Raw genomic sequence first — 108,058 nt, 5'->3', positions numbered from 1 at the left:
TCGCATCCTGTCAGTCGCCGCGCACAAAAGGCCACTTAGCCCCATTGAGATAGAGCGGAAGCTGGAGAAGGAACGCGAGGCTGCAAGCAAGCGCAGTCAGGCAGAATACATGGCAATGCCTGAGCAAGACAGACTGGAGTTCGAGGCGATAATGAGAAAGGCTGCTGACGATCTCAAAGCCCAGAACGAAAAGTTATCGACGCCGCATAAGCTGCCCTACGGCGCCTGAGCCTGCACGATAGCTGCTTCGGGGCGTCGCAGTGCTCCACTAGTTGCGGAGGGCTTTGTAGGGGCTTAAACTCGCGCCCGTTGCCCGTCCCGTTTTCCCTCGGCGTAGCCATAACCCCTCCAACTCTTCCTGAGCGAAGCGAAGGCACAAGCGCAGCGCTGGCTGTCCGCAGGACAAATGGCGGCGTCGCAGACGATAGTCCTGGCGAAGCACCCAGAACAAATCACTCAGGGAGATCACGACAGGCAGTGAGCGGCGGCTTTGGTGGCTACGCGACTGGTCGCGGAGACGCCAAAGGCGGAGGGAACGCCTAGGCGTCGGATTTGTGGTAATGATCTTAGCTGGGAGCCAAATGGGCTGGGTGTATTACTCTTAAGAGTAATATATCTAGTCTATTGGTACGCAACTTAGTTCGTTGCCGCAAAGCCGTGAACTCTATATATACCTAGTCTATTGGTAAGCTCGCTGAGCAGATATATCATTCAGGCGCAATGATATATTGATGCCCCATTTGCCCTAGCTGTATAAATAGACATAGAAGAAACGCAGACTGTCAAACTGCCGTTCTTCGGCAGCAGGTCTGACGTTTCATCCTAAGCGAAAAAGTCTTGGTCCGCTGCGTGTATGACAGTCCGCGCAGCGGACTTTTTCGTTTTAGGAGAACAGAAGATGGAAAACATCTCGCATCAATTAGCCGCATATCTCAGGTCTTGGTATGAGACTACAGTCAAGAGCAAGACAGCCGCAGGTGTCACTGTAAATCTCACATTCGATGAGTTTCTTGCACTCTTTGAAAAGCGCCAGCTAAACAGCTTACAGAAAGCCATTGACGCAAACAGCATCCGCTACCTTCAGGATGAACATAACCCATACGCATACGTGGCGACATGGAAGAGCTATGCGGCTTGTTCCTCAGGTGTCTACGATGTCAACACTGCCCTGATTTGCTCGCGCATGAAGAGCGCAAAGATCAATCTACCAGCAGCAGGTGACAAGCTGCGTCCCTCCCATTGCGCTAACATCAGGAGGTCACTGACCGGGGTGGAGAAGACTGAAGAGCATTGCCAAGCGATCAGCGAAGCCAAGAAAGGAAAGCCGATCGCCGGATGGTCAGAAGAGCGGAAAACCGCTCGACGCGAGCTTCGTCAGGCCCAAGAAGCCGCGAAGAGAGCAGCTTGTGCGCCTTTAGAACTGATCGTTGAACAGCCTGAAAAGAGTATCGAAGTTGCCACTAAAATTGAACTGGCTGATTATGAAGAAACCGTGGAAGGCATGGTTGATCGCCTGAATGAGGCAGACATCTATTTCGACCTGTCCGCTGCCTCGGTCGTGCGAACTCATCTCGCTCGTAACTATGGAGAATGGTTTGCGAGGCAAGGCACATATTGGGACGACTACTTCGCTTGCGGTTGGCAGCAGAGCGGAATTGTCTTGGAAGTGTGTTGCTTCGCCATATCCAGCCACATTGAATGCACCTGGAGCTTCCCTGCCGAAGACAAAGCACTTGCTATGTTGTTTAAGCTGACATTCGGCGGCGTGTAGGCATCAGATAACTACCCCGAGAACAGAACACAAGGAGAGGCGAATGACGCAGCAGGAGTTAGAAGCGTTTATCGCAAAGGGTGGCAAGATCACCAAAGTTCCAACAGTCGTGAGAGAACCAAGCAAGCCCAGGCGTCCACGTTCAAGCAAGTGGTCGAAGGCAAACGCGTTCAAGTCAGGCGGGTGGCTGTCTTAGATTTTGATCAGCTAACGAAAGGATTTACGTGACATCAACAAATGGCCGCGATACCTCGAACGCTCGTTTTTTTTGGGGGGAAGGGAACTATGAAGAGGTTTGTTATTGCTGCGCTCATGCTGGGGGCAACCACTTCGGCTAATGCTGCGCCGGTCTGGAACAACATCGAATTTGGCATGACCCGCGCTCAGGTTGAGGCGCTTTATCCAAAAGGGAAGGGCGTCAGCTACCAGAGCCATAACATTGAGGTGAGCGACATCACGGTGACAGGCAAGTGCCAAGCCGAAGCGAACATCCGTTTCGATGACGCTGGATTGGTCAAGGAAGTCATGATCGCTGGCAATCCGTCAATGGGTGGGCGCTGCTCGAACGATGTTTTGACTGCGCTTTCCGCGAAATATGGTCAGCCCGCGAATTGGGACGACGCCCAAACCAGTATCCTTAGCCGCGAAGGCAAGGTGGCTGTGTGGAGCCGCACTGATGGCGTTGCTATGCGCTTCAAAAAATATACCAACGGCGCGTTCGGTGGCGGCGGTCTTGGCAAGGCAAGCTGGGAACTCAGCTACACCAAGGCCGACGCAATTTCGCTCTGATCATTCAATGTTTGCGTGTGACTTGTGTTGCGCGCTCACGTTCTCTGAACGGGCTACAAACGCCCTAGCTACTCAAAGGCAGTGGATCGTGGCCGGGTTCCTCATGGTGAAGCACATCGCCTAGACGCCGCATATCCACTGCCTGACCGCAAGCGTCACAGGCATAGAAATGATCGCGCTCATCCAGCAGCTGGGGATATTCGCAGCGCAGCGCGTTCAGGGCTTCGCGGTCAAGGTCGGGATCGAGGTCGAGGATCATACCAGCAATTCCCTTACTGTGGCATGTCTGAGCTTATCCGAACCACGGAGATAGCGGATGCGAGCGCGCATCAAGGGTTCAAGCCAATGTGCCGCTTTCCGCTTCTCCACCTTCAATGGAGGGGTGTTGCGCCCAAGCTGATCGGCCATTGACCAGAAGCGATCCTTGTCCTTGTTTGTCAAGGTCAGCATCGCGCCGCCGACATATTCCAGCCCATCAGCAGCTTCGCGGGCCAACAGCGCGGTTGTAGGGCCGACGCCTTGCTCGGTGCCGACGATTACGAACTCGCTCTCCACGAACGTCTTTGTTTTGACCCATGAGGTCACGCGTCCGCTGCGATAGCGGGTACCAATCTGCTTAGAGACGATCCCTTCCAGTTCCATATTCTCGACTGCCTCAAACATGGCAGTGCCATTGCCAATGACGTGCTCGCTGAACTGGATCGGAAAGCCGGGATCATGTTCGCCGATTAGGTCATGCAACATTGACCGGCGTGTAAGAACGTCGAGGTCACGAATATCTCTGCCGTCCAGATGCAGCAGATCGAAGGCATAGAAAATCAAGCGTTCTGGCTGACTGCCAATGGCACGGCGCAAGGAGTCGAAATCGGAGCGGCCAGCTTCGTCCTGAACGATAACTTCTCCGTCTATGATAGCCGACGAGCAAGGCAGGCTTTTTGCTGCGGCGACGATCAGCTGATAATGGGCCGTCCAATCATTGCCGTTTCGGGTGAATGCGCGAACGTCCTGGCCCTCGATGATGATCTCAGTGCGGTAGCCGTCATGCTTAATCTCGTGGAGCCAGTCATGGCCATCCGGCGGCTCGTCAACCAACGTGGGCTGCATCGTGGGGATGAAGCCTAACCCGGTGCGCTTGAGCGCCCTTGAGAGGGCAGCAGTAGCCATGGGAAGCCGACACATTTGAGTCGAGTCGAGTTCCCGATGCGGCGAAATGAATCTGGGAGCAGGAACTTGCCACCAGCGCAAACACAGATTTATCCACAGCTTTTCCACACTCCTCCCTGGGGGAACGATGCTGTCGTTCCGGCATTGAACCAATGAAGGAGAGCGAAAATGGCCGACAACAAAACTAAGCGCGGTGGTACTGATCGGAGCCGGGTCGCAGCTAGTGAAGGTTATGAGGTCAACTACTTTGCAAGGAAGCACAAAATCACCGCCGAACAGGCGCGCGAACTCATCAAGAAGGTCGGCAATGATCGTGACAAACTTAACGCTGCTGCTGCTCAAGTGAGGAAGCGATGATCGCAGAATTCACCCTACATGATGGTAATCCCGTCAGCGTCAATATGGATCGCGTAGATTACTTCCAACCTGACGATGACGGAACAATGATCGTCTTCGCGGACAAGGTATGTGTCTGCGTACAGGATAGCTATGACGCAGTTGCTGAGGTTCTAAACCCTGAACGGCAAGCAGGCTGCTAACTAGAAAGCCCCGCAAGTTGCGGGGCTTTTGTTATTCTGAAAGCTTTCCAGCCTTCCGATCCTCTTTGATCGCGCGCCAGCGATACACAACCAGAGCGATACTCAATGAGGTAGCGACCAGCGAAGCAATCGGCGCAATCAACTGCGCCCATGAGGACACCAGCACAACCGCTGAATAAGCGGCCACCCCGACATCTTTGAAGAATCCCTGATAAAACAAGCCGTGAATGTCGGCCATGTGATCACGCATCGATCTGCCCTCCAGTGGGAACGAGAGCGCCGACGACGGCAACGGCCACAAACGCAAATGACCAGGGCGCGGACAGTGTAGCAGCACCTGTGATCCCGACACCCACAGACACCCACGTGGAGCGTTCATTCAGTCTAACGCGTAAGTAAGCGGGGGATGCGCTAATGCGCTGTAGAACCCCTCTAAGGGCATCTGTGATAGAATACATAGTGGGCGACCTCTCTTGTTTGCCCACTATTTAAGCGTATCGGTCGTACAGCGCGCGCGGAGGTTGGTCAGGCTACGCAGATCTTCTCTACGTCGAGCAGATTGAAGCCTGATCTTTTCCCTGTAATTACTACGCGCCGTCCGAGCAGATTGCGCGATCGCCACGACAGAAGAAAGCCCACATCAAGGTGCCATTCGCCGCCGTCATCGCGGCGCAAAATCCATTGCCCGGCGCGATTGTTGAGCCATCCCGTCTCATCGTGGCGAGTTCCCAGTGGCAATTTCTGTCCCCTTAGCCGAAGATGTATATCGTCAGCTATATGGAAGGGTTTGTAAAATCAACTTGTTGCTGACGCAGAATGAACATGATCAGCGTCTCAAAAGGAAACATTTCAAGCGGCTATAAAGCTGATGCCCGATAGCGAAGTGAATGCTGTATTGCCTGACTGCATGATCACATCGCCGCCAGCGGTGACGTCGATGCGGCAGGAGCCGCCTCCCGACCAAGGCCCGAACATGAGCGTGCCGCTGGGCCTGAAACCCGGCAGCAGCGTGAACAGCGTAACGCCGGCGGTGCTGCTGCCACCGGGAGCCTGGACAAGCCCTTCAATCACGACGATTCCCTCTGCCGTCTTGTAATATTGAGCGCCGAGATACCCGCCTCCATAGTTGATCCAGGGGCTATTGAGCGATGGAAGCTGAACAGCCGGAGTGGTGAGCAGCCCTTGTTTTTGCGCGTCCAGTTGCGAGATTGCCAATTGAACATCCGTGGCTGAAATGCTGCCGACAGGAGAGCAGCCAACGATACCTGCGGTAAGGTTCGACCAAGTGGTTGCGCCCTCTGCGGAACTGAACTTCTGGAGAATTTGGCCGCTGGAACCACCATTCGGCACCTGATTAATCGGCACGAATTCAAGGCCGCTACCATCGGCTTTGATCCTCAGATATTCCAGACCATGCCCGATGTAGCTGTCGGGAACGTCTTGCAGGTTGAGAAGCGTGTTGGCCGCTGGATCAGGAAGATCGCTGAGCCACGGCTTGGCCGGTTTCCAAATGTGCTTCGCCGCGTCGAACGTAAGAACGTCATCCATGACGGCGGGCAAGGCTAAAGCCGCATCTTTAATATCGCGCATGGTTATGGCTGGCGCGCTCCTGATCTTTGGAACATAGCTATCGCGCATGATCTGCGTGTAGGCCCAGATGAAGACAGGATCGACGCCCCACTCATATGCTGCTGCTGCCGCATTTGTGCTGTATCGCCAGATGGGGCCTGTATCCCTATAAAGCGCGAACCCGGCGAAATAGTGCTGCGCTGAACGAGGATAGCCAAGCGTATCTTCAATCCGTGCGCGCCCTGTCGCAGATAGATCGGCCCGGTTCTCAATCACGAAGTCATAGTCCTCAACTTGGAGAACGTCGAGCGCAGGATAAGCGAGCGCTGGAGGCATGTTGACGCGGTGCGTTTCCGGCGTCTGCTCATTCAGAAGTTGAGGCAGGTAGAGCAAGGCATAGCTTCGCATCGTCGGATGATCCTCACGAACGGAAGCCAGCAGGTTGAGAATTGACGCCGCCAGTTGTTCGCCCAGCCAATCCAGATAGGCGAGCTGTGCGGCGTCCATGCTCGTCGTCATGCTCTCGATTACCGGCGCTGCATGGCCAGTTTCAGTCATGTAGCGCGCCGTAGTCGCAGCATCGTAGAAATATGGCTTGTAGGTGCGGAAATCGACCCAATACCAAGGTTCGCCCACCTGAAAATGAACTTCCAAATCGGCTTCAGCGGCGATGGATGCAAACTGCTGGGCGACCTTCTGGAGATAAGCCATCGCATCCGCGTTGCAGGGCGACATCAAACTCGACGGCGGTTCCCATCCAGTGAGAGCAGGCAAGCCATCGCTGTCCATCTGCCTCCAAGCAAGCGGCACGAAGCTGTTGAGCATTTCATAGCTGAGCGACAGGATCAGCGTCATATTGGCCGACTTTAGCCGCTGCGCGAGATCTTCATGCCAAAGCCGACAAGGGGTGTTCAGCGGCGACGAGGTGTCCTGCGCGACATAGCGGCTCTCACCACCATCCCATGCCCAGCTGAAATAATGGCTCATCCCCACGTAATGGTTGAACTCGCCCTGGTAGCCGAGCAGTTCGCAATTGCGGGTGATCCTCGCAGGCACGACATTGTAGGTGTCGTCGTACCCATTCGCCATTCGCAGGCGATGGACGCCCCCTGGCCCTAGCCCACACGTGAGTGTGGAATTGCTCCCGCTAACAGCGATGTTCGTAAGGGTCAGGCTGCCCTCTATCGGCGCAGTGAGGCGCGCTGTTGATCCTTCCTCAAAGTTGCCCGGCACAAACGAGAGGAACATGCGGTCGATATCGCCCGCATAGACATTATCATCGCCATCGAATCCGCCAGGCAAATCATCAAAATCGAGAACGCAGTGCCCAGCCATGCCGTCACCGCTTGTTCGACAATGGTAGAGCATCACGTAAGCGGTCATTGGTGAGCCGTTAGCCTTCCGACCTTCGATCGTTAGCGTGACGCCGTTAATCTCATCGACCTCACGGACATCGCCGCTCAGCTGGTAATCGAATGACAGAACGCATCCTCGATAGTCTCTGTTCGTATCATAGGCAGTGGTCGCATGATCCAGCGCGTCTTCTGATTCCCAGATAAGCCCCGCCAAGTGTCCTCTCTCATGGAAAACTGCATCAAGCTGGATCGCATCCGGTGCGGTTGTTCTTACCGAAGCCATCATCGTGCTCGGAAAGTTGCAGGTCCAAAACATCGGATCGAAGCGAGGGCGACTTTCTACAGCTATGCGGTCCTGCGGCTTGGCAAGTGCGAAACGCGCATTCTCGATAACATCAAGCGTTACGTCAGCGCCGTCGTGCGGCTTTGTGCCTGCGGGATTGGCTACATTGTCCCAGGTGATACGGGCACGTTGAAGAAGCTGATAGAGCGTCACTCGGTCGGTGCATTGCTGCCCACCATTTGGCACAACTGCTTCAACCACGACCGCACTAATGCCGTTCGATCTACATATTTGGTCGAACAGCGTCGCTGCGATAGAGACAGTATCGTCGTCAGTGAAATCTGTGATAAAGCCCGTCGCTTGTAGGGTGGCAGCATCGCCTTCTGCCAAAACGGAGTTATCTATCCGTTTGATGCGCCATTGAGCGGCTGCCGTGACATTGTGTCGTGTTACAGATAGGGTGGTTGTCTGCGGAATGACGTGGCTGTTGGTATCATAGGCATAGAAGTGATGGCTAGTTGAGAGCTCGATATATTTGCTAGTCCCATCAACAGCACGAGCCTTAGATATCGTGAATGTCTTATAGATATCATAGCCGTTGTAATATGCTCGAAAGGTCGCATTCGCGTTATCATTCGCAACAGATGTCACGCGGTACTCTCCTGACGAAGCGTCGATAGTGACGGAACAGCCTTCCTGAAACTCGACATTGTAAGTCGCGCCATTGCCTACGGTCACATCTGCGCCGTTATCATGAATTTTGAACTGGCCGCTGAAATTATCAAGGGAAGTCATCTGTTAGTCCGTTCTGCTGATCTCCCGATATTTATGTGATGTTGCCATCGGTGTCTGACGGAAAGGCGACATACTCGTTTGTCAAGTAGCCCAAGATAGTTGATGCGTTGGTGTCTCTTGCGCTGATGACTTCTGTAGTCGTCCAGTTTCCCCATTTGCCGCTGAACATAAGGTATCGCGCTCTGATGATGTGATTGACCCCACCAGCCATAGCCATGAAGGTGAACGCTTCTGCCTCGTGATTGAAGCGGTCAGTAGCCGTTTGCCAATTTTCATCATTTTGCGCGCGATATTCTATTTGGATCGCTTGAACGCCATCATCGGGTGCAACCCATGTCACATCAATCTGACTGACAAGAGCGCCATTGCTGTTGGTGATCGTTCGGGTGGTTGATAGCAGTGCCTCAACGGGAATGCTCTCGTTGGGATTGTAAGCAGGAACTTTGACGACGGCCGGCAAGGGCTTCGTTTCATCGTCGTCCCACGCATAAATCTGCGCGTCTTCCTCTTGAAGCGTCATGTTGAAGGTGAGATCGACAGTTTCTGCTTGGCTGATGACGCGGAAGAGTTTGCCGTTCCATCCAAGCTCAGGAATGACCATCCTGACCAATGACCCCACCTGAACCATAAAGGCCTTGGGGCCGAAGATAGAACTAAACGTCGCCGTGTAGCGGTTCCTGACGAGGTTCTGCTTCGCAATGCGCTGCGCTTGCTCGAAGCGAGTGACGGCGGCGAAATCCAGCACCATTGGGCGCGGTATGCCGTCATCAAGTGGGGCAATTTCGATCTGCCCCCAGTCGTTCAGCTGATAGAGGTTTTCTGGATCGGGGAAGCGCCCACGTGCCAAGCTGAACGTGTCTTTGAGGGACGCGTTGTCAGGCGTGTAACTGTATTGCCCGATCAGATCGTCTGGCGTGAAGGTGATCGTAGGGCCGTCGAGGTCATCATAGCCAGCGATCAGCTGATACATGCCAGCCGTGTCGACCAGCTTGGCTGTCCCCATCGCGGCAGAGATGACGTTGATATTGGCTTCGTGCGTATCCGCCGTGGTCAGCAGGCAATCGCAGTAGAAACGCTGAACCGTTCCACTACTCGTGATGACTGGCTCTTCGCACATGTTCGCGTAAGTGATGAAGTTGCCGAGGTCGATACGGTCGACGGGAACGCCCATGCCCCAAGCTAGACGGCCATTGATCCTCCATCCGATCAGATAGGCAAGCAAGCACAGCGCGGGGTTGCGGCCAATGTCCTTACCGCCATCAACGAAGGACCATGTTTCCTGATTGCTCGCCCTGTGACTGCCGATCCCTCCAGCAGTGCTATCAAGGCGCGGGTCATAAACTGGGCATCCATCAACGACTGTGGTAATGCGAGTTGGCAGGCCGTCTGGATATATGTCCGTATCCAGCTTGAAGATCATTTTGAGATGCGCGCAGCCCGTGAACGTGGCAGTGTCCTTCCAGTAGTTGCCGCTGCCGAACTCTTCTGCGTTGTCTGTGCTGCCTTCTTTGATCGCGCCAATAAGAAGGCCGTTATCATCCTTGTATCGACCGACTGTGATATTGCTTGAGTATGAAAGTTCGTCCTCAAGATAGACTTGACGAACGTTGTGAATACGATGGCTGGCAAGTGCGACAACCCTGTGTAGGTAAGTGCCCTTCTTGAAGATGCTTACAGCTAAGGTTTGGCCCTTAAAAGGGCTATTCGCGTTGGCTTCGATCCTATCATGTAGGTAGGTCCAACCACTCCGCTTCAACTTCTCGTGGAAACGTTCATCTGCGCCTGCTGCTGTTCGGCCAAATACGATCTTGCGCGGAGCAGTTGGGTCGGTGGTGATGTTATAGCTCAGACCTGAACCAAACATCTTTGGTTTGCCCATGATCAGCCGCGATGCGAGCGACATGCCAAGCCCGACGATGACACCCGCTACCACTTTAGCCGCGATTGCTGCTGCGCTCGTTCCTGCGGCTGCTAATGCGGATGACGCTGTCGCGCCTGCTGCTACAGTTCCGCCAAACGCGCTAAAGAGTGCTGGAGCGAGATAGCTGAACGCTACCACGGCAACTACCGCAAGAGCGATAACGGCGACGAACTTAACAATTTTGCCCACTTCAATACCCCACTTGTTGTGAGGTATTTATTTGTAGGTGCCTTAGTAGGGGGATGGGGCTTAACTCATGTTGATACCAGACATCGCCGATCTCAACTCAGCGCGGTAGGTCAACGAGTGGGCATGTTAACAGCAATGAAACTACGTATTTTGGGATCGAAGCGTATTCCCATGCTTTATAGCCGCTCATCATCGGGGACGGTAATCGACATGGAAAGTACAGCCGATCGCGAGCGCTTAGAATGCGCGCTCAAGCGGAATTTAGATATGAAGGCACGGTCGAGAAACCCCAGTTCAGCGGCAGTGCATGACGCTTGGATCAGGTTTTACGGGACGATTATTCAACATCACCCGATTAAGCGATGATTAGGACGGGATCATCTTTGCCAGTCAGCCGATGCGCCAGCAAGCATCGCAATCAATTGAAGGCCAAGGGGCAAGCCCAACGTCTTCTAGAAAATAGCTGAAACGTCCGACGCAAACACCTAGATAGAAGCGACCGTTCGCTTGTCTGCCAACGATGTCCCCGCGCCTGGCCTGAGAAGCATGAACACTCTCGCCAAGTCGGTCAGACACGCAATCGTAGAATGACTTATAGCCATTTTCGATCAGCCACCTTCCGGCTTCCTTCCAACTGGTATATTTGCCTGCGAAGTCGGCTGTAATGTCTACTCCAGTTTGCGCCCTGATTGCTCCACAGATGAACGTCGCGCAGTCGTGGCTATCAGGCTTTGTTGCGCCCCAATCAAACCGATAATCACTTACGCGGTCGATGTAGGTGGATAGGGCGTCTGGCCAATGAGAGAGGCGTTCGAAGGTCATTTCAATCCTGTTGCTAAGCGGCCAGGCACACGGGGATCGTTCGCGATGCTTACGGCATAGGCTTGGCTTGTATCGTCGGGGTCAAAGAGCGGCTGGTCGAGATAGGTCGATGCGCTCGCATTGGTGATCGACGCAGAATGGCTCTCGATTGTAAGTGTAAAGAGGCGCTGCTGGCCGTCGTAAGTCAGGGACAGCTTATCCATTATCCCGCTACGAACGCGCCTAAATGACCAGATCGCTGGAGTGGTCGCATCGGGTGGTGTGATCATCAGTGCGCGCCAGAGGATCGCCTTGCGGCCCTTATATTCGCTGCTGTCGAGGGATGCGCCAATGAGCGCGTCAGGCGTAGTTTGGGGCACAGCGAGTGCGAAAGAAAGTTCATCCGATCCCTGATACGAGAAGGAGTTTTCGCCGATCTGGATCGGGACGCCCTCAGCAATCGGTTCAAATGTTTTGTTGTCCAGGTATATGTCGCCGCTGCCCATCGGCGTGATCGCCGTCCAGCCGGTCCAGAGGTGAACCGGGTCAGATTTGAAATCTAGGAAGCCGATTATGGCTGTGCGGATACCCTCCGCTTCAAGCGCTGCCAGCCATTCGGCAGTCATACCATCACGCATGTTACCTCCTTACAACTTCTGGACGCACTTGAGCGGGCGCAGGTAGATGACCTCTGCATCCTTGCTCTGGCCGTTCACGCCTTCGCTAGTAGCGATACGCAGTTCCACCTTCGGTGCCGCGAATTCTACGGCTGTGTTGGCGGCAAAGTTCTTCCTCAGCGCGGGCTGAAACTCGATGATCGCCACTCCACTAGTTGCGGAGGATGGCACGACGGTGATCTGATGGAGCGAGTTGTTGATGCTAAAATAATCGCCGACCTCAAGCCCGGTCGCCTCGCTGCCGGTCCAGCCTTTTACCGCGATGCTGTTGCTTTCGGCGAAGCCTGCGCTGTTGAGGGATTTGCCGAAGATCGGCTTGCCGCTGCCATGGGGCTGATACAAAAAGCTGCCCATAGCGCCATTCAACGACAGCACCCAAGCGATGTGCTGCTTGGCCTTGATGCTGTCATGTGGCTGATTTGGGAAGGATAGCTGAACCTGCCACTGCGAGAAGTTATTCACGACCGTAGCATGGCCAGTGAACGGTGATTGAGCCACGCCCTGATTGTTTAGTAGCTCAATATCTTCTGTTGATGGAGTTATTGGTGGTGCGCCAATCGGGTACGTAGTCATATTGCCTCTCGCGTTTTAATTATTTAGTGAGCAAGCAGGCTTTGCTGGGTTGTAGCAAACAGGGGGATTTCAGATGAAGTTGGGCTTAATTGTGCTGCCGATGCTGATGGCAATATCGGCGTGCGACAGCGCGAAAGTGGAAAAAGAATCACAAACACTACAGCTTCAAAACGAAAATTCGTCAAAAGCCGTTCTCCCTTCGGAGCCCGAAAAGCTCGCGAATGGAAGCGCGACAGTCTCAAACGAGGGCACTGAGCGGTTTTCGTGTTTAGGACTGAGAAGCGGCGAGTATGATACTGACATAGAAATTTCAGATATAATACCGAGTGGCGATCATATGGGACCAGTCGGCAAGTATATGGTTACTGGCACGGGCGATTTTCATGGTGCGGCTGGGTTGGTGAGATTGTCGGGCGATGAGTATGAATTCATCGACGGGAAGCTAGGCGACCTGAATGCTAAGATACAGCCATCTTCTCAGGGGTTTTACGACATCGCAATCGGCGATACTCTCGCTCAGTGCGATAAGGAGGGTTCTGACTAAGCGTCACAGCCTCGGTCTGCTGAGCTTATTCATCGTATGCTCCGTTGCTTGAGCCTTGATCGAGGGCAGTGCTTCGACGATGCCCTGCAGGACCAGTTCCTTTGTCCGGGCTTCGTTCTGGCTCTCACGCGCATCGACATTGATCGTCAGTCCGCCAGCATTGCCGGTGATCCCAGACAGCACGTTGTTGGGCAGAACTTTTGTGCCACCGCTCAGATAGGCGAGTTCGGGACCGCGCTCTCCGACCAGCTTCCAACCAGAGGACGAAACGTGACCGCCATTAGCGTGAGCGCCCATGAAATCATTGTAAGCACCGCCCATTACGATGTCGCCACCACCAGCAGAGCCGCCACCAATGCCGATGCCCGACAGCGCACCGCTCAACAGCCCACCCAATGGCTTGATGAAAGCCTGCTGGATGATGATCTCCGCGATGCTGGCGAGGATTTGCTTCGCGACGCCTTCGAAGACATCGCCAAAGCTCTTCGCGTTCACGATTGCGTCGGCAAGTCCGCTGCTGATGCTTTCCAAGCCGTGCGCTGCAATGCCTTCTAGGCTTTCCTGAACCTGTGCAGCGCTATCAGGCAGGCTGTCCAAATAGCTTTCGAGCGGTCCCATGGTGTTCTTGACCACTGACTGCGACATCGCGCCATATTTGCTATCCAGATTGTCCAGCCTGCGTTGTGCTGTTGCGCGCTCTTCTGGCGATGCCTTGCTTGTTGCGGACAGGACAGCTTCTAGTTCCATCTTCTCGCGCTTCTTCGCCAGTTCAAGACTGCGGAGTTCGATGTCACGCTTTTCGCGAGCCGTCTTTGCCAACTCACCCGTGATGCCTAGCATTTCCAGCTGATCAGATAGTTCAGCATCCTTGCGCTTCAGCAGTTCCTCTTCAATGCGCGAGGCTTCCTCGTTGTTGATCTGGTCCTTGTGCGCCAGCGCGATCTTCTCTTCCATCTGAATGAGGTTCTTCGCCTCTTCCTCAGTGTAGCGGCCACTCTGGTTCTGCTGCGTCTTAACTTCGTCTAGAATTTCCTTCTTGCGGTCGGCAAGTTCCTTCTCGATGGCTTCACGTTCACGCGCATAGCCTTCCGCGTAGTTGCCTCGATCAATATATGATGCGCGAGCAAGTTCGGCATCGGCACGGGAAAGGTCTTTCTCATATGCCGCGCGGCGTTCGGCTTCCTTCTGCGCCAGTTCCGCTGCTGATGGACCGCTCGGCTTAGATGACGAGCCGGTGGGTTTTGGAGTAGGGAGATCGCCTTTCGGCAAGGCACCTGCTCTGGACGCGGCAACAGCCTGATTGAGCAATCCAACTTGGCGCTGCCATTCCTTGAGATGCTGTTGCGTATCACGCCTGACGGTTCCAGCTACGCCAAGATCGGTAGAGCCTGCGCCCTTGGCATTGTAGTAGGCGGCCCTTGCTTCGTGCATCTTCTTCTGGCGGAAACGAATGTCCATGTTGCTGTCCTGCATGGCCTGGTCCATCTTTCCGCCGAGCAGAAAGCCCCCGACAGCGCCGATTGCTGCGCCTGGCTGCCCAGCTGCCATACCACCGGCCATTGCGACCATGATAGACATCGCAACCCTTGGGTTCTGTTGCCAGAACTTCATCAACTCCGATGTCACGCTCGAAATGCCGCTGGCGAAGCCCGCGATCGCGCTGGCGTTGGCCGAAATATTCGCGGCCATTTGCGCGCTCAGGATCATCTTCATGGTATCAAGCTGATCGTTCGCCTGACCGGCATTGCGGATGATGCCCTCTTCGAGAACGATGCCGAGATCGCGAGCAGCCCTAGCTTGTAGTTCCAGACCTTCCGAGCCAGCAGCAAGTGTCTGTGTCAGAGTGCCTGCCTTCTTACCGAACAGGTCCATGGTCGCGGACATTTGCTTGGTGGGATTGTCCAGCTTCTTGATGCCGTCAGCTGCCTGCTTGACCGCCTTATCAACATCACGGGTGGTAATGCCGTATTCTTTCAGCTTCTTGATCGCTGCATCGTTGCCATTGGCAGCATCACCAACAGTCTTTGCGAACTTTTCCAATCCGGCGTCAGCAGTTTCGAAATCCGAACCCGCCATCTGAGCCGCATATCGGAATTCCTGAATCATCTTTGTGGAAACGCCGGTTCGATCCGACATATCAGCGATTGCGTCGCTGAAATCGAGCGCGCCCTGTGTCAGCTGTGTCATGATGTCGACAGTTACGGCAGCAGCCAGCCCCCTGACAGCCGTACTAGCCATGCCCATCGAGCCTTGAATGATGCGGCTTGTTTTGGTGCTTTCATCAGCGGCCTTTTTCATGCCGCTCATGAATGAAGCGCTCTCTAGTGATAGGCTGGCGTAAAGACTGCCGAACTGTGCCATGACATTTCTCCGTAGGAACTACGGAGTATTTATTGAGGGGCTTTTTTGTTCTGGCGTTCTGTGTAGGCTGCAAAGAAGCCCTTGATCTTTACGTGGAGGTTCGCGTCGGTTTGTGGTTCGACCTTTTCTTCCTCTGGCCAACGCTGATAGAATTTAGGAACAGTCGTGCCTTGTTTGCTGTTCGCCATGTAGAAGAGCGTCATCGCATTAGCGGAGCGTTCGTCCTCAACGGGACAGCCCCAAGGTTCTAGCCCATAGTAAGCCATCCATGTTGTCATCTCTGACATCGGCATAGAGGCTATATCTGATAAGGTTTTGCCCAGAGCGAGTGCTAAGCGACATGCAAACAGTCGCTCTGGGTTATCCATCAGCCTTTTTTTTCGGCCTCAATGTCCTTGGTGATCGCTCCTGAATAGGCCATGCTCAGCATGCCGAGATAAATCTGCTGGACCTGAGCATATGGCAGCTTTTTCAACTCGGGAATGTCATCGAGCGAGAACATGAGATCGCCATTCTCATCCACGACGCTGAATACCATGCCCACAAGAGCCTCATCCAACAGTTCGACCTCAGAATTGTTCTCTGGGTCTTTGTTGTAAGCAGCTACTGCTTTGGCGTTGTCCTGCAATGTGGTCGTGAAAGCCACGCGACGTTCGACGTTGAACTGCTCCAGTCGAACTGTCGCATCCCATTCAGGCACGAACAGTTCGGTGGAACGTGGCTTCTGCGAAAGCAGGAAGGACTTTGAAGCCAATTTAGCCATTAGCTTACCGTCACTGCGCCAGAGATTTCGATGGTTGCCGAGCCAGTTAGCTTGCTGTCAACGCCGCCAGAAAGAGACTTGCTCAGCACATAGCCCGAGAAAGCGTAAGTGGTGCTGTCAGTGTCATTGAGGGTTAGCTTAAAGTTCTTCAACGCGCGGGAAGCCTTTGCTGCTTCGAGCGCGACCTGACCGGCATCGTCTGGAATGACGTTGAAGTTGATGGATACCTGACCGAAATCCTGTAAGCCCATCAGCTTTTCTTTAGCAGTGCTGTCTAGGCTGGTTGTGTCGATGACAGACGCAGAGCCGCTGAATGCGGAGAAGTCGTTGATCTTTGCGATAGGGGTGAAAACGCCAGTAGCGGTTTCAATTGCTAGGACGGTGCCCTGAGTTTCGATGGCAGTTGTCATTATGTTTTAGCCTCCAAAAGTTGGCAGCTCGCCTCTCAGGGCTTGCTTCCGACTATTTATTGTTTGGAGACTTTGGCTGACTGGCTCAGGCAGTGATGAAATGCGCGTCCACTTCAACGATCATGCGGAACAACTTTGGATCGCCGGATAGATCGGAGGCGTCGAACTCGTTCTCAATCCTGATGTAGATGATTGGCGCAGTGGCATATTGAGATAGGCCGGTTACAACGTCGTCGGCAATGTTCTTCGCTGCCTTCAAGCTGGTCGCGTAAACATCGACGCGATATGATGCGATCGCCAGACCAGTTGGCCCGTCAACAGCTAGATCGCGCTGAGTTCCGGTTCTCTGATACACGACGAAAGGCGCAACAGCGGTTTCAGGCGCGAGAACCGGATAAACCTTAGTGGTTCCTGTCTGCGCGCTGAGTGCTGAGTAGAAAGAGGCATCCATGTTCAGCGCCTCCCATATTTTTTGACGAGGCGATCAATGGATGCACCCAATGATGCCCTGACTTTCTCCAGAACTACGGGTGCAGCATCGTTAAAGGCGGGCTTTGCAAACGGCCTAGCGATCATCTTGACGGTTCCATATTCAAGAAAGCGCGCCCAGAATGCTGAGCTGAATGTCACAATAGCTACGACATTGAACGCCTTCTTGGCGCGACCCATCTTAACTTTGATGTTGTCGCGGGCATGGCCGTAATCGACCGTGACGCTTTCGCCGCTCTTGTTCTTGTAAGTGCGCGAAGTGTCATCATCGCCAACGGGAGTAGCCGCTTTCACATGATCGGATAGGGCTTTCGCACCAGCACGAATAGCGGACTTACCTGCTCTTGTTGCCAGTTCTGGTCCTAGCTGTTCCAAACCCCTCTTGAGTTCGTCCCAGCCTTTCATCTCCATGCGAATTCTATCAGCCATTTTTATGTTCTCGTTGTTGGCGTCAGGTATTTAGTCAGGCTGTCATGCTGCGAACCATCAGAAAGAGACCTTGGCCGTCCTCGAAGTCCTCAAGGCCGGTGATCGCGTAAGTGACGCCTTTGTGCTGGACGGTCATTTGCGTGGTGATGTCGTCGCGATGGCGAATGAGGAACTTTGCCTCTGCCTGCGCGACCTGACCTGCTGCGCGGCTAATATCCTTCGCGGTCAGCTGCCATTTGGCGGCCCAAACCGTCGCCACTTCTAGTGGAGCGCCTTCGATCACCTCGCCAATGTCGTTCGTCATGGCGCTGATAGTGGTAAGGATCGTGATGCGATGTCGCAAAGCCCCGGCGTTCACAGGCCGCCCACACGATATGGGTTGAGCAGGTTGCGGAACGTCGCGTCTGCTGTGTTTTGGCCTTCGCGACCCGCGTAGGACGAGCCAACATGCACGGAAATTGCCTGCTTGATCGCTGTTGGGATCTCGGCTGCGTCGGCGTATCCGGCCTCGCATGTAACGACGAGTGCGCGATTGCCCCTGATCTGCCCTGAGAACGTCACTACAGCACCAGTGTCGCGCAGCAGCACCCAGTAGCTATCGGGATCGGAGAGGGGCTCTTTGACGCCCTCTGCATCCATAAGCTCAACATCGCTAATAGCGATGACCGGTGCCGTCGGGATCAGAAATCGTTTGTCGCCCTCATCGAAGGCATATTCAACCGTGGCAGGCACGATCGAGCGATTTGTGTAATTTTCGGCAGCTTCCTGTGCTGCGCGGATCAGGCTTTCAACCAGAGCATCGTCAGCGTCTTCGTCAATGCGGCACCATTGCTTCGCCTCCTCCACGGAAAGGGCGATAAAATTGGGGTCGCGGCTTATCGTTGTTTTCATCTGGAACCTCCCCGATATTTATGCTTGTGAAGGGCTGGCCGCAGGTGCCACGACGAGATGATAGTTATCGCTAAAGGGAAGTTATGCAGATCGAGAAAATTCGAGTGAGAAATTTCAAGCGGGTTTCTGACTTGACGCTCGAACTCGGTGATCTGACCTACTTGGTGGGAGGTAACAACAGCGGCAAGAGTAGTGTGCTTCAAGCCGTTCATATGGCAGTTAGTTGCGCTCAGAGATCGGCAGAACTCCAACAAGTTGTTATAGCTGAATCCATGTTGAGGTATTGTCCGACAGGTGAGTTTCAGCGCCTGGGAAATTCTGGACCTTACGAGAACCGGAAAGATGGCTCGCGCGGGACGGTTGATCTTTCGGGAAAGACATCTGACGGGGCAGATGCCAGCTACAAAGTTGAGATTTACAAAGCAAGAAATCATCATAATGTCGGAGTCGAGCGAACTGGTGTTTACACTGGTTTTGGGCAGTATATTTGCGATCCTCAAACATTGTTTAGTGTTTATGTGCCGGGACTTGCTGGCATACCCCATAATGAGGAACTGCAAAGCTATGCTTCGGTTTTCCAGAAGGCCGCCGGCGGCGAGGCTAACTTGGTGTTTCGCAATATCGTCAGGTTGATCCGCGAAAAAGGGTTGCTGCAAGAGTTGGAAGACCTCTTGTTTGATGTGGTCGGACCTTGCAAGTTCAAAGCGGACTATGATAGCGAACGAGAGCGATACGTTGACTTGCAAGTCTCGTTCAAAGAAGGTGCTCCTGAAGATAGCTTCGTGCCGATGGACCTGTCGGGAACTGGTGTGATTCAAATCACACAGATATTTGCATACGTCATATTATTTCGACCGAAAGTGCTTCTGGTTGATGAGCCTGACAGTCATCTTCACCCTTCTCGGCAGGCGCTGCTCTCTACGGCGTTCACAAAAATAGTGTCGCGCTACAAGTGTAAAGTGATCGTTTCGACCCACAGTCGTCATCTTGTTAGTTCTGCACCACCTGAAACGCGATTGGTTTGGCTACGCGAAGGGCGTGTCGAAAAGCATGACGAAAAGGGCGGACTCACATCAATGCTGCTTGATTTAGGCGCTCTTGATCAAATCGATTCCAAAGGCGCAGATTACCTCATCTGCACAGAAGATGCTGGAAAGAAGAATTTGGAAAAGTGCGTAAAGGCGCTTGGAAAGAACATCAATGTCAAGGTGATATCATATAACGGCGTGAGCAATGCAGCGTCGGCAGCGGTCATCAAAGAAATGGCAGCCATGTTCCACAACCAGCCCGAGATCATCATTCACCGCGACCGGGATTTCCTTACAGATACGGAAGTTGATCGTTGGGCGGAACCCTATGAGAAGTTGGGCCTCTCCATATTCTGTCCAGTGCTGCCTGACATAGAAAGCTACTATGTCACTGAAGAACATGTGACAAAAATATACGAAAAAGTTGATCCAAAGGATGTTAGTCTTGCAGTTGCTCAGGCAAATGATGCTGTCGAGGCTGAAATGCGTCGTAAGTTTAAAGATAAACGCCAGCAGGCGAATTTGCACTTTTGGCGCGATGGTGGAAGCCCCCGCACCGAAGATTTGTGGGACAAGGACGCGCCAATGAAGGAGGAGTTTACGCTCGGCAAGCTGTTGCTGCCGCACGTAAATTCTAAGATCCGAGAGATTGCGCCCACAGGGAAAGACCTGTTCAAGGTTCCAAGCTCTAGGCTTGTTGACGAATTGGCGAGGTTTTTGAAATTATGATGGGAAGGTAGCCCGGTCATCTTGACCGGGCTTTCCACTGTGCGAGTTCGTCTCGCGGATCGCTTACGAGGCGGCGATCTTGAGCAGCTTGACCGCCTCACTGTTACCGACAATGCCGCCGAAACGCTTGGAAGTCTTGATCGCAATGTAGGCGTCGTAGCTGTATGGATCGCGTAGCATCGACGTGCCAACCAGATCATACACACGGTAAGCCTGCTTGAGGTCGCCGAACATCAGCGGCACATTGCCTGCGCTGATTGCCTGTAGGTCTTCAACGCCGTCAACGACAGGATAGCCGAGGAAGGTCGATGGCTGACCTGCGACGAGCGACTGAACCCAAAGCGGATTACCGTTTGCGTCCTTGAGCTTGCGGAGTTCACCAGCCATCTGGCGGGTTGCATACCACTTCGCGTTAGCGCGGTAGATTGGGTTCAGGGCGGTTACGATGTCCTGATACTTGTCCGCGTAGGTGTTTGCAGCTGGCAGAGCAGCGGCCTGACCCGACGCGATATACTGGATGGAACCGAATGCGCGGGTGGCGTCGCCGGTCGCAACAGCGGTGTGCTGAAGGATGCCCTTTGGCTGACCAGTGCCCGAACCGTTGATGATGGCTGCGCCAACATCCTTTCCGAACTTTACGCCAACGCGCTCGGTTACGTAGCCTTCAAGATCGAAATAGGCGTCGTTCAGAGCGTAGTGGGAGATCAGCGGCTTGGCGAACAGGGTGCCGAACGGAACGGCGACTTCCGCGAACGAAGGAGTCGCGGTTTCAGCATACATGCCGTTGGTTCCGGTTTCATTGACCCAGCTGGAGCCAGTGCCGCCGAGATCGACATGAATTTTAACGTCTGGAGTGCCGGTCTGCTGGACATTCACTTCGCCGAGGACAGGCGATACGTCGATTGCGAGCTGGATCAGGTTCTTGTCGAACTCTTCTGGAACCAGATAGCCACCGGCTGCGCCAATCGCGCCAGCGTCAGCACCAGTCTGAGTGGTTACAGCGCGGGTGTTGAGGCCGGTTTGTAGATAATTGCGGAGTTCCAGACCCCAATTGCTCTTGGTGATGATCGCGGGTGCGCCAATGCGCCCCGACTTGACCGAGAAGCTCTTCTGTTCTTCAGCAACGCTATCAACGGTCTCCTCAACATCGGAGACGGTGGAAGTTAGAGATTCAACGGCGGTGGAAAGAGTGGCAATCTTTTCGCCTACTTCAGTAATGCGAGCGTCGTAGGTGGACTTGAACTCTTCCAGTGCCGCTACGACCGCATCTGTCTTATCAGTTTCATCTGACATATTATGTTCTCTCCTGTTAATAGGATTATGTTTTTGTTCTGTGACCTATTGACAGGATCGCCCCTGTAGCGGCTCACTTGAGCAAGCCGTTGCTTGCTTCTCCTCATATTTATAAAGTTGAAGGGGTGAGGTTTTTACTTGCCGAGAAGTCTATTCAGGCGAGCGTTGAACTCATTCATCTCTGCGCGCTTGCGCTCCTGCTCGGCGAGATATCTCTTGCTCTCGAACTGACTTGCGATTGTCTCGGCTTCTTTGCGTGACAAGCCGCGATCACGAAGCAAGCGTTCAAGATCGCGGATGCTCATGTCATCAATGTTGGATTTGATGTCTGAGACGAGCGCGCTGGAGTTGGCTGGGCAATTCACGACGCTGACTTCAACAAGGTCTGCTTCTGAGATTGTGCGGCGGTAATTGTCCGACTTGGCGGCCATTTCCCAAACGACGGGGTAGAAGCCAATCGACAAGCCTTTAATCAAACCAGCCTTAAGTGCCTTGTATGTGTCGATACCGTCAGTGCTGTCGAGCAGTTCGCCGGTCATCTTCAGTCCGTAGTCATCCTCTTCAACTGATGTCCACTGGCCGATGGGCAAGCGATCTGCGGCATGATTCAGGAACATGAACGGCATAGAGCCATTGTCGATGTGTCTCTGAATACTGCTGGCAAAGGAGCCCTTCGCCATGATGTCGCCGTAACTATCGACATTGCCGAAAACCGATCCATAACCGCTAAAAGTCATGGTCTTTGTTTCGGTCTCGGCTTCGACGGCCAGTTTGCACTCGATCCCCAGTAGGGACTTCTTCTCAGTTGTTAGCATCGGGGTCATCCTGTGTTTCATCATTCGGTGCAGGAGTCTGCGGACCGAACAAATTAGCTGCTGGGGTGAGTTGATCCGCTTTCGGATCATCGCTGCGAGGCAGGTCTTCTTTCTCGCGGATTTCGTTGATCGTCATCGCGCCCATTGCGCGCATCGCGTTGAAGTAGGCCACGCGGTCAGCGGTGCTGGCTTCCATAAGAGCGCGGCTGTCTAGCTTGATGTAGAGGCCCGCCTTCTTCTCTTGAGGCGTGAGCAGTGCCTTTCGAGCCGATTGCTCGAAGCGTTCATACCAAGGCATCAATGTGTGGGCGATGTGCGCTAACAGAAGCTGTTCGACCGAGTTGTAGGATGTTGCGCCGGGCTGCATGACCATGATCGGCAGCACACGAAAGGCGCGGCAAAGCTCCTCGATCTGGAACCTGCGGCTTTCGATCCACTGCGCGTCATTGGCGCTGGAAGCCATAGCCTGCCACGTTAGACCGCCGTCGAGCAGCGCGGTCTTATGTGCGTTACCGACGCCGCCATGCTGTTCCTGCCACGCCTTTTTCAGCGCGACTTTCTGCTCAATGGTCAGGGTAGCGGGGGAAGTCAGAATGCCGCTGGGGCGAGCACCGTTCTTGAACAGGTTCGCGCCATATTGTTCGGAAGCCAATGCGAGGCCGATTGCTTCGCGCGCCAGCTTGGTCGCATTCAGGCCGACTACGCCATCCCAGCTTGGCCCTTTGATGTGCCACATTTCGCTCGCGGGAACGTCAATAGGGCCGTGCTTCGTGGCTACGCGATAGAATACTGTATAGTCGTCTAGCTGAACAGGCGTGACGCTCTTCGGGACAAAAGCGTAAAGTTCCTGAGGTGTGCCGAGAGCATCGCGATTGATGAACGCGTATCCATTGCCGGTTAGAACAGCATGGATAGCCAACTGTTCGCGAAACTCATAAGAGGTCTGCCATTCATTCGGCTCGCTCCGCAACAGATCGTAAAGTGGGTGACCTTTTGCATCTTCGCCCCGGCGTCCATCTCCGCTCTTCAGGAGTTTGAAGGGAACCTGAGCAATGCCATCAGCGATAACTCTCACGATACAGAGTACGGCGCTTGAGTAGAGTGCTTGTTCATCAATTGGATTGATGACCGATCCTTCACCTGCCGCAATCGCGGCTGCGATTTCATCTAGCGAACGGCGGCGGATAGGGTTGAGAGATTTAAGATCAAATCCAAATATTTTCGCCATGTATGTTTCTGCCCGTCTCCTTAGTAGAGGTATTTATGCGGCGGGCAGTTCGGCGATTTAGAAGAACTCAATGCCGGGAATGATGAGTTCGGGTTCATTCATCTTCATTGCATAAGCCATGAGCGCGGCAACAATGCCGTCGATCTTAAGGTGATGCTGCTTGTCTGGCTTGTTGGGGAATAGATGATTGGCTGAGTTTGGCCTGATGCTCACATTGCCAGCCATCCAGTTCATGCAGGCATTGTCGGAATGGCGCAGCTTGTTGTCTGCGATCAGTGCTTCAAACTCCAACATGACCGGATTATAGTTGCCAATGTTCTGCGCGAACTTCCTGACTTCAATGTTGGGATGCTGATCCTGAATCTCTTGCGCGAACTGGTGGCCCTGCCATGGGTCATAGGCCACGCCCTTGATCTGGAATTGTGCTGCTAGTTTCTCGAACTGCTCCTTGATCGCCGCAAAGTCCGTCGCGTTGCCGGGTGTCAGGATGATGTGACCGCTGCTGGCCCAGCTGCGATAGGCGTCGGCGTTCTTGCTGCCCTGCACCGCGCCTTCGGGCAGGAAGAAGAAGGGGAAGAAATATGGCGTCTGGCCGTCCATGACGCATAGGGCGAGCGCCGATATGTCGGTCTGGGTGGAAACGTCATAGGCTGCGAATGCAGGCTTGCCGGTGAGTTCGGCCAGCGTCTTGTCAGAAGAGCAAGCGGCCCATGCGCGCTGATCCAGCCATCCGCTGGTGCTGTTTTCCCAAACATTGAGGTGCTTGGTGAGCAGCGCAGCCTTCTTGGCCGGTTTGTTGAGAGCTTCCTCATACTGGTTGCGGAGGTAATTTTCCTGAATGCTGACGCCGTAATTGGGATTGGCCTTTTTCCAGACCTCGAAATCCGTCCAGTCGTCCTCCTTGTCGATGGTGAAGATCGCCGCGAACAGCGTCGGGGTGGTCACGATGCCCGCCAGGACATTCTCTGCATCGACCTGTAGCTGGCGACATGGACCGGCGACGTTGAAGCCCGCCGTGGTGATGGTGAGCAGCAAGGGCTGGGTGCGCGACCCCATGCCCGTTTTCATCGTGTCGTATTGTTCGCTGCTGTCGTTCTCGTGCGCCTCGTCCAAGATCGCGCAATGCGGGTTCGAGCCATCACCGGGCTTGCCGATCATCGAACGGATGAACGATCCCGTGCCGGGGCTGAATATCGACTTGGCATGAACCTCGATGCCAGCTGCCTCCACTAATTGTGGAGAGCGCAGCACCATCTGACGAGCCGGTTCAAAGCAGGCGTCGGCCTGATCCTTGCTGTTCGCACCGATCCAGACTTCCGCACCTGCCTCCTTGTCGAGGAAGGCCATGTAGGTTGCGATGCCAGCGGCGAATGTGGACTTGCCGTTCTTACGCGGGATGAGCAGCAAAGCCTCTGTGACTTTGCGAAGCTGGGTATCAGGGTGGACGAAACCGAAGATCCCGGCCAGCACCCATACCTGCCACGGCTCCAGCCTGATCGTCTCGCGCTTGCTGGCCCACTGGCCCTTGCTGTGGGGAAGAAGCTGGATGAAATTGCAGACGCGCTCGACGGCCTTGGGCTTGAACTCCCATTCGTCGCCGTCAATGTCATCGAGAAAACGTTGGCAGGCTTGCTGGATTTGCTGACAGGCCGGGGCTGAGCCAGACGCTACCTGCTCTGCATATTCTACGGCCTTGCGCGAAAACGGCCCATCGCCCTCAAGCCACATGGGTTATTCACCGAGCAGGCTCGCGAAGGGATTGGACTGATCGGGTTCGGCTACCTTACCGCGCTGCGCTCGCGATGGCGCGCCGCCGATGCCTAATAGCTCTCGCTGCTTCCTGAGTTCGACAAGCTGATTGCCCTTCGGCACTTCGCCTGTCCTGAATGCCTCACGGACAATGGCAGCAAGGCAGCAATAGTCGGCAAACAGGCTGCTATCGAGGGCCGATGTTCCACTCTGAGTGACGCGATCCAGTTCCTCATGCCACACAGCTTGCGCTTCGGCACTGAGGTAATCCGGCATGACGGGCGGCGCTGCGCTCGTCGGGATGATGATGTTGGGATCGTCACGACATGGACGATAGGAGCCGACAGCCTGCTTCTCTTCGATGCTTTTCTTCTTGGGTCCGCGCTTCATTGAGGTATTTAGCAGACCTAAAGATCAATCAAGGCGAGCAGGAACATAGAGCGTGGGGATCGATCCAAAGACAATCATGGCACCGGTCGCGGCAGCAGCGAGACCAATTGCGAATACGCTCAGCGACACTTGGCAGGCCGTAATTGGGGACCGCGTAGCGGCTTGGCGGATAGCCAATGCTGCGAAACTTCAGGAGAAGCTTAATGCTGAACTGAAGCGCAGGGGACTGGAACTGAAGGCGGGCCTCATCCCCGAACGATATGCGTTTGACTGGTTCGAAGAGGCCACAAAACAGGACGAGCCAGAAATTCAGGAACTCTTTGCGCGGCTGCTCGCCAACACCGCCACTGGTGATCCAGATTCGGCAGACCGTCGCCACTTAGAAATCGTGTCCCGACTTGTGCCGCTTGACGCTAAGGTGATGAACTTATTTTATAATGGTGATGTGGCGAAATATGATCTGGCCAAGGATGGAGAGATAATAGAAATCACGATCGAAGAGTGGAAATTATACAGGACGCTTAAGGAACAGCATGGAGAAAAGGCGTGGCAATCAGTCGAGCACCTTCTTGCCCTCGGGGTGCTGGACAAGCGGACGTTCATTTCTCCAGACGCCGTAGCTCGCGTCTTCGGTAATTATCAGACTGATACGTCCTCCGGTGTGATATTCCCATCATACGGAGGAGGTGATGAACTGGAAGTCACAGTCGAAATCGTCTCGACCTTTACTGGCCTGTCATTAAGGAAGGCTCTGCTCGCCTGATCCTCCGAATTGGACCCCGAACTGTTTAATTCGCACTGGCATCTTTTGTGTTGGGGCGTTGTTGCTATATGGGGTTACTCTCACAAAAATAACCCCCCCCTTGCATAAAGGCGATGAGGACTAGAGCAGGCTAAAGCGTCGCCTGTTCTCTTCTGCCGTCTTGGCCGCATGGCATGGACCGCATAAGCTCTGCGTATTCTCGTAAACGTCCTTGCCGCCGTCTGCCCTTGGCATAATGTGGTCCACCTGCGTCGCGGGTGTGATGTGTCCATCTTGCTGACATGCTCGGCATAACGGCTCTTCCGCCAATCGTCTGCCCCTTACCTTCCGCCAGTTATAATCATAGACATACTGATCGGCTCTGACGGGCTTTAGTTTTTTCCCACCATGGGAAAAGTTCTGCGGGGTGAAGGGCACGGCGCTGCCTCTGCTTGTTGTTGCTCCATGTAGTTATCGCGCCTGCTTCTCTGCTAGATTATCCCGGTGGGAGTAGATGCTCCTTTGTTAGCTGTTAGGTTGCTTAATCCTGTAACGATAAGGATCAGCCGGTCCACCATTACCATGTCGTTCGACCTGCTGCATCGCGAGCAGTTCAAGAAGGCACCGATTTAGATCACGATCGCGCCCACGCGAGGGGCTCACAGCCTCTTCGATTTCGATCTCAGTGATTTCTGGGTGCTGCCGGATTGCAGCCAATACGCGATCACGGACCGAAACACCTGGGCCAGATGGCAACTCCATTACGTCCCTCCTTTTTTAGATCGATAATCCTGACAGCTTCCTCCTGTTGCCACAAGCTCGTTGTCCTGTTCTCCATCATGTCAACGCCAAAGAGTGGATGATTATCTGGTCAGTCGACAGCATACGATTGGAGTAGGCGCTGTTGCTTACGAAGATCGGAGTAAATCTATGGCTGCTTTTAACCCCAATGCGCTGAAGTCGGTTTCCGCTGTTGCTGACCTTGGTGCTACCGGCAAGCGCACTGCGCGGGACGTTGTGCTTGAAGGGATCAAGCAGCAGTTGAAGCTGCTTGCTGATCCGAAAGTTGAGGGTCGGCGCTGGTTCAGGAGTGGTGTGTCGGATACGGCATTTTCGATCCGTTACGGTAACACGGCTCTCAAGCTGCGCGGACAGGAAACGCAGCTGGCCGTTGAAACAAAGAGCTTCTCCGACGCCCTGAACTACTTCTCGGATGAGATCGCGAAGGGTAAGTTCGATGATCAGCTGGCCGAACTTGAGAAGGCTCGGGCTACTCGGACGGATAAGATGCGTGAGACGCGGGCAGCAAAGAAGGGGCAGAAGACCAGCTGACAGCTTACCTATGTTGCTATCCGAAGGGGTCGCTTGTCGGCCCCTTCTTATTGACTTGTTGATCTGTGTCAGGCAGTCAGTGCGCCACATATAAGGAGGCGCATGTGGCCAAGATTGACCTATCAAAGTTCATCGATAACTCATTGAAGGCTGAGTTCGATGCCAAGCCCTATGATGTTGCGAAGGATCGCGCACGGCTCGTCGGTCGCCTCGAGGCTGCTCGCGCGCAATTCAGCAGCAATGGTGCGGTGAAGGGGCCAAAGCTCTTCACAAAAAAGAACGGCGTGGTTGAGTTCAAAGCTGCCGTAAAAGGCGTGGACCTGACCATCAATGGTTCGACGACCAACTACATTCCTGAGAGCCAGTTCGAGCCGTTCCTTGCGGCCCTCATTGAAGCCACTAACGCCGGTGAGTTTGACAATGTATTCACTGCTGGCGCTGCTTCCCCTGCGAAGCCCGCTGCTGCGCCAAAGCGTGAGCGCAACGTCAGTGAAGCAAGCCGTCTCAACATTCGCGTCGGCGGGTTCCGCAGGGGTGGCAAGTCGGATGCTGAAATCCGCAAGCAGTTGACCGCGGAAGGCGTGGACAAAGCCGCTATCGATGCGGCTATCGCGTATAAGCGCCCCGGCAAGTGAGGCATAAGAAAAGCCCTAGTGCTGGTCACTAGGGCTTTTCCGTAATAAGGAGCAACTCAGAAACGCTACGCGCTAACCTCTCTGGTTGCCTTCTATTTAGCTACGCGACTATGTGTCCCTTCTGGCGCGCTTCATCTGCATATTCGGTCAGTGTCTTTGCGGGTTTGAAATACAAATCCTGCTCGATGAAGAGGTGGCCGATCCGCACGCCGAGTATTTCAGGCAGGCTGATATAGCCCATTTCCGGCGCTTCAAAGCCGAGGTCTGCTAACCCGAACGCCAGCCCGTCATTGTCACATTCGGAAATCAGCCATGTCATGCCCCCTGCCGGAGCAAACAGCTTCACCGGCGGCATGAAGTCCAACTCTTTGCTTGTGCCTTTGACCTGCTGCTGAGTTTCCCAATTGATGATTAGCTGTTGTAGGTCAGCGGGGCGGATACGATCTGTCCATTCCATAGTAGGCACTTCCTTTCTGGTTGATGTGCCTACGGGTAACAAGCGCCAGTTGTCCTAAAGAGCAATAGCAGAAATTCAGTTTCCTATGAGCGAGGAGAAAAAGAGTAGAACTTGCCTAGAAAGTGGATGACTTTCTGATCGGAGTGACATTAGCTGTTCTGGCACGACGCAATATGTGGAGTGCCCGATGTTTCAGAAGATCGACCTTGAAGCCCTTGCTAACTTTGTTGAAGTCACACTCGATTGCCACCCCGACTATGGGGATGATGCTTTCGCCTTCGATTTTATGGGGCAGCGCATCTATTGCGAACGCAAGTCCAGCAGCTTCGATCTGTATGTAGGGCAACAGTGCTATCAATTGCCCCGCTGCTAACCCTCAGGCGCCCATACAAAAGGAAAAGCGCCCTCAAGTAGTGCGAGGTGCTTTCTTTGCGCCAGGGCTTCCATGGGCTTTACAGGGCTTCAAGCCTGCGCTTCTTCATTTCCTCAATCTGCTGAGCGATGTCCTGCCGATCAACATTGTCCCGACGCAGTATCCCATTACGAAGCCGCTCTTCATGAAGGCCAACGGTCAAATCGAAGCGGTTTATCATATTACCCTTGTCATCGAACTGCCAACCGACGCTCCCTTCCAACGCCGACACCTCAACTGTCCGATTAGGCTGGAAGGTGATCCGGTCGATCAACCTTTGTAGGGCGTCCATTACCTTTGTCCGCGCAGCGGCCCTTATCTTCTCGTCCTCGCTGTCGAGAGATGTCCGAACGCTTGCGACCCGGCTGAGGTGTTCAGCTGGGCTGACCTGTCCCTTGGATGCCGCAAGTTCCGTGTCCAGCTTATCGACTAATTCGCGCTGCTGGTCTGCCTGGCGGCCGAGATTGACATAGCGTTGCTTGATCCGCTGATCGTGCTTGAACGCTGGATCGAGCGTCATATCCAATGCCGTCTGCGCTTGGGCTTCAAAGCGTTCCAATTCGCGCCTTGCGCTGGCAAGCCGGTCGGCAACCTGGACCATCGCGCTACGCTGCTCGAAATGATTATCGCGGAGCGCGGAGTTAAGCAGGTTGTCCAGCACAGCATCGGCGATCCAGTTGTAGTTGAAGTTGGATTTATGATCGCACCTGTGACCCCGGTGAGCGCCGCTGCATTTGAGGTAGATACCCTCGCTCTTGTCCACCGTTACGGTGCCGGTTTTCGGGTTGGTTCTGGCTCGGCCAGCGTTGGCTTTCTTCAGGTAAATCATGCGCTGGTTACACGCGCCACAATGGACAAGCCCTGCCAGCAGGTTCGCCCTACCTTTCGTCCCGCCCCCTACGTTCATGACCTGCTTCGCGGCCGACACTCGCTCGAACTGCGCTGGCGAGATTATCTGAGGGTAATAGTTAGGTATGGGCTCGCCGATTTTAGTGCCAGTGACCTCACCCTTGCGCCTGCTGCGTGGCTGAAATTCTCCGATGACGGCAGGGTTGTGAAGAATCTTATAGACGTAGCTTGGGTGCCAGCCGTCAGCTTTGCGCTTGCCCACGCCCCATGATGGAATGCCATCCTCGTTCAGCTTGCGGGCGATGATGGCATGTCCGACGCCTGCGTCACGTTCGTCAAAGATGCGCTGAACGATTAGCTTGCGGTCGAGGCGGGGATCGGGATCACTAATAGCGATGAACTCGTTTGCCTCTCTGTCCCATCGCAACCACGCGGGGCAAACTCCAGTGATGTTGCGCTTCCTACCCTCTGCCACATCATTGCGGCGACTCTGCCAGCTATCGAGGAGCAGGTCGCTTTTCCGTTTCGACTCGCCGTGGCTTCGGAAACTGTCAAAGATCAGGCTCATGAAACTGAGTTGATCGGCTTCCATCGCAGCCCTGCTGACCATCGTGCCACGGTCAGCAGTGACGAACCTTATGCCAGTCGGGAAAACCCTCGTCAGCCAGCCGACGACCTCAAGCGCAGGCAACCGAGTGAGACGGTCTAGCTGCTCGACAACCACAATAGTGCCCTCTGGAACCTCTCTGCGTTCGAAACGCTCAACGAGCTTGCCAAGATTGCCGGTGTGAATGTTTTCGCCTGTGTAGGCGCTCCTGCCCTCATCAACGACCGTTTCAAGGACATTGTAACCGTTTGTCTCGCAAAAGGCCGAACAGCGATTGATTTGTCGAGTGTAGCTGTCGCCCTTCGTCTGCTCCAGCGATGACCAGCGGATATAAATAATTGCATCCATTCAAACACCTTAACGCGCAGTCGTTAACAGTGTTTGCGCTTATACAAGTATTGTCGTCGGCCTGCCGGACAAGGCCGTCGCCGAAAGCCGGGAGCGGGTGCGCAACGCCGTCGCCGCGATAGGCCTCTCGCTTCCGCCCAAGCGCATCACCGTCAATCTGTCGCCGGCCGATCTGCCCAAGGAAGGGTCGCATTTCGACCTGCCGATCGCGCTGGCTCTGCTCGGCGCCATGGGCGTGATCGATGCCGAGACGCTGGCCGGCTATGTCGTCGTGGGCGAACTGGGGCTTGACGGGCGGATCGCCTCCACGCCCGGCGTGCTGCTCGCGGCGTTGCATGCGGGCGAGCGGGAACTGGGCCTGGTCTGCCCCGTGACGCAAGGGGCGGAAGCGGCCTGGGCCGGGCAGGTGGAAGTGATCGCCGCGCCCGACCTGCTGGGCTTGCTCAACCATTTCAAGGGCAGTGCCGCGCTGTCCCCACCCCAGCCGGGGGAGGTCGCGCCGCCGGTTCGCAGCGCCGACCTGCGCCAGGTCAAGGGGCAGGAAACGGCGAAGCGCGCGCTGGAGATTGCGGCGGCCGGCGGACACAACCTCCTGATGGTCGGGCCTCCCGGCGCGGGCAAGTCGCTGATGGCGAGCTGCCTGCCCGGCATTCTGCCCGAACTGACGCCGGGCGAGGCGCTGGAAACATCCATGGTGGCGAGCGTCGCGGGCACGCTGGAGGGCGGGCGGATCAGCCGGGCGCGGCCCTTCCGCAATCCCCACCATAGCGCATCGATGGCGGCGCTGGTCGGCGGCGGGCACAAGGCGCGGCCGGGCGAGGTCAGCATGGCGCATCTGGGCGTGCTGTTCCTCGACGAACTCCCGGAGTTCCAGCGCACCGTTCTCGACTCCCTGCGGCAGCCGCTGGAGACGGGCGAGGTCACAGTCGCGCGCGCCAACGCCCATGTGACCTTCCCGGCACGGGTGCAGCTGATCGCGGCGATGAACCCGTGCCGCTGCGGCCATCTGGGCGATCCGGCGCTGGCTTGCTCAAGGGCGCCGCGCTGCGCCGCCGACTATCAGGCCAAGGTGTCGGGGCCGCTGCTGGACCGCATCGACCTGCATGTCGAGGTGCAGGCGGTGACCGCCGCCGATCTGGTCCTGCCGCCGCCGACCGAAGGCTCGGCCGAAGTGGCGGCGCGGGTGGCGGCTGCGCGCCGGCTACAGACGCGGCGCTATGAGGGCACTGCCGTGCGCACCAATGCGGAGGTGGACGGCGAACGGCTGGAGGATGTGGCTGGACCCGACCAGGCCGGGCGCGAGCTGCTGGCGCAGGCGGCCGCCGCGATGAAGCTGTCGGCGCGCGGCTATACACGGGTGCTGCGAGTGGCCCGGACGATCGCCGATCTGGCAGGCGCGGAGCGCGTCGGGCGAGTGCATGTCGCCGAAGCGCTGAGCTACCGACGGCGGGCGCCGGTTAACTGACAATCGGCCCGATAACCGTTCGGGCGCGCCGCTAACCCCGGTTGGCGATATCGGCGAGGCGCGCGGTGGCGACCTGCTGCACCTTCAGCACATCCTGCCGCGCCTCCAGAAAGCGGCGCGGATTGATGGGAGCGCCGTTCACCCGCACCTCGAAATGGAGGTGCGGCCCGGTCGAGCGGCCCGTCGATCCCATGCGGGCGATCTTCTCGCCGCGCGCAACCTGCTCGCCCACATGGGCGTCAAAGCCGGAGAGATGCGCGTAGCGGGTCATGAGGCCGTTGCCGTGTGTCACTTCCACCACATTGCCATAGCCGCTGCGCTGGCCAACGAAGCTGATGCGGCCCGAGGCGGCGGCGAGGATGGGCTGGCCGTTATGGCCGGGGAAATCGAGCCCGGCATGGAAGGCCGCATGGCCGTTGAACGGATCGCTGCGATAGCCATAGCTGCTGCTGAGCATCGGCGTGGCGGTCGGCTTGCCCGACGGGATGGTGAGCAGGCTGCTTTCCAGGAACTCCATGCGGGAGAGTGCCTTGGCGAGTTGCTCGAACTCGTCCGGCATCTCGTCCTTCCCCCCCCACGGCACGAATGGGCCGCCCTGCGCGCGGGCGGCGGTGCGCGCCAGCGCGTCAGGGCTAAGGCCGAAGCTGCGGATCGCGGCGGCGGCCTTGTCGGCGCGCTGCTTGACTGCGGTGGTGAGGAGGGCGGCGAAACGGCGCTGGCGCGCGTCGATCTTGAGCAGCGGAGCGGCTTCGGGAGCGGTGCTGATCCGCGCGGGCTGCTTGCCTGCGCTCGCCTTTTGGTCGTCCTCCCCAGCCCCGACGACGGCAGAGGCGCTTTCCGCATCATCCTTGCCGAAATGGGTGCGGTAGAGATCATCCATGAAGTCCTGCCGCTGCTCCAGCTTCTGGGCGAGGCGGTCGACGGACTGGCGATAGGCTTCAACCTTGCTGGCGGTGGTGGCGACGGCCTGCCCCTTGGCGGCGAGAGCCGCGCGTTCCTGCTCCACCTGTGCGCTGCCGATCGCCATGGATGCGGTCAGACCTGCCAGCCCGATGAGCGCGCTGGACGTGAGGCCGGCGGCGACCAGCTGGGTGCGGCGCGAAAGATGGATGGATTTCACCTGGCCGCGCGAGCGCAGAAGGATCTCTCGCTCCGGGCACAGCGCAGTCACCCGCGTCCAGAGGGTGGCGGCCCTCTTCTTGCTCTGCTGTATCAATTGCGACCCCGCGTCTACTAACTGAGTCGGGCCGCTAACAAAAGAATGACCGGCGCGCGAATCCGGGACGGCGGACTCGTGACGAGTCGAAACGAGGGTCGGATGAAACGTGCTTTTGCCCGACTGGTTCCGGCGCGAACGAAAAAAATTCAGGTCGGCTCGATCGCGCGTGCTCGCTCGACAAGGCTTGGTACTTCTACCGCCGGAGCAGCGGCGCCGAAATGGAAACCCTGACCATAATGACAGCCGCCCGCGCGCAGATATTCCAGCTGCCGGACGTTCTCGACGCCCTCCGCCACAGTGCGGATGCCCAGGCTATAGGCGAGGTTCAGGACGGTGCGGACGATGGCGGCGTCCTCGGGATCGGTTTCCAGGTCGCGCACGAAGCGCCGGTCGATCTTGATGATGTCGATGGGAAACTGCTTGAGGTGTGAGAGGGAGGCGTAGCCGGTGCCGAAATCATCCAGCGCGATGGAGATGCCCGCGGCGCTCAAACGATGAAGGCTGCGCTCCACCACCTCGACGTTGCGGCCGAGGAAGACGGATTCGGTGATTTCCAGTTCGATGCGCCGGGAGGAAACTCCAGCCGTTTCAAGCTGGCCGAGCAGACGGTCGGGGAAGCTGCCGTCATGCAGTTCGACGCCGGGCACATTGATGGCGACATGGCCGAAATCGATTCCCTGGTCCTGCCAGCGGCGGCAATCCGCCAGAACCTGCGCCAGCATGCGTTCGGTGATCACGCGGCCCAGTTCGGAATGTTCGAAGGCGGCGGAAATCTCGCCGGGCATGATGATCGAGCCGTTGTCGCGGACGCAGCGCAGCAGGGCCTCAAAGCCGATGACTTGGCCTGTCGCCAGGTCCACCTTGGGCTGATACCAGGGCGTCGGCGGAGCGTGGACGAGCGCCTCGCGGGCGCGCTCCAGCATCCGCGCCTCGCGCTGCCAGCGTTCGAGCAGGCCGGGTTCGAAGAGGCAGGCCCGGCCGCGGCCGCCATTCTTCGCTTCATAAAGGGCGATGTCGGCATGTTTCATCAGGTCGGCGATGTCGCCGGCATGTTCGGGGAAGAGCGCGACCCCCATGCTGACGCGGCAGTCGATGTCGCGCGTACCATAGCAAAGCGGCTGGTGCAGCTGATCGGTCATGCGGGCGAGAATGGTGTCGAGGTCGGCGGCCGTGCGCAGGCGGGTGAGCAGGACGGCGAATTCGTCGCCGCCCATGCGCGCGACCAGATCGCCGGGCCGGACGGCCTGGCGCAGGCGCTCCGCTACCGCACAGAGCAGCGCGTCGCCGGCGTCATGACCCGCGCTGTCGTTGATGCGCTTGAACTCGTCCACGTCGATCAGCACGACCGCCATCTGTCCGCCCGAGCGGCCGGTGGCGATCGCCGACTGACCCAGCGTGGCCATGAAATGCGAGCGGTTGGCAAGACCGGTCAGCGCGTCCGTCATCGCCAGATGGGCAAGGTGGCGCTCCGCCTCCTTCCGCTCGGTAATGTCGACCATTGAGGAGAGGATGCAGTCCTCGCCCCGGATCATGAGCGCGCGCGTCGAGAGCAGGACATCGCGGACGACGCCATCCTTGCCGACGATACGGCATTCGAAATTGTCGATCGGGTCGCCCGACGCGATCCTGTCGCGCAGGCTGGCCTGCTCGCTCGTTCCCGTGCCCAGCATTTGGACGCAGGAAATGTCGCCCTCCGTCCCGAAGGTGCGCACCGCCGCGTCGTTGAAGCGGATCACCGCGCCGTCGGGCTGGGTCACGAGCAACGGGATCGGCACGCTCATGAACATGCGCTCCAGCGTCTCGCTGTTGCTGGCGAGGGCGGCCCGGGCCCGGTGGGCGTGCTGGCTGGCGGTCCATTCCTGACGCTGGAGCCGATTGGTGCGCGCGATCGCGATCCACATGCCGCAGTGGAGAATCAGCACCGCCATGACCATGCCGGGCGTCGTCGGCGTCAGCGGGGCGGGGAGGAGATAGCCGATCAGCAGCAGCGAAGCGCAGCCCAGCCCGCCGCCTACATTGCCGCGAAAGCTGGTCGGCACGACGAGATAGAAGATCAGTGGCAGCATCACGAGGACGAAGATCGCGATGTCGCTGCGCGAGGAAACAAGGAAGGCGACGCCGATGGCGGTAACCAGCTGCCAGGCGAAGCAGATGCGCTCGACGGCGCGGAAGTTCACCATATGGCGGCAAAATGAGAGGCAGACGAGCGACCAGAGTATGACCGCGACACGGGCGGGCACCGCTATCCAGAAATGGGGCGTGCCGATGAAGCGCCAGTCGCTGAAGAGGAAGAGGGCGTTGAGCAGCGCGGAGAGCAGGAAGAGCATCCGGGCATGGCGCCGCGATTCGGGCAGGCGATCCGCCTGGAAGGCCGCTTCTGTCGCCGGGTTGATATATTCGCCCGTGATGGTGGAAAGCTGAGTCACAAATCGTCCATGCGCGCGCCCTAGCGGCGGCGAGCCAGCAAAATAGATCGCCTGTTCTTATCAATTCGCTAAGACGGCATTCACCATCTTGGATCGCACCTGTAACGAGCTGGCGGGTGCGGCTGCTTGACCTGTGCGCCCCGCATCGCTATAGGCGCGCCTGCTCAAAGGTCCGGGATAGGGGGATTCGTCCGCTGTCACTCGGCTCTTGGAGCATCAGAGCTGAACATTGCCGGTGCTCTTGCGGCTCCGGGCGGGTTTTCCGCCGGGGCCTTTGCTGTTTGGAAGCGACTTGTTTCTGGGCGGTAAGAACGCGGGAATGCATGCGGTAAAGTAACTGAAAAAGGTGAAGGGCTTCATGCCAACAATCAACCAGCTGGTCCGCAAGGGCCGCGAGCTGCAGAAGACCAAGTCGAAGGTCCCTGCAATGGAAGCGAACCCGCAGAAGCGCGGCGTTTGCACCCGTGTTTACACGACGACCCCGAAGAAGCCGAACTCGGCTCTCCGCAAGGTGGCGAAGGTGCGTCTGGTCAACCAGCGTGAAGTCATCACCTACATTCCGGGTGAAGGCCACAACCTTCAGGAGCACAGCGTCGTGCTGATCCGTGGCGGTCGCGTACGCGACCTTCCCGGTGTGCGCTATCACGTGCTGCGCGGCGTTCTGGATACCCAGGGCGTCAAGGATCGTAAGCAGAGCCGTTCGAAGTACGGCGCGAAGCGTCCGAAGTAAGGGAGACTAAAGCATGTCACGTCGTCGTCGCCCCGAAAAGCGCGTTATCCTGCCCGATCCCAAGTTCGGCGATATCGTGCTGTCGAAGTTCATGAACAGCATCATGCAGGACGGCAAGAAGGCTGTCGCCGAGTCCATCGTTTACGGTGCGCTCGAAACTGTCGAAGCGAAGTCCAAGAAGGACCCGATCGGCATGTTCCATGACGCGCTGAACAATGTGAAGCCGGGCATCGAAGTCCGCAGCCGCCGCGTTGGCGGTGCGACCTATCAGGTTCCCGTCGAAGTGCGCCCCGAGCGCGCCCAGGCGCTGGCGATCCGCTGGCTGATCACGGCTTCGCGCAACCGCAGCGAAACCACGATGGCTGCCCGCCTGTCGGGTGAGCTGCTGGACGCCGCCAACAACCGCGGCAATGCCGTCAAGAAGCGCGAAGACACGCACCGCATGGCGGAAGCGAACCGCGCCTTCTCGCACTACCGCTGGTAAGGACAAGCGGGCGCCCCGGTGCCCGCTTTTCACTTCTGGTTTTGAAGATTGGTCCGTTCGCCGTGGGGCTACCCATGGCGGACGGATTGGTTTAGGGGCCAGCCGCAAGACTCATTCACTTGACCGCCGGCGCGCCGGCAACGGAGAAGCATCATGGCCCGCAGCCATCCGCTCGAACGCTATCGCAATTTCGGTATCATGGCGCATATCGACGCCGGCAAGACCACCACGACCGAGCGTATCCTTTATTATACCGGCAAGTCCTACAAGATCGGCGAAGTCCATGACGGCGCCGCCACCATGGACTGGATGGAGCAGGAGCAGGAGCGTGGCATCACCATCACGTCGGCTGCGACGACCTGCGTGTGGAAGGCCGAAGAGGGCAAGGGACCCGAGCATCGCCTGAACATCATCGACACCCCCGGCCACGTCGACTTCACCATCGAAGTCGAGCGTTCGCTGCGCGTGCTCGACGGCGCGGTCGCCGCGTTCGACGGCGTTGCGGGCGTTGAGCCGCAGTCTGAAACCGTGTGGCGCCAGGCGGACAAGTACAAGGTTCCGCGGATGTGCTTCATCAACAAGCTCGACCGCACCGGCGCCAATTTCTATTATTGCGTGCAGACGATCATCGATCGTCTGGGCGCGACCCCGGCCGTCCTCTATCTGCCTATCGGTGCGGAGAGCGATTTCAAGGGCCTGGTCGACCTGGTCGAAAACCGCGCGATCATCTGGAAGGACGAGAATCTGGGTGCCGAGTTCACCTATGAGGCGATCCCCGACGATCTGGCCGACAAGGCTGCCGAATATCGCGAAAAGCTGATCGAGCTTGCCGTCGAGCAGGACGATGAAGCGATGGAAGCGTATCTCGAAGGCAATGTCCCCGATACCGCCACGCTCAAGAAGCTGATCCGCAAGGGCACGCTCAACCAGTCGTTCGTGCCGGTGCTGTGCGGCTCGGCGTTCAAGAACAAGGGTGTGCAGCCCCTGCTCGACGCGGTGGTCGACTATCTGCCTTCGCCGCTCGACATTGAGGACGTGCAGGGCATCAACCCCGACACCGAAGAGCCCGATAGCCGTGCGACCGCGGACGACGCGCCCTTCTCGGGTCTGGCGTTCAAGATCATGAACGACCCGTTCGTCGGCTCGCTGACCTTCCTGCGCGTCTATTCCGGCACACTGACCAAGGGCACCTATCTGAACTCGGTCAAGGACAAGAAGGAAAAGATCGGCCGCATGCTGTTGATGCATGCCAACAGCCGTGAAGATATCGACGCGGCTTATGCCGGCGACATCGTCGCGCTGGCCGGAATGAAGGAAACCACGACCGGTGACACGCTGTGCGCCGAGCGTCAGCCGATTATCCTGGAACGGATGGAATTCCCCGAGCCGGTGATCGAGCTGTCGGTGGAACCCAAGACCAAGGCCGACCAGGAAAAGATGGGCGTCGCGCTCAACCGCCTGGCTGCCGAGGACCCGTCCTTCCGAGTTTCGACCGATCACGAATCGGGCCAGACCATCATCAAGGGCATGGGCGAACTTCACCTCGAAATCCTGGTCGACCGCATGAAGCGCGAGTTCAAGGTCGAGGCGAATGTCGGTGCGCCGCAGGTGGCCTATCGCGAATATCTCAAGAAGCCGGTCGACATCGACTACACCCACAAGAAGCAGTCGGGCGGCACCGGCCAGTTCGGCCGCATCAAGGTGAAGCTGACGCCGGGCGAGCGCGGTGCGGGCATCATCTTCAAGGATGAGATCAAGGGCGGTAACATTCCCAAGGAATATATCCCCGCGATCGAAAAGGGCATGCGCGAAACGGCGGCCACTGGCTCGCTCATCGGCTTCCCGATCATCGACTTCGAAATCCTGCTCTATGACGGCGCCTACCATGACGTCGACTCATCGGCGCTGGCGTTCGAAATCACCGGGCGCGCCGCGATGCGCGAAGCGGCCCAGAAGTCGGGCATCACCCTGCTCGAGCCGGTCATGAAGGTCGAGGTCGTCACCCCGGAAGAATATCTGGGCGACGTCATCGGCGACATGAACAGCCGTCGCGGCCAGATCCAGGGCACCGACAGCCGCGGCAACGCGCAGGTGGTCGAGGCGATGGTGCCGCTGGCCAACATGTTCGGCTATGTGAACTCGCTGCGTTCCTTCACCCAGGGCCGCGCGAACTACTCGATGATCTTCTCCCACTATGACGAAGTGCCGCAGAATGTTGCGGACGAAGTCAAGGCGAAGATGGCCTGATGATTTTTCTCTGGCCGGGCCGTGCGAACGGCTCGGTTAGGGGCTGGTAATCTGTGAATTTGCTGCTATGGACGCGCCTTCGCGAGGCGCGGCCGAGCGGTCAGACCAAAGCTGATTTGATTAGAAGGTAGGATAAAATGGCTAAGGCTAAGTTTGAGCGGAACAAGCCGCACTGCAACATCGGCACCATCGGTCACGTCGACCATGGCAAGACCTCGCTGACCGCGGCGATCACCAAGGTTCTCGCCGAAACCGGCGGCGCGACCTTCGTTGACTATGCCAACATCGACAAGGCTCCTGAAGAGCGCGAGCGCGGCATCACCATCTCGACCGCCCACGTCGAATATGAAACCGAAGCCCGCCACTACGCGCACGTCGACTGCCCGGGCCACGCTGACTACGTCAAGAACATGATCACCGGTGCGGCCCAGATGGACGGCGCGATCCTCGTCGTTTCGGCCACCGACGGCCCGATGCCGCAGACCCGTGAGCACATCCTGCTCGCCAAGCAGGTCGGCGTTCCCCAGCTCGTCGTGTTCATGAACAAGGTCGATCTCGTCGACGACGCCGAAATCCTCGAATTGGTCGAACTGGAAATCCGCGAGCTGCTGAGCTCGTACGATTTCGACGGCGACAACATCCCCGTCATCCCCGGCTCGGCCGTGAAGGCCCTCGACGGTTCGAACGACGAAATCGGCAAGAACGCCGTTCTGAAGCTGATGGCCGCCGTCGACTCGTTCATCCCGCAGCCGGAGCGTCCCGTCGACAAGCCGTTCCTGATGCCGATCGAAGACGTGTTCTCGATCTCGGGCCGCGGCACCGTCGTGACCGGCCGCGTCGAAACCGGCATCGTCAAGGTTGGTGAGGAAGTCGAAATCGTCGGCATCCGCGACACCCGCAAGACCACCGTCACTGGCGTGGAAATGTTCCGCAAGTTGCTCGATCAGGGTGAAGCCGGCGACAACATCGGCGCGCTGGTTCGTGGCGTCGGCCGCGAAGACGTGGAGCGTGGCCAGGTTCTGGCGAAGCCCGGTTCGGTTACGCCGCACACCGAGTTCGACGCTGAAGTTTATGTGCTGTCGAAGGAAGAAGGCGGCCGTCACACGCCGTTCTTCGCCAACTATCGTCCGCAGTTCTACTTCCGCACCACCGACGTGACCGGCGAAGTGATCCTGCCCGAGGGCACCGAAATGGTCATGCCCGGCGACAATGTGAAGCTCGGCGTCAAGCTGATCGCACCGATCGCCATGGACCAGGGTCTGCGCTTCGCCATCCGCGAAGGCGGCCGCACGGTCGGCGCCGGGGTTGTCGGCACGATCTCTAAGTAATATAGGACCGCAGCGGCGCGAATCGCCTGATTCGCGCCGCTGAGTTTTTCTGCCGTCCCGGATCGCCTTTCTCCGGCTCGAATGAGCTAGAAGGGCCAGAAACGGGGCGGTAAATTTTTGTTGGTGCGTTTTCAAAAGTCATCGGCTGCTCCAGCTGATTTCTGAAAATGCTCCAGGTTTTTGGCTCTTTCGCATCGGTACAGGAACAATGGACAGCAACATCCGCATTCGCCTCAAGGCGTTCGATCATCGCGTGCTCGATCAGGCGACCGGCGACATCGCCGACACCGCCCGCCGCACCGGCGCCCTCATTCGCGGTCCGATTCCCCTTCCGACGCGCATCGAAAAGTTCACGGTCAACCGTGGTCCGCACATCGACAAGAAGTCGCGCGAGCAGTTCGAGGTCCGCACCTACAAGCGCATGCTTGACATTGTGCAGCCGACGCCGCAGACGGTCGACGCGCTGATGAAGCTGGATCTGGCTGCCGGCGTGAACGTCGAAATCAAGCTGGCCTAATCGGCGGCAAGTCCCTGCTCTCCGTCAGGTGGGCAGGGTATCGGGCATTTCGCTTGAGGCGAGAGCTCAAACGACACAAGGGATACCGCGCGACCTCCGGTAAGCTGGATGGTTCGTGGCTCTGGTCCCCCGTCGCCTTCCCCGAGCAGGGGTCGGCATCCAACCCGGACGGGGTGATTGTTATTTGGGTTGGGCCGCGAGGGAGAGATCCTGAGCGGTTTTTTCGTTGGATACGCCCGCTGCTAAGGCGGGCCTCTATGGGAGTAATCAGTGATGCGCACAGGCGTGATCGCTAAGAAAGTCGGGATGACCCGTCTGTTCCAGGAGGACGGACGTCATATTCCCGTTACGGTTCTGTCCCTCGAGGGCAATCAGGTCGTAGCTCGCAAGGAAGTTGAGCGTGACGGTTATGTCGCGGTTCAGCTTGGCGCGGGCGTCGCGAAGGTCAAGAACGTCGCCAAGCCGCAGCGCGGCCACTTCGCCAAGGCGGAAGTGGAGCCGAAGGCGCGTCTGGTCGAATTCCGTGTCGCCGAGGACGCGCTCCTCGATGTCGGCGCCGAGATCGCGGCCGATCATTTCATCGCCGGCCAGCTGGTCGACGTCGCTGGCCACACCCAGGGTAAGGGTTTCGCCGGTGCCATGAAGCGCTGGGGCTTCGGCGGTATGCGCGCCACGCACGGCGTGTCGATCAGCCACCGTGCCCATGGTTCGACCGGTAACCGTCAGGATCCGGGCCGCGTCTTCAAGAACAAGAAGATGGCCGGCCACATGGGTGACCGCGAGCGCACGCAGCAGAATCTCGAAATTGTCCGCACGGACGTCGAGCGTGGCCTGCTGTTCGTCAAGGGATCGGTCCCCGGTGCCAAGGGCACCTGGCTGACTGTCAGCGACGCCGTCAAGGTGAAGCGCCCGGCCGATGCGCCCTATCCGGCGAGCCTGAAGCAGGCTGCCAACAGCAACAACGCTCCGGTGCAGACACCCGCTGAAGAAGCGTCTGCTCCCGAAGTGACCGAAGGCCAGGAGGGCTAAACCATGAAGGTCAATGTACAGACCCTCGACGCGCAGGCTGCCGGTGAGGTGGAGCTGAACGATGCCGTGTTCGGCGTCGAGCCCCGCACCGACATTCTGCACCGCGTCGTCACCTGGCAGCTGGAAAAGCGTCGCGCTCCGGCCCGCGCCACCCGCGAGCGTTCGGACGTTGCCCGCACCGGCAAGAAGTTCGGCCGCCAGAAGGGCGGCGGTACGGCTCGTCACGGCGACCGCAAGGCCCCCGTGTTCATCGGCGGCGGTAAGGCCCATGGCGCCCGCGCCCGCGAGTTCGGCCACGACCTCAACAAGAAGGTTCGTGCGCTCGGCCTGAAAATGGCGCTGTCGTCGAAGGCCAAGGACGGTTCGCTGATCGTTCTCGACAATCTCGACGTGGCGGAAGGCAAGACCAAGGCTCTGGTCGCGCACCTCGCCAAGCTGAACCTCAACAAGGCGCTGTTCATCGACGGCGACGCGGTGAATGTCAGCTTCGCGAAGGCTTCGGCGAACATTGTCGGCGTGAACCTGCTGCCGGCCGTTGGTGCCAACGTCTACGACATCCTGAAGGCCGATTCGCTGGTGCTGACCCGCGCCGCGGTCGAAAAGCTGGAGGCCCGTTTCAATGGCTAAGAAAGAAGCCGCGAAGGTCGACAACCGTCATTATGACGTCGTCGTCGCGCCGGTCATCACCGAGAAGTCGACGCTTCTCTCCGAGAACAATGCCGTCGTCTTCAAGGTCGCCAACGACGCGACCAAGCCGGAGATCAAGGCCGCCGTCGAAGCGCTCTGGGGCGTGACGGTCAAGAGCGTGAACACGCTGGTCGCCAAGGGCAAGACCAAGAAGTGGAAGGGCAAGCCCTACACGCGGTCTGACGTGAAGAAGGCGATCGTTCGCCTGGCCGACGGCCAGTCGATCGACATCACCGAAGGAGTGCGCTGATCATGGCGCTTAAGAGCTACAACCCGACGAGCCCCGCCCAGCGCGGCCTGATCCTCGTCGACCGCAGCGGGCTGCACAAGGGCAAGCCCGTCAAGGCGCTGACCGAAGGCAAGCGCAAGACCGGCGGCCGCAACAACAAGGGCCATGTGACCTCGCGCGGCATCGCCGGCGGTCACAAGCAGCGCTACCGCATCATCGACTTCAAGCGTCGTTTGTGGGATGTCGAAGGCACGGTCGAGCGTCTGGAATATGATCCCAACCGCACCGCCTTCATCGCGCTGGTCAACTATCCCGACGGCACCCAGGCCTATATCCTGGCGCCGCAGCGTCTCGCTCCCGGTGACAAGGTCATCGCGGGCAAGAAGACCGACGTGAAGCCGGGCAACGCGATGGAACTCGGCCAGATGCCGGTCGGCACCATCATCCACAATATCGAGATGAAGCCTGGCAAGGGCGGTCAGCTCTGCCGTTCGGCAGGCACCTACGCTCAGCTGGTCGGTCGCGATCGTGGCATGGTGATGGTCCGCCTGTCCTCGGGCGAGCAGCGCTACATCCGTTCGGACTGCATGGGCACCGTGGGTGCCGTGTCGAACCCGGACAACGCCAACACCAACCTCGCCAAGGCCGGTCGCAACCGCTGGCTCGGCAAGCGTCCGCTGACGCGCGGTGTGGCGAAGAACCCGGTCGACCACCCGCATGGCGGTGGTGAAGGCCGGACCTCGGGCGGCCGTCATCCGGTCACGCCCTGGGGCAAGCCGACCAAGGGTGCACGCACCCGCCACAACAAGGCGACGGACAAATTCATCATCCGTAGCCGCCACGCGAAGAAGAAGAGGTAAGCGAGATGGCTCGTTCCGTCTGGAAAGGTCCGTTCGTGGACCTCAGCCTTCTGAAGAAGGCGGAAACCGCGCAGGACGCCGGTGGCCGTGCTGGCCCGATCAAGACCTGGTCGCGCCGTTCCACCATCCTGCCGCAGTTCGTCGGCCTGACGTTCAACGTCTATAATGGCCGCAAGCATGTGCCGGTTTCGGTGAACGAGGAAATGGTGGGTCACAAGCTGGGCGAATTCGCCCCGACCCGCTACTTCCCCGGCCACGCTGCCGACAAGAAGGGCAAGCGCTAATGAGCAAGGAAAAGGCTCCCCGTCGCGTCGCCGACAATGAGGCGCTGGCCGTTGGCACGCAGATCCGTGGTTCGGCCCAGAAGCTGAACCTGGTCGCCACGCTCATCCGCGGCCGCAAGGTCGAGGACGCGCTGAACATCCTCGCCTTCTCCAAGAAGGCGATGGCGGTCGACGTGCGCAAGGTGCTGGCTTCGGCCATCGCCAATGCGGAAAACAACCACAATCTGGACGTCGATGCGCTGGTCGTCGCGGAAGCATCGGTGGGCAAGAGCTTCACCATGAAGCGCTTCCACGCTCGCGGCCGCGGCAAGTCGACCCGGATCCTGAAGCCCTTCAGCCGCGTGCGCATCGTCGTCCGCGAAGCAGCTGAAGAAGCGGAGGCGTAAGAGACATGGGTCACAAGAGCAATCCGATCGGTCTGCGCCTGCAGATCAACCGTACCTGGGACAGCCGCTGGTTCGCCGAAGGCGCCGACTATGGCCGCCTGCTGCTGGAGGATCTGAAGATCCGCCAGTATATCATGAAGAACCTGCCGCAGGCCGCGATCTCCAAGGTCGTGATCGAGCGTCCCGCCAAGCTGTGCCGCGTGTCGATCTACGCTGCCCGTCCCGGTGTCATCATCGGCAAGAAGGGCGCGGACATCGAGAAGCTGCGCAAGAAGCTGGGCAGCCTGACCTCGTCGGACGTCAGCCTGAACATCGTCGAAATCCGCAAGCCGGAAATCGATTCCAAGCTCGTTGCGCAGGGCATTGCCGATCAGCTGGAGCGCCGCGTGGCGTTCCGCCGTGCGATGAAGCGCGCGGTGCAGTCGGCCCTGCGTTTGGGCGCCGAGGGCATCAAGATCACCTGCGGCGGCCGTCTGGGCGGCGCGGAGATCGCGCGTGTCGAATGGTATCGCGAAGGCCGCGTTCCGCTGCACACGCTGCGTGCGAACGTCGATTATGCCGAAGCTACCGCGCACACCGCCTATGGCGTCTGCGGCATCAAGGTGTGGATCTTCAAGGGCGAGATTCTCGGCCATGATCCGTTCGCGACCGACCGGCTGATGCTGGAGGCTCAGACCTCCGGCGTGCGCCCGGCGCGCTGAGAATAAGGTAGGTATAGCGTCATGCTGCAACCGAAAAAAATGAAGTTCCGCAAGACCTTCAAGGGCCGGATCAAGGGCGACGCCAAGGGCGGTTCGGCTCTGAACTTCGGCGCCTATGGTCTGAAGGCTCTGGAACCCGAGCGCGTCACCGCCCGCCAGATCGAGGCGGCTCGCCGCGCGATCCAGCGTCACCTTCGTCGTCAGGGCCGTCTGTGGATCCGCGTGTTCCCTGACGTGCCGGTGTCGAAGAAGCCCGCCGAAGTCCGTCAGGGTAAGGGTAAGGGTTCGGTCGAATATTGGGCAGCTCGCGTCAAGCCGGGCCGCATCCTGTTCGAACTGGACGGCGTGCCCGGTCCGCTCGCAGCAGAGGCTTTCTCGCGCGCCGCGATGAAGCTGCCGATCAAGACGAAGGTTGTCGCTCGCCTCGGCGACACCTCCCACCTGGAGGGTTAATCCGTGGCGAATGTAGCTGACCTCAAGACCAAGTCGGACGACGAACTGTCGATCGAACTGAACAACCTGAAGCGCGAGCAGTTCAACCTGCGCTTCCAGGCGGCCACCAACCAGCTGGAAAAGCCCAGCCGGGTGCGTGAAGTCCGCCGGTCGATCGCGCAGATCAAGACCCTTCAGTCCGAGCGTTCGCGCTCGGCTGCGAAGTAAGAAGGAAATCACACGATGCCCAAGCGCGTGCTGACGGGAACGGTGGTTTCCGACAAGACCGACAAGACGGTGGTGGTTCGCGTAGAGCGCAAGGTTAAGCATGCGCTCTACGGCAAGATCATCCGCCGGTCGAAGAAATACCACGCCCATGACGAGGGCAATGTCTACAAGGAAGGCGAGACGGTCCGCATCGAGGAAACCGCCCCGATTTCCAAGCTCAAGACCTGGAAGGTCATCGAGCGCGTGGACACCCACAAGTCCCCGGAAACGGCGGCTTAAGGGAGGCTCGCTGAGCCTTTAGGTAAAAAGTGCGGCGCGGGGCTGGCCTTTTCCACGGGAAAGGGTTACAGGCCCGCGCTTCGCGTAGAGTCAGATGGCTCGTCTTCGGACGAGTCAGACGTTCGCCAAAGGCTCTAGGCACAAGAATTCGGAACCGCCGGGAATTGTCCCGGTAGGCCAAATAAGAAGGAACCGGATCCATGATCCAGATGCAATCCAATCTTGACGTCGCTGACAACAGCGGCGCCAAGCGCGTCCAGTGCATCAAGGTGCTGGGCGGCTCGAAGCGTCGCTTCGCGAGCGTAGGCGACATCATCGTCGTCTCGATCAAGGAAGCTGCGCCTCGTGGCAAGGTGAAGAAGGGTGACGTGCATCGCGCCGTCATCGTGCGCACCGCCAAGGACGTGCGTCGCGCTGATGGCAGCGTGATTCGCTTCGACGGCAATGCCGCTGTGCTCATCAACAAGAACGAGGAGCCGATCGGCACCCGTATCTTCGGCCCGGTCGTTCGCGAACTGCGCGCCAAGAAGCACATGAAGATCATCTCGCTTGCCCCCGAGGTGCTGTAATGAGCGCTGCTAGAATCAAGAAGGGCGACAAGGTCGTCGTCCTGGCCGGCAAGGACAAGGGTCGTACCGGCGCCGTCCTGCAGGTGCTGCCCAAGGACGACAAGGTCCTGGTGGAAGGCATCAACGTGCATGCGCGTCACCGCAAGCCTGACCAGGCGAACCCGCAGGGCGGCATCGAGCGCAAGCCCGCGCCGCTCCACATTTCGAACGTCGCTGTCGCCGACAAGGATGGCAAGCCGACCCGCGTCCGTTTCGAGGATCGCGACGGCAAGAAGGTCCGCGTCGCCGTCAAGTCGGGTGAGGTGCTGTAATGAGCGACAAGTACATTCCGCGCTCTAAGGCGCAGTATGACGCCGAGATCGCCAAGGCGATGACCGAGAAGTTCGGCTACGCGAACGTCATGCAGGTTCCGAAGATCGAGAAGATCACGCTCAACATGGGCGTGGGCGAAGCGACCCAGGACAAGAAGAAGGTCACGCAGGCCGCCGAAGAAATGGAACTGATCGCAGGGCAGAAGCCGGTGATCACCAAGGCCCGCAAGTCGATCGCGCAGTTCAAGCTGCGTGAAGGCATGCCGATCGGCGCCAAGGTCACGCTGCGCCGCGAGCGCATGTACGAGTTCCTTGATCGCCTGATCAACATCGCTCTGCCCCGCGTGCGCGACTTCCGTGGTCTGAACCCGAAGAGCTTCGACGGCCGTGGCAACTATGCCTTCGGCATCAAGGAGCAGCTGATCTTCCCGGAGATCAACTATGACCGCATCGACAAGGTGCGCGGCATGGACATCATCGTGACCACCACGGCGAAGACGGACGAGGAAGCGCGCGAACTGCTGCGTCTCTTCGGTTTCCCCTTCCCGCTCGAAGAGAAGCAGGCGGCCTGAACAGGCCCCGCTTCTCTCCCACAAGCCTAAGCTAAGGAAGAGAACTTAAGTCATGGCGAAACTGAGTTCGATCAACAAGAACGAGCGCCGCAAGAAGCTGGTGAAGAAATATGCCGGCCGTTATGCGAAGCTCAAGGCGATCGCGAATGATACCGCGGCCGATGACAGCGATCGTCTGATCGCGCGTCTGAAGATGGCGGAGATTCCCCGCAACGGCAATCCGACCCGCATTCGGAACCGCTGCGAGCTGACGGGGCGTCCCCGCGCTTATTACCGCAAATTCCGCCTCTGCCGCGTGCAGCTGCGTGATCTGGCCAACAAGGGCCTGATCCCCGGCGTCACCAAGTCGAGCTGGTAAGGATCATTTGAGATGGCATTGACCGATCCCTTGGGTGATATGCTCACCCGCATCCGCAACGGGCAGCAGGCGAAGAAGGACAGCGTTGTGTCCCCGGCTTCCAAGCTCCGCGCCCGCGTGCTCGACGTGCTCCAGCGCGAAGGCTACATCCGCGGCTATTCCGAGGAAGCCCTCGGCAAGCACCCCGGCTTGCGCATTGAGCTCAAATATTTCGAAGGCCAGCCGGCGATCAAGCATGTCGCCCGCGTCTCCAAGCCCGGCCGCCGCGTTTACTCGGGTTCCAAGGAACTGCCGGTGATCCGCAATGGCCTGGGCATCACCATTGTCTCGACGCCCCGTGGCGTTCTGTCCGACGCCGAAGCGCGCGAGCAGAATGTCGGCGGCGAAGTGCTGGCGGAGGTGTTCTGATGAGCCGTACTGGTAAGAAGCCGGTTGCCGTCCCTGCGGGCGTCACCGCGTCGATCGAAGGCGGTCAGCTGTCGGTGAAGGGCCCCAAGGGCACCCTGTCGCTGCCGCTGGCGGACGAAGTCACCTATAGCATCGAAGACGGTGTGATCGCGGTGAAGCCTGCCAATGACAGCAAGCGCGCTCGCGCTTTCTGGGGCATGCAGCGCACCCTGGTCGCCAACCTGATCACCGGCGTGACCGAGGGCTATACGAAGAAGCTGCTCATCACCGGTGTCGGCTACCGCGCGGATGCCAAGGGCAAGGTGCTGAACCTGAAGCTCGGCTATTCGCATGACGTCGATTTCCCGGTGCCCGAGGGCATTGAGATCAAGACCCCGGATAACACCACGGTCGAGATCAGCGGCATCGATAAGCAGAAGGTGGGTCAGGTTGCCGCCGAGATCCGCCGCTGGCGCAAGCCCGAACCCTATAAGGGCAAGGGTATCAAGTACGCCGGCGAGTTCATCTTCCGCAAGGAAGGGAAGAAGAAGTAAGATGGCAAAGCTTTCCCTCTTCGCGCGGCGTCGTCGCCGCGTCCGCACCGCGCTCAAGGCTGTTTCGGGCCACAAGCCCCGCCTCAGCGTCCACCGTTCGGGCCGTCACATCTACGCCCAGGTCATCGACGATGCGCAGGGCAAGACCCTGGCTTCGGCCTCGACCCTGGACAAGGATGTGCGTGGCCAGACCGGTGCCACCTCGCAGGCCGCCGCTGAAGTCGGCAAGCGCGTCGCCGCCGCGGCGACCGCTGCCGGCGTCACCAAGGTCGTGTTCGACCGTGGTGGTTTCCTGTTCCATGGCCGCGTCAAGGCGCTGGCCGATGCGGCCCGTGAAGCCGGGCTGGAGTTCTGATCATGGCTGACGAAAACGATATCCAAGCCCAGCCGGGCGCACCCGCCGCTGTCGAAGGCGGCGAGCAGCAGACCGAGGGCCGTGGTCCCGGTCGCGGCCGTGGCCGTGGCGGCGATCGCAACCGTGGCGAGCGTGGCGGCCGTGGCCGTCGCGACGACCGTCGCGGCAACCGCGACGAGGAACAGGGCGAAGAGCTGATCGAGAAGCTGGTTCACATCAACCGCGTCTCCAAGACCGTCAAGGGCGGTAAGCGCTTCGGCTTCGCGGCTCTGGTCGTTGTCGGCGACGGCAAGGGCCGTGCGGGCTTCGGCCATGGCAAGGCGCGCGAAGTGCCTGAAGCCATCAGCAAGGCGACCGCTTCGGCCAAGAAGGCGATGGTTCGCGTTCCGCTGAAGGAAGGCCGCACGCTGCACCATGACGGCCTTGGCCATTTCGGTGCGGGCAAGGTGACGGTTCGTTCGGCGCCTGCCGGTACGGGCATCATCGCCGGTGGTCCGATGCGCGCCGTGTTCGAAAGCCTTGGCGTCGCTGACGTGGTGACCAAGTCGAATGGCACGTCCAACCCCTATAACATGATCCGTGCGACCTTCGCGGCGCTGGGCGAGCAGACCAGCCCCAAGTCGGTGGCGCAGCGCCGTGGCAAGAAGGTCGCCGACCTTCTGCGTCGCGGCGGCGCCTCGGCCGAAGTCGCGCAGGCTGATGCCGAAGCGATTGCGGAGTAAGACGACATGGCGAAGATCAAGATCAAGCAGATCGGTTCGCCGATCCGCCGCCCCGCCGACCAGAAGAAGATTCTGATCGGCCTGGGCCTTGGCAAGATGCACCGCGTGGTGGAGCTGGAAGACACGGCGGAAGTCCGCGGTGCGATCAAGAAGCTGCCGCACATGGTGCAGGTGGTCGAGGGCTAAGCCTTTCGACCTGACAGGAATGAAGCGGGAGAGGGGGAAACCCCTCTTTCGTTTTTTGGGAAAGGGCGCTACTGGCGCGCCCTCTAAGTTGTCCCGGACAGATAGTCGGGACTGCGCGAACATAGCGAAAGCGAGTGCACGACATGACCAAGCTTAACGAACTCAATGACAATGCCGGTGCCCGGAAGGGCCGGATGCGCGTCGGCCGTGGTATCGGCTCGGGCAAGGGCAAGACCGCCGGTCGCGGCCAGAAGGGTGCGAAGGCGCGTTCGGGCGTCAGCATCAACGGCTTCGAGGGTGGCCAGATGCCGCTCCACATGCGTTTGCCGAAGCGCGGCTTCAACAACATCTTCGCCAAGGATTACGCGATCGTGAACCTCGGCGCGGTGCAGAAGGCGATCGATGCCGGCAAGCTGGACGCCAATGCGACCATCGACCATGCCGCGCTGAAGGCCGCTGCCCTGGCCCGTGGCGGCAAGGACGGCGTTCGCCTGCTCGGCAAGGGTGAACTGACCGCCAAGGTCAACCTGCTCGTTGCCGGCGCGTCCAAGGGCGCTGTTGAGGCGGTTGAGAAGGCGGGCGGCAAGGTCGACGTGATCGAAGTCGTCCCCGCAGCTGAAAAGGCGAAGGCGAAGAAGGGCACCGCCCTTGCCGCCAAGAAGGCCGCTGCGAAGGCCTGATCTGCCTCAAGTCTTGCAAGCATGACCCCGCTGCCCGATATGGGCCGGCGGGGTCATCTGTTTGGGGGCTTGCTGTTCCGCAACGGGTGTTTGCATCCGGTGGGGACAGCCTCTAAGGCAGGCGACGATTCCAGCCGGAGCGTGACTCCGGCAAGATGTTTTGAAGGGCAGCCAAGATGGCATCGAGAGCCGACCAGCTCGCATCCAATCTCAGCCTGGCGAAGTTCAGCCAGGCGACCGACCTCAAGAAGCGCCTGTGGTTCACGCTGGGCGCGCTGATCGTCTTCCGCTTCCTGAGCTTCGTGCCGCTGCCGGGCGTCGATCCGACCGCGCTGTCGCAGCTGTACAAGCAGACCAACGGCGGCGTGCTGGACATCTTCAACACTTTTTCCGGCGGTTCGCTCTCGCGCATGAGCCTCATCGCGCTCGGCGTGATGCCGTATATCACCGCATCGATCGTGGTGCAGCTCGCCGCCAGCCTCTCGCCGCAACTCGCGGCGATCAAGAAGGAAGGCGAGAGCGGGCGCAAGAAGCTCAACCAATATACGCGCTATGGCACGGTCGGCCTGACCGCGGTGCAGGGCTATTTCATTGCGGTTGGCCTTGAAAGCTTCGGCGCTCAGTCGGGCGTGCAGGCGGTGGTCGATCCAGGCTTCCTGTTCCGGATCGCGGCGGTGGTGTCCCTGATTGGCGGCACCATGTTCCTGATGTGGCTGGGTGAGCAGATCACCTCGCGCGGGATCGGTAACGGGGTGTCGCTGATCATCATGGCCGGCATCGTCGCGCAGCTGCCGGTGACGCTGAGCAATCTGTTCAAGTCGAGCAGCACCGGCGCGATCTCGGGCCTCGTGATTGTCCTCGTAATTGTGCTGGGCTTCGGCCTCATCGCTTTCATCTGCTTCATGGAGCGGGCGCAGCGACGCGTGCTGATCCAATATCCCAAGCGCCAGACGCGCCAGGGGCTGATGCAGGCCGACCGCAGCCATCTGCCGCTCAAGGTCAACACGGCGGGCGTCATTCCGCCGATCTTCGCCAGCTCGCTGCTGCTGATGCCGCTCACCATCTCGCAGTTCGCGGGGCAGACCGTCGCGGGCGAGAGCAAGCTCGGCGATTTCGTGCTGACGCTGAACCAGTATCTGTCGCACGGCAGCCCCGTCTACATGGCGCTCTACGGACTTGGCATCGTCTTCTTCTGCTTCTTCTACACCGCTGTGGTGTTCAATCCGGAAGAGACGGCCGACAACCTGAAGCGCAACGGCGGCTTCATCCCGGGCATCCGTCCGGGCAAGAATACCGAGAATTATCTGGACTATGTGCTGACGCGCATCACCGTCATCGGCGCGGCCTATCTGGCCTTCATCTGCCTGGTGCCGGAATTCGTGATCGCGCGGGCGGGCATTCCCTTCTATCTCGGCGGGACTAGCCTGCTCATCGTGGTCAATGTTACGGTCGATACCGTCACGCAGATCCAGAGCCATTTGCTTGCGCATCAATATGGCGATCTGATCAAGAAGGCGAAGCTGAAGGGGCGTCTGCGCTAAAAGGGCGCAGGGCCTCGGGCACAAAATAGGGGAGTGTTCGCCCAATGAATATCATTCTGCTTGGGCCTCCGGGCGCCGGCAAGGGAACGCAGGCGACCCGTCTGGTCGACAGCCGGGGCATGGTTCAGCTTTCGACGGGCGACATGCTGCGCGCGGCGGTGAAGGCCGGTACGCCGATCGGCCTGAAGGCGAAGGCGGTGATGGAAGCCGGTGAACTGGTGTCGGACGAGATCGTGTCGGGCATCATCGGCGAAGCGCTGGACGCGCTGCCTGCCGAGACGGGCGTCATTTTCGACGGCTATCCGCGGACGGAGGCGCAGGCCCATTCGCTCGACAGCATCCTGTCGGATCGCGGCCGCACGCTCGATCATGTCATCGAACTGGACGTGAACGAGGATGCGCTGGTCGAGCGCATCACCGGCCGCTTCACCTGCGCGAATTGCGGCGAAGGCTATCACGACAGCTTCAAGCAGCCCAAGGTCGAGGGCGAGTGCGACAAGTGCCATGCGCATGAGTTCAAGCGCCGGCCCGACGACAATGAGGATACCGTGCGCACCCGCATGGCCGAATATCGTGCCAAGACCGCGCCGATCCTGCCGATCTACGAAGCGCGCGCTATCGTGTCGCGGGTCGACGGCATGGCGGAGATGGACGACGTGACGATCGCGATCGCCGCCATATTGGACGGCAAGAAGGGCTGAGCTATCCTTCCCTCCGCTTCAGGAGGGAGGTGCACATGCGGATGATCAAGGCTTTGGCGTGGGCCGGTGCGGTGATGGCCGCGCCGGCCCATTCTGCTGTCACGAGCAGCGGAGAGAAGGGTTTCGTAGTCGAGAATAGCGTCGAGATCGCGGCGGCGCCCGGCGCGGTCTACGAGATGCTCGGGCGGCCAGCGCTCTGGTGGAGCGGGGAACATAGCTATGGTGGAAGCGCGGCGAAGCTGACGCTTGATCCGGTCGCGGGCGGCTGCTTCTGCGAGAGCCTGCCAGCGGGGGGAGGCGTAGAGCATGGCCGCGTCCTCTACGCCGCGCCCGGGAAGAAGCTGCGCATCTCCGGAGCGCTTGGCCCGCTGCAATCGGAGGCGGTAACGGGTATATTGACCTTCGACATCGAACCCACCGCCAACGGCGCCCGGGTCGCGCTCAGCTATGTCGTCGGCGGCTATATGCGCATGGACGCGGCGAAGCTGGCACCGGGCGTCGACAAGGTACTGGCCGAGCAGCTGCAAGGGCTGAGGCGCGCTGCCGAAGACGGCGGCAATCGTCGCAAGCGGTAGCGCTCCCGCGAAGATTCTCTCAGCGGTTCATCGTCGCACGGCCGGCACGCGCCATGTTATGCCAGCTTTCGAACTGCCCCGAGATAGTGCCGCTTGCCGATGGAGACACCGTTGGCGCGCAGGATGTCATATGCGGTGGTCGCGTGGAAATAGAAGTTGGGCTGGGAAAAGCTCATCAGGAAATCCTGCCCTATGAAATCCAAGCGCAATTTGTCGCCGATGGTGAATGTCAGCGGCTTGTCGCTGAGGCTTTCCACGTCGTCCCGGCTGAGCCCGCGGAGGTCGTTGACGGCTTCAGCTACCCGCGCTTTAAGCCCGTCGAAGCTAGTGGGAGATGGCGCAGTGTCGGGTGAGAAATTGCCATTCTGCACGCCACGGATCGCGCCGATCGAGTGAACCGCGCAGCTTTTGACCTGATAGGCGAAGTCGAACATGTCCGGAGCGAGCCTGGCCTCGATCAGCCGTTCGGCGGGGAGCGACTGCTCGCTGCAATGAGCCTCTGCCTTGTCGATCAGTTCCGATAGCGAGCCCAGTAACTGGAGACAGCCGGGTACGAAGGCGTCGTAGAGCGTCATCATGAGTCATGGTCCTTGCGAAGGGGCAGGGAGGAGGATGCGGCAAAATGGCGCATTCCGCGCATATGGGCAATTGGCGGATTTTTTTTGCGGCGAGGATCGCGAGGGCCTGGGGGTGCATCTACAGGCGCAGCTCAGGATCCAGATGGGGGAGATGGATTGCCGCCTTGGCGGGAAGGGCGGCGACGGGTGTTTGCAGGCACTTCCTACTCCGTCACCCCCGGGCCTGCTCCGGGTTCGCTTCTTAGGCGGGGGCAGATTTTGAAGAGAAGCGGGACCCCGGGTCGAGCCCGGGGTGACGGTGAGGCAATGGCAGCTAAGTCGATTTCGTTCTGCCGCCTGCTCCATCCTGACTGTGCTGAGCCGGTCGGAGCACGCGCACAACGGCGCGCGCGATCCTTATTCGTCGACATGGACGAACCGGGGGAAGGACTTAGCGGCATTCAGGCTTCTGCCCGATCTCCGCGTCTGCTTGGTTCCCCCTGTTGAAGGGAACCGTTCCATTCCCTTGGTTAACCACGATATTAACTGAATTGTTGCTGGTTGGTTGCTATGCAGCGCGCATGGATGGGTCGCACCGTTTCCGCAACCGACTGACGGAACTGGACGCGCTGCGTGGTATCGGTGCGCTATGCGTGCTGGTCTTCCATTATTCGACGCGCTTTCATGAGCTGTTTCCGCAGGCCGCGCATGTGCCGTTCAGTTTTCCGGGCGGCAATTACCGGGTGTTGCTGTTCTTCGCCATCTCGGGTTTTGCGATCTTCTTCACGCTGGAGCGAATCGGGAACGTGGCGGATTTCGCCGTTCGTCGCGCGGCACGGCTTTACCCGGCCTATCTCGCCGCGATGCTGATGACGCTTGCGATCGAATATCTGGCCCGCATGTCGCAACTGCTGATCGGGCCGGGCGCGATCCTGGCCAATGTGACGATGCTGCAGGGCTTTGCCTTCCTCCCCGAAGTGGACGGCGCCTACTGGACGCTGACGGTTGAGATCGCCTTTTATCTCTGCATGGCGGCGATCTGGCGATGGGCGGGCCTCAAGCGCATCGAGCGCGTGCTGCTCGGCTGGCTGGCGGTGCGCTGGCTCTATTGGCTGTGGCCCGCCATGCCCGAGCGGGTCGTCATGCTGCTGGTGCTGCGCTATCTGCCCTTCTTCATGATCGGCATGCTGGCCTATCGCATTTGGGCGGGGCAGCGCAGCTGGCGGCGGCAGGCACCCTATGCCGGAGCGGCGCTGCTCTCTGTGGCGACGATCGACAGCTGGGACATCACGCTGGCTGCCGTCATCATGCTGGTAATGTTCGCAGCGCTGATCCGGGGGAGGCTGCGTTTCCTGAGCGTGCGGCCGCTGTTGTGGATGGGCGGGATCAGCTATTCCTTCTACCTCATCCACCAGCATGTCGGCTTCGTCGTGATGCTGAAGATGGCGCAGGCGGGCTACAGCCCTTGGGCTAGTTTTGTAGCAGCTTTCCTGGTGGCGCTGACGCTCGGCACAGCGATCAACCGGCTGGTCGAGCGTCCGGCCGGGGAGGCGATATTGGGCTGGTGGCGAGAGCGCCGGAGTTCGCCTGTTGGAGAGCCTCTGTCCGGCCGGACGTGAAAAGAGCGCTGCCGACAGATCGGCAACGCCTTTCGAGACTGAGGCTTGTCCGCTTACTGGGCGCGGGGCGCGGCTGCCGCCGCGTTGGCGGGCAGGCCCCCCAACTGGGTGACCAGCTTGGTGTAAGCGTCCAGATAGGCGAGCACGATGACCTGGCCGATTTCGGTGTTCTGGTAGCCGCCACCACCGACCGCCGCCAAACCGCCCCACCAGCCAGCGCCGCCGCCACCGCCGAAGCTGAGGTCCGACTTGCGGGAATAGCCTTCCGTCAGCGCCTCTTCCTCGGTCGTGCGGGCGTTGACGATCGACAGCGTAACGTTCGCCTCGCTCTTCTTGATCGAGATGCCGCCGGCCAGTGCGCCGAGCGTCCGGCCGCCGAGGAAGCCGCCGAGCATGCCGCCAAGCGCGTTACCGCCGCTATTCTTGTTGGAGGAGACGATGTCGGGCTGCAGATAATAATCCGCCGCCTTCACCTGACCCTTGCCGAGATTGGAGCCGGCCTGCAATTCACCGGAGTCAGCCATCGCGCGCTCCATGTTGCGGCTTGCCATCGCGCGGCCGCGGTTGACGATGCCGAAGCAGCCGGACTGCTGGATGAAGACCTTGAGGATCGCCTCCGGGCTGCCAAGGTTCAGTTCACGCCACCACTGATTGTCGGGCTCGACAATGGCGACCGTCCCGAGGCGGCGGGTGCAGTGAGGGATTTCGGCCGTTTTCTTGGCCTGCTGCTGGCGGGCGGACGATCCCTTGTCGGCGGCCGCTGCCGGAGAAGCCGCTACAGCCAGACCGGCTGCGGCAGCAACGAGCTTCGTGAAAACACGCATGTCATGCACCCCTGAATGTTGCCAAAAATCTTTCTGTGTTTGGCGCCCCGTTATCCGGGCAAGGGTCTAGCACAACAGCGGTACCATTCAAGCGAAGCGAATGGATATCGTCCTGATTACCAAGAGTGCGCCGACGCCGCGCGAGCGCTGCTGACAGGGGCGCAAATGGCTGCTATCGGCGCGGGCCATGACCGACCTTTCGCATATCCGCAACTTTTCGATCATCGCCCATATCGACCATGGCAAGTCGACGCTGGCCGACCGGCTGATCCAGCGCACCGGCGGCCTCACCGACCGGGAGATGAGCGCGCAGGTGCTCGATAATATGGATATCGAGAAGGAGCGGGGCATCACCATCAAGGCGCAGACGGTGCGCCTGGATTATGTCGCGAAGAATGGCGAAACCTATGAACTCAACCTCATGGACACGCCGGGCCATGTCGACTTCGCCTATGAGGTCAGCCGCTCGCTGGCAGCTTGCGAGGGCGCGCTGCTGGTGGTGGACGCCGCACAGGGGGTGGAAGCGCAGACGCTGGCTAACGTCTATCAGTCGATCGAGCATGATCATGAGATCGTGCCCGTCCTGAACAAGATCGACCTGCCCGCCGCCGAACCGGAAAAGGTTCGCGCGGAAATCGAGGAGGTGATCGGCCTCGACGCGTCGGAAGCGGTGCTGGCGAGCGCCAAGTCCGGCATAGGCATCGACGAGGTGCTGGAAGCCATCGTCGCGAAGATCCCTCCGCCCAAGGGTGATCGGAATGCGCCGCTGGAGGCGATGCTGGTCGACAGCTGGTACGATCCTTATCTGGGCGTCGTGATTTTGGTGCGCGTCGTCAACGGCGTCATCAAGAAGGGCCAGAACATCAAGTTCATGATCGGCGGCACCGAGCATCTGATCGACCGCGTCGGCTGCATGCGGCCCAAGATCGAGGCCCTGCCCGAGCTTGGCCCCGGCGAGATCGGCTTCATCACTGCGCAGATCAAGGACATCAGCCAGACCCGCGTCGGCGATACCATCACCACAGTCAAGAATCCGGCGGCCAATCCGCTGCCGGGTTTCAAGGAAGTGCAGCCGGTGGTGTTCTGCGGGCTCTTCCCGGTCGATGCCAATGATTTCGAGAAGCTGCGCGATTCGATTTCCAAGCTGCGGCTGAACGACGCGTCCTTCTCCTTCGAGATGGAGACGTCGGCCGCGCTCGGCTTCGGCTTCCGCTGCGGTTTCCTGGGGCTGCTGCATCTGGAGATCATCCAGGAGCGGTTGACGCGCGAATATGATCTGGACCTCATCACCACCGCCCCCTCGGTGGTTTATGAGATGCATATGAAGGACGGGACGGTGCGCCATCTGCACAATCCCGCTGACATGCCCGATCCGAACCATATCGAGATGATCGAGGAGCCTTGGATCGAGGCGGTGATCTACTGCCCCGACGAATATCTGGGGTCGATCCTGAAGCTCTGCCAGGATCGGCGCGGCATACAGAAGAACCTGACCTATGTCGGCGGGCGTGCGCAGGTGACCTATGAACTGCCGCTCAATGAGGTGGTGTTCGATTTCTATGACCGGCTGAAGTCGATCAGCCGTGGCTATGCGAGCTTCGACTATCACCAGATCGGCACGCGCGAGGGCGACCTGGTCAAGATGAGCATCCTCGTCAATAATGAGCCGGTCGATGCGCTGAGCATGATCGTTCACCGCAGCGCCGCGGAAGCGCGCGGGCGGCATATGTGCGAGCGCTTGAAGGACCTGATCCCCCGCCACCTGTTCAAGATCCCGATCCAGGCGGCGATCGGCGGCAAGGTGATCGCGCGCGAGACGATCGCGGCGATGCGCAAGGATGTGACCGCCAAATGCTATGGCGGCGACATCACCCGCAAGAAAAAGCTGCTGGAGAAGCAGAAAGAGGGCAAGAAGCGGATGCGCGAATATGGCAGCGTGCAGATTCCGCAGGAGGCCTTCATCGCCGCGCTGCGCATGGGGGATGAGAGCTGAAGCCTGCTCCGCCGCCGCCACATGGTCGCGGAACCAGGCGACGGTTTCCTCCTCGCTGAGTTCGCCGGCGGCGAGGGCGAGCATCATCCGAACGGCGTTGTGCAGTGGCGCCATCTTGGCTTCAACGCCCGCGTTGATGTAAAAGCAGCCATTTGCGGTGCGGCCTTTCTTGACCTCGACGCGCCTTCCATGATCAATGCACCCGGTCATGAGCAGGAGGCAGAATGAGCACGGGCTGGCTGTATGATGAGCATCCGGCGATGTTCCGGGCGCATCCCTTCCTGTTCCTGCTGCTGCTCATTTCGGTGATCGGCATAGTGGCGATCACCGTCTGGTGGATCATGGCCAAGGGCGAGCGGCTGGCGCTCAGCGATCGGGAGGTGCTGATGGAACGCGGCCTCTTGTCGAAACAGCGGACCGAAATCGCGCTGTCGAGCATCCGCAGCGTCCGCATTACCCAGACATTGGGACAGCGTATTTTCGATGTCGGCAATGTCGAGCTGTTCAGCGCGGGAGACGTAGCGGAAATTGCGATCCGGTCGATGCCGCGGCCAGGCCGAATCCGCGACATTGCGGCATCGCGCAATCTGGACCTGCTGCCCCAGCGATAGAGGATTTGGCGGTTCTGCTTGACTTGATCGTTTTTACGGCAACGATGGTCAACATAAGGGGCCTTTGAGAGCACCCCGCCAGCAGGAAGGACGCTGAACGGCACGTCGGCGCGCTTCGCGCGGACGGGTGCTTGCAAGGGATCTTCGTGCATGGGCTTGCGTGTGATGTCGTCGCTGTCGGAGCTTTCGGCGCAGCAGCGCGAGGATATTCGGCAGGCCTGCGGCTTTGCCTGCGTGCGCTGCGGCGTCACCATCTACCGCTATCTGCGTCTGCCCGACGGCAACGGAGCGACCTTGCTCTGCCCCACTTGCCACGGGCTGGTGGAGGAGGGGCGGCTGACCCCGATGCAGGTCCAGGGCTTTCACACCAACCCGGTCGTGCGCCAGCGCCATTTCGCGCGGGACCGGCTGCCTTTTTCGCCTGATCTGCCGGCGCTGATCCTGGGCGGCTCGCGCCTGCTGAAGGACACGCCGATCCCGCTCACTCTGGAGGGCGAGCCGATCCTGATCTTCGCGCCGCCGCGCCGGAGCAATGGCGCCACCCGCATCAGCGTCCGCCTGGGCGATGCCGATGGCGAGCCGGTTCAGGTGGTCGAAGGCAATGAGTGGATGCCGAGCGATGGCAGTTGGCACTTCCTGCTGCGCGGCGACCGCTACAGCATGATGGCGGCGCGGGGAGATGGGCTCGCCATCCTGCGCATCGTCGCGCGCAACCGCATCGCGGTGGAGCATCTGCGCACCACTATCCGCGGACGCCGGCTGGAAGTGACCCCCGACTGGCTGGAGATCGACGGCAAGCGCCATGTCGGCCGGATCGGCAGCGGCATGCTGGTCGGCCTGGAATGTTGAGCGGAAGGCGCGGGTGATCCTGAAAGGCGTACCGTTCATAACCCGTCGTTGAAAATGCCTATTCTTTCGCGCGCTTGGCTTCTGCAAAATCGCAGGGTCGGGACGGAGGGATGGCGCAATGGTGGTGGGCAGTCGCCCCATCGGCAGCATTGACAGGATAGGGTCAGTCGATGCCCTGCGCGGCTTGGCGCTGGTCGGAATCGCGCTTGTCCATGTCCAGGAACATTATGACTGCACGGCGGGCGGCCCCACCATCACTTCGCTGATGCAGAGCGGCATCCATGGCGCCCTGGCGGGCAAGATGTTCGCGTTGCTCGCCATCTGCTTCGGCTTCAGCTGCCATAGGGTCGCGAGCGGGCAACTCAATGGCGCCCGCAGCGCCGCTACCGTTGTCTCCGGCCGGCGGATGATCGTGCTGGCGGCTATCGGGTATGCCCATAGCCTTCTGTATCGCGACGACATATTGACGACGCTGGCGATCGTGGGACTGCTGCTGCTGCCGATGCTGGCAATCGGGCCGCGCCGGCTGTTGCTGGCCGCGGCGCTTCTCTGCTTCGCGCAGCCGTTCATGCTGGTCGGCCTCGTCCATGGGGTGGCTCCGGTCCAGGCGAACGCGCAGAATATGGGGACGGACATTGCCGGGCATGTCTATGCCACAGGGTCGTTGGCGGATGTGATCCGGGTGAATGCCTGGACCGGCGAGGCGAACAAATGGGCCTATCTGCTGGCGTCGGGCCGCGCGCTTCAGACGATCGGCTATGCGCTGATCGGCGTGATCCTCGGCCGAACAGGGTTTTTCGAGGATGGCGCGTTCGCGCCCTGGCCGATGCGCCGCCTGCTGCTGCTTGCGGGGGCAGCGATGGCTGCGCTGATCGCCAGCAAGCTCTATTTCCCACGAGGATGGATCGGCACGGAGACGGAAGCGGCAAGGCAGAAACTGCTGGTCGAAAGCTGGACCGACCTACTCACCAGCTTCGCTTATCTGCTGCTGTTCCGGACATTGTGGAGCGGCCCCATGCGCAAATTGCTTCAACCATTCTGCGCGTTGGGGCGGCTCTCCCTCACCTTCTACATCGGCCAATCACTGTTGCTTGTGCCGCTATTCTATCATTTCGGCGTGGGATTATGCGACGCAATCGGCGTGAAAGAAGCCGTGCTGCTGGGACTGGGGGCAGGGTTGGCGCAGGTTCCGCTGGCGATCTGGTGGCGGCGCTATTTCCTGCTGGGGCCGATGGAGTGGCTATGGCGCGCGGGGGCGCAGGCGCGGTTGGATATCCCGTTCCGCCGTCGGAATCGCCCTGCGATTTTCGAAGCCAGCCTGCAGAGCTCCGTCGCCGGACGATCCTGACGGGAGCTTGCGTTCAGCCGCAGCGCGCGGAAGTGATCAGCATTTTCTCATCATAGCTGACGGTGAGGCGGTCGGCGCGAAAATCCATCGTCATCGCCATGCCCGGTGCGCCCCAGCGCAGGGTCCGCGCCCTCGATGCGTCGAGCAGCCGCGCGCCGAGATCGGCGCTGGCGGTCTGGCCGATGAAGCCGTCGAGCCCTTCGTTCCGGCAAGAGCCTTCGCCCGTCTCTGACGGGATGGCAGGGCGGTCGTCCTGCATGCCCGAGCAAGCCGCCAGCAGAGGCAAAAGGATCATCGCCGTTATCCGCATCGGCTGCTCTCCTATTCGGTGCGCGTCATTTTGAGACGGCCATTTCTGACCGCAAAGGCAAGGCGGCCCTCCACCAGATCGACCGCATCGCGGCCGAACTGTTCATAGCGCCAGCCCTCCAGGATCGAGAGGTCGTCCCGCACCCCGGCGGCCAGCGCGTCGATATCGTCGCTGCGGGCGATCAGGCGGGCGGCGACGTTGATGTCGCGCGACCGGATCTTGAGCAGCAGCTTGAGCAGGTCCGCCACCAGCGCACCGTCCTTGCCAAGGCCGGGGCGCTTGGGATCGCGCTCGGGCATTTCCTCCTTGCCAAGCGGCTTGTGGCTGGAAAGCGCCTGCATCAGGCGAGCGCCGATGTCGTTGGTCTTCCAGGTGGCGGAAAGGCCGCGCACCTTGCCCAGATCCTCCTGCGCACGCGGCGGGTGGCTGGCGATGTCGGCCAGCGTCTCATCCTTGACGATGCGGCCGCGGGGGAGATTCTTGTCCTGGGCCTCGATCTCGCGCCAGGCGGCGAGCGCCTTCAACCGACCGAGAACATCGGCCTTGCGGCTGGCGATGCGAACGCGCTGCCAGGCATCCTCCGGCTTGTTCTCATAATTGGAAGCGTCACTGATCCGCTCCATCTCCTGATCCAGCCAGTCGCCCCGACCGGTGCGGCGCAGTTCCTCCAGCATTTTGGGGAAAATCTGGATGAGATAGGTGACATCGCCGATCGCATAGTCGATCTGGCGCTTGTCGAGCGGGCGGCGCGCCCAGTCGGTGAAGCGTGCGCCCTTGTCGAGCTGCACGCCGAGCCAGGCATCGACCAGATTGCCGTAGCCGATCTGCTCGCCAAGGCCGAGCGCCATGGCCGCAATCTGCGTGTCGAACATCGGGTGCGGCGTCTTGCCGGTCAGATTGTAGATGATCTCAAGGTCCTGGCCGCCGGCGTGAAAGACCTTCAGCACATCCTCATTGTCGACCATCAGGTCGAGCAGCGGGGACAGGTCGAGGCCGGCCGCCTTGGGATCGATCGCGGCCGCTTCGTTGGAGTCGGCGACCTGTACGAGGCAGAGATCGGGCCAGTAGCTGTTTTCGCGCATGAACTCGGTATCGACCGCAATGTATGGCGATTTGGCGATACGGGCGCAGAATTGGGCGAGAGTCTTGCTGTCAGTAATCAGCGGATGGATTTGCATATGGTCTTCGATCTTATTATGGGCTGGCCCGCTCCCCGGCGGGCTCGTCGCTATTCGACAAGACCGCCCATAGCGGGGCTTCAACAATTTGTCATTTCCGTAAAACGAAACTGAAAGAAGCTAAACGCCATGCACGCCTATCGCACCCACACCTGCGGCGCCCTCACGACGGCTGAGGTGGGCAATGACGTGCGGGTTTCCGGCTGGGTCCATCGCAAGCGCGATCATGGCGGCGTGCTGTTCGTCGACCTGCGCGATCATTATGGCATCACCCAGATCGTGGCGAAGGCGGACAGCGGGCCGCTGAAGGTGCTGGAGACGCTGCGGCTCGAATCGGTGGTGACGATCGAAGGCAAGGTGGTCGCGCGCGCGGCCGAGGCGATCAATCCCCGGATGGCGACCGGCGAGATCGAGATCGTCGCCGACAGCGTGACGGTGCTCTCCGCCGCTGCGGAGCTGCCGCTGCCGGTGGCGGGCGAGCAGGAATATCCCGAGGATATCCGCCTGCGCTACCGCTTCCTTGACCTGCGGCGCGAGACGCTGCATGCGAACATCGTGAAGCGCACCAAGATCATCTCCGACATGCGCCGGCGGATGGAAGGGGCAGGCTTCACCGAATATTCGACACCGATCCTGACCGCGAGCAGCCCCGAAGGCGCGCGCGACTTTCTGGTGCCGAGCCGAATTCATGCCGGGAAGTTCTACGCCCTGCCGCAGGCGCCGCAGCAATATAAGCAGTTGCTGATGGTCGCGGGCTTCGACCGTTATTTCCAGATCGCGCCCTGCTTCCGTGACGAGGACCCGCGCGCCGACCGTCTGCCCGGCGAATTCTACCAGCTTGACCTCGAAATGAGCTTCGTCACGCAGGAAGACGTGTGGAATACGATGGAGCCCGTGATCGCTCAGGTGTTCGAGGCATTCGCCGAGGGTAAGCCGGTGACCCCGGCGGGCAGCTTCCCGCGCATTCCCCATGCCGAAGCCATGCTGAAATACGGCTCGGACAAGCCCGACCTGCGCAACCCGATCCTGATCACCGACGTGACGGAGCATTTCGTGGGATCGGGCTTCGGCATCTTCGCCTCGCTGGTGGATAGCGGCAGCGTGATCCGCGCGATCCCGGCGCCCGGTGCGGGCGCGGGCAGCCGCAAATTCTTCGATGACATGAATAATTGGGCGCGCAGCGAAGGCTATTCGGGCCTTGGCTACATCAACATCAAGGACGGTGTGCCGGGCGGCCCGATCGCCAAGAATCATGGCGAGGATCGCACCGCCAAGCTGATCGAGGCGCTGGGCCTTGGCCCCAATGATGGCGTGTTCTTCGCGGCGGGCAAGGAAAGCCAGGCGGCGAAGCTGGCCGGCCTCGCGCGCATTCGCGTGGGCGAGCAGCTGGACCTGATCGACAAGGACCGGTTCGAATTGTGCTGGATCGTCGATTTTCCCTTCTACGAATATGATGAGGAGACGAAGTCGATCGACTTCGCGCACAACCCCTTTTCCATGCCGCAGGGCGGGCTAGAGGCGCTCAACAACCAGGACCCGCTGACGATCAACGCCTATCAATATGATATGGTCTGCAACGGCTATGAGATCGCGTCCGGGTCGATCCGCAACCAGTCGCCCGAACTGATGGTCAAGGCGTTCGAAAAGGTGGGCCTCAGCCAGCAGGATGTCGAGGAGCGCTTCGGCGGCCTCTACCGCGCGTTCCAGTACGGCGCGCCGCCCCATGGCGGCATGGCGGCGGGCGTCGACCGCATCGTGATGCTGCTCTGCGGCGCGCAGAATCTGCGGGAGATCACGCTGTTCCCGATGAACCAGCGCGCCGAGGACCTGCTGATGGGCGCGCCGAGCGCGGCAGAGTTCAAGCAGCTCCGCGAGCTCAACATCCGCGTGGTGGAGCCACAGGCCAAGGCCTGAAACCAATTCGCTTGCCGACTTGTTAAAGCCCCGTCCCTGTTCTCTAACAGGGGCGGGGCTTTGCTATTCGGGAGCGGAGAATGGCGATCGATCTTTCCGACTATGAAAAGGGCGCGCCGTTCGAGGGCGATTATGATCAGGCGCTGTCCGACGTTCAGAAGCGGCTCGCCAAAATCCAGGTCGCGCATGTCATCCACGACCGGCGCAGCGTCATCCTGTTCGAAGGCTGGGACGCGGCGGGGAAGGGCGGGATCATCAAGCGGATGACCGCTGAATGGGACCCGCGCTATTATCATGTCCACCCGATCTTCGCGCCGACGCAGGAAGAGCGGGACCGTCATTTCCTCTGGCGCTTCTGGACCCGGCTTCCTGCGGGCAAGAACATCGCCGTCTTCGACCGCAGCTGGTATGGCCGGGTGCTGGTCGAGCGGGTCGAGGGCTTCTGCTCCAAGGCGGAATGGAAGCGCGCCTATGACGAGATCAACGCCTTCGAACGTCAGCAGATCGATGCGGGGACGAACTTCGTCAAACTGTTCGTCCATATCACGCAGAAGACGCAGGACGAGCAACTCGCCCAGCGGCTCGACACGCCGTGGAAGCGGTGGAAGACCGGCGCGGACGATTATCGCAATCGGGCACGGCGGCCGGACTATCTCGAAGCGCTGGAAGATATGTTCGATAAGACCGACAAGAAGGGCGCGCGCTGGCATGTGATCGACAATAATGATCGCAAGGCAGGCCGGATCGCGGCTCTGACCTATGTCGCAGATCGGCTTGAGAAGCTGGTGCCGATGGACTTTCCGGCGGCTGATCCGGCGGTGGTGCGGCTGGCGCAGCAGGCATTCGGCTATAGCCCGGTTAAAGACGTTAAATAACAGTGCCTTGTAACATAAGTGTCATCAAATCCTAACTCGGCATTTACCATTGCCCTTTTAATCCGCGCCTATGTACGCGCCCCATCTGCTCGATCCTCAACCTGCAACCCCGGCGGCGCTGTCGCTCGTCGCGTTCAGCCTTGCGATCGCATTGGGGAGGCCGCTCAGCGAGGCGGTCGATCATTTCCAGGCAGAACCCACGCTACGCCTGCTGCCCGTCCTCGATGGTGAGCAGCGGCCGGTGGGCGCCATCTATGAGCGCGACATGCGGCGCATCCTGTTCAATCCCTATGGCCATGCGCTGCTGCGTAACCCCAGCTTCGGCGGCCGGCTGGACGAGCATGTGCGCGCCTGCGCCTGTGTGGAACGGAGCAGCAGTATCGAGGCGCTGATCGATCTTTACGCGGTGCAGGGGCAGGGCTACGAAGGGCTGATCGTGGTGGAGGCAGGGCGCTATGTCGGGGTCGCCGACGGGCAGTTGCTGCTGCGGCTCACAGCCGACCGGGATGCGCGCATCGCCAGGGCGCGGGTCGAGCGGCTGGACCGGGTGACGCGGGAAAGCGCCTCCTTCAGGGGAGATGTGGAAAAGCTGATCGCCGACTTGCTGAGCATGACCGACATGCTGTCAACAGCCGCGCAGGATGCGGTGGAGCATGCCGCGCATAATGGTCGGGCGGCGGCCGGCATGGCGGTGGCGGCGGCGCAGACGGCCGACAATCTGAACGGCATCGCGGCATCTGGGCGGGAGCTAGGGCTGCTGTTCCAGTCGATGGAGGATGAGGTACGCCGCGCCGGCGATGCGATTCGCGCCGCCGTGGATCAGGCCCGCCAGGGATCGGCCCAGACTCGCGCCCTGAGCGCGGAGGCGGACGGGATCGGCGAGATCACCGCTCTGATCGACAGCATCGCGCGGGCCACGACGACGCTGGCGCTGAACGCCGGTATCGAAGCCGCGCGGGCCGGTGAAGCGGGCCGGGGCTTTGCGGTCGTCGCGCGTGAGGTGAAGTCGCTCGCCGGACAGACGCGCGAGGCAGCGGCGGAGATTGCACGGCGGGTCGAACTCGTCCGCAACAGCGTCGATCTGGTCGCGCGCGGGCACGAGCATATGGGTGGGGCCGTCGCCACGGCGGGCAGGCTCTCCGCATCCGTGTTCGGGGCGGTTGCCCGGCATGGTGCATTCAGCCGCGAAATGGCGGGCAATGTCGAGGAAGCGGGCCGCTCCAGCGATCATATCCGCACCAGCGCGAGCCAGATCAGCCTCAATGCCGATGCGGCGGCACAAGGCGCGCGGATGATGCGCAGCGCCGCAAGCCGACTGGTGGAGGAGGCGCAGAGGCTGGACGCGCGCGCCAGCAGCTTCATCGGCGCTATTCGAGAAGGCTGACGCGAAAACATACTGGTTTCCCGCACAAATCGGGTTAGGCTCTGCTTCCAGAAAAGAAGGAGAGGATGCATGCTCGCCATGTTCGTCGGTGCCGATCGTACGGAAACGGCCATCAACGCCGCGCAGGTTACCTTCGTTTCATCCGTCACCGGCGGCACGCGCATACGCTTCGGCGAAGGGCGCAGCGTGACGGTGACCGAACCGATCGCCGAGGTAATGGACAGTTTGAACCGGGCGCTTCGACCGCATGAGTAAGATGCCGCCGGGTGAGGCGCATCACTCCGGATAGCGGATCGCCATCACCTCATATTCCTTTTCGCCAGCGGGGAGCATGACGCGGCGCAGGTCGCCTATCGCCGCCCCACGTAAGGCGCGGGCAATGGGACTGCTCCAGCCGATGCGCCCGTTGCTCGCGTCCGCCTCGTCATTGCCGACGATGGTGACAGTGCGATGCTTGTCATCCTCGTCCGCTATGGTGACGGTCGCGCCGAAATAGACCCGGGCCTTATCGGGCTGCTGGCGTGGGTCGACGACCTTCGCGTCCTTCATCTTCTTCGACAGGCGGCGCAGCTGGCCGTCAATCTCCCGCATCCGCTTGCGGCCGTAGAGATAGTCGCCATTCTCGCTGCGGTCGCCATTGCCTGCCGCCCAGCTGACGATCTCCACGATCCGGGGACGCTCGATGCCGAGCAACCGGTCATATTCCGCGCGCAGCTTCGAGAAGCCTTCGGGCGTGATGTAATTGGGATGGGCGGTGCTCATGCCCCGCCCATAGCGCAGGTTCAGCCGGGTGTCTGCTTGCCGAGATAACGGCTGAGCGGCGTGTTGGTGCTGCGGAAGCGGGCGCGCGAGGGGTTCATCGCATCATAGACGACGGCATTTTCCAGCACGCGCTGCACATAGTTGCGCGTCTCGAACAGCGGGATCCGCTCGATCCAGCGGAGCATGTCGGCGCCCGGCAGGCGCGGGTCGCCATTGGCCGAGATCCACCGGTTCACATTGCCGGGGCCAGCATTATAGGCGGCGACCGCCAGCGGGTAGCTGCCGCCATAATAGTCGAGCATCCGCTGGAAATAGGAGGAGCCGAGCATGATGTTATAGCTGGGATCGTTGAGCGAGCTCGGATCATAGCTCATGCCCAGTTTTCCCGCCTGCTCGCGCGCGGTGCCGGGCATCAGCTGCATCAGGCCGCGCGCGCCGGCATGGCTGACGATCTGCCGGTCGAACTGGCTTTCCTGACGCGCGATGGCATGGACCATCGTCCAGTTATATTGCGCCTCAGACGGCACGGGAACACGCGGAAAGGCGCTTTCGCCATAGCCGGTGAGGCCGCTGGAAACGGCGCGGCGGCCGACCATCACGCCCATGTCGGGACGGCCGATATTCTTGGCGAGCTCGACGGCGAGAAAATGGTCGGCATCGCTGTCGGCATTGTTGGCGATGGCGCGGGCGAACTTGCTCTGATCTTCCCAATAGCCCATTTCGCCGAGCGCCTTGACGGCACGGACGACCGAGCGGTTGGCAAAGGCGGTACGCTCCGCCGAAGAAATTTCGACCGGCCGTTCCACGGTTGCGGGCGGGGGCACGGAACGACCGAGCCGCTCGAGCGCCAGTTGGCCGTAAAACTGGTCGGGGAAGACCGAGGCGCGGGCGAAATAGCTGTTCGCCGTGGCGCTATCCCCCGCCTGCAACGCCGCGCGGCCGGCCCAGTAAAAGCCCTTGGACTGGGTCTGGGGCGACTTGGCGGCGGTGGCGTAGCGGCGGAACATCTCCGCCGCGTCGTTGGGCTTGTTGAGGTTGTAGAAGGCTGTCGATCCGGCAAGCCAGGCCAGGCTGGTATAATCGTCACGCTCCCCGATCGGCCGGGTGGTGACGTCGGTACCGGGCAGATAGGCGTCGTCCAGTTTGCTGGCGATGCCGTAGGCGAAGCTCCACTGGCTGTCGTTGGCGGCGGCGCGGGCCTGCGTCAGCAATATCTCGTACCATTTTTCGGCGTCGGCCGGCCGGAAGGTCAGCGTCGGCCGATTGGCGAGATATTGGCGCCCGGCGATCCAGTTGCCGCTATTGAGGAACCAGGTCGCCTTGTCCGCGACATAGCCCGCATCGGTCGCCCCGACCGCGTCGGCCAACTGCATCCGGGACGCGGCGTCGGGCGCCTTCTGCCGGAAAGCGATGCGAGCTTCGTAAATCGGGCGGCGGGCAGGCGTCACATAGGCGAATGTCCGCTGCGCCCCGGCGATGTCGCCTTTCCACAGCAGAGCGTCGGCGCGCAGGTCATGCTCGACCGAAGTCCAGCTCGACCCGAAGAGCGAACGCAGCCGCGCCTCGTCATCGATCGAGAGCGGGCCGCTGATCCAGGCGTTGCGCGCGGCGAGGCGGGCCTCGCCCATGCGGTTCATCTGCATCAGCGCCAGCGCGTTGCGGGCATGGCCGGTCGCGGTACGCGGAGGGAAGCGGCTGAAGAAGGCCGTGACCTGCACCGGATCGTAGCTGTTGGGATTGATGCTGGTTTCCGCGAGCCGGCGCATCCGGTCCTCGCCCGGCCAGCCGGGGTTCGCCATGATGAAGCTGGCGTAGGTGGAGAAACCCAGGCCATCGCTCTGCTGCAAGGAGCGCCATTGCGCAATGGTGGAGGCGACGGCGGGATCGTTAGCTACGCCGATCCGACTCGCCGCCCGCTGCCACGGGCTGGGCTCGGCCGATTTGGGAATCTGCTGCACGACGGCGCCGGCCGGGTAGCCGGAGGCAGGCGCGGGAGCAGGGTTTTCCGTCTGGGCGCTGGCGCCGGCGGTGAAAAGTAACAAGGCGATCAGAGGCATACGAACCGTTGCTAAAACAGGAGGACGAGGCGACACCCTACTGGACATAATCGCAATTGCATCCTTATCAGGCCATGAATGACGCGCTATAGCGCGCCGTTCGCGTCTTTCACGCTATGATGCCCCGGAATCCCGGTGAATTGAAGGAGTTTGTTGCATGTTTTCCGGGTCGATTCCGGCGCTGATCACTCCTTTCCGCGACGGCGCCGTGGATGAGGCGGCTTTCCGTGCCTTCGTCGACTGGCAGATTGCGGAAGGCAGCGGCGCGTTGGTGCCCTGCGGCACCACCGGGGAAAGCGCGACGATGACGGTCGAGGAGCATAATCGGGTCATCGCCATCTGCGTCGACCAGGCGGCGGGCCGGGTGCCGGTGATCGCCGGCTGCGGCTCCAACGATACCAGGATCGCCCTGGAGCATATGTTCGCGGCGCAGGCGGCCGGCGCTGACGCAGCGCTGGTGGTCGCGCCTTATTACAACAAGCCCAACCAGGAGGGCGTTTATCGGCATTTCGCGCATCTGGCGGAGCGCTGCGACTTGCCGATAGTGCTTTATAATGTGCCGAGCCGCACCATCACCGATATCGGCGTGCCGGTGATCCATCGGCTGTCGGAAGAATATCAGACGATCGTGGGCATAAAGGACGCTACCGGGAATCTGGGGCGGGTCACCGCGCAGCGCCTCGCCTGCCGGGCCGATTTCTGCCAGTTGTCCGGCAATGACGAAACGGCGCTGGGATTCAATGCAATGGGCGGGAAGGGCTGCATTTCGGTCACCGCCAATGTCGCGCCGCGCCTCTGCGCCGACTTCCAGTCGGCGACCGCGAACGGCGATTGGGATAGCGCCCTCGCGCTGCAGGATCGTCTCTACCCGCTGCATGATGCCCTGTTCAGCGATTCTTCACCCGGCCCCGTCAAATATGCGCTCACCCGCGTCAGGCCCGACATGCCCGGCGACGTCCGTCTGCCGATTACCTGGCCATCGGAGTCCAGCCGCGCGGCGGTCGATCGGGCCCTGGAGATTGCGGGACTGGTCTGAATTTCCAGCGCGCCGCTATGTGAAGTGAGTTAGAAAGAATAATGGCCCGTCCCCGTCCCGAACTGTTCGACAAGAAGAAGATCGTCGCCGAGAACCGGCGCGCGAAATTCGAATATTTCCTGGAGGACGTGTTCGAAGCCGGCATCGCGCTGCAGGGGACGGAGGTCAAATCGCTGCGCTTCGGCGAGGGCAATATCGCGGAAAGCTATGCCGAGGTGAAGGGCGAGCAGGTGTGGCTGGTCAACAGCAACATCCCCGAATTCAGCCACGGCAACCGCTTCAACCATGAGCCCAAGCGCCCTCGCAAGCTGCTGCTGCATGAGCGGGAGATCGCCCGCATGCACGGCGCGGTCGAGCGCAAGGGCATGACGCTGGTGCCGCTGTCCATCTATTTCAACAGCCGCGGCAAGGCGAAGGTCGAGCTGGCCCTGGCGAAGGGCAAGAAGACCCACGACAAGCGCGAAACGATCAAGGAACGCGACTGGAAGCGCGATCAGCAGCGCATCATGAAGGCGCATCGCTGATGGACAATCGGCTCTCCCGCTGGTGGCACGCCAACGCCCCGACCCGCGAGTCCCTGGAACATAATCGCTTCATCGCCCCGGTGGCGCATCGCGTGCTGGAACCCTCGCTCTGGCGTTTCACCCGCCGCTCGGTGCCGCGCGGCGTGGCGCTGGGCCTGCTGGTCGGCATCTTCCTGCTGATCCCGGGCGTGCAGATAGCCGGCGCGGCGATGCTAGCGCTCCCCTTCCGGGCGAATATTCCGATCGCGGCGGCAATGACATTTCTGTCCAATCCCGCGACGACGCCGATTTTCCTGATGGCGTCCGTCTATATTGGCAACTGGCTGCTGGGGCGTTCGGCCGATGCGTCCGGCTTCATGGCGCTGATCGACAAGCATGCCTCTATCCGCGAATGGTGCGGCTGGCTCTTCTCCGAAGCGGCGCCCGCCATGCTGTTCGGCCTGGCGCTGATCTCGATCGCCTTCGCCGTGGTCGGCTATGTCATTGCGGACTGGATCTGGCGCCATCGCATGGGCCGCAAATGGCATGCGCGCAAATTGAGGATTGGCAAGTCACCCGAAAGCAGCGCATTGGAGGAAGTCGCCCGCGTCTGACGCCAAGAGGCCGAAGACGGGCGAGCCAGTCCATTGTGAATGCAGGGGGAAAGCCGGCTCGTGTCCGCGCGTCTAATCGGAAATGGGGAAGGCTGGGCGGCTGATCGACCTTCGCCGCTGGCACTGCCCCTGCTGATCGGCTTGGCGCTGCTCTCGGCTGGGCTCGTCATCTATGCGGCCGGGAACTGGGCCTTGGGCGCGGGCTTTGCGGGCGCGGTGCTGGCGATGGCGGCGCTGCTCAACTGGTATCGCGGCCTTTATCCGCAGCAAGTAGCGGAAGGGGAAGCGGTGCCGGACTGGACCGTCGCGCGCGCGGCGGCCGATGCTTCCAACATGGCGATTGCGGTCACGGACCGAGCGGGCAGGCTGGTCTGCGGAAGCGACCTCTTCGGCGAATGGTTTTCAGGCTTCCCCGCGCCGCCGCATATCACCGCCGATGCGGCGTTGTCGGAGAGCCTTGGCGAAGCGGCTCGGACGGCGTGGCGGGACGGCGACGCGCGGGTCGAGGGCATCGTGCAGGGGGCGCTGCGGCTCGACGCCTATGTCTCGCGAACGGGGCGGGCCGAGGATTATCTGCTCTGGCGCTTCACGCCTGTCCGCCAGCCGAGCGCGTTGGACGACGTTCATCGTCTGCTGACTGGTGAGGCCGGACGGCAGATGGGCGAAGCGGGCATCATGGCGGTGATGATCGGCGGCGAGGGGCGCATCCGTGCGGCCAACGGCGCCTTCCTGCTGCGCGCGGCCGGGCGGATCGACGCCAACATCATCGGCCGGGATTTCGCCGCCCATATGCGGGTGGACGACAAGGGGCGGCTGTTCCTGGCGCGCGAGGAAGCGGGCGGCCTGCCGCTGCGATTGTTGCAGGTGCCGCTGAAGCGCGCGGCCCAGCCCCTGGGCAGCCAGACCAGCGCGCAGGACGGGCCGATGCTGCTCCTGATCATCGATGAGCCGGCCGGCGGGGGAAGTGGCACGTCGGCGCTTTCCTACATCGAGACGCTACTGTCGCTGCTGCCTTTCGGCCTTGCGATGGCGGACCGGGACGGGCGCGTGCTGTTTCTCAACAAGGCGTTCGGCCGGGCGGTGGGCCTCAAGCCCGACGAGAAGCCGAGTTATCCCGGCGATCTGGTGGTGCGAGAGGATCAGGCGGCGGTGGCCGATGCAGTGCGCCGCTTTGCCGTAGGGCCGCAAATGTCTGGCGACATCGCGGTGCGCCTGCGCGAGCAGCCCGACGAACCGACCGCGCTCAGCCTGGCGGGCGTGCGGGGCCTGGGCGAAGCGGCGGTGCTGCTCTCCCTCAAGGACAATAGCGAGGAGAGCAAGCTCAAGCGGCAGGTGGCGCAGGCAACCAAGATGCAGGCGATCGGCCAGCTGGCAGGCGGCGTGGCGCACGACTTCAACAATATTCTGACCGCGATCATCGGTCATTGCGACCTGATGCTGATGCGCCATACGCCCGGCGACAGCGATTATGACGATATCCAGCAGATCAAGTCGAACAGCAACCGCGCGGCAGGGCTGACACGGCAGCTGCTCGCCTTCTCGCGCCAGCAGACGCTGCGGCCGCAAATATTGCAGCTACCAGACATCGTCGCTGATGTCTCCAATCTGCTGAAGCGGTTGCTGGGCGAGAGCGTGAAGCTGGAGGTCAGCCATGGCCGCAACCTGGGCGCGGTGCGGGCGGACCCCGGCCAGCTGGAGCAGGTGATCGTCAACCTTGCCGTCAATGCGCGCGACGCCATGCCGGAGGGGGGTACGCTCAACATCCAGACCTATGCCGTGCCCGCCGCCAAGGTGCGGGAGATGCGCACCGACATCATGCCGCCCGCCGACTATACCGCGGTGCGGGTGTCGGACACGGGGCTTGGCATCCCGCCCGATATCCTGTCCAAGATTTTCGAGCCCTTCTTCACCACCAAGGAACTCGGCAAGGGCACCGGGCTTGGCCTCTCCACCGTCTATGGCATCGTCAAGCAATCGGGCGGGTTCATCTTCGCCGAATCCGAACTGGGGCGCGGCGCGAGCTTCGTCATCTACCTGCCTGTCTATCAGGGCGCCGATGCCGAGCAGACGGCGCAGACCAAGGCGCCCGTCCGTCGCACCGAGACGTGGGGCACGGGCACGGTGCTGCTGGTCGAGGATGAGGATATGGTCCGCGCCGTCGCCGAACGCGCCCTGTCGCGACAGGGCTATAAGGTGCTGACCGCCAATGATGGCGAGCAGGGGCTGGAGGTGCTGGGCGGCGAGGAGAAGATCGATCTGCTCATCTCCGACGTGGTGATGCCGAACATGGACGGACCCTCCATGGTGGCGAAGGCGCGGGCCAGCTACCCGGACCTGCCGGTGCTGTTCATGTCGGGCTACGCCGAGGAGCAGCTGCGCAAGTCGATCGACATCGCGAACGTCGCTTTCCTGCCCAAGCCCTTTTCCGTCAGCCAGTTGGCGGAAGCAGCGCGCGATGCCTTGGCGATGCGACCGGAGGCGGAATGAACTTCTTGGCGTTTCGGCGATTATGCTGGGCAGCGCGCCTCTGCTGGGGTAGCGGAGGGAGACTTATGGGGATCGCACATCATGGCTGACGGCAAGACCATCCTGATCGTTGAGGATGAAGCGATGATCGGCATGATGCTGGAGGATTATCTCGATACGCTCGGATACCGGCTGCACGGGATTGCGGCGTCGGTAGACGAGGCATGCGACCAGGCCCGGCAGGGCGGTTTCGACGCCGCACTGATCGACTGCAACCTGCAGGGTGAAAAAAGCTGGCCTGTCGCGGACATATTGGCCGAGAGCGGCATTCCTTTCGTCTTCGCGACGGGCGGCATCGCCGATGATCTGCCGAGCATCCATGCCGGCCGGCCTACCCTTGCCAAGCCCTACACCATCGGCGCGGTGGAACGGGCGCTCGGCAAGGTTCTGGGAATCGCCTAGGAAATTCCCGTTCCCCTCTTGTTCCTTTAGAACAAACAGGATACATGGTGGCCACGCGCCACATGACTCGGCGTGTTCCGCTTGACAGGGGATAGGCCGATGACCGCAATGCTCTCACTCATCGATTCCAAGAAGACGGGGACAATGGACAGACAGAAAGCATTGGAAGCGGCCCTTTCCCAGATCGACCGTGCCTTTGGCAAGGGTTCGGCGATGAAGCTGGGCAGCCGCGAGAAGATCGAGATCGAAGCGATCTCGACCGGATCGTTGGGGCTCGATATCGCGCTCGGCATTGGCGGCCTGCCCAAGGGCCGGATCATCGAGATTTACGGCCCGGAAAGCTCGGGCAAGACGACGCTGGCGCTGCATGCCATTGCGGAGGCGCAGAAGGGCGGCGGCATCGCGGCCTTCGTCGACGCGGAACATGCGCTCGATCCGGGTTATGCGAAGAAGCTGGGCGTCGATATTGACGAACTGATCGTGTCGCAGCCTGACACGGGTGAGCAGGCTTTGGAGATTGTCGACACGCTGGTCCGCTCCAATGCGATCGACGTGCTGGTGGTGGACTCCGTGGCGGCGCTGGTGCCGCGCGCCGAAATCGAGGGCGAGATGGGCGACAGCCATGTCGGCCTTCAGGCGCGCCTCATGTCCCAGGCGCTACGCAAGCTGACCGGTTCGATCTCGCGTTCCAAGTGCATGGTGATCTTCATCAACCAGGTGCGCATGAAGATCGGCGTCATGTACGGCAACCCGGAAACGACGACCGGCGGCAATGCGCTCAAATTTTACGCTTCGGTCCGTCTCGACATCCGCCGCACCGGCCAGATCAAGGATCGCGACGATATCGTCGGCAACACGACCCGCGTGAAGGTGGTCAAGAACAAGGTCGCGCCGCCTTTCAAGCAGGTCGAATTCGACATTATGTATGGCGAGGGCGTGTCGAAGATCGGCGAACTGCTCGACATCGGCGTCAAGGCGGGGCTGGTCGAGAAATCGGGCGCCTGGTTCTCCTATGACTCGGTTCGCATCGGCCAGGGCCGCGAGAACGCCAAGACCTATTTGAAGGAACATCCCGAACTGGCGGAGAAGCTGGAACGCGCGATCCGGGGCAAGACGGAGGAAGTCGCCGAAGGGATGATGTCGGGACCCGAAGCGGAGGATGATGGCGAATAAGCGCTGACCGGCTTTCCGGCCAGATCAACCGGAAGACCCCAGCGCGGCACTGCCCGCCTGCTGCTTCACGCACTGAAAAGGCCCGCTTGCGCAATCCGCGTGGCGGGCCTTTTACCGTATTGGGGGAAAGCGAGGGGCCGAAAACGGCCATCAGCTGCCATTGCGCCGCCGTCACCCCGGAGCAGGTCCGGGGTGACGAAATGGTGATGGCGGGAATCGATCATTTGCTGACACTCCTTCTCCCTTGGAGGGAGAAGGATACGGAGCCTTGCTGAACGGAGTGAAGCTAGGCGAAGTTGGATGAGGGGGAGCGGCTACAGGCCAGTCTTTAGCCCCGGATCACCCCCTCACCCAGCTACGGCTAGGCAGCAAGCTGCCAAGCCTGCGCAGCCCTCTCCCTCAAGGGAAAGGGATAAGTGAAGAATGTCCGCTCTCCACCCATCTCCGTCATTCCCGCGACAGCGGAAATCCTATTCCGACGTCGATCCTGGAGCTAAGCCTGGGAGATGGATCCCCTCCTTCGCGGGGAGACAATGGCCGAGCCCAAGGCGTTCGCTTTGCCCTTTCCTGATGTGCTCTCCAAGCCTGATTGACAGGTCCGGCCTGCGTTCGGCAAAAGAACATATCAGGAACATAAGATATGGCCGAGTCGCTCAACTCTCTCGCTGCCCTCCGGCGGCATATCGCATCGCTGGAGCAGCTTCCAGCGCGGCAGGGCTGCGCCCGGATCGCTACCGGGCATGATCCGCTTGACCATGCTCTCGGCGGCGGCCTCGCGCGCGGGCGTGTGCATGAGCTGTTCGGCAGCCTCGAAGACGAAGGCGCGGCGGCTGGGCTGACGCTGGTCTTTGGAAGGCTGGCGGCGAAGGAGGCGCCTCTGTTCTGGTTGCGGACGGGCGCGGCGGCGCGGGCGGGGGGAGCCGCCTATGGGCCTGGGCTGGCGGCGCTGGGGATAGACCCGGCGCAGCTGTTCGTCGGGGTGATGGCCGACGAGACGATGCTGCTCCGTGCGGCGGTGGACGCGCTGCGCTGCACGGCCCTGGGCGCGGTGGTGGTGGAACTGCGTGGGCGGGCCCCGCTGCTCGACCTGACTGCAAGTCGACGGCTGGCGCTGGCGGCGGAAGCGTCGGGCGTGCCCGCGCTGATGCTGAGGATCGGGGCTGAGCCGGGGCCGAGCGCCGCCGATACGCGCTGGCGGGTGGCGGCGGCGCCCTCCGTGCCGCTACCCGGCAATGCGCCGGGCATGAGCGCATTCGATCTTCACCTGCTGCGGCAGCGGGCGGGACGGGATGGGGTGAGCTGGCGGCTGGTCTGGGACAATGGCCGGGGCAAGTTTGATGAAATGGGAGACAGGCGCGATGAACGCCATGACCATGGACAGGGCGACGGAGCAAGCGGTGCGGGGGCGCCGCTATCTGGCGCTGTGGTTTCCGTTCCTGCCGATCGACCGGCTGCGCATCGGGCGGCCTGAGCTTTGGGCGGCTCAAGGGGAGGGGCCGGCCGTCATCGTCGAGCAGATACGCGGGGCGATGCGGCTGGCGACGCTGGACGCAGAGGCGCTCGCGCTGGGATTGACGCCTGGCATGACGCTGGCCGACGCGCGGGCGCGGGAGCCGGACCTGCGCGTTTTCGATGCCGACCCCCATGCCGATCAGGATTGGCTGGAGCGGCTGTGCGATGGCTGCGCCCGTTATACGCCGCTGGCCGCGCTCGACCCGCCTTTCGGATTGATGCTGGATATCAGCGGCTGCGCGCATCTCTGGAACGGGGAAGAAGCGCTGGCGCGGGAGGCGGCGGAGCGGCTGGAACGCCATGGCCTGCATGTGCGCCATGCATTGGCCGGGACAGCGGAGGCGGCGCATGCGCTGTGCCGCTATGCCGTGGGTGCGGCGGCGGACGAGGATGCCGCCGTCCGCCGTTTGCCGGTCGAGGCGCTGCGGCTGGGGGATGAGAGCGCGGTGGGCTTGCGCCGCGCCGGCTTGCGCACCGTGGGCGACCTCGCGGCCCGGCCTGCCGCGACGCTGGCCGCGCGCTTCGGGGAGGAGGCGGTGGATGCGCTGCATGCCCTGCTGGGATTGGGGCAGCGGCCGCTTGCGCCGCGCCGGCCGCGCCCGGCGATCCGGCTCGAGCGGCGCTTTGCCGAACCGATGGGCAGCACCGCCTTTGCGCTCCAGACGCTGGAGGAGATGGCGGCCGAGGCGGGCGAGCGGCTGGCTGAGCGGGGGCAGGGCGGACGGCGGTTCGAGGCGGTCTTCTTCCGCAGCGATGGCCTCGCCTTTCCGCTGCGGATCGAAACCAGCCTGCCGGTGCGTGATGCGCCATCGATCATGCGATTGGTGCGGGAGCGGGTAGAGGCGCTGTCCGATCCCCTCGACCCCGGTTTCGGTTTCGACATGCTGCGCCTTACCGTGCCGCAGGCCGAGCCGCTGGCGCCGACGCAACTCGCGCTGGAAGGCGGGGAAGCACGCAGGCAAGAGGATGTGGCGGCGCTGATCGACCGCCTCTCGATCCGGGCCGGACGGGGGCGCATCCAGCGGCTGCATCCCCGCGACAGCCATATTCCCGAACAGGCGCAACTGGCGCTGCCTGCGGTGGAAAGCCGTGGGCCGGTGAACTGGGGGCAGCAGCAGGAAGCGGGCGACCCGCCGATGCGCCCCATCCATCTGTTCGATCCGCCGCAGCCGATCGATGTCATCGCGCAGGTGCCCGAGGGCCCGCCGCACCGTTTCCGCTGGCGGCGGACCGTGCATGAGGTCACACGCTATGAGGGGCCGGAGCGGATTTCGCCCGAATGGTGGAAGGCGAAGGACGGCACGCTGGCGAACGAGAGCGTCGGCCTGACCCGCGATTATTTCCGGGTCGAGGATGCGCGCGGACGCCGCTACTGGATTTTCCGCCACGGGCTTTATGGTGCCGAAGCGCCGCATCCCGGCTGGTATATCCATGGCCTGTTCGCATGAAGAAGCGCGGCTATCCCGACCCGGCAAAACCCAAATCGGCCGATCGGCGGGAATTGGAAGCGCTGCTCGCGCAGCGGGAAAGGGCGAAGGGCAAGGGGCCGCCTCCTCCACCTCCGCCGCCGCCGAGCATGCAGCAGGCCGCGCCGCCCTTTGCCGAACTGGGCGCCATGTCCAATTACAGCTTCCTGCATGGGGCGTCTCATCCCGCCGATCTGGTGGGGCAAGCGAACCATCTGAGGTTGAGCGCTATCGGCATAACCGACAGGAACAGCGTGGCGGGGGTGGTGCGCGCCTATGTCGCCTTGCGCGATGCTCCGGAGAAGGCCCGCGCGGCGATAATCGAGGCCAAGAAGCAGAGGGGAGAGCCATCCGAGCTTACGGCGAAGGAGGAGGCGGAATGCAAAACCGATCTGCGGCTGGTGGTCGGCGCGCGACTGGTTTTTGTCGATGGGACGCCGGACATCCTGGCCTATCCCCGCACCCGTCATGGCTGGGGACGACTGACCCGGCTGCTGACGAAAGGGAATATGGAAGCGGTCAAGGGCGATTGCATCTTGCGGTTCGGGGATCTGGTCAACCATCTCGATGACCTGTTGCTGATTGTCCTGCCGATCTCGACTGCCCAGCCGCAGCAGGCCCATCGCAAACCGCTGCCTTATCCTTCTGGCGAAGCAGAGGAGGCTGCGTCTCATCTGCGACTGGTTCCGCCATCTTCTCCCCCGACCTGGCAAGAGGCGGCTGCCAAGCTGTGGGAGCGGGCGCCGGGGCGGATATGGATCGGGCTCACCATGCGGTATCAGGGGCGTGACCGCCGCCACGTCGCCGCGATGCAGAAGGTCGCGGTGGACATCGGGGTTCCGCTGATCGCGACCAATGACGTGCTCTATGCAGAGGCCTCGGCCCGGCCCCTGCAGGATGTGCTCTGCTGCATTCGGGAGGGTGTGACCTTGAAGGAAGCGGGACGGCGGTTGGAGGCGAATGCCGAGCGGCATTTGAAATCTCCGGCGGAGATGGCGCGGCTTTACGCCGCCTGCCCGGAGGCGGTGGCGGAGACGATCCGCTTTATCGATCAGATCAGCTTTCTGCTCACCGACCTTAAATATGAATATCCGCATGAGCCGGTCCCACCCGACTGGTCGCCTGACGGCTGGCTGGAGCATATGGTGCGGGAAGAGGCGGCCAACCGATATGGCTCCCCTCTGCCGGAAAAAGTCGAGAAGCTGATCGGTGAGGAACTGGCCCTCATCCGCAAACAGAATTACGCCTATTATTTCCTGACCGTACATGATCTCGTCCGCTTCGCGCGGGCGCAGAAGCCGCCGATTCTGTGCCAGGGGCGGGGATCGGCGGCCAATTCCATCGTCTGTTTCTTGCTGGGCGTCACATCGGTCGATCCGTTGAAGCATGACCTGCTCTTTTCCCGCTTCGTTTCGGAAGAGCGAAACGAGCCGCCCGACATCGATGTCGATTTCGAACATGAGCGGCGCGAGGAGGTGATGCAATATATCTACCGTCGCTATGGGCGCGAACGGGCGGGGATCGCCGCGACCGTGATCCATTATCGATCGCGAAGCGCGCTGCGCGGAGTAGCGAAGGTGCTGGGCCTCAGCGAAGATATCGCCACTCGCCTGTCGAGCACGGTATGGGGCAGCTATTCGGGTGATCTGGACGATGCGCGTTTCACCGAGGCGGGCTTTGCACTCGACAATCCTGAGATGATGCGGTTGCGCTGGCTGGTCGAGCAATTGATCCGCGCGCCCTTTGGGCGGCATCTGTCCCAGCATGTCGGCGGCTTCGTCCTGACCCAGAACCGGTTGGACGAAACGGTGCCGATCCACAATGGCGCGATGCCCGACCGCAGCTTCATCGAATGGGACAAGGACGATATCGACGCCCTCGATCTCATGAAGGTGGACGTGCTGGCCTTGGGCATGCTGAGCTGCATTCGCAAAGCCTATGAGTTGATGCGCAGGCATGGATTGGGCGACCATGACCTAACCGTCGATCTCGATTCCGATGATCCCGCCGTCTATGCCATGCTGCAGAAGGGCGACAGCATCGGCGTGTTTCAGGTCGAAAGCCGGGCCCAGATCAACATGCTGCCGCGCCTCAAGCCTAAAAACCTCTATGATCTGACGGTGCAGGTGGCGATCGTACGGCCCGGCCCGATCGAGGGCGATATGGTCCATCCTTATCTACGGCGGCGGGCGGGCCTGGAAAAACCGGAATTTCCTTCGCCCAGCCCGCCGCATAATCCGAACGAATTGCGCGAATTGCTGAAGCTTACCTATGGCGTTCCGCTATTCCAGGAACAGGCGATGAAACTGGCCATCGTTGCGGCGGAATTCACTCCCTCGGAAGCGAACCAGTTGCGCCGGTCGATGGCGACCTTCCGGCAAGTGGGGGGCATGGACAAGTTCAAGGAGAAGATGATCGGCGGCATGGTGCGGCGCGGCTATCAACGTGATTTTGCCGAGCGCTGCTATAGCCAGATCGAAGGGTTCGGCAGCTATGGCTTTCCCGAAAGCCATGCGCTTTCCTTTGCGCGGCTGGTCTATGTTTCGGCCTGGATCAAATGCCATCAACCCGCCGTGTTCGCCTGCGCGCTGCTCAATTCCCAGCCGATGGGTTTTTACGCGCCCGCGCAGATCGTGCGGGATGCGCGGGAGCATGGCGTTTCCGTCCATGATGTCGATGTGAATATGAGCGATTGGGACAATGAATTGGAGCCGCTGCTGCGATCGCGCCACAGTCGAAAGGGCGAGGGGCAGGGACGGGCGCTGGCGCTGCGGCTGGGCCTGCGGCAGGTCGATGGTTTTCGCGAGGAATGGGCGCGGCGGCTGATCGAGGCGCGGGGACAGGCTCTGTTCGCCAGCATGGAGGATCTGGCACGGCGTGCGGAGCTGCCGGCACGGGCCCTGCGCCTGCTGGCGGATGCAGATGCCTGCCGGTCCTTGGGGCAGGACCGGCGGGCGGCGCTATGGGAAGCGCGGCGCACGCCCTCCCAGGAACTGCCCCTGTTCGCAGCCGCCCGGCAGCGCGATGGCAAGGTGCGCGAAATGGGTGAGGAGCCCGATGCGATGCTGCCCGCCATGCCGCTCGCCGAGCATGTCGCGGCGGATTATGCGATGACGCGGCTGTCGCTCAAAGGCCATCCGATGCAGTTCCTGCGTCCTGTCTTCGCAGGCGAAGGCGTGCTGAGCTGCGCGGAAACGAGCGCGGCCAGAAACGGCACGCTGGTGCGGACGGCCGGCGTGGTGCTGGTGCGGCAGCGGCCGGGCAAGGGCAATGCCGTCTTCATCACGATCGAGGATGAAACGGGCGTCACCAACATCCTGCTCTGGGCGCGGCTGTTCGAGATGCAGCGGCGACCCGTCATGGCGTCGCGGCTGATGCTGGTGGAGGGAGAGGTGCAGCGCAGCAAAGAGGGCGTCGTGCATCTGATGGCGAGCCGCGTGCACGACCGCACCGCCGAACTGCAACGCCTGTCGGAAACCCATGTCGCGCGGGTGCAACTGTCGCGCGCCGATGAATTCATCCACCCGCAGCATCCTCGAACCTCAAGCCATCCGCGCAACGTGCGGATATTGCCCAAGTCGCGGGATTTTCATTGAGGGGCATGACTACGGCCGTGTTTCTGCGCAGGCAGGAACCCAGTTCCACCCCATGCTCATCATCGCAACGTCTGGACCGGGCTCTCACGAGCCACTTGTCTCGTTCGAGTGCCTTCGCAGGAGCACTTCTCCAGCAGCTCGTTACGCTGCCAGCGCCACCGGCTCCGGCTGCACCATCCCGCGCGCGACATCCTTGATCAGGCCGATGAAGCGGGTCGCTTCGCGCGCGATCATCGCCTTGTTGAAACAGGCGGCCGCGCCGCGGCCCACCGCTTCGGCGGTGATCGGCGCGCCGTCGCGCATCAGGCTGGACAGCATGATGACGGGGCAGGGATCAAGGTCCATGATCTCGTCCAGAATGGTCATGCCGTCCTTGCCCGCATGGCGACGTCCAGCGTCACCACGTCAGGCTTATGCAGGCGGATCAGGTCGATCGCCTCGTCGCCGTCGCGGGCGATGCCCACGACCTCGAAGCGGCAGTCGCGCTCCAGCAGCGTTTCGATCATGGCGCGGATGGTCAGCGAATCATCGACCACCACAATGCGTATCGGCTTCATCCTGCGATCCCTTCCCGGTCTGTCATGCTGATCTTAACGGATCGGGAAGGAAGCAATTTAGCGATCAGAAGAACAGCTTGCGGAAGCTGATCGTCACCGCACGGCCCAGCGGGTCGAGATAGCCCGGCTGGTAGCGTATCGGCGTCATGCCCGCAGCATCGGTTACCGTACGCCGTTCGTTGAAGATATTATCGATGCCGATCGACACGCGGGTGCCGCGGAGGAACGGGTGGTTCTTCACAAGGCTCGGCATTTGCCCCAGATTCGCGAAGAGGCGCAGGTCGACCGTCGCAAGGCTGCCGAAATCGAGCCGCGAAGCGCCGCCCAAAGCGCCGTCCACATGGGTGCCGCTCTCCCAATCGAGGCTGAGCCGCGCGCCAAGGCCATTGTTGACATAGCCTGCCCGTGCGCTGACCTCATGGCGCGGCTGCCCCCCCGAAGAACCGATGGCATCGCCGTTCAGCAGGTCGAGTTCGGGCACGCCCGGCGCGATCAGGATGCTCTCCGTCAGGTGCCAGGTGTGATAGAGGCTGAAGGTCAGCCGTCCGCCGCCGCCGCCCCGGCCACCGCCGCCGCCAAAGCCGCCCGGACCGCCGAAGCCTCCGCGGGGGCCGCGCTGACCGTCGCCGCCGCCCGGGCCCTGGGCGCCCTCGCCGCGCGGACGGTCGCTGCCATCCTGCCCCTGCTGCGGAGACGCGCCGTCGCCCTGCCGCCCGCCGTCCCGTCCGCGGTTACCAAATAGCCCGCGCAGGTCCTGCAATTCCTTGGGCCGCTCCTCCGGCTTCGCGCCTGCCGCGCGCCATGCCTCGATCACTTTCTGGATATGCGATTTGAGCGGCACGGACAGGTCGAAGCCCCAGCGCAACTGCTCGCTCTGGGAGCGCAGATAATTGATCGGGCGCGCATCGATCTGGAGCAGATTGCCCTCTCCGTCGCGCAGGAAACGCTGGCCGAAGGCGTCCTCGATCGCAGGCGTGGGGGTGGGAAAAGCCGAAATCGGATTGCTCGTGCGGCTGTTGGTATAGGTCGCCGACAGCGTCAGGTTCGGCTTGTCGAACGGCTTGACCGTGGCGCTCAAGCGGAACTGGTCGCGCACGCTTTCCCGAAGATCCGCGTTGCCGCCGCTCAACTGCGTCACGAACACCGTCTCGCCGGTCCGATAGTCGAAGATGGAGACGTTGGGCGTGAAGATTTGCGGGTCGGTGATCTGGGAGCCCGTGGGGGCTGCCCGGTCCTGATTGGCCGACACCAGCAATTGCACGGCCGGGATCGGGCGCCAGCGTACGCCATAGCCCAGCGTCGACAGCGTGCCGAAGTCGGAAAGATGCTGCGCCGCCGCGTTCACATTGACGCCGATATCGCCGACCCCGCCCAGCACGCCCTTGGACCGGCTGGTGAGCGGCAGGTCCAGGCTCACCTGTCCGCTGCCGATCTCGCGGCTATAGTTGGAATTGCTTTCGATGCCGGAGCGCACCGACCAGCTGTCGAACCCATTTGCTGACGCGCCCAAGCGGACAGATGTGGTGACGGCTCCAGCCGGCAGGTCGAACAGCGGCCCCGACAGCAGCAGATCGCCCTGTACCGCCTGCGACTTCGCCTCCGCCCGATCGACAATGCGGCTGGAGAGCAGGCCGGAAGAGAAGCTGCCAAAGGGATCGACGCCAGGATCGCCAGCGGTGATGGCACTCTGGATCGCCGCGATATTAGCGCCGCGATCGGTCGAAGTGCGCGTGTTCGAATAGTCGCCATTGCCGGTGAAGGACCATTGCCAGCCACCGCCGAGCAGACCGTTCAGGGTCAGCCCGATATGACCGGTCGTGCCCCTGATCTGCTGCCTCAGCACGCCGGCCTGCCGCAGATAGCGGGTGAGCGTCGCATCGCTGTCGAGCGGCGAGAAGGGATTGCTGGCCGGCAGATCGAACCGCCCCGCCTGATAGCCTTGCAAACTGTCATTGTCCGACAGTTCGAGGCGGCCGTTAATCGTCATCGACACCTTGCCGAGCGCGCGGGCAAAGTTCGCATTAACGGCAAGATTCTCGGTCGCGGGACTGAGGGTGCGGTGATAGGCGAGCTCCCGGCCGGTCATCGCATTGGCGCCCACCAGGAAATCGGCCAGGCCCGCTCGCTCATTGGCGGCCGCCCCCTGCACTGTCGGGACGACGCCCCGTTCGCTTTCCAGCAATTGGGCGGCGGTCTTATATTGCAGGTTCAGCGTGAAGCGATTGTCGCCGCGAATGCGCAACAGGCCGCCCTCGATGGAGCCATTCTCCCGCCCGCCCTCGGTCGTGGTGCCGGCGCGCAGATCGGCCGTCTCCGCGCGGAAGCGCTGCCGCAGCACAATGTTCACGACCTTCTGCGTCGGCGCATAGCCATAGGACAGCGCCACCTGTTCGGGCAGAATGTCGACCCGCGCGACGGCTTCGGACGGGATGTCCTGAATTTCGGAAAAGCTGGAGATTCGTTTGCCATTCAGCAGGACCACGGGCGATCCATTGGTCTGGGGCGACAATTCGCTGATCATCTCCGAGATGGAGGTGACGCCGAGCGCCCGGACGTCGGCGGCGGACAATTGCTGTTCGGGCTTGATATTGCCGACGACCGCGCCGCGCTGCGGCTGGCCGGTGACGATGATCTCGTCGGCCTCGTCCATCTGGACGGGAGGGCCCTTGGCCTCCTCCGTCTGCGCGAGAAGCGAGCCGGGCGCTGTACCCAGCATCAATGTAACCAGCAGGCGCGAGAAAGACCGGCGCACGATATACCCCTTGGATGAAGACCCTGACTGCCTCTCCCTCTAGGGGGGAGTTGTCGCAAAAATCTGGCAACGCCCATAAAGATTTGTCGCAAAATGTAATCCGGCAAAATCCTGTGGGAAGGCGGGGAGGATGCGCATTCCCTTTCCGTGCCCCACGACTTACGATCGGCCCATGCGCACGCTTTATCCCCCGATCGAACCCTTCGCATCCGGTCATCTCGACGTCGGCGACGGCCACAGCCTCTACTGGGAGCGCGCGGGCACGCCTGGGGCCAAGCCCGCTGTCTTCCTGCATGGCGGGCCGGGCGGCGGCATCTCGCCCGATCACCGCAGGCTGTTCGATCCGGCGCGCTATGACGTGCTGCTGTTCGACCAGCGGGGCTGCGGCCGCTCGACGCCGCATGCGGGGCTGGAGGCGAACACGACCTGGCATCTGGTCGCCGACATCGAACGACTCCGCCAACTGATGGGGATGGAGCGCTGGCTGGTGTTCGGCGGCAGTTGGGGATCGACGCTGGCGCTGGCCTATGCGCAGACGCATGTTGAACGGGTGTCCGAGCTCATCCTGCGCGGCATCTTCACTCTGCGTAAGCAGGAGATCGACTGGTATTACCAGAAGGGCGCCAGCCGCATTTATCCCGACAAGTGGGAGCGCTTCGTCGCGCCAGTCCCGGAAGACGAGCGTGACGACCTGCTCCATGCCTATCGCCGCATCCTGACGGGTGACGACCGCGCGGCGCAGGTCGCCGCCGCCAAGGCGTGGAGCGTCTGGGAAGGGGAAACCATCCGCCTGCTGCCCGACAAGACGCTATCCGCTACCCATGAAGCGGATGATTTCGCGCTCGCCTTCGCGCGGATCGAGAATCATTATTTCGTGCATGAGGGCTGGATGGAGGAAGGCCAGCTGCTCCGCGACGCGGGCAGGCTCTCGGCCATTCCCGGTGTCATCGTCCAGGGGCGCTACGACATGGCCTGTCCCGCGGAGACGGCATGGGCGCTGCACAAAGCCTGGCCGCAGGCGCGGTTCGAGATGATCGAGGGCGCGGGACATGCGTTCAACGAGCCGGGAATTTTGGACGCGCTGATCCACGCGACGGATGGGTTTGCCGATTAACCACTTCACCCCAATCCCACCAACGGCACGATATTGACGGGCCTCCCGTTGCGCCGCAGTTCCACCGTGATCGTGGGCCGTCCCGGCCCCGCGCTGCCAAGCGGGTCGCCCTGCCGCACGCTGTCGCCCACGGCCGCATTGAGGCGCAGTAGGCCGGTGATCAGCGTCGTCCAGCCGCCGCCATGGTCGATGATGACGATCTGCCCATAACCACGATAGGGGCCAGCGAAGGCGATGCGTCCTGCCGTCGGCGCGACCGCCAGTGCGTCGGGCCGGGTGGCGATGGTGAGGCCGCGCGAGCGGACGCCGCTCGGCAGCGCCTCACCCATGCCGGTGACCAGCTGCCCGACGACCGGCAAGCGGTAGGGCGGGGCCGCGCTCGGTCCGGCGATGCGTTCGGGAGCAGGCGCTGCGACCTGATCGGGCCGGGCGGGACGAAGGACAGGGCCCGAGAGCGCCGCCAGCCGATCGCGCAGGTCGCCCGCTTCCTCCAGCTTGTCCATGAGGTCCACAATGTCGCGCGCGCGTTCGCCCAGCGCCAGCGCGCGATCGCTTTCGAGGCTGGCGTTGGCGCGATAATCCTGTGCCGCCAGCCGCTTCTGCGCCTCCAGCGTCTGGAGCGCGACGCGGCGTTGCTTGAGGTCGGCCTGGCTCTGCGCGAGAGAATCCGCTGCCTGCTCGGCGCTGGCCCGAAGGGCGCGGCTGCGGTCGAGTTCGGCGCGGAGCCCCGCGGTGCGCTCCCGCACGACGGGCAGCACCTGGCCCAGCACCGCGCGCATGTGGATGGCGTCGCTGATCGATCCGGGCTGAACCAGCGCGAGCGCGAGCGGGCGGCGCGCCATCATCTGCAATGCGGCGGTGAGGCGCACCACCGGCTCCTGCTTGGCGGCGAGGCGGGCCGCCTGCGCGCGTTGCAGCCGGGCGACGATGCGGATACGGGCCTGCGCAGCTTCAATGTCCGCCTCCGACTGCTGGATGCGGGCCGCCATGGCAGCAGCGCGGCGGCGGGCCTGATCGGCCTGGTCGCGCGCGGCGGCCGCCTGGCGTTCCATCCGCTCGGAGCGAAGGCGCGCCTCTTCCGACTGGCGGCGCGCGTCCTTTAGCGCGCCCTGTTCCTGTGCCAGGCTGGTGCCCCCGGTGCCGGGCAGGATGATCGCCTGCCCATCGGCGGCGGGCAGGCGCGAGGCGGCAAGGCCGGCTGCACCGGCGACGAAGGCCGCAACGATCGCAATGCGTTTCACCCCAAACCCCCTGCCGCTCCCCTCATGTGGCAAAAAGCCGGTTAACTGTCGAGCGGCTGCTTGGGTCAGCCTTCGCGATGATAGGGGTGTCCGGCGAGGATGGAGCAGGCGCGCCAGAGCTGTTCGGCCAGCATCGCGCGCGCCATCATGTGCGGCCATGTCATGGCGCCGAAGGCGATCAGCAGGTCGGCATTGGCGCGCTCCGCCTCGTCAAAGCCGTCCGCCGCGCCGATCAGGAAGCGGCATTCGCGCTTGCCGCCGTCGCGCCACCCCTCGATGCGGCGGGCGAAATCGAGCGAGCCGAGCTGCCGGCCCTTCTCATCGAGCATGACGGTAACGGTGCCGGGCGGGGCAGGGGGCAGCTTGCCGCCCCTGTCGGGCAGTTCGGTGATGCGATGGGGCATGGTCAACCGCTTCACATAGCGATCGACCAGTTCCGCTTCGGGCGAGCGCCCGATCTTTCCGCGCGCGATGATGTGGAGCAGCATGGCCCTGCTCCTATCGCCTCAACGCGCCTTTGTCGAAGTTGCTTAGGCCGTGCCCGCCACCGGCGCATCGACGAAGCCCCACATCCGTTCCAGATTGTAGAAGCTGCGCACTTCGGGGCGGAACAGGTGGACGATCACGTCGCCGGCATCGATCAGCACCCAGTCGGCGACCGGCAGCCCCTCGACACGGGCGGAGCGGCCGGTGGCCTGCTTGATCCGCTCGGCGAGCTTCTGCGCCATCGACGCGACCTGACGCGATGAACGCCCGCTGGCGATCACCATATGGTCGGCAATGCTGCTTTTGCCTTCTAGGGGGATGGAGATGGTTTCCTGCGCCTGGTCATCGTCAAGCGATTTCAGGACAAGGTCATGCAGGGCGGCAACGCTGTCGGCGCCATCGGCCGTATCGTTGGCAGGTCGAGGTCTGGTCAAAAGTGCTCCATTCTAGACGATCATCCGGCGCGTGAGCGGATCGCGCACACGTGCGTGTTCATATTCGCGATGCCAGAGGGGGTCCGCCTGCCGCAGCAGGGTTGCCGATCTTGGATCAGGGCGAAAGCGCAGAAGCACGAGCGCCGGTAGTCTCCAATCCGTCCAGTCTGCACCTTGGCTCACGGGCCGGACGAAGCGCCGCAGCCAGCTCATGGCCGTAGAGCCATGGGCTCTCTCAATATAGTCAGGGCGGGCGATCACGGCAATGGGCATTTGCCGGGCTATGCCGCGCCAGTCCCTCCACTGGGCGAATTGCGCGAGATTGTCGCCGCCCATCAGCCAGATGAAGCGGCGTCGTGGATAGCGATGCTTCAGGGCTTTCAGGGTGTCGATGGTGTAGCGGGTGCCGAGTTGCGCCTCGATTGCGCTGGCGCGGATCGGCGCCCGGCTCGCAAGCTGGCGGGCACGGGCGAGGCGGGCGGGCAGGGGCGCCATGCCCCTTTTCGGCTTCAGCGGATTGCCCGGCGACACCAGCCACCAGACCTCATCGAGCGCGAGCGCCTTGGCGGCAAACAGCGAAATCGCGCGATGGCCGCCATGGGCTGGGTTGAAGGAGCCGCCGAGAAGGCCGATGCGCTGCATGCGACGCCCCATGCCAGTTGCGAGAAGGCGGGGCAATCGGCTTCAATAATCCTTCGAATAGCGAAGGTTCGCCGACGACCCCGCATTGGTGCCGGTCTTGGACAGCAGGCTGAGCGTCTTCGACAGGGCGATTTCCAGCTGGGTGGCGGTGAAGCCCTTGGAGTCGGTGATCACCTCCACATAGACATTGTTGGAGATATGCTGGCCCACCGACAACGACGTGCCGCGCCCGGTCTTGTCATCACCGCCGACGATGCCGATACGGTCGATGCCCGACGCATTTTGCAGCTTGCCCATCGGGTTGAGCCCGCCGCTGCCGCCGCGCAGGCCGTTCAGCGCCACCGCCAGCTGCACCGCCTGCGTCGCGGACAAGTTCGCGACATTGTCGCCGAACAGGATGCGCGCCAGGATCTCGTCCTGCGGCAGGGTGGGCGTCGAAACGAAGCTGATGTCGGGCCGCTGCGCTGATCCCGCGACGGCGATGCCGGCTGTCACATCGTCGATCCGGGTTTCCGCGCGGATCGCCAATGTGGGGTTCATCATCGGTCCGTTGAAGCTGATGACGCCCTGCTCCAGGTCGAACTGATGGCCCGAGAAGCTGTAGCGGCCGCGAATGACCTCGATCCGGCCAATGACGCGGGGAGCGGCGGTGGTGCCGGTGACGCGCATGTTGGTCTTCCATTCGGAATCGAGGCCCATGCCGGTCACATAGATTTCATTGTCGGCGCGCACGCGGATATCAAGCTTCCACAGGGCCGGGCGCACCGCTCCTTGCCGTGCCGCCTGCCGCTGGTCGAGAATGTCGGTGCCCTCGCCCTTGCGCCGCACACCCTGCAGCTGGCGAATCTTTGTCCCGCCCTGCCAAGCCACGCGATAGCGCGTCTCGGGAAGCGAGAGATCGCCCTTGATCAGCCCGCCGTCGGCGGCGCTGTTGGTGATGGCGAGGCTGCCGCTGACCACGCTGGTGATCGCTTCGCTGCGGGCGAGGCGGGCGCGGTCGAGCTTAACGGCGATGTTCATCGGATAGCCGCTCTCTGACGCAAGGCCCACGGTCCCGCTTGCCTGCACCGTCCCGTCGCCGGCGCGGCCGGAAAAGTCGCGCAGCTCCAGCCGGTCATTGGTGAAGCGCCCGTCGAGCCTCATCTGGGTGACCCGCGTGCCGAACGTTTCATTTTCATAGGTGAGGGCATTGGCGCGGACGATTCCGTTGAGGCGCGGCGCGGTGAGGCGCCCGCCGAAGTCCGCCGCGACGGCGATCGGACCGGTCAGCTGCTGGTCGGCAAGGCCCGCGAAGGAGAAGATCACATCGGCCGGCCCGGCATAGCGGATGCCGCCGCTCAAGGGTGCCGATTGCAACTGCTGCGACCAGCTTGCGCCATGTCCGGGCGGCGCGAGCCGGGCGACGAAGCGCCCGAGCGTCGCATTGCCGCGCCGCACGAGGCCGCGCAGGTCGCCGCCCGCTCCCGACAGCTTGCCCTCAACCGCCATGGAAACGGGGTCGGACACGGCGGTCAGGCTGGAGCGGCGGAAATCGCTGATGGCGAGACGGGTCGTCGCGGTTGGGAAGGCGCTGCCTTGCTGGGCAAAATCGAGCGCGCCGGTAGCCTTGCCGCTTATGCCGATGCCGGGGCTCAACATATTGACAATGGCAAGGTCGAAATCCTTGAAGCGCGCCTGCATCGCCGTCTGATCGCCGAAGCGCCCGGCGAGATCGACCCGGCCCTGCGGCAGCACCAGCGTGGCGGGTTCGAGTCGATAGCCCGCGCGCTCGATGCGGATGATGGCAGGCTGGGCCAAGCGGAACGGGATGTTACTGACCTTGCCTTGCAGCGCGACGGCATAGAGGCTGGGGCGCAGCGCCGCGTTGACCGCGAGCGAGAAGGGAACGCCGGTCGAGCCGTCCGCGACCAGCTGCGCCCGGCCGCGACCGCCCCGATATTGCAGCTTGCCGCGCGCCTTGCGCACCACATAGTCGCCATAGGCCGTGTTGGCGAGCTGGACGTCGGCGTCGATCTGCGGCTGGTCGGCGAGGACCATGTCGGCGCTGACGAGGGCGCGGCCGATCACGACATCTGCCTCGCCGGGCAGCTTCGCGTTGCTGGCGGTCGCGTCGACATGAACGCCCTGCGCCTTGCCAACCGCCGCCAGTCGAACCATGCCGTTGATGCCGGAGCCGTTCATAGCCAGCTGCCCGCTGAAGGGACCGGCGGCACTCTGTTGCAGGCGGCCCTTCATATCGACACCGGCAAAGCGCGCCTTGGTAACGTCGATGGTGAGCGGACCCTTGGCAGTGCGGATCAGCACATTGGCGAAGAAGGGGCCATAGGGGGAACCGCCGGTTGCCTCCAGCCGATAGCCGCCGGCTTCCCCGTTCAGCTTGGCGACCACGTCGGTCAGTTGCACGCCGACTTTGGGCCGGGCGGCGCGCAGCACGGCTTGCGGCCGTTCCATGGTGCCGCGCACGGTGAGCGCCAGCGGTCCATATTGGCGCGAGGAAGCTTTCGCATCGAAGGCGATCTGCCCGTCCGTGTCATAGCTGCCCGAACCGGAGAGTATTTTGAAATTGGGTGCGGCGCCCTTCAGGTCGGCAAGGGTGAACTTGCCCTCCGGCGTCATGCCGATGCGGCCGGACGCAATTGCATTGCCGCCGAGGAAATCGCGGACCGAAGCATTTTCCCAGCGCGCGGTGCGCACCCCGAACCTGCCCGACAGGCCGAAGCCGCCCCTGGGCCCTGGCACCAGCTTCATGTCGGTGGTCAGGTTGACGATGCCGACGCCGTCTATCCTATAGTCGTTGACGCGGCCCTTTAGCGCGCCGCGATAGATGGCGTTGTCAAGATCGGCGAGAACGATGGCGGTGGCGTCCACCCGGTCGCTGTCGATCTTCAGATTGTCGCTGATGAGCTTGCCCGCGGCATAGGCGAAGTCGCCCTTCACGCGCAGATTGTGCAGCAAGCCGCCGGCCGCCGCATTGAGCCCGGTGACGCGGGTGGCGGTGGCGCTGACAGGAATGCGGATGCGGTCGGCGTCGATCACCGCGCGGCCGCTGGCCTTCAGATTTTCGATCCCGGTGGCGTCGAAGGCGAGATATTTGGCGGTGATGTCATAGTCGATGAAAGGCGTCGCCATCGGCCCGTCCAGAATGACCGAGGCGCGCACGTCGCGGCCCTTCACCTTCTCCATGATCGCGCCGGGGGTGAGCAGCGCCACGTCGATCTTGAGCCCGCTGAAGCGGCTTGTGCCGAGGTCTACCAGCCCCTGCGCGGTCGCGGAGAGGGCCGGCGAGCGCAGCGATCCCTTGAGGTTCACCCGCCGCTCATTGAGGCCCGCGAACAGATCGACGTCAAGCTGGGGCGTGGTCAGTCGATCGACCGTTCCGGCGAAGACCAGCCCCGGGCGCACGGGACCTTTGGCTGCGAAATTGCCGTCGCGCGCGGCCAGCGCGATATTTGCCAGTTCGCCCTTTGGCGAGGTGGCGACCAGCCTGCCATTCCACGCCTGCCAGGTGCCCCGGCCGTCCAGCGTCGCGGTCATGCCGTCGGTAAGGCCGCTCATCTTCGCGATCACGCCGCCCTTGGGCGCGGTCAGCCTGCCCTTCATGGCGAGGCGATTTTGCGCCGGTACTGCATCAAGCCAGGCCTGCAAACGGTCACCGCTGTCCACCACGGCATCGGCGGAGAGCACTGCGCGGCCATCGGCGATGTGGGTCACGCCATCGATCGCGATCTCGCGCTTCTGGCCGATGACCGGCCTTGCCAGCACGAAACGGGCGATCTTCAACCGATCGACGTCTATGTCGAGGTCCGGCAGGATCGGCGCGTTAGGGTCACTCTTCGTGACGTTGAACTGCGGACTGCGCGCCAGCACGACGAGCGGGCTTTCCAGCAGGCGCACCGAGATATGATTGTTGATGTAGCGGAATGGGCTCCAGATGACGTGCACCCTGGGGCTGACGGCAAAAATTCCCTTGGGGTCGCGCAGCACCAGATTGTGGATGGTCATGTCGCCATAGATCGAACCCTCGATCCGGCCGACCTCGATCGCCATACCGGATTCAAGCTTCAGCGCGGCGATCTGGCGGATCAGGAATTTCTTGCCCGGCTGGGTGTTGAGCGCCAGCAGCAGGCCTGCCGCCAGGATCACCAGCGCCGCGACGAGGCCAAGCAGCCCGACAGTGATTTTCTGCCAGAGCGGCCATTTCCGCCGGATCATGACAGTCTCGGTCGAGGGTGCTTCTTCCACCATCAGAATGCCTGCCCGATGCCGATATAGAGGGCGAATTTGGACTCGCCAGGCTGTCGATTGAGCGGCATGGCGATGTCCGCGCGGAACGGCCCGAAATTGGTATAGAAGCGCCCGCCGACACCGACGCCATACCGGATGTCGGAAAATTGCGGCATGGCGCTTTCATAGACCTGCCCGGCATCGACAAATGCTACGACGCCGTAATTGCCGAAGCGGTAGCGGCCCTCGACTGCGAACTCGTTGACCGACCGGCCGCCGACCGGATCGTTGTTGACGTCCTTGGGCCCCAGTTCCTGATAGCCGAAGCCGCGCACCGATCCGCCGCCGCCGGCATAGACCCGGCGGGAGGGCGCGACCTGATCGCGCGCCGCTCCGCTGATCGTGCCGAGCCGGGTGCGCGCCGCGATCACGATATTGTCCGCGACCGGATAGTAGCCCGTGAGGTCGAAAGTCGCGCGGACATAGGGCGACACATTGCCTTGCAACGACGCCTCCGGCGACACGCGCAGATTGGCGCGGAAGCCCTTGGTCGGGTTCAGCAGGTCGTCCGAGCGGTCATAGCCAAGCTGCGTCGGCAAGGCGCCGATGAAATAGGTGAGATATTTCGTCTCCGCCGTCGCCGGGTCGATCGTCGTCTTTTCGTTGGAGAGCAGGATCTCCGCGCCATAGCTGTAGGTCCAGCGCTTCTGGAAGATCGGAGTCGATTGGCGCGCCCAGCCGATATTGAGCCCGGCGGTGAAGGCCTCATAGGCGTCGTAGCGCTGGTGGTTGAGCAGCGCGCCGGCCTGGAAAGTCTTGTCGCGCTTGCCGGCATTGGAGCGGCGGAGGGTACCGGTCACGCCCTGCTCCTGCGTACCCGCGACCGCGCCGATGATGAGCGCGCCTTCGGGCGGGAAGAGATTGCGGTGGGTCCATGTGCCCTCCGCGCGGAAACCCTGGCCCGTGCCGTAGCCCAGTTCGCCCGCCAGCGTGCGCGGCGGCCCTGCCTCCTGCTCGACATGCACGTCCACATATTCGGTCCCGCCAGGTCCCGGCTGCCCGGTCCGAACCGGATCCACCGAGACGCTGGAGAACAGCCCCGTCGCCACCAGCGCACGGCGCAGGTCGTCGACCTCGCGGCTGTCGTAAAGCTCGCCCTGCTTGAAGCGGCTGATGACCTTCATATGATCGGCGCCGAACGCCTGCTTCTGGCCTGCGGTGGTAATGTCGCGGAAGCTGCTGCGCGGCCCCGTCTCCACCGGCAGCGTATAGTCGCCCGTCACGGTGGCGGGATCGAGCAAGATATCGCGTTCCCCTACCTTGACGAAGGGATAGCCATTTTCCGGCAGCTTCACGCCGACATTGGCCTCCGCGCCTTCGACCGCCGCAGCGACGATATAGTCGCCCGTCTGGAGCGGCAGGCTGTCGCGAACCAGGCCCGGTGGAACGGTGGGCCCGGCGTTTACTATAATCTCGCCCAGTTTGTAACGCTTGCCCGGCGTCACCGAGAGCACCGCGCGCAATCCGCCGCCCTCCGCCTGGTCCAGTGAGGCGAGCGCGGTCGCGTCATAATAGCCCTCCGACTGGAACAGGCGAACGGCAAGCGCCTCATCCTCATGCGCGCGGGCCTGCACCATGGCGGCAGTCTCGGCCCTGCCATGGCCGTCGATCAGCGAGGATTCATCGCGGAATTCATCTTCCAACCCGGTGTCGCCAAAACCCTCTATCGCCACCGAATAGCGGACATCGGGCGTCTTCTCATCGGGATTGCTGTCGGTCGCGACCTGCACCGGCACCTGCACACTGTCGAGCGGCGGCAGCGGCTGTGCCAATTCGGTTTCCGGCAGTGGCTCGGCCGCCGGTGGAAGCTGCTGCGCGGTACTCGCCTGCGGCATCTGCTGGTCGATCCATTCGTCGATCGAGGGCAGCGGCGCTTGATTGTCGGGGGTGGACTCTCCGGCCTTGGGCAAGCGCGCCTCGAACTCGCTATCCGGCAGGATCGGCTCTTCCTGTGCCGGGGGCGGCGTCTGCGCCAAAAGGGGAAGGGGGGATGCCGCAACCATGACCAGGCACAAGGCGCGCCGGACCCGCTTTGCCTGCCCTGAACCCATGAAAACGCCTTGCCCCCTGAACTCGCCCTCGCTTGATCCGGGCGGGAAGAGCAATACGCACCAGCAGTTGCTTTGGTTCCGCGTGCGTCATGACGCCCAGGTGCTTCCCTCCGAATCGCAACCGGTCTAGAGCCGTCGCATGACTGTCGCGCTCAATGTCACCCGTTCGATCCTTGGTCAGCCCTGGCGATGGCGCGGGGGGAGCGCCGACGGGCGGGAGCCGGGCTATCGACCGGACGATCTCGTCACCCAATTGCTGATCGCGCGCGGTTGCCCGCGGGAGGCGGTGGAGGCGCATCGCAATCCGACCATCCGCCATTTCATGCCCGATCCCAGCCTGTTCCGCGACATGGACGCTGCCGCCGAGCGGCTGGCTGACGCGGTGGTGGGCCAAGAGGATGTTCGCATCTTCGGCGATTATGACGTCGATGGCGCGACGAGCGCGGCGCTGCTGATCCGGCTGTTGCGTGACCTCGGCCTCGCCGCGCGGCCCTATATTCCCGACCGGCTGATGGAGGGCTATGGCCCGTCCGGCGAGGCGCTGGTCCGGCTGGCGGGCGAGGGGGCGAACCTGATTGTCACCGTCGATTGCGGCGCGCAGGCGTTCGAGGCGCTTGCCATGGCGAAGGCCGTCGGCGTCGATGTGGTGGTGGTTGACCACCATAAATGCGCGGCGGCCCTGCCCGAAGCGCTGGCGCTGGTGAACCCCAATCGCCTTGACGAGGCGGAGGAAGCCGCCGCGCACGGTCATCTCGCCGCGGTCGGTGTCGCCTTCCTGCTGGGCGCGGCACTGGTGCGCGTGCTGCGCGGCCGGGGCTGGTTCGCTCACAGGGCTGAGCCGCCGCTGATGGAACTGCTCGACATCGTCGCGCTGGGCACAGTCGCCGACGTGGCGCAGCTCAAAGGGCTTAACCGGGCCTTCGTGGCGCAGGGCCTGCGGATCATGGCGAAGCGCCGGAACATCGGCCTTTCCGCCCTGATCGATGCGAGCCGGCTGACGCGCGCGCCGCTCTGCCACGACCTCGGCTTTGCGCTTGGGCCGCGCATCAATGCGGGCGGGCGTGTGGGCAAGGCCGACCTTGGCGTTCGCCTGCTCACCACCGAGGACCCAGCCGAAGCCGCGCAGATCGCGAAGGAACTCGACCTGCTGAACGAGGAGCGCCGCGCCATCGAGGCGGCGGTGCAGGTTGAGGCCGAGGAGTTGCTGGCGGCGCAGGGCAATCGTGCGGTTGCGTTGATTGCGGGCGCAGGCTGGCATCCGGGCGTGATCGGCATCGTCGCGGGCCGCATCAAGGAAAAGGCGGGACGGCCCGCCATCGTCATCGCCTTGGACGAGCAGGGCGTCGGCAAGGGGTCCGGCCGATCGATCTCCGGCGTTGACCTTGGCGCGGCGGTGTTGGCGGCAAAGGACAGTGGCCTGCTGGTGGCGGGCGGCGGCCATGCCATGGCGGCGGGCCTGACGGTCGCGGCCGAGCGGCTCGATGCGCTAGCGGACTTCCTCGATGAGCGGCTGGCAGGCGCGGTGACAAGGGCGCGGGACGACCGCGCGCTGCTGATCGATGCGGTGCTTGCGCCGGCCGGGGTCAATCCCGATTTCATCGCGGCGATCGACGCAGGCGGCCCTTATGGAGCAGGCTGGCCCGCGCCGCTGATCGCCTCCGGCCCGATGCGGGTCATCAAGGCGGATGTCGTGGGTAACGGTCATCTGCGCGCGATCATGGCGGGCGACGATGGCCGTTCCATCAAGACGATCGCTTTCCGTCAGGCCGAATCCGATCTTGGTCAGGCAATCCTTGGCGCCCCGCGCGACCGGCGCTTGTGGATCGCGGGAAGGGCGAAGATCGATGATTGGGGACCGCGCCCTGCCGCTGAATTGCATCTGGAGGATGCGGCCTGGGCCGACTGAGCCAGCTGCCGTTCAGGCTTTTTTGCTTCGCATCATTTTCCTAAGCAAAGGGGGTTGACCGCTGCGAAGCCACCGCCTAATGCCCGCCTCGCTTCGCAGCACTGCCACGCAGAACTGCATGTGGCCCCTTCGTCTAGCGGTCTAGGACGCGGCCCTTTCACGGCTGAAACACGGGTTCGATTCCCGTAGGGGTCACCACTTTCCTTCTGGAAATCGGGTGAAATATCGGGTGCTTGCCACCCGGTTGCGCCGTGTGGGCAAGCGCCCTAGCTTGAGGACAGCCTTTACTCTCCTGACGAGCCTGATCCTTTGCCGATGCGTGCTGCTGCCCTACGTTTCGCCTTCTTCATTCTTTCGCTCCTGCCCGGTTCCGTTTTCGCGCTGCCCGCCAATCGGCCGACGTCCGGCTATACCCGCGTCGCCATCGAAACCTCATTGGGCACCATTATCGTCGCGACGGATGACCGCCGGGCGCCCCGGACCTCCGCCAATTTCTTGACCTATGTCGATGACGGCCGCTTCGACGGCGTGACCTTCTATCGAGCGGCACGGCGCAAGAGCGATCCCAAGTTCGGCCTCATCCAGGGCGGGATCGACACCGATGCCCGCCGTTCGCTGCCCCCGGTCAGGCATGAGCCGACCAGCCAGACCGGTATCAAGCACCTCGACGCCACCCTGTCGATGGCGCGGCCGAACCGCCCCAACTCGGCGATGGGCAATTTCTTCATCACCATCGGCCCGACCCCCAACATGGACGCGCGTGGCGATTATATCGGCTACGCGGCTTTCGGCCATGTCGTGGCGGGGATGGATGTGGTGAAGCGCATCCTGGCCGTCTCGACCTGTTGCGGATCGGGGCCGATGCGCGGGCAGATGATCATCAAGCCCATCACCATCATTCGCATGCGGCGGCTGGACGGCAGCCCCAAGCCCACGCGCGGGGTCAAGCCCTGGCTGATTGGCCTCAACCGCAAGCGGTGACCCGCTTTTTCCACTGGCTCTTGACCCCTCAGCCGATCAGGATGGCGGCGAAGGAGACAAGCGGATGAGCGGACGGATCAGGGTCGGCATCGGCGGCTGGACATATGAGCCGTGGCGCGGCAGCTTCTATCCCGAAGGGCTGCGGCAGAAGGATGAGCTTGCCTATGTCGGCCAGCATTTGACGGCGACCGAGATCAATGCGACCTATTACAGCACGCAGAAGCCAGCGACTTTTGCTAACTGGGCAAAGGCCGTGCCCGACGGTTTCCAATTTGCGGTCAAGGCTTCGCGTTTCTGCACCAATCGCCGGGTGCTGGCCGAGGCCGGCGAATCAATCGCCAAGTTCGTGAACCAGGGCCTGGTCGAACTGGGCGACCGGTTGGGGCCGATCCTCTGGCAATTCATGCCAACGAAAAAGTTCGATGCAGAGGATTTCGGCGCGTTTTTGAAGCTGCTGCCGCAAAGCGTGGAGGGCGTGAAGCTGCGCCACGCCTTGGAGGTGCGGCACGAAAGCTTTGACGATCCGTATTTCCTGGAGCTGGCAGGCGAGGCCGGGGCTGCCGTGGTTTTCGCCGACCATGCCGAATATCCCGCGCTGCAGGGCCATGATGTCGGCTTCTCTTACGCGCGGCTGATGCGCACGGTGGAGGAGGAGCCGACCGGCTATTCGCCCGGAGATATCGAGCGCTGGGCGGACTGGATACGGGCCCAGGCAAGGCAGGGCGATGCCTACGCCTTCTTCATCAGCGGGGCGAAGGTTCGCGCACCCGCGGCGGCGCAGGCGCTGATCGTGGCTCTGGAGTAACAGGGCTGTTGCATTTGCTGCAACTGCGAAGACGTGCTTTGCGATTGTTACATTTCCATGTCCGGCGCATAGGCCAGCCCGCCGCAAGGCAAGAACAACAATAGCTGCAGGACACGGAAACATGCGACACACTGTTCAGGGCGTTGCGCTGATGGTTGCGGTTGGCGCTCAGGTGCTCACCTTCTATTCGGTGCTTTTCGCTTAAGCACGAACTTCTTCATTGCTGTCCTCCATGATCCATGGAGGCTGAAAAGGCCGCCCCGCAACAAAGCCGGGCGGCTCTTTTATTTTTGGTTAACTTATCCTAAGTCTCGCCTTCCGCATGGGAGCTAATGTGAGCGAGTCCCTGCTCTTCGTATATGGCACACTGCGCCCCGGCTGCGATGATCCTGTGGCGCATTGGCTACGGCAGGAGGCTCGGCATGTCGGCAGAGCGACCGCGCGGGGCAGGCTCTATTGGGTCGACACTTATCCGGCCATGGTGCCACGCCCTGACAGGATCGTTGTCGGCGATCTCTTCGCTTTGCCCGACGCGCCAGCCATCCTCGCTGCGCTTGATGAGCATGAGGAATGTTCCGAGCATTTTCCCGAACCGCGCGAATATCGTCGTGAGCGGCTGGTGGTGCGGGGTCCCGACGGCGAGGTCGAGGCGTGGGCCTATATTTATGGGCGCGACCCGGCCTTGCTCCCGCTGATCGAAGGCGGCGACTTCCTCGCGTGCAACTGATTGCGCTGCGTCGCCGACCCGCTACATTCCTCCACCTTCCAGGCTTTCGAGGAGAGGGATGCATGACGACCGATGCACAGGACCAACCCGAGCGGTTGCCCGACGATCGTAACTGGATCGGCAGTACCGGCCTTGATCGACGCAAGCTGCTGGCGGGCGGCGCCTTTGCCGCCGGTTTCGCCGCAGCCTGCCGCCCAGTTTCGAGCAGCGCCGTCCAGACCTCCGGCGAGGGGCTGAAGGAAGAGACGGTGTCGATCCCGGCAAGCGACGGCTTTGCCATGCCTGGCTTCGTCGCCCGTCCTGCTGATGCCAAGAGCGCGCCGATCCTGTGCGTGGTGCATGAGATTTTCGGCGTTCACGAATGGGTCCGCGACATCTGCCGCCGCTTCGCCAAGGCCGGCTATTATGCGATCGCGCCCGATCTTTTCGCCCGGCATGGCGATGCGACCAGTATCGCAGACTTCAAGCAACTGATTGCCACCATTGTGTCCAAGGCTCCCGACGCGCAGGTGCTCTCCGATATCGACGCGACCTATGGCTGGGCGGGGAGCCATGGCGGGGACGGCGAGCGGCGCGGCATAACGGGCTTCTGCTGGGGCGGCCGCGTGGTGTGGCTCTATGCTGCGCACAGCGCGCAGCTTGACGCCGGCGTCGCCTTCTATGGCCGGCTGGTGAGCGACAAGACCCCTCTTCAGCCGTTGAGCGCGATCGAGCAGGTGCGGCAACTGAAGGCGCCCGTGCTCGGTCAATATGGCGCGCTCGACAAGGGAATACCGGTTGCGGATGTGGAGGCGATGCGCGCCGCCCTGGCCAAGGCGGGCAAGTCGCCCCCGGATGAGATCACCGTCTATCCTGGCGCCGATCATGGCTTCATGGCGGACTATCGGCCAAGCTATCATGAGGCCTCAGCCAAGGCCGCATGGAACGCGACGCTTGGCTGGTTCGATCACTATGTGAAGCGCGCCAAATAGCGCTTATTTCTGCTGCATCGCCTGCACGGCTGCCAATGTGCTCTTCACATGGCCCGCATAGTTCATCTCGCTGTGGACGAAGGCGATGCGGCCGCTGGGAGCGATGACATAGGAGGTGCGGTCGGTCATGCCCGGCCGCATCTTGAGCGCCACGTCATATCCCGACACGATGTTCGGTCCAGCGGAGGCGACCGCGAACTTGCCCGCGCATTCCTTGGTCGAGAAGGCGACCAGATCGTCCACCGGATCAGCCGACATGCCGATCACCGTCGCGCCCGCCTTCTTGAAATCGTCGATATGCTCGGCGAACTCGCGGGCCTCGGCCGAGCAGCCGGGCGTGAAAGCTTTGGGGAAGAAATAGAGCACGACGGGCCCGCGCTTCAGCTGATGGGAAAGGGTGAGGGTGAAGGTCTTGCCCGCCATCGCGCCACGCGTCGTGAATTCGGGCGCCTTCGCTCCCACCGCCAGCGCAGCCATCGCGGCGCTGGGGGCAAGCGTCATCGCGCCAAGGGCAAGCAGCAATTTCGCGCATTTCATGGGCTTGGGCTCCTTCATCCGTTGTCCCGCACCGGTTGGCGGGCGATATTGGATGGGATGGTGACCTTATCACTGAAGACTGGCAAGAGCTTCGGCGACGATCGGGATAGCGAGGCAAGTGAAAGCATGATCGGCGGAACCCATCGCCACATGACCGGTTCCTGTTTCATGCGCGCAATGATCCTCCCGCTGCTGTTGCTCCCCGCCGCCTGTGGCAAGGATGAGGATCGCCAGCCCGGCGTCGTCGCCAACATCGTCGATCAGGAAGTGTCCGGCGCAGCGGATAATGCGCCGGCGGTCACCAACAACAGCGCCGTCGAACCAGCAGAGGAGCCCGCCCCGCAAACGCGGCAGGCTCCGGTCGCCTCCGCTATCCCGCCTGCATTGCAGGGACGCTGGACCGGCCTGAACGATAATTGCAATAACAGGTCGGCGGAGCTTGAACTCAAGATCACCCGCGACAGCCTGATCTTTCATGAGAGCGTCGGCACGGTAATGGGCGTTTCCTCCCGGCCCAATAATCATGTCAGCGTCGACGCCGCCTTCACGGGCGAGGGGCAGAGCTGGACCAAAAAGCTGGAATTGCGTCCTTCGGCGAACGGCCGGGAACTCACAATCATCAATGACGGGACTGCGGTCACGCGCAAGCGGTGCTGACGCTTTCCCATTACCCCCTCTGCCGCTAGAGCGGGCCGATGATCGGCCGTCTTACCTTAAACGATTTCCGCAACCATGCGGACGCGCTGATCGTGCCGGATCACGCCTTCATCGTCCTGACCGGCGAAAATGGCGCGGGTAAGACCAATATATTGGAAGCTGTGTCGATGCTCGCGCCCGGGCGGGGGCTGCGCGGAGCGGCGCTGCGCGACATGGTGCGGCAGGATGGCGGCGGCGGCTTCGGCATCGCAGCGGAGGTTGACGGGGTGATGCTGGGCACGGGCGTGCTGGCGGGGGCGCCCGACCGGCGGCAGGTTCGGATCGGCGGCGTCGCCTCTTCCGCCAATGCGCTGGCGGATCATCTGTCGATCGTATGGCTGACGCCTGCCATGGACCGGCTGTTCATGGACAGCCCGGGGGGGCGGCGACGCTTCCTCGACCGGCTGACACTGGCGCTGCATCCGGGGCATGCCGTCCACAGCGCGCGCTATGAAGCGGCGATGCGGGCGCGGAACCGACTGCTCGGCGATTTGACAGCGGCGGACCCGGCTTGGCTCACCGCTCTCGAAGCCCAGATGGACGAGCATGGCGCGGCGCTGTCTAGCGCGCGCGCCGATCTCGTCACGCGGCTGAACGCGGCGCTCTCAGGGCAGCCGGATTATCCTTTCGCGCGGCCCCTCCTGTCGCTGGATGGGGATGAGGCAACCGGCGAGCCATTGGGTGCGCGCTTGGCAAGGGAGAGGCGGCGCGACGCTGCGGCGGGTCGGACTGGGGCCGGGCCGCACCGGCAGGACCTGACGGTGACGCATGCGGCGAAGGCCCAGCCTGCCGCACTCTGTTCGACGGGTGAGCAGAAGGCGCTGCTGCTGTCCATCCTGTTGGCCCATGCTGCGCTCGTCACCGCTCATCGCGGGCGGCCGCCGGTGCTGCTGCTGGACGAGGTAGCCGCTCATCTCGACCCGTCGCGGCGAGCGGCCCTGTTCGATCGGCTCCGTCAGGCTGGGGGGCAAGTGTGGATGACGGGGACGGAAGCAAGCCTTTTCAGAGCCTTATCGGAATCAACAAGGTTTGGCGTAACGGCTGGTCAGGTTTTTCGTTCCACCAGCTAACGCGCGCCCGCAACGATTCACCGCTCACCGCTTTTCAACTCACCGGCCGTCTGCCCTAAGCAATTTCACGGGGTTAGTTTTCCATAACGGGTCGGGGGTCGCATTCATGATCGGTGGTTTTCGCGCTTTTGTCGCAGCGGCAACGCTTGCACTTGGCGCCCTGATCTCGACCCCGGCCGCTGCTGGCACGCTGCAGTGCGCGCCCTTCGCCCGGCAGGTTTCCGGTATCCAGCTGTTCGGCAATGCCAATACTTGGTGGGGGCAGGCTGAAGGCCGCTATGATCGCGGCCATGAACCCCGTGTCGGCGCAGTTCTCTCCTTTTCTTCCAGCCGCGCCATGCCGGTCGGCCACGTCGCCATGGTGAGCCAGGTGGTGAGCGAGCGCGAGGTGCTGCTGACCCACGCCAACTGGTCCTATCGTGGCGGCATCGAGCGCAATGTTCGCGCCGTCGATGTCTCCCCGAACAATGACTGGACCGACGTGCGCGTCTGGTACGGCCCGAGCGGCGGCCTCGGCCTGCGGTCCAACCCCGCCAATGGCTTCATCTATGCCGACAAGCTTGGCGATGCGCCAGTGCAGATTGCCATGGCTGACCGCGCAACCGTCGGCCTTGATGCCGCGCGCGGTGCTTTCTGACATTTTAACCAGTTTCTAACGGCGGCCGGCTAGCCTCTCAGGCGGTGGGGCGATTCTCGAAGATTTTGGGGTCGCATGAAATTGGTAATGTTGCGCTGGGCGGCACTGCTGCTGTCCGGTTTGATCGTGACGCCTGCTTTGGCGGCGACCGCGCTGCAATGCGTGCCTTATGCGCGCATCGTATCGGGCGTGCAGATCTATGGCGACGCGCTGACCTGGTGGGACCAGGCGGAAAATCATTATAAGCGCGGGCACATGCCAAGGAAGGGCGCGGTGCTCGCCTTCCGTCCTGCTGGGCCGATGGTGCTCGGCCATGTCGCGGTCGTAAGCAAGGTGCTGGACGACCGCCGGGTGCTGATCCGCCATGCCAACTGGTCGGTTCCAGGCGCGATCGAGGAAGATGTGCTTGCGCTCGACGTGTCGGAGGAGGGCGACTGGAGCGCGGTGCGTGTCTGGCACAGCCCGACCGCGCAGATGGGCGCGCGCAGCAACCCGACCTTCGGCTTCATCTATCCAGCAAAGCCCAAATTGCACCCGTTCGATCCGGACCCGGCATTGGGCAGCGGCATTCGTCTTGCCAGCCTGAACGCCGCGCAGTGGCAAGAGGCGAAATCCTCGCGCGTCAACCGTGCGGATGGGGAGGATGAGTTGGCGCCTTCAGGAGCGCGGACAGCGCGTCAGCCGCGGCTTGCGCTTGATCTGGCGGCGATGCGCTACGCCGATGCAGCGCCTGCGCGCCGGTCGCTGGGAGACATTATCGCCGATGTGAAGCGGGAGGCACGGCTGCGCTAAGGCCGGCGTGGCTTATAGAGTGGGTGATGTATGACTAATCCGCCGTCTAGGAAAGGTCGTCCTGCTTCAGAACAGGTCATCCCCTGTGCTCCTGCGAAGGCAGGAGCGTAGTTCCAGCAGCAGAACTGAACTCCTTACCTTCGCAAGGAGCCGATCTTCACCCCGCCTCGTCGGCGCTCTCTTCGGCGCCCTCGGCCGGGTTTTCGAACCACGCCTCGACCGGGCCCGATAGCTTGATCGTCAGCGGGTTGCCATGGCGATCACGGGTCTTGCCGGCGGCGACGCGGATCCAGCCTTCGGAAATGCAATATTCCTCGACATCGGTGCGCACCCGGTCCTTGAACTTGATGCCGATGCCCCGCTGCAGCAGCTCCATGTCGAAAAAGGGGCTGCGCGGGTTGGTGGAAATCCGATCCGGGGGCGTGTCGCTCATATCTGCTCGATCCTGTGAATGTGCGCGCGGACTAGCGCCTCGGCCGGTCCCGCGTCAACCGCCCGGCTCTTCATCGGCATCGCAAAAGATGCGGCGGATGACCCCCTGCGACAGCCAGGAGCCGAATCGCGACTCTGCATCGGTCAGATCGACGAAGGGGTAGGCGACGGGCCGCTCGTCGACGGCGCGGCTGGCGGTGACCAGTCGGATCATGGCATCGGGCGCGGTCGTCAGGATGCGGCCGCGCCGGTCGGTGGCCGCGCTGTTGACGCCGACGACATGGCCGTCCTCCGCGAAGACCGGGCCCCCGCTGATGCCCGACAGGGTGCCGTCGCCGATCGGTATCCGCGCCCGCTCTGCCCAGGCGAGCACCGGCTGGCTTTCTCCCGCCTCGCCGCGCCGGGCATTGGCCGCGCCGATCAGTTCGGAGATGACGAGCGTCGGATGCCCGCCCGGAAAGCCCATATGATAGCCGACCGATCCGGGCGCGGGCATATGGCCAGACACAGGCAGCGCATGGTCGCTCGGCAGCCCGTCGCGGACCAGCGCCGCATCCGCCTCCCGGCTCTCGATGATCCGCGACACCAGCCGTGCGACGCCGCGTTCCTCGAGCCCGATCCGCTTGCAGCCATGCGTCACATGTTCGGCGGTGAGCCACGCGCCGTCCCGGTCGACGGCGAAGGCGGTGCCCATGCTGTCGCCCGGAACGCCCGGCCGCTCCTCTATGAAAAAGCTCTCGTCGCTCCATTGCGGCAGCGGGCGGCGTGGCGAGCGTGGGTCATATTCCTCAACCGAGACGGTCGGCGGCCGCGTCACCTCGCTGATCCACAGCAGGGCGGCCACCGCTCCCAGCATCCAGGGAAGGCATCCGCCGCGGCGCGCCATGGCTCAGCCCGCCACCGCGCCCGCCGTGAGGCAGGCGATCGCAACCTTCATCATTGCAAGGAAGATGGCAGCCGACCGCTCATCGGCCTCGATCCGGGTCGAGAGCGAGCCGAGCAGAAAATCCACGAAGCGGAAGGCGATCAATTGCAGGATCAGGGTAAGGCTCCCCCAGATCATGATGTCCCAGACATTGACCGATCCCGCCAGGCAAAAGCCCAGCGGCACGGAGAGCCCGATCGCAGCGCCGCCCAGCGATATCGCCGCCGCCTGATTGCCTGCGCGGATCAGCGCGAACTCGTCATGCGGGGTGATCCACATATAGAGCGATAGCGCGGCGAGCCATGACAAGGTTGCGCAGGCCAGATGGAGCAGGAAGATCGGGAGGCCGGAGAGCAGGCTCTGCACGACGGGCATGGGATCGGTCATGCCATCAAGATGCCGCAAGCCGCCCGCCGGTTCAATCGACGGGCGGCCCGCATCATCATTTCACCACACCGAGCGGGGCCGCGTCAGTTGCAGATCCGCACCTTCACGCGCCGGTCGCGATAATGATTGTAGCGCCATTCGGTCCAGCAGCGCTGGCGGTAGTGGCCGCGCCATGCGCCGCGATGCTCGCGCCAACGGCGGCCATCGCGCCAATCACGCCGGTCACCCCAGCGCCGGTCATCCCAGCGGCGATCATCATAGCGATCATAATAGCGGTCGCCGCGATAGCCGTCCCCATAGCCATAATATTGGGCCTGCGCGGGAGCTGCGCTGACGCTCATGGCAGTGATCGCCAGACCCAGCGCGGCTGCGCCCTTCCACAAAATGTTCATGTCCGTCTCTCCTCATCGCACGCCCATTGATGGGCGGGGTCATGAGAGAGAAGATGCATCGTCGTGACTGAACCGTCCGGGAACGCCGCTGTAATCCGGCATTCAGCCTTTCGCCTCAGCGCCCTCGCAGCGCAGCTTCGGCCTCCAGCATATAGTCGCGC

General features: G+C 61.7%; 115 protein-coding genes, 1 tRNA gene and 1 pseudogene (1 of these 117 running past the window's edge). 69 read left to right on the top strand and 48 right to left on the bottom strand.

What is annotated here, in order from left to right:
- The 3 genes from L858_RS22205 to L858_RS0105525 all read left to right on the top strand — a co-directional run.
- A partial coding sequence (locus L858_RS22205) for a hypothetical protein (RefSeq protein ID WP_028055847.1) occupies positions 1–229 on the top strand: 229 nt, incomplete at its 5' end.
- 669 nt (positions 230–898) lie between these two features.
- Complete coding sequence (locus tag L858_RS0105530) at positions 899–1,771, top strand: hypothetical protein (protein WP_152639779.1); 873 nt, start codon at positions 899–901, stop codon at positions 1,769–1,771.
- 285 nt (positions 1,772–2,056) lie between these two features.
- Positions 2,057–2,560, top strand: a complete 504-nt coding sequence (locus L858_RS0105525) for a hypothetical protein (RefSeq protein ID WP_022682151.1) — start codon at positions 2,057–2,059, stop codon at positions 2,558–2,560.
- 64 nt (positions 2,561–2,624) lie between these two features.
- Here L858_RS0105525 and L858_RS19730 read toward each other — a convergent pair whose 3' ends face one another.
- Both L858_RS19730 and ligD read right to left on the bottom strand, forming a co-directional pair.
- Entirely contained in the window at positions 2,625–2,819 is a 195-nt protein-coding gene (locus L858_RS19730) for a hypothetical protein (RefSeq protein WP_022682150.1), read from the bottom strand.
- Positions 2,816–3,724 (bottom strand): non-homologous end-joining DNA ligase, encoded by a 909-nt coding sequence (ligD, locus tag L858_RS0105515; RefSeq protein WP_193742848.1) that lies wholly within the window; start codon positions 3,722–3,724, stop codon positions 2,816–2,818. Before ligD ends, L858_RS19730 begins: the two co-directional genes overlap by 4 nt.
- Positions 3,725–3,892: 168 nt before the next feature.
- On the opposite strand from ligD, the gene L858_RS0105510 reads away from it, so the two are divergent.
- Positions 3,893–4,081: a DUF3606 domain-containing protein gene (locus tag L858_RS0105510; RefSeq protein WP_022682148.1), complete on the top strand. Its 189-nt coding sequence runs from the start codon at positions 3,893–3,895 to the stop codon at positions 4,079–4,081.
- 213 nt (positions 4,082–4,294) lie between these two features.
- On the opposite strand, the gene L858_RS0105505 is transcribed toward L858_RS0105510, so the two are convergent.
- The 7 genes from L858_RS0105505 to L858_RS0105485 form a co-directional block, all read right to left on the bottom strand.
- Complete coding sequence (locus L858_RS0105505) at positions 4,295–4,513, bottom strand: hypothetical protein (RefSeq protein WP_022682147.1); 219 nt, start codon at positions 4,511–4,513, stop codon at positions 4,295–4,297.
- A gap of 275 nt (positions 4,514–4,788) precedes the next feature.
- On the bottom strand, positions 4,789–5,001 hold the full coding sequence (locus L858_RS22200) for a DUF5818 domain-containing protein (RefSeq protein ID WP_081643300.1): 213 nt from the start codon (positions 4,999–5,001) through the stop codon (positions 4,789–4,791).
- Positions 5,002–5,112: 111 nt separating this feature from the next.
- The gene (locus L858_RS20940; RefSeq protein ID WP_152639777.1) at positions 5,113–8,265 is read right to left on the bottom strand and encodes a non-contractile tail sheath protein; all 3,153 of its coding nucleotides are present in this window, start codon (positions 8,263–8,265) and stop codon (positions 5,113–5,115) included.
- Between the two features lie 31 nt (positions 8,266–8,296).
- Positions 8,297–10,375 (bottom strand): phage tail protein, encoded by a 2,079-nt coding sequence (locus L858_RS0105495; protein WP_152639776.1) that lies wholly within the window; start codon positions 10,373–10,375, stop codon positions 8,297–8,299.
- A 390-nt stretch (positions 10,376–10,765) separates the two neighbouring features.
- A complete protein-coding gene (locus tag L858_RS21610; RefSeq protein WP_152639775.1) occupies positions 10,766–11,197 on the bottom strand; it encodes a DUF6950 family protein in 432 nt (143 codons plus the stop codon).
- Positions 11,194–11,814, bottom strand: coding sequence for a hypothetical protein (locus L858_RS0105490; RefSeq protein WP_152639774.1), 621 nt, complete (start codon positions 11,812–11,814; stop codon positions 11,194–11,196). The genes L858_RS21610 and L858_RS0105490 overlap by 4 nt, the downstream gene beginning before the upstream one ends.
- 9 nt (positions 11,815–11,823) lie before the next feature.
- Positions 11,824–12,426: a hypothetical protein gene (locus L858_RS0105485; RefSeq protein ID WP_152639773.1), complete on the bottom strand. Its 603-nt coding sequence runs from the start codon at positions 12,424–12,426 to the stop codon at positions 11,824–11,826.
- A 73-nt stretch (positions 12,427–12,499) separates the two neighbouring features.
- Here L858_RS0105485 and L858_RS0105480 point away from each other — a divergent pair, with 73 nt between their 5' ends.
- Positions 12,500–12,970: a hypothetical protein gene (locus L858_RS0105480; protein WP_022682142.1), complete on the top strand. Its 471-nt coding sequence runs from the start codon at positions 12,500–12,502 to the stop codon at positions 12,968–12,970.
- Between the two features lie 3 nt (positions 12,971–12,973).
- Here L858_RS0105480 and L858_RS0105475 read toward each other — a convergent pair whose 3' ends face one another.
- The 8 genes from L858_RS0105475 to L858_RS19705 form a co-directional block, all read right to left on the bottom strand.
- On the bottom strand, positions 12,974–15,331 hold the full coding sequence (locus L858_RS0105475; RefSeq protein ID WP_152639772.1) for a hypothetical protein: 2,358 nt from the start codon (positions 15,329–15,331) through the stop codon (positions 12,974–12,976).
- Between the two features lie 29 nt (positions 15,332–15,360).
- Positions 15,361–15,699 (bottom strand): phage tail assembly protein T, encoded by a 339-nt coding sequence (locus L858_RS19720; RefSeq protein WP_022682140.1) that lies wholly within the window; start codon positions 15,697–15,699, stop codon positions 15,361–15,363.
- Positions 15,699–16,094 carry a hypothetical protein gene (locus L858_RS0105465; RefSeq protein WP_028055844.1) on the bottom strand — a complete coding sequence of 132 codons (396 nt, stop codon included), beginning with the start codon at positions 16,092–16,094 and terminating at the stop codon, positions 15,699–15,701. Before L858_RS0105465 ends, L858_RS19720 begins: the two co-directional genes overlap by 1 nt.
- Positions 16,094–16,504: a phage tail tube protein gene (locus L858_RS0105460; protein WP_022682138.1), complete on the bottom strand. Its 411-nt coding sequence runs from the start codon at positions 16,502–16,504 to the stop codon at positions 16,094–16,096. Before L858_RS0105460 ends, L858_RS0105465 begins: the two co-directional genes overlap by 1 nt.
- Positions 16,505–16,589: 85 nt before the next feature.
- A complete protein-coding gene (gene gp17 / locus L858_RS19715) occupies positions 16,590–16,955 on the bottom strand; it encodes a tail completion protein gp17 (RefSeq protein WP_022682137.1) in 366 nt (121 codons plus the stop codon).
- 2 nt (positions 16,956–16,957) lie between these two features.
- Positions 16,958–17,422 (bottom strand): HK97-gp10 family putative phage morphogenesis protein, encoded by a 465-nt coding sequence (locus L858_RS0105450; protein WP_081643299.1) that lies wholly within the window; start codon positions 17,420–17,422, stop codon positions 16,958–16,960.
- Between the two features lie 34 nt (positions 17,423–17,456).
- Positions 17,457–17,780: a phage head closure protein gene (locus L858_RS21930; RefSeq protein WP_022682135.1), complete on the bottom strand. Its 324-nt coding sequence runs from the start codon at positions 17,778–17,780 to the stop codon at positions 17,457–17,459.
- Positions 17,777–18,313, bottom strand: a complete 537-nt coding sequence (locus L858_RS19705) for a head-tail connector protein (RefSeq protein ID WP_022682134.1) — start codon at positions 18,311–18,313, stop codon at positions 17,777–17,779. The genes L858_RS21930 and L858_RS19705 overlap by 4 nt, the downstream gene beginning before the upstream one ends.
- An 83-nt stretch (positions 18,314–18,396) precedes the next feature.
- On the opposite strand from L858_RS19705, the gene L858_RS21205 reads away from it, so the two are divergent.
- Positions 18,397–20,070, top strand: coding sequence for an ATP-dependent nuclease (locus L858_RS21205; protein WP_081643298.1), 1,674 nt, complete (start codon positions 18,397–18,399; stop codon positions 20,068–20,070).
- A 63-nt stretch (positions 20,071–20,133) separates the two neighbouring features.
- Here the strand turns inward: L858_RS21205 and L858_RS19700 are convergent, their stop codons facing one another.
- The 5 genes from L858_RS19700 to L858_RS0105410 form a co-directional block, all read right to left on the bottom strand.
- Complete coding sequence (locus L858_RS19700; RefSeq protein ID WP_274518594.1) at positions 20,134–21,384, bottom strand: phage major capsid protein; 1,251 nt, start codon at positions 21,382–21,384, stop codon at positions 20,134–20,136.
- Positions 21,385–21,497: 113 nt separating this feature from the next.
- Positions 21,498–22,178 (bottom strand): HK97 family phage prohead protease, encoded by a 681-nt coding sequence (locus L858_RS19695; RefSeq protein ID WP_051132600.1) that lies wholly within the window; start codon positions 22,176–22,178, stop codon positions 21,498–21,500.
- Positions 22,165–23,406: a phage portal protein gene (locus L858_RS19690; protein ID WP_022682129.1), complete on the bottom strand. Its 1,242-nt coding sequence runs from the start codon at positions 23,404–23,406 to the stop codon at positions 22,165–22,167. Before L858_RS19690 ends, L858_RS19695 begins: the two co-directional genes overlap by 14 nt.
- A gap of 57 nt (positions 23,407–23,463) precedes the next feature.
- Entirely contained in the window at positions 23,464–25,134 is a 1,671-nt protein-coding gene (locus L858_RS19685) for a terminase large subunit (RefSeq protein WP_022682128.1), read from the bottom strand.
- Between the two features lie 3 nt (positions 25,135–25,137).
- A complete protein-coding gene (locus L858_RS0105410; RefSeq protein WP_022682127.1) occupies positions 25,138–25,545 on the bottom strand; it encodes a hypothetical protein in 408 nt (135 codons plus the stop codon).
- A gap of 52 nt (positions 25,546–25,597) precedes the next feature.
- Here L858_RS0105410 and L858_RS0105405 point away from each other — a divergent pair, with 52 nt between their 5' ends.
- Positions 25,598–26,308 (top strand): Abi-alpha family protein, encoded by a 711-nt coding sequence (locus tag L858_RS0105405; RefSeq protein WP_028055841.1) that lies wholly within the window; start codon positions 25,598–25,600, stop codon positions 26,306–26,308.
- 120 nt (positions 26,309–26,428) lie between these two features.
- Here L858_RS0105405 and L858_RS22530 read toward each other — a convergent pair whose 3' ends face one another.
- Positions 26,429–26,725: an HNH endonuclease gene (locus tag L858_RS22530; RefSeq protein ID WP_022682125.1), complete on the bottom strand. Its 297-nt coding sequence runs from the start codon at positions 26,723–26,725 to the stop codon at positions 26,429–26,431.
- Positions 26,726–27,217: 492 nt separating this feature from the next.
- Between L858_RS22530 and L858_RS0105395 the strand changes: the two genes are divergently transcribed.
- Both L858_RS0105395 and L858_RS0105390 read left to right on the top strand, forming a co-directional pair.
- Positions 27,218–27,619, top strand: a complete 402-nt coding sequence (locus tag L858_RS0105395; protein ID WP_022682124.1) for a hypothetical protein — start codon at positions 27,218–27,220, stop codon at positions 27,617–27,619.
- Positions 27,620–27,723: 104 nt separating this feature from the next.
- On the top strand, positions 27,724–28,254 hold the full coding sequence (locus tag L858_RS0105390; RefSeq protein ID WP_022682123.1) for a hypothetical protein: 531 nt from the start codon (positions 27,724–27,726) through the stop codon (positions 28,252–28,254).
- A 100-nt stretch (positions 28,255–28,354) separates the two neighbouring features.
- Here the strand turns inward: L858_RS0105390 and L858_RS0105385 are convergent, their stop codons facing one another.
- A complete protein-coding gene (locus L858_RS0105385; RefSeq protein WP_022682122.1) occupies positions 28,355–28,711 on the bottom strand; it encodes a DUF2958 domain-containing protein in 357 nt (118 codons plus the stop codon).
- A gap of 187 nt (positions 28,712–28,898) precedes the next feature.
- Here L858_RS0105385 and L858_RS0105380 point away from each other — a divergent pair, with 187 nt between their 5' ends.
- Positions 28,899–29,084 carry a hypothetical protein gene (locus tag L858_RS0105380; RefSeq protein WP_022682121.1) on the top strand — a complete coding sequence of 62 codons (186 nt, stop codon included), beginning with the start codon at positions 28,899–28,901 and terminating at the stop codon, positions 29,082–29,084.
- Positions 29,085–29,163: 79 nt separating this feature from the next.
- On the opposite strand, the gene L858_RS0105375 is transcribed toward L858_RS0105380, so the two are convergent.
- The gene (locus L858_RS0105375; protein ID WP_022682120.1) at positions 29,164–30,927 is read right to left on the bottom strand and encodes a recombinase family protein; all 1,764 of its coding nucleotides are present in this window, start codon (positions 30,925–30,927) and stop codon (positions 29,164–29,166) included.
- A gap of 49 nt (positions 30,928–30,976) precedes the next feature.
- Here L858_RS0105375 and L858_RS19675 point away from each other — a divergent pair.
- Positions 30,977–32,392: pseudogene (locus L858_RS19675) on the top strand (YifB family Mg chelatase-like AAA ATPase); the annotation flags it as partial.
- Between the two features lie 31 nt (positions 32,393–32,423).
- Here L858_RS19675 and L858_RS0105365 read toward each other — a convergent pair.
- Both L858_RS0105365 and L858_RS0105360 read right to left on the bottom strand, forming a co-directional pair.
- A complete protein-coding gene (locus L858_RS0105365) occupies positions 32,424–33,608 on the bottom strand; it encodes a M23 family metallopeptidase (protein ID WP_022682118.1) in 1,185 nt (394 codons plus the stop codon).
- A 149-nt stretch (positions 33,609–33,757) separates the two neighbouring features.
- Positions 33,758–36,037, bottom strand: coding sequence for a putative bifunctional diguanylate cyclase/phosphodiesterase (locus L858_RS0105360; RefSeq protein WP_022682117.1), 2,280 nt, complete (start codon positions 36,035–36,037; stop codon positions 33,758–33,760).
- A gap of 358 nt (positions 36,038–36,395) precedes the next feature.
- Here L858_RS0105360 and rpsL point away from each other — a divergent pair, with 358 nt between their 5' ends.
- The 28 genes from rpsL (at position 36,396) to L858_RS0105220 (ending at position 53,969) form a co-directional block, all read left to right on the top strand.
- Positions 36,396–36,767 (top strand): 30S ribosomal protein S12, encoded by a 372-nt coding sequence (rpsL, locus tag L858_RS0105355; protein WP_007686591.1) that lies wholly within the window; start codon positions 36,396–36,398, stop codon positions 36,765–36,767.
- Positions 36,768–36,780: 13 nt separating this feature from the next.
- Positions 36,781–37,251: a 30S ribosomal protein S7 gene (gene rpsG, locus L858_RS0105350; protein ID WP_013847768.1), complete on the top strand. Its 471-nt coding sequence runs from the start codon at positions 36,781–36,783 to the stop codon at positions 37,249–37,251.
- Between the two features lie 153 nt (positions 37,252–37,404).
- Positions 37,405–39,498 carry an elongation factor G gene (gene fusA / locus L858_RS0105345; protein ID WP_022682116.1) on the top strand — a complete coding sequence of 698 codons (2,094 nt, stop codon included), beginning with the start codon at positions 37,405–37,407 and terminating at the stop codon, positions 39,496–39,498.
- 137 nt (positions 39,499–39,635) lie between these two features.
- Positions 39,636–40,826: an elongation factor Tu gene (gene tuf / locus L858_RS0105340; RefSeq protein ID WP_022682115.1), complete on the top strand. Its 1,191-nt coding sequence runs from the start codon at positions 39,636–39,638 to the stop codon at positions 40,824–40,826.
- 208 nt (positions 40,827–41,034) lie between these two features.
- Positions 41,035–41,343 carry a 30S ribosomal protein S10 gene (gene rpsJ / locus L858_RS0105335; protein WP_007686587.1) on the top strand — a complete coding sequence of 103 codons (309 nt, stop codon included), beginning with the start codon at positions 41,035–41,037 and terminating at the stop codon, positions 41,341–41,343.
- A gap of 273 nt (positions 41,344–41,616) precedes the next feature.
- Positions 41,617–42,372 (top strand): 50S ribosomal protein L3, encoded by a 756-nt coding sequence (gene rplC / locus L858_RS0105330; protein ID WP_022682114.1) that lies wholly within the window; start codon positions 41,617–41,619, stop codon positions 42,370–42,372.
- Between the two features lie 3 nt (positions 42,373–42,375).
- On the top strand, positions 42,376–42,999 hold the full coding sequence (rplD, locus tag L858_RS0105325; RefSeq protein ID WP_022682113.1) for a 50S ribosomal protein L4: 624 nt from the start codon (positions 42,376–42,378) through the stop codon (positions 42,997–42,999).
- Positions 42,992–43,309 carry a 50S ribosomal protein L23 gene (locus L858_RS0105320; RefSeq protein WP_021239762.1) on the top strand — a complete coding sequence of 106 codons (318 nt, stop codon included), beginning with the start codon at positions 42,992–42,994 and terminating at the stop codon, positions 43,307–43,309. Before rplD ends, L858_RS0105320 begins: the two co-directional genes overlap by 8 nt.
- A gap of 2 nt (positions 43,310–43,311) precedes the next feature.
- Positions 43,312–44,148 (top strand): 50S ribosomal protein L2, encoded by an 837-nt coding sequence (gene rplB / locus L858_RS0105315; protein ID WP_022682112.1) that lies wholly within the window; start codon positions 43,312–43,314, stop codon positions 44,146–44,148.
- A gap of 5 nt (positions 44,149–44,153) precedes the next feature.
- Positions 44,154–44,432, top strand: a complete 279-nt coding sequence (gene rpsS, locus L858_RS0105310; RefSeq protein ID WP_022682111.1) for a 30S ribosomal protein S19 — start codon at positions 44,154–44,156, stop codon at positions 44,430–44,432.
- Positions 44,432–44,818 carry a 50S ribosomal protein L22 gene (gene rplV / locus L858_RS0105305; RefSeq protein WP_021239759.1) on the top strand — a complete coding sequence of 129 codons (387 nt, stop codon included), beginning with the start codon at positions 44,432–44,434 and terminating at the stop codon, positions 44,816–44,818. The genes rpsS and rplV overlap by 1 nt, the downstream gene beginning before the upstream one ends.
- A 5-nt stretch (positions 44,819–44,823) precedes the next feature.
- Complete coding sequence (gene rpsC / locus L858_RS0105300) at positions 44,824–45,519, top strand: 30S ribosomal protein S3 (protein WP_022682110.1); 696 nt, start codon at positions 44,824–44,826, stop codon at positions 45,517–45,519.
- Positions 45,520–45,540: 21 nt separating this feature from the next.
- Positions 45,541–45,972, top strand: coding sequence for a 50S ribosomal protein L16 (gene rplP, locus L858_RS0105295; RefSeq protein ID WP_007686573.1), 432 nt, complete (start codon positions 45,541–45,543; stop codon positions 45,970–45,972).
- A 3-nt stretch (positions 45,973–45,975) separates the two neighbouring features.
- Complete coding sequence (gene rpmC / locus L858_RS0105290; RefSeq protein ID WP_022682109.1) at positions 45,976–46,179, top strand: 50S ribosomal protein L29; 204 nt, start codon at positions 45,976–45,978, stop codon at positions 46,177–46,179.
- A gap of 15 nt (positions 46,180–46,194) precedes the next feature.
- Entirely contained in the window at positions 46,195–46,458 is a 264-nt protein-coding gene (gene rpsQ / locus L858_RS0105285) for a 30S ribosomal protein S17 (RefSeq protein ID WP_006960320.1), read from the top strand.
- Between the two features lie 200 nt (positions 46,459–46,658).
- Complete coding sequence (gene rplN, locus L858_RS0105280; RefSeq protein WP_007686569.1) at positions 46,659–47,027, top strand: 50S ribosomal protein L14; 369 nt, start codon at positions 46,659–46,661, stop codon at positions 47,025–47,027.
- The gene (rplX, locus tag L858_RS0105275; protein ID WP_022682108.1) at positions 47,027–47,338 is read left to right on the top strand and encodes a 50S ribosomal protein L24; all 312 of its coding nucleotides are present in this window, start codon (positions 47,027–47,029) and stop codon (positions 47,336–47,338) included. Before rplN ends, rplX begins: the two co-directional genes overlap by 1 nt.
- Entirely contained in the window at positions 47,338–47,910 is a 573-nt protein-coding gene (rplE, locus tag L858_RS0105270; protein ID WP_022682107.1) for a 50S ribosomal protein L5, read from the top strand. The genes rplX and rplE overlap by 1 nt, the downstream gene beginning before the upstream one ends.
- A gap of 52 nt (positions 47,911–47,962) precedes the next feature.
- Positions 47,963–48,268, top strand: a complete 306-nt coding sequence (gene rpsN / locus L858_RS0105265) for a 30S ribosomal protein S14 (RefSeq protein WP_009820643.1) — start codon at positions 47,963–47,965, stop codon at positions 48,266–48,268.
- Between the two features lie 12 nt (positions 48,269–48,280).
- A complete protein-coding gene (gene rpsH, locus L858_RS0105260; RefSeq protein WP_022682106.1) occupies positions 48,281–48,676 on the top strand; it encodes a 30S ribosomal protein S8 in 396 nt (131 codons plus the stop codon).
- Complete coding sequence (gene rplF, locus L858_RS0105255; protein ID WP_022682105.1) at positions 48,676–49,209, top strand: 50S ribosomal protein L6; 534 nt, start codon at positions 48,676–48,678, stop codon at positions 49,207–49,209. Before rpsH ends, rplF begins: the two co-directional genes overlap by 1 nt.
- 1 nt (position 49,210) lies before the next feature.
- Positions 49,211–49,564, top strand: a complete 354-nt coding sequence (rplR, locus tag L858_RS0105250) for a 50S ribosomal protein L18 (protein WP_022682104.1) — start codon at positions 49,211–49,213, stop codon at positions 49,562–49,564.
- 2 nt (positions 49,565–49,566) lie between these two features.
- Positions 49,567–50,286 (top strand): 30S ribosomal protein S5, encoded by a 720-nt coding sequence (rpsE, locus tag L858_RS0105245; RefSeq protein ID WP_022682103.1) that lies wholly within the window; start codon positions 49,567–49,569, stop codon positions 50,284–50,286.
- A 6-nt stretch (positions 50,287–50,292) separates the two neighbouring features.
- A complete protein-coding gene (gene rpmD / locus L858_RS0105240) occupies positions 50,293–50,472 on the top strand; it encodes a 50S ribosomal protein L30 (RefSeq protein ID WP_022682102.1) in 180 nt (59 codons plus the stop codon).
- Positions 50,473–50,615: 143 nt separating this feature from the next.
- On the top strand, positions 50,616–51,152 hold the full coding sequence (gene rplO, locus L858_RS0105235) for a 50S ribosomal protein L15 (RefSeq protein ID WP_022682101.1): 537 nt from the start codon (positions 50,616–50,618) through the stop codon (positions 51,150–51,152).
- A 176-nt stretch (positions 51,153–51,328) separates the two neighbouring features.
- A complete protein-coding gene (gene secY, locus L858_RS0105230; RefSeq protein WP_022682100.1) occupies positions 51,329–52,693 on the top strand; it encodes a preprotein translocase subunit SecY in 1,365 nt (454 codons plus the stop codon).
- 44 nt (positions 52,694–52,737) lie between these two features.
- Entirely contained in the window at positions 52,738–53,394 is a 657-nt protein-coding gene (locus L858_RS0105225; RefSeq protein WP_022682099.1) for an adenylate kinase, read from the top strand.
- A gap of 35 nt (positions 53,395–53,429) precedes the next feature.
- The gene (locus tag L858_RS0105220) at positions 53,430–53,969 is read left to right on the top strand and encodes an SRPBCC family protein (RefSeq protein WP_022682098.1); all 540 of its coding nucleotides are present in this window, start codon (positions 53,430–53,432) and stop codon (positions 53,967–53,969) included.
- Between the two features lie 56 nt (positions 53,970–54,025).
- On the opposite strand, the gene L858_RS0105215 is transcribed toward L858_RS0105220, so the two are convergent.
- Positions 54,026–54,547, bottom strand: a complete 522-nt coding sequence (locus tag L858_RS0105215; protein WP_022682097.1) for a DUF1993 domain-containing protein — start codon at positions 54,545–54,547, stop codon at positions 54,026–54,028.
- 560 nt (positions 54,548–55,107) lie between these two features.
- Between L858_RS0105215 and L858_RS0105205 the strand changes: the two genes are divergently transcribed.
- The gene (locus tag L858_RS0105205) at positions 55,108–56,145 is read left to right on the top strand and encodes an acyltransferase family protein (RefSeq protein ID WP_022682095.1); all 1,038 of its coding nucleotides are present in this window, start codon (positions 55,108–55,110) and stop codon (positions 56,143–56,145) included.
- A 53-nt stretch (positions 56,146–56,198) separates the two neighbouring features.
- Here L858_RS0105205 and L858_RS0105200 read toward each other — a convergent pair whose 3' ends face one another.
- Complete coding sequence (locus tag L858_RS0105200) at positions 56,199–56,969, bottom strand: CsgG/HfaB family protein (protein WP_022682094.1); 771 nt, start codon at positions 56,967–56,969, stop codon at positions 56,199–56,201.
- A 187-nt stretch (positions 56,970–57,156) separates the two neighbouring features.
- On the opposite strand from L858_RS0105200, the gene lepA reads away from it, so the two are divergent.
- The 5 genes from lepA (at position 57,157) to L858_RS19670 (ending at position 61,770) form a co-directional block, all read left to right on the top strand.
- Positions 57,157–58,962: a translation elongation factor 4 gene (gene lepA / locus L858_RS0105195; protein ID WP_022682093.1), complete on the top strand. Its 1,806-nt coding sequence runs from the start codon at positions 57,157–57,159 to the stop codon at positions 58,960–58,962.
- 21 nt (positions 58,963–58,983) lie between these two features.
- Positions 58,984–59,190: a hypothetical protein gene (locus L858_RS21925; RefSeq protein WP_022682092.1), complete on the top strand. Its 207-nt coding sequence runs from the start codon at positions 58,984–58,986 to the stop codon at positions 59,188–59,190.
- Entirely contained in the window at positions 59,187–59,573 is a 387-nt protein-coding gene (locus L858_RS0105185; protein WP_022682091.1) for a PH domain-containing protein, read from the top strand. The genes L858_RS21925 and L858_RS0105185 overlap by 4 nt, the downstream gene beginning before the upstream one ends.
- Before the next feature lie 165 nt (positions 59,574–59,738).
- Complete coding sequence (locus L858_RS0105180; protein WP_028055840.1) at positions 59,739–60,422, top strand: hypothetical protein; 684 nt, start codon at positions 59,739–59,741, stop codon at positions 60,420–60,422.
- Positions 60,423–60,540: 118 nt separating this feature from the next.
- Complete coding sequence (locus tag L858_RS19670; protein ID WP_022682089.1) at positions 60,541–61,770, top strand: DUF418 domain-containing protein; 1,230 nt, start codon at positions 60,541–60,543, stop codon at positions 61,768–61,770.
- A gap of 13 nt (positions 61,771–61,783) precedes the next feature.
- Here the strand turns inward: L858_RS19670 and L858_RS0105170 are convergent, their stop codons facing one another.
- A complete protein-coding gene (locus L858_RS0105170; RefSeq protein ID WP_022682088.1) occupies positions 61,784–62,080 on the bottom strand; it encodes an I78 family peptidase inhibitor in 297 nt (98 codons plus the stop codon).
- A gap of 11 nt (positions 62,081–62,091) precedes the next feature.
- Positions 62,092–63,258, bottom strand: a complete 1,167-nt coding sequence (gene rnd / locus L858_RS0105165; protein ID WP_022682087.1) for a ribonuclease D — start codon at positions 63,256–63,258, stop codon at positions 62,092–62,094.
- 129 nt (positions 63,259–63,387) lie between these two features.
- Between rnd and aspS the strand changes: the two genes are divergently transcribed.
- The 4 genes from aspS (at position 63,388) to L858_RS0105145 (ending at position 67,686) form a co-directional block, all read left to right on the top strand.
- Positions 63,388–65,172, top strand: coding sequence for an aspartate--tRNA ligase (gene aspS, locus L858_RS0105160; protein WP_022682086.1), 1,785 nt, complete (start codon positions 63,388–63,390; stop codon positions 65,170–65,172).
- 80 nt (positions 65,173–65,252) lie between these two features.
- Entirely contained in the window at positions 65,253–66,047 is a 795-nt protein-coding gene (locus L858_RS0105155; protein ID WP_022682085.1) for a polyphosphate kinase 2 family protein, read from the top strand.
- 70 nt (positions 66,048–66,117) lie between these two features.
- The gene (locus L858_RS0105150; protein ID WP_022682084.1) at positions 66,118–67,431 is read left to right on the top strand and encodes a methyl-accepting chemotaxis protein; all 1,314 of its coding nucleotides are present in this window, start codon (positions 66,118–66,120) and stop codon (positions 67,429–67,431) included.
- A gap of 69 nt (positions 67,432–67,500) precedes the next feature.
- Positions 67,501–67,686 (top strand): hypothetical protein, encoded by a 186-nt coding sequence (locus tag L858_RS0105145; RefSeq protein WP_022682083.1) that lies wholly within the window; start codon positions 67,501–67,503, stop codon positions 67,684–67,686.
- 21 nt (positions 67,687–67,707) lie between these two features.
- Here the strand turns inward: L858_RS0105145 and greB are convergent, their stop codons facing one another.
- Both greB and L858_RS0105135 read right to left on the bottom strand, forming a co-directional pair.
- A complete protein-coding gene (greB, locus tag L858_RS0105140; RefSeq protein WP_022682082.1) occupies positions 67,708–68,193 on the bottom strand; it encodes a transcription elongation factor GreB in 486 nt (161 codons plus the stop codon).
- A gap of 20 nt (positions 68,194–68,213) precedes the next feature.
- Entirely contained in the window at positions 68,214–70,250 is a 2,037-nt protein-coding gene (locus tag L858_RS0105135) for a lytic transglycosylase domain-containing protein (protein ID WP_022682081.1), read from the bottom strand.
- Between the two features lie 157 nt (positions 70,251–70,407).
- On the opposite strand from L858_RS0105135, the gene dapA reads away from it, so the two are divergent.
- The 9 genes from dapA to L858_RS0105085 all read left to right on the top strand — a co-directional run bounded on the left by dapA (position 70,408) and on the right by L858_RS0105085 (position 83,078).
- A complete protein-coding gene (gene dapA, locus L858_RS0105130; RefSeq protein WP_022682080.1) occupies positions 70,408–71,286 on the top strand; it encodes a 4-hydroxy-tetrahydrodipicolinate synthase in 879 nt (292 codons plus the stop codon).
- A 41-nt stretch (positions 71,287–71,327) separates the two neighbouring features.
- A complete protein-coding gene (smpB, locus tag L858_RS0105125) occupies positions 71,328–71,810 on the top strand; it encodes an SsrA-binding protein SmpB (RefSeq protein WP_022682079.1) in 483 nt (160 codons plus the stop codon).
- On the top strand, positions 71,810–72,403 hold the full coding sequence (locus L858_RS0105120; RefSeq protein WP_022682078.1) for a DUF2062 domain-containing protein: 594 nt from the start codon (positions 71,810–71,812) through the stop codon (positions 72,401–72,403). The genes smpB and L858_RS0105120 overlap by 1 nt, the downstream gene beginning before the upstream one ends.
- A 39-nt stretch (positions 72,404–72,442) precedes the next feature.
- Positions 72,443–74,890 carry an ATP-binding protein gene (locus L858_RS0105115; RefSeq protein ID WP_022682077.1) on the top strand — a complete coding sequence of 816 codons (2,448 nt, stop codon included), beginning with the start codon at positions 72,443–72,445 and terminating at the stop codon, positions 74,888–74,890.
- Between the two features lie 81 nt (positions 74,891–74,971).
- Positions 74,972–75,331, top strand: coding sequence for a response regulator (locus tag L858_RS0105110; RefSeq protein WP_022682076.1), 360 nt, complete (start codon positions 74,972–74,974; stop codon positions 75,329–75,331).
- A gap of 99 nt (positions 75,332–75,430) precedes the next feature.
- A complete protein-coding gene (recA, locus tag L858_RS0105105) occupies positions 75,431–76,504 on the top strand; it encodes a recombinase RecA (protein WP_022682075.1) in 1,074 nt (357 codons plus the stop codon).
- 640 nt (positions 76,505–77,144) lie between these two features.
- Complete coding sequence (locus tag L858_RS0105095) at positions 77,145–77,975, top strand: ImuA family protein (RefSeq protein WP_022682073.1); 831 nt, start codon at positions 77,145–77,147, stop codon at positions 77,973–77,975.
- Positions 77,863–79,464 (top strand): Y-family DNA polymerase, encoded by a 1,602-nt coding sequence (locus tag L858_RS0105090; protein ID WP_193742847.1) that lies wholly within the window; start codon positions 77,863–77,865, stop codon positions 79,462–79,464. Before L858_RS0105095 ends, L858_RS0105090 begins: the two co-directional genes overlap by 113 nt.
- A complete protein-coding gene (locus L858_RS0105085) occupies positions 79,461–83,078 on the top strand; it encodes an error-prone DNA polymerase (protein ID WP_022682071.1) in 3,618 nt (1,205 codons plus the stop codon). Before L858_RS0105090 ends, L858_RS0105085 begins: the two co-directional genes overlap by 4 nt.
- 141 nt (positions 83,079–83,219) lie before the next feature.
- Here the strand turns inward: L858_RS0105085 and L858_RS22195 are convergent, their stop codons facing one another.
- From L858_RS22195 to L858_RS21920, 3 genes are all read right to left on the bottom strand, one after another.
- Positions 83,220–83,444 carry a response regulator gene (locus L858_RS22195; RefSeq protein ID WP_022682070.1) on the bottom strand — a complete coding sequence of 75 codons (225 nt, stop codon included), beginning with the start codon at positions 83,442–83,444 and terminating at the stop codon, positions 83,220–83,222.
- Entirely contained in the window at positions 83,441–83,635 is a 195-nt protein-coding gene (locus L858_RS22190) for a response regulator (protein WP_022682069.1), read from the bottom strand. The genes L858_RS22195 and L858_RS22190 overlap by 4 nt, the downstream gene beginning before the upstream one ends.
- Before the next feature lie 64 nt (positions 83,636–83,699).
- Positions 83,700–86,387, bottom strand: a complete 2,688-nt coding sequence (locus L858_RS21920) for a TonB-dependent receptor (RefSeq protein WP_022682068.1) — start codon at positions 86,385–86,387, stop codon at positions 83,700–83,702.
- Between the two features lie 172 nt (positions 86,388–86,559).
- On the opposite strand from L858_RS21920, the gene pip reads away from it, so the two are divergent.
- Positions 86,560–87,501: a prolyl aminopeptidase gene (gene pip, locus L858_RS0105070; RefSeq protein ID WP_028055837.1), complete on the top strand. Its 942-nt coding sequence runs from the start codon at positions 86,560–86,562 to the stop codon at positions 87,499–87,501.
- Positions 87,502–87,506: 5 nt separating this feature from the next.
- Here pip and L858_RS0105065 read toward each other — a convergent pair whose 3' ends face one another.
- From L858_RS0105065 to L858_RS0105040, 6 genes are all read right to left on the bottom strand, one after another.
- Positions 87,507–88,742 carry a murein hydrolase activator EnvC family protein gene (locus L858_RS0105065; RefSeq protein WP_022682066.1) on the bottom strand — a complete coding sequence of 412 codons (1,236 nt, stop codon included), beginning with the start codon at positions 88,740–88,742 and terminating at the stop codon, positions 87,507–87,509.
- A 65-nt stretch (positions 88,743–88,807) separates the two neighbouring features.
- The gene (locus L858_RS0105060) at positions 88,808–89,230 is read right to left on the bottom strand and encodes a 23S rRNA (pseudouridine(1915)-N(3))-methyltransferase RlmH (protein ID WP_022682065.1); all 423 of its coding nucleotides are present in this window, start codon (positions 89,228–89,230) and stop codon (positions 88,808–88,810) included.
- A 42-nt stretch (positions 89,231–89,272) separates the two neighbouring features.
- Entirely contained in the window at positions 89,273–89,662 is a 390-nt protein-coding gene (gene rsfS / locus L858_RS0105055; protein ID WP_022682064.1) for a ribosome silencing factor, read from the bottom strand.
- Positions 89,663–89,674: 12 nt separating this feature from the next.
- Positions 89,675–90,304: a nicotinate-nucleotide adenylyltransferase gene (locus L858_RS0105050; RefSeq protein ID WP_022682063.1), complete on the bottom strand. Its 630-nt coding sequence runs from the start codon at positions 90,302–90,304 to the stop codon at positions 89,675–89,677.
- Positions 90,305–90,346: 42 nt separating this feature from the next.
- Positions 90,347–94,549, bottom strand: a complete 4,203-nt coding sequence (locus L858_RS0105045) for a translocation/assembly module TamB domain-containing protein (protein WP_022682062.1) — start codon at positions 94,547–94,549, stop codon at positions 90,347–90,349.
- Positions 94,549–96,639 (bottom strand): BamA/TamA family outer membrane protein, encoded by a 2,091-nt coding sequence (locus tag L858_RS0105040; protein ID WP_028055836.1) that lies wholly within the window; start codon positions 96,637–96,639, stop codon positions 94,549–94,551. The genes L858_RS0105045 and L858_RS0105040 overlap by 1 nt, the downstream gene beginning before the upstream one ends.
- 139 nt (positions 96,640–96,778) lie before the next feature.
- Between L858_RS0105040 and recJ the strand changes: the two genes are divergently transcribed.
- From recJ to L858_RS0105005, 6 genes are all read left to right on the top strand, one after another.
- A complete protein-coding gene (gene recJ / locus L858_RS0105035) occupies positions 96,779–98,545 on the top strand; it encodes a single-stranded-DNA-specific exonuclease RecJ (RefSeq protein WP_022682060.1) in 1,767 nt (588 codons plus the stop codon).
- Between the two features lie 122 nt (positions 98,546–98,667).
- Positions 98,668–98,743, top strand: a tRNA-Glu gene (locus tag L858_RS0105030).
- A 117-nt stretch (positions 98,744–98,860) separates the two neighbouring features.
- On the top strand, positions 98,861–99,526 hold the full coding sequence (locus tag L858_RS0105025; protein WP_028055835.1) for a peptidylprolyl isomerase: 666 nt from the start codon (positions 98,861–98,863) through the stop codon (positions 99,524–99,526).
- Positions 99,527–99,590: 64 nt separating this feature from the next.
- Entirely contained in the window at positions 99,591–100,331 is a 741-nt protein-coding gene (locus tag L858_RS0105020) for a DUF72 domain-containing protein (protein ID WP_022682058.1), read from the top strand.
- Positions 100,332–100,665: 334 nt separating this feature from the next.
- Entirely contained in the window at positions 100,666–101,058 is a 393-nt protein-coding gene (locus tag L858_RS0105010) for a gamma-glutamylcyclotransferase family protein (RefSeq protein ID WP_022682057.1), read from the top strand.
- A 62-nt stretch (positions 101,059–101,120) separates the two neighbouring features.
- Positions 101,121–102,029, top strand: coding sequence for a dienelactone hydrolase family protein (locus L858_RS0105005; RefSeq protein ID WP_022682056.1), 909 nt, complete (start codon positions 101,121–101,123; stop codon positions 102,027–102,029).
- A 3-nt stretch (positions 102,030–102,032) separates the two neighbouring features.
- On the opposite strand, the gene L858_RS0105000 is transcribed toward L858_RS0105005, so the two are convergent.
- Complete coding sequence (locus L858_RS0105000) at positions 102,033–102,566, bottom strand: peroxiredoxin (protein WP_022682055.1); 534 nt, start codon at positions 102,564–102,566, stop codon at positions 102,033–102,035.
- Positions 102,567–102,626: 60 nt separating this feature from the next.
- On the opposite strand from L858_RS0105000, the gene L858_RS0104995 reads away from it, so the two are divergent.
- The 4 genes from L858_RS0104995 to L858_RS0104980 all read left to right on the top strand — a co-directional run bounded on the left by L858_RS0104995 (position 102,627) and on the right by L858_RS0104980 (position 105,761).
- Positions 102,627–103,223 carry a hypothetical protein gene (locus tag L858_RS0104995; RefSeq protein WP_338010733.1) on the top strand — a complete coding sequence of 199 codons (597 nt, stop codon included), beginning with the start codon at positions 102,627–102,629 and terminating at the stop codon, positions 103,221–103,223.
- Between the two features lie 38 nt (positions 103,224–103,261).
- Positions 103,262–104,332, top strand: coding sequence for a DNA replication/repair protein RecF (recF, locus tag L858_RS0104990; protein ID WP_022682053.1), 1,071 nt, complete (start codon positions 103,262–103,264; stop codon positions 104,330–104,332).
- Positions 104,333–104,438: 106 nt separating this feature from the next.
- Positions 104,439–104,969, top strand: coding sequence for a CHAP domain-containing protein (locus L858_RS0104985; RefSeq protein ID WP_022682052.1), 531 nt, complete (start codon positions 104,439–104,441; stop codon positions 104,967–104,969).
- 87 nt (positions 104,970–105,056) lie between these two features.
- Positions 105,057–105,761, top strand: coding sequence for a CHAP domain-containing protein (locus L858_RS0104980; protein WP_022682051.1), 705 nt, complete (start codon positions 105,057–105,059; stop codon positions 105,759–105,761).
- Between the two features lie 157 nt (positions 105,762–105,918).
- Here L858_RS0104980 and L858_RS0104975 read toward each other — a convergent pair whose 3' ends face one another.
- From L858_RS0104975 to L858_RS0104955, 5 genes are all read right to left on the bottom strand, one after another.
- The gene (locus L858_RS0104975; protein ID WP_022682050.1) at positions 105,919–106,194 is read right to left on the bottom strand and encodes a DUF3297 family protein; all 276 of its coding nucleotides are present in this window, start codon (positions 106,192–106,194) and stop codon (positions 105,919–105,921) included.
- Positions 106,195–106,248: 54 nt separating this feature from the next.
- The gene (locus L858_RS0104970) at positions 106,249–107,079 is read right to left on the bottom strand and encodes a S1 family peptidase (protein ID WP_022682049.1); all 831 of its coding nucleotides are present in this window, start codon (positions 107,077–107,079) and stop codon (positions 106,249–106,251) included.
- Between the two features lie 3 nt (positions 107,080–107,082).
- Positions 107,083–107,505: a DUF350 domain-containing protein gene (locus L858_RS0104965; RefSeq protein ID WP_028055833.1), complete on the bottom strand. Its 423-nt coding sequence runs from the start codon at positions 107,503–107,505 to the stop codon at positions 107,083–107,085.
- 83 nt (positions 107,506–107,588) lie between these two features.
- A complete protein-coding gene (locus tag L858_RS0104960; protein WP_022682047.1) occupies positions 107,589–107,897 on the bottom strand; it encodes a hypothetical protein in 309 nt (102 codons plus the stop codon).
- Between the two features lie 115 nt (positions 107,898–108,012).
- Positions 108,013–108,058, bottom strand: partial view of an SAM-dependent methyltransferase gene (locus L858_RS0104955; RefSeq protein WP_022682046.1) — the end only. It continues 1,196 nt past the right edge of the window; the window shows 46 of its 1,242 coding nt (coding positions 1,197–1,242); its start codon lies beyond the right edge, outside the window; the stop codon is at positions 108,013–108,015.

Source organism: Sphingobium bisphenolivorans (assembly GCF_000412635.1).
Taxonomy (GTDB): domain Bacteria; phylum Pseudomonadota; class Alphaproteobacteria; order Sphingomonadales; family Sphingomonadaceae; genus Sphingobium; species Sphingobium bisphenolivorans.
The sequence above is the reverse complement of the archived record's forward strand: the minus strand, read 5'-3'. Positions and strand labels throughout refer to the sequence as shown.

Excerpts from the sequence above, each read along its gene's own strand:
- L858_RS0105530 (WP_152639779.1), top strand. The coding sequence starts at position 899 with ATGGAAAACATCTCGCATCAATTAGCCGCATATCTCAGGTCTTGGTAT.
- L858_RS0105525 (WP_022682151.1), top strand. The coding sequence starts at position 2,057 with ATGAAGAGGTTTGTTATTGCTGCGCTCATGCTGGGGGCAACCACTTCG.
- L858_RS19730 (WP_022682150.1), bottom strand. The coding sequence starts at position 2,819 with ATGATCCTCGACCTCGATCCCGACCTTGACCGCGAAGCCCTGAACGCG.
- ligD (WP_193742848.1), bottom strand. The coding sequence starts at position 3,724 with ATGGCTACTGCTGCCCTCTCAAGGGCGCTCAAGCGCACCGGGTTAGGC.
- L858_RS0105510 (WP_022682148.1), top strand. The coding sequence starts at position 3,893 with ATGGCCGACAACAAAACTAAGCGCGGTGGTACTGATCGGAGCCGGGTC.
- L858_RS0105505 (WP_022682147.1), bottom strand. The coding sequence starts at position 4,513 with ATGCGTGATCACATGGCCGACATTCACGGCTTGTTTTATCAGGGATTC.
- L858_RS20940 (WP_152639777.1), bottom strand. The coding sequence starts at position 8,265 with ATGACTTCCCTTGATAATTTCAGCGGCCAGTTCAAAATTCATGATAAC.
- L858_RS21610 (WP_152639775.1), bottom strand. The coding sequence starts at position 11,197 with ATGACCTTCGAACGCCTCTCTCATTGGCCAGACGCCCTATCCACCTAC.
- L858_RS0105490 (WP_152639774.1), bottom strand. The coding sequence starts at position 11,814 with ATGCGTGATGGTATGACTGCCGAATGGCTGGCAGCGCTTGAAGCGGAG.
- L858_RS0105485 (WP_152639773.1), bottom strand. The coding sequence starts at position 12,426 with ATGACTACGTACCCGATTGGCGCACCACCAATAACTCCATCAACAGAA.
- L858_RS0105480 (WP_022682142.1), top strand. The coding sequence starts at position 12,500 with ATGAAGTTGGGCTTAATTGTGCTGCCGATGCTGATGGCAATATCGGCG.
- L858_RS0105475 (WP_152639772.1), bottom strand. The coding sequence starts at position 15,331 with ATGGCACAGTTCGGCAGTCTTTACGCCAGCCTATCACTAGAGAGCGCT.
- L858_RS19720 (WP_022682140.1), bottom strand. The coding sequence starts at position 15,699 with ATGGATAACCCAGAGCGACTGTTTGCATGTCGCTTAGCACTCGCTCTG.
- L858_RS0105465 (WP_028055844.1), bottom strand. The coding sequence starts at position 16,094 with ATGGCTAAATTGGCTTCAAAGTCCTTCCTGCTTTCGCAGAAGCCACGT.
- L858_RS0105460 (WP_022682138.1), bottom strand. The coding sequence starts at position 16,504 with ATGACAACTGCCATCGAAACTCAGGGCACCGTCCTAGCAATTGAAACC.
- gp17 (WP_022682137.1), bottom strand. The coding sequence starts at position 16,955 with ATGGATGCCTCTTTCTACTCAGCACTCAGCGCGCAGACAGGAACCACT.
- L858_RS0105450 (WP_081643299.1), bottom strand. The coding sequence starts at position 17,422 with ATGGCTGATAGAATTCGCATGGAGATGAAAGGCTGGGACGAACTCAAG.
- L858_RS19705 (WP_022682134.1), bottom strand. The coding sequence starts at position 18,313 with ATGAAAACAACGATAAGCCGCGACCCCAATTTTATCGCCCTTTCCGTG.
- L858_RS21205 (WP_081643298.1), top strand. The coding sequence starts at position 18,397 with ATGCAGATCGAGAAAATTCGAGTGAGAAATTTCAAGCGGGTTTCTGAC.
- L858_RS19695 (WP_051132600.1), bottom strand. The coding sequence starts at position 22,178 with ATGCTAACAACTGAGAAGAAGTCCCTACTGGGGATCGAGTGCAAACTG.
- L858_RS19690 (WP_022682129.1), bottom strand. The coding sequence starts at position 23,406 with ATGGCGAAAATATTTGGATTTGATCTTAAATCTCTCAACCCTATCCGC.
- L858_RS19685 (WP_022682128.1), bottom strand. The coding sequence starts at position 25,134 with ATGTGGCTTGAGGGCGATGGGCCGTTTTCGCGCAAGGCCGTAGAATAT.
- L858_RS0105410 (WP_022682127.1), bottom strand. The coding sequence starts at position 25,545 with ATGAAGCGCGGACCCAAGAAGAAAAGCATCGAAGAGAAGCAGGCTGTC.
- L858_RS0105395 (WP_022682124.1), top strand. The coding sequence starts at position 27,218 with ATGGCTGCTTTTAACCCCAATGCGCTGAAGTCGGTTTCCGCTGTTGCT.
- L858_RS0105385 (WP_022682122.1), bottom strand. The coding sequence starts at position 28,711 with ATGGAATGGACAGATCGTATCCGCCCCGCTGACCTACAACAGCTAATC.
- L858_RS0105380 (WP_022682121.1), top strand. The coding sequence starts at position 28,899 with ATGTTTCAGAAGATCGACCTTGAAGCCCTTGCTAACTTTGTTGAAGTC.
- L858_RS0105375 (WP_022682120.1), bottom strand. The coding sequence starts at position 30,927 with ATGGATGCAATTATTTATATCCGCTGGTCATCGCTGGAGCAGACGAAG.
- rpsL (WP_007686591.1), top strand. The coding sequence starts at position 36,396 with ATGCCAACAATCAACCAGCTGGTCCGCAAGGGCCGCGAGCTGCAGAAG.
- rpsG (WP_013847768.1), top strand. The coding sequence starts at position 36,781 with ATGTCACGTCGTCGTCGCCCCGAAAAGCGCGTTATCCTGCCCGATCCC.
- fusA (WP_022682116.1), top strand. The coding sequence starts at position 37,405 with ATGGCCCGCAGCCATCCGCTCGAACGCTATCGCAATTTCGGTATCATG.
- tuf (WP_022682115.1), top strand. The coding sequence starts at position 39,636 with ATGGCTAAGGCTAAGTTTGAGCGGAACAAGCCGCACTGCAACATCGGC.
- rpsJ (WP_007686587.1), top strand. The coding sequence starts at position 41,035 with ATGGACAGCAACATCCGCATTCGCCTCAAGGCGTTCGATCATCGCGTG.
- rplC (WP_022682114.1), top strand. The coding sequence starts at position 41,617 with ATGCGCACAGGCGTGATCGCTAAGAAAGTCGGGATGACCCGTCTGTTC.
- rplD (WP_022682113.1), top strand. The coding sequence starts at position 42,376 with ATGAAGGTCAATGTACAGACCCTCGACGCGCAGGCTGCCGGTGAGGTG.
- L858_RS0105320 (WP_021239762.1), top strand. The coding sequence starts at position 42,992 with ATGGCTAAGAAAGAAGCCGCGAAGGTCGACAACCGTCATTATGACGTC.
- rplB (WP_022682112.1), top strand. The coding sequence starts at position 43,312 with ATGGCGCTTAAGAGCTACAACCCGACGAGCCCCGCCCAGCGCGGCCTG.
- rpsS (WP_022682111.1), top strand. The coding sequence starts at position 44,154 with ATGGCTCGTTCCGTCTGGAAAGGTCCGTTCGTGGACCTCAGCCTTCTG.
- rplV (WP_021239759.1), top strand. The coding sequence starts at position 44,432 with ATGAGCAAGGAAAAGGCTCCCCGTCGCGTCGCCGACAATGAGGCGCTG.
- rpsC (WP_022682110.1), top strand. The coding sequence starts at position 44,824 with ATGGGTCACAAGAGCAATCCGATCGGTCTGCGCCTGCAGATCAACCGT.
- rplP (WP_007686573.1), top strand. The coding sequence starts at position 45,541 with ATGCTGCAACCGAAAAAAATGAAGTTCCGCAAGACCTTCAAGGGCCGG.
- rpsQ (WP_006960320.1), top strand. The coding sequence starts at position 46,195 with ATGCCCAAGCGCGTGCTGACGGGAACGGTGGTTTCCGACAAGACCGAC.
- rplN (WP_007686569.1), top strand. The coding sequence starts at position 46,659 with ATGATCCAGATGCAATCCAATCTTGACGTCGCTGACAACAGCGGCGCC.
- rplX (WP_022682108.1), top strand. The coding sequence starts at position 47,027 with ATGAGCGCTGCTAGAATCAAGAAGGGCGACAAGGTCGTCGTCCTGGCC.
- rplE (WP_022682107.1), top strand. The coding sequence starts at position 47,338 with ATGAGCGACAAGTACATTCCGCGCTCTAAGGCGCAGTATGACGCCGAG.
- rpsN (WP_009820643.1), top strand. The coding sequence starts at position 47,963 with ATGGCGAAACTGAGTTCGATCAACAAGAACGAGCGCCGCAAGAAGCTG.
- rpsH (WP_022682106.1), top strand. The coding sequence starts at position 48,281 with ATGGCATTGACCGATCCCTTGGGTGATATGCTCACCCGCATCCGCAAC.
- rplF (WP_022682105.1), top strand. The coding sequence starts at position 48,676 with ATGAGCCGTACTGGTAAGAAGCCGGTTGCCGTCCCTGCGGGCGTCACC.
- rplR (WP_022682104.1), top strand. The coding sequence starts at position 49,211 with ATGGCAAAGCTTTCCCTCTTCGCGCGGCGTCGTCGCCGCGTCCGCACC.
- rpsE (WP_022682103.1), top strand. The coding sequence starts at position 49,567 with ATGGCTGACGAAAACGATATCCAAGCCCAGCCGGGCGCACCCGCCGCT.
- rpmD (WP_022682102.1), top strand. The coding sequence starts at position 50,293 with ATGGCGAAGATCAAGATCAAGCAGATCGGTTCGCCGATCCGCCGCCCC.
- rplO (WP_022682101.1), top strand. The coding sequence starts at position 50,616 with ATGACCAAGCTTAACGAACTCAATGACAATGCCGGTGCCCGGAAGGGC.
- secY (WP_022682100.1), top strand. The coding sequence starts at position 51,329 with ATGGCATCGAGAGCCGACCAGCTCGCATCCAATCTCAGCCTGGCGAAG.
- L858_RS0105225 (WP_022682099.1), top strand. The coding sequence starts at position 52,738 with ATGAATATCATTCTGCTTGGGCCTCCGGGCGCCGGCAAGGGAACGCAG.
- L858_RS0105220 (WP_022682098.1), top strand. The coding sequence starts at position 53,430 with ATGCGGATGATCAAGGCTTTGGCGTGGGCCGGTGCGGTGATGGCCGCG.
- L858_RS0105215 (WP_022682097.1), bottom strand. The coding sequence starts at position 54,547 with ATGATGACGCTCTACGACGCCTTCGTACCCGGCTGTCTCCAGTTACTG.
- L858_RS0105205 (WP_022682095.1), top strand. The coding sequence starts at position 55,108 with ATGGATGGGTCGCACCGTTTCCGCAACCGACTGACGGAACTGGACGCG.
- L858_RS0105200 (WP_022682094.1), bottom strand. The coding sequence starts at position 56,969 with ATGCGTGTTTTCACGAAGCTCGTTGCTGCCGCAGCCGGTCTGGCTGTA.
- lepA (WP_022682093.1), top strand. The coding sequence starts at position 57,157 with ATGACCGACCTTTCGCATATCCGCAACTTTTCGATCATCGCCCATATC.
- L858_RS21925 (WP_022682092.1), top strand. The coding sequence starts at position 58,984 with ATGGTCGCGGAACCAGGCGACGGTTTCCTCCTCGCTGAGTTCGCCGGC.
- L858_RS0105185 (WP_022682091.1), top strand. The coding sequence starts at position 59,187 with ATGAGCACGGGCTGGCTGTATGATGAGCATCCGGCGATGTTCCGGGCG.
- L858_RS0105180 (WP_028055840.1), top strand. The coding sequence starts at position 59,739 with ATGTCGTCGCTGTCGGAGCTTTCGGCGCAGCAGCGCGAGGATATTCGG.
- L858_RS19670 (WP_022682089.1), top strand. The coding sequence starts at position 60,541 with ATGGTGGTGGGCAGTCGCCCCATCGGCAGCATTGACAGGATAGGGTCA.
- L858_RS0105170 (WP_022682088.1), bottom strand. The coding sequence starts at position 62,080 with ATGCGGATAACGGCGATGATCCTTTTGCCTCTGCTGGCGGCTTGCTCG.
- rnd (WP_022682087.1), bottom strand. The coding sequence starts at position 63,258 with ATGCAAATCCATCCGCTGATTACTGACAGCAAGACTCTCGCCCAATTC.
- aspS (WP_022682086.1), top strand. The coding sequence starts at position 63,388 with ATGCACGCCTATCGCACCCACACCTGCGGCGCCCTCACGACGGCTGAG.
- L858_RS0105155 (WP_022682085.1), top strand. The coding sequence starts at position 65,253 with ATGGCGATCGATCTTTCCGACTATGAAAAGGGCGCGCCGTTCGAGGGC.
- L858_RS0105150 (WP_022682084.1), top strand. The coding sequence starts at position 66,118 with ATGTACGCGCCCCATCTGCTCGATCCTCAACCTGCAACCCCGGCGGCG.
- L858_RS0105145 (WP_022682083.1), top strand. The coding sequence starts at position 67,501 with ATGCTCGCCATGTTCGTCGGTGCCGATCGTACGGAAACGGCCATCAAC.
- greB (WP_022682082.1), bottom strand. The coding sequence starts at position 68,193 with ATGAGCACCGCCCATCCCAATTACATCACGCCCGAAGGCTTCTCGAAG.
- L858_RS0105135 (WP_022682081.1), bottom strand. The coding sequence starts at position 70,250 with ATGCCTCTGATCGCCTTGTTACTTTTCACCGCCGGCGCCAGCGCCCAG.
- dapA (WP_022682080.1), top strand. The coding sequence starts at position 70,408 with ATGTTTTCCGGGTCGATTCCGGCGCTGATCACTCCTTTCCGCGACGGC.
- smpB (WP_022682079.1), top strand. The coding sequence starts at position 71,328 with ATGGCCCGTCCCCGTCCCGAACTGTTCGACAAGAAGAAGATCGTCGCC.
- L858_RS0105120 (WP_022682078.1), top strand. The coding sequence starts at position 71,810 with ATGGACAATCGGCTCTCCCGCTGGTGGCACGCCAACGCCCCGACCCGC.
- L858_RS0105115 (WP_022682077.1), top strand. The coding sequence starts at position 72,443 with ATGCAGGGGGAAAGCCGGCTCGTGTCCGCGCGTCTAATCGGAAATGGG.
- L858_RS0105110 (WP_022682076.1), top strand. The coding sequence starts at position 74,972 with ATGGCTGACGGCAAGACCATCCTGATCGTTGAGGATGAAGCGATGATC.
- recA (WP_022682075.1), top strand. The coding sequence starts at position 75,431 with ATGACCGCAATGCTCTCACTCATCGATTCCAAGAAGACGGGGACAATG.
- L858_RS0105095 (WP_022682073.1), top strand. The coding sequence starts at position 77,145 with ATGGCCGAGTCGCTCAACTCTCTCGCTGCCCTCCGGCGGCATATCGCA.
- L858_RS0105090 (WP_193742847.1), top strand. The coding sequence starts at position 77,863 with ATGAACGCCATGACCATGGACAGGGCGACGGAGCAAGCGGTGCGGGGG.
- L858_RS0105085 (WP_022682071.1), top strand. The coding sequence starts at position 79,461 with ATGAAGAAGCGCGGCTATCCCGACCCGGCAAAACCCAAATCGGCCGAT.
- L858_RS22195 (WP_022682070.1), bottom strand. The coding sequence starts at position 83,444 with ATGACCATTCTGGACGAGATCATGGACCTTGATCCCTGCCCCGTCATC.
- L858_RS22190 (WP_022682069.1), bottom strand. The coding sequence starts at position 83,635 with ATGAAGCCGATACGCATTGTGGTGGTCGATGATTCGCTGACCATCCGC.
- pip (WP_028055837.1), top strand. The coding sequence starts at position 86,560 with ATGCGCACGCTTTATCCCCCGATCGAACCCTTCGCATCCGGTCATCTC.
- L858_RS0105060 (WP_022682065.1), bottom strand. The coding sequence starts at position 89,230 with ATGCTGCTCCACATCATCGCGCGCGGAAAGATCGGGCGCTCGCCCGAA.
- L858_RS0105050 (WP_022682063.1), bottom strand. The coding sequence starts at position 90,304 with ATGCAGCGCATCGGCCTTCTCGGCGGCTCCTTCAACCCAGCCCATGGC.
- L858_RS0105045 (WP_022682062.1), bottom strand. The coding sequence starts at position 94,549 with ATGGTGGAAGAAGCACCCTCGACCGAGACTGTCATGATCCGGCGGAAA.
- L858_RS0105040 (WP_028055836.1), bottom strand. The coding sequence starts at position 96,639 with ATGGGTTCAGGGCAGGCAAAGCGGGTCCGGCGCGCCTTGTGCCTGGTC.
- recJ (WP_022682060.1), top strand. The coding sequence starts at position 96,779 with ATGACTGTCGCGCTCAATGTCACCCGTTCGATCCTTGGTCAGCCCTGG.
- L858_RS0105025 (WP_028055835.1), top strand. The coding sequence starts at position 98,861 with ATGCGTGCTGCTGCCCTACGTTTCGCCTTCTTCATTCTTTCGCTCCTG.
- L858_RS0105020 (WP_022682058.1), top strand. The coding sequence starts at position 99,591 with ATGAGCGGACGGATCAGGGTCGGCATCGGCGGCTGGACATATGAGCCG.
- L858_RS0105005 (WP_022682056.1), top strand. The coding sequence starts at position 101,121 with ATGACGACCGATGCACAGGACCAACCCGAGCGGTTGCCCGACGATCGT.
- L858_RS0105000 (WP_022682055.1), bottom strand. The coding sequence starts at position 102,566 with ATGAAATGCGCGAAATTGCTGCTTGCCCTTGGCGCGATGACGCTTGCC.
- recF (WP_022682053.1), top strand. The coding sequence starts at position 103,262 with ATGATCGGCCGTCTTACCTTAAACGATTTCCGCAACCATGCGGACGCG.
- L858_RS0104985 (WP_022682052.1), top strand. The coding sequence starts at position 104,439 with ATGATCGGTGGTTTTCGCGCTTTTGTCGCAGCGGCAACGCTTGCACTT.
- L858_RS0104980 (WP_022682051.1), top strand. The coding sequence starts at position 105,057 with ATGTTGCGCTGGGCGGCACTGCTGCTGTCCGGTTTGATCGTGACGCCT.
- L858_RS0104975 (WP_022682050.1), bottom strand. The coding sequence starts at position 106,194 with ATGAGCGACACGCCCCCGGATCGGATTTCCACCAACCCGCGCAGCCCC.
- L858_RS0104970 (WP_022682049.1), bottom strand. The coding sequence starts at position 107,079 with ATGGCGCGCCGCGGCGGATGCCTTCCCTGGATGCTGGGAGCGGTGGCC.
- L858_RS0104965 (WP_028055833.1), bottom strand. The coding sequence starts at position 107,505 with ATGACCGATCCCATGCCCGTCGTGCAGAGCCTGCTCTCCGGCCTCCCG.
- L858_RS0104960 (WP_022682047.1), bottom strand. The coding sequence starts at position 107,897 with ATGAACATTTTGTGGAAGGGCGCAGCCGCGCTGGGTCTGGCGATCACT.